This is a genomic window from Pseudomonas sp. H2_A10 (assembly GCF_054680085.1).
The window spans coordinates 739847-855189 of the sequence record NZ_CP162821.1; the positions used below are offsets into that span (position 1 = coordinate 739847).

The window sequence follows — 115343 nt, forward strand, 5'->3', positions numbered from 1 at the left end:
TCTTGGCACCCTGCGCTCCGAGGTCGAGGGTGAAGCCGTTTTGCTCGCCAATATTGAAGCTGGCGCCAATGGCGGTTTTATTTTTCGACCCTTCGTTTTTGCGGTCGGTGGTGTTCTGTGCGCTTTGCATCAACACATCGTTTTTGGCTAACAACAACGTGTTGGCGGCTTTCAAGCTGCTGCCGGTGATCTGGATATCACCCTGAGTACCCGCCGCTGCGCCCGTGGCAACGATCGACAAGTCTTGCCCTGCGTTGAGCGTGCTCTGCTTGGCGGTGACACTGTTGAATTCGCTGCTGTTCTTGCTGCGGTTATTGGCCAGTTCAGTACCGATCTTGATCAGCGAACCGTTGCCGGGCGTGCCGCCGGTTTTGTTTTTGAAGCCGGAGCTTTGCGCATTGGCGTCCGAAGCCTGGCCATTCAGGTTGTAGGCGGCGAGGGCTGCCTGGGCGATTTTGACTGCCTTGAGTCGTGGGTCATCAGCGCTACGGGCCGCTTTGACGGCGTCGCGCATGCTGGTGGCGGTGTCCACTACCGAGCCCGCGATCACCCGCCCAACCGCCAAGCTCTTGGAACTGTCCTTACTGGTCTGACTGGCCGTCTCCATCCCCGAGGTGACGGTGACATTGGCCCCACTCAACTCCATGTTCTTGGTGCTCACCAGATCACTGGCCACCACCTTCAACTCACGCCCTGCCGTCAACGACACATTGCCCGCACTCGATCCAATGGTGCTGCCGGTCAAGGTCATTTCATTGGCGGTGCCGTTGTGTTTCGAGCTGTTGATGTACAGCTTCTGGTTGCCGGTCATGTCATCCAGACCGAGCTTGTTGCCGGTCAGCACGCCGGTGAGGTCGCGATTTTTTTCCTTGTGCATGTCGGTGCGGGCGAAGGTGTTTTGCGCCGCGTCGATGGTCAGGTCGCGGCCGGCCTGTACGGCGAGGTCGCCGGTGCTGACCAGGTTGGAACCGGTGACCGTGGCGTCGCGTTTGGCGGCGACGGTGACCGTTTCGCCGGAGACCATGCTGCCCAGGGCGGTGGTGCGTTTTTCGTCGACTTTGTCCTGGACCTTGCTCGACTTGAGGCCGCCCCAGCTGCTTTTGCTTTCCTTGCGTTCGTGGCGAGCGCTGTCGGCGTTGCTGACGGCGAGGATGTTCACGTCTTGGCCGGCCACCAGTTGCGTGGCGCCTTTTTCAGCAGTGACGGCACTGCCAGCCAGCAGCAGGTCTGCACCGGCGACGACGGTGCTGTTCGTCCCCGCACTGACCAGGCTGCCAACGTTGTTCACGACGTCAGTTTCATCCAGGCGGAATTTTTTGCCCTGGGAGGTTTTCTTGGTCTTGCTGTAGAAGCTGTAGTCCTGATTTTCGGCGGCTTTGAGCTCGAGGTTTTTGCCGGATACCAGGTAGGCCTCGTTGCCGGCATTGACCTGGCTGGCGACCAGTTGCAGGTTCTGCCCGGCGCTCAGGGTGGCGTCGCCGCCGGCCTTGATCACGCTGGACACTTGCTGCACGTGGTCTTCGATGCTCTTGACCTTTTTCGTGTTGCCCGTGGAGTGTTGCTCGTTGGCTGCCGCGATGGCGTTGAGGTGGCGGGTGGCAATCAGGTTGACGTCGCGTTTGGCTTCGACCTGACTGGCCACGGCGCTGATATCGCGCCCGGCAATTACGTGCAAGTCGCGGCCGACCTCGACCACGGAGCCCTGCTGGGCGATGGTGGTGAAGCTGGAGCGGTTGCCGATGGCGCCGCTGTCGAGGCTTTTTGAAGCGGTGATGTTGACGTCGCCCACGGCCCTGACCGTGGTGTCGGCGCCACTCTTGAGCACGCCACCGATGTTGTTGACGTTGCCACCGGCTCGCACGGCCAAATCGCCGGCCGATTCAATGCGCGCGGCACTGTCGACGAAGTCGCTGCGTTCGGTGCGGTAGCTGCTGGCGCTTTCGTGGGTGGTGACGCTGCGTTCGTTGAGCAGGTCGGTGCCGGCGGCGAGGTTGACGTTGCCCGCGCTGATCACGCCGCCTGCGCGGTTGCTCAGGTTGCCACCGCTGAGCAGGTCGAGGCGACCACCGGCTTGCATCAAGCCGCTGTTGGTGAGGTTGCCGCCGACGTTCGCCAGCAGGCTGCCGGTAGCGCGCAAGGTGCCGGCGTTGTTGAGGTTGCTGCCGGTGATCAGGTTGACGTCCGTGCCGGAAATCAGCGCACCGTTGGGCGCCAGGCGGTTGTTCGCCTGGGCCAGGTACAGCACCGGCACCAGCACTTGTTGCCCGGCGACGGTGGCGTTTTCCAGCCACACGATGTCGTGGGTCAGGGCGGCGACTTGTTCGGCGGTGAGGCTCACGCCCACGGACAAATTCAGGGCGCTTTTGCTGCCGATGGCGTTGTCCATCAAGTGCTTGAACAGGTCGGCGTCGCTGGTCTGGCCATCGATAAACCGCTGGCCGGTGCGCGCGAGTACGGCTTGCTGGATCAGGCGTTGTTCGTAGAAGCCGTCACCCAAGCGACGTTGCGCGGTGTCGGGGTCGTAGCCGAGCTTGGTGAGCATGTAGTCCGAGCTCATGAACTGACGCATATCAGTGAGCAGCGGGTTGGTTTCAATCAGGTATTTGTGCGGGTTGGCCGCAAACTGGCTGGTGGGCAGCCCGGTCGCACCGTCTTTATCGTTGAGGTGGAACAGGCCGTTCTCGCCGGTGGGCAGGTCGAAGCCGGGCAGGCTCAGTGGGTTGACCTGTTGCTGGGCAACGTCCGGCGGCAATTGTGGGTTGAGCTTGACCTGGGTCGAGTAGCCCGGCGCCTTGGTGTTGGCGCCGCTGCCGACGTAGGTGTAGCCACTTTGCACGACGTTGTTGTCGATGCCGGCCTGAGCCTTCACGTCAACGGAGCCGCCCGCCTGGATCACGGCGGCGTAGCTCTGGTCCGGCGCCATCAGCTGGGTGGTTTTGCGCAGAGCGGTTTTTTCGCTCTCCATTTTGCCGATGAACGAGGCCATGGCGGCTTCAACGCCGTCCATGTTGTTACCCGCCGAATAACGCTGGGTAAAGGCGGCCGCCTCGCGGTACCAGCCTCCCGGCCTGCGCTCGCGTTCGGAGGTAAAGATGCGGTCGTATTGGGTGTCGTGGGTCACCAGGCCGACGTTGCTCAGTTGGTCGACGCGCACGGTCATGGCGCCGCCGGCAGCGATGCTACTGCTGCTGTTGAGCAACGTGCCGCCGGTGAGCAGCATATCGGCGCCCGAGGTAATACCGGAGCCGGCCGTGGCGTCGGTGACGACAAAACGATCGCGTTGGGTGATCTGGAACGGGCGGTTCTGCTTGCCGCCTTCACAGTCGCCGCCCGTCACGCCGTCGATACACGCGGTGGGCGTAATGGACGCGCTGTAGATGCCGGACGCGGTGGTGAGCACGGTGCGGATGTTTTCGAGCGTGCTGGCCGCCAGGATCAGGTTGCGCTCGCTCTCGATCGTTCCCGAGCTGTTGATGATGCTGCTGGCCAGGCCGCCCTGGCCGTCGCGGTCGACACGCAGGTTGCCCATGGCGTAGATCGCGGCGCCGAGGTTTTTCAGGCGGTCGACCTTCAGGTTCATGTCGCCGCCGCTGAAGATCAACCCGTGGTTATTGAGCAGGTTGCCCACCGCCAGGTCGAGGCTGCCTTGGCTGGCGACGGCGCCGCCCACGGTCCAGTCCCGGCCGATGCCGACCAGGCTGCGAGTGCCGAGCAGTTTGCCGGTGGCGGTCTGGTTGAGGGTGTCGACATTGACCGTCAGGCGCCCGGCCTGGATCGCGGTGCTGTTGGTCCAGTTGGATTGTTCAAGGGTCAGGTCGCCGTAGGTCACCAGGCTGCCGCCGACGTCGTCCAGGCTGATGCCGCTGAGGTCGAGCGCGCCGGTGCCGGCGTGCAACACCGTGCCACCGGTGTTCTGGAAGGAAGTAGCGGCGAGGCTCAGTTGGTCGTTGGCCGTCTCCAGACGGCCGCTGTTTGTGAGCATGCCCCCGATGGCGTAACGGGTTTTGCCGCCGCTGCCCAGGGCGCGCATTTGCCCGCTGTTGTTGAGGCTGGCGGTGGCGACATCGAGCGTCGTGGCGCTTTCGATCAAGCCACGGTTGGTCAGCGCGCCATCGAGTTTGACCTCGATCTGGTTGCCGGCGATCTCGCCACCGTTATCCACATTCAGGCCGGTAAGCCGTACGCGATCACGGGCAAACAGCGCGCCGTCGCCGTTGTTGAAATCAGTGGCGTGAACCTTCGCATCACCGGCTTTGGCGGCGATGCGCCCGCCGTCGTTGTCGAGGGTACCGGCCGTGATGGTTACGCCGGCCTTTTCGCTGTGGATCAGACCGTTGGCGCCGTTTTGCAGCAGGCCGGTGGCGGTGAGTGCCAGGCCACCGCTGGCGGCCAGGGTGCCTTCGTTCCGGTTGTCGATGCTGTTGGCGAACAGGGTCAGCAGACCCTGGCTGGCGAGCTTGCCGCCTTGGTTGTCAACGTGGGCCGCGCGTTGGATCAACAGCGGCCCGGCGCTGGCCAGCTTGCCGTTGCGATTGATCAGGTCGCCGATCAGGTCCAGGGTGATTGCACCGCCACCGGTGAGGCTGCCGGCGCGGTTGTCCAGGGAGTTGCCGTGGAGGGTGAAGGCACCGGTGCTGTCGATGATGCCGCCCTGGCTGTTGTCCAGCAGGCCGCTGACGGTGAGGGTTTGCACGCCGTCGCTGAGCAGTCGACCTTTGTTGCGGTTATCGACGCTGTCGGCAGTAACGTTCAGCACCTGTTTGGCGTTCAAGGTGCCGCTCTGGTTGTTCAGGGTCGTGGCGGTGACGTTGAGCTCGCGATTGGCGATCACCGTGCCGGTGTTACTGATGTGCTGGCCATCAAGCTTGACGTTGCCGAGGGGGTTGCGGGTGTTGTCGGCGTTGACCCCGGCCTCGACGATGCCGTTGTTGATCAACTGGCCTTTGCTGGTCAGGGTGATGTTGTCGCGCGCGGCGAGCGTCTTGCGGTTTTTCAGTTCGCCTTTGGTTTGCGCCGTGAGCGTGGTGCCCGCGTAGACGGCGCCGTTGGTTTCCAGGCTGGCCGCCTTGATATCCACCGCGCCGCTGGCCGCGGCCTGGGCCATGCTCAGGTGGCCGTTGGCATCCAGTTGAATATCGCCGCCGCTGGCGGCCAGCGTGCCGTCGAGTTTCACGCCCACGCCGGCTTCGGTGCCCACCAGTTTGATCGCCCCGGCGTACATGCCGCCCAGGGCCGATGAGTCGATGGCCAACTCCGGCTTGGCGCTGCCGTCGTCGGCGCGCGCGGTGGTTTTAAGGCTTTGTGCGTCGACGTCGTTGCGCCCGGCAATCACGGTGAGCTGGCGCGCGTTGATCTGGGCGTTGATCTTGGCCGAACGGGTGATGATTTCGAAACGGTCGACGTTGCTGGCGTTCAAGCCCTGGCCGTCGATGGTCACCGCACCGCCGTCCACCTGGTAGCGGTCGAGGCGCCCGGCCTGGTCGATGATCGGCTTGCCGGTGGTCAGGGTGACGTTGGGAGTGTTGATAAAGCCGCAGCCGTTGCAGCTCACGCCATAAGGGTTGGCCACGATGACCTTGGCCGACTGGCCCGCCACTTCGGTGTAGCCGCGCAACTGGCTGGGGCTGCCGCCGTTGACTTCGTTGAGGATGACATTCGCGGCGCCGCCCTTGAGGTTCGGGTTGCCGACGATGATCCCGCCCAGTTGCGTGCTTTGCACCATGCCCGTGGCGTTGTTGAGGATCACGCCGTTGGGGCCGACGTTGTAGTCCTTGAACTGGTTATGGGACAGCCCGCTGCCGTTGGGCGTGGCGATGTTGACCACCGGCACGCCATTGCCCGCCTGCCCGACGGTAGTGCCGGGCCCGCTGACCACAATGCCTTCGGCCTGGGCCAGCAGCGGCTGCCAGAACAGCGCGTTGGCCAGGACCAGTGCCAGGCCGCGTTGTGTCAGGGTTTTCAGGGCGGTAGAAGGGCGAACGTCCATATTCAAAATCTCAAAGGCTGCGGGCGTTGAATTACAGGTAGAAATCCAGGCGGAAATAGATCGGCGCTTCGCGCTCGGTTACCACGCCAGGCCTTTCCAACGAATGGGCAAACGTCACGCTGGTGCTGACGTGCTTGCCACGGGCGAACAGCTCCAGGGAGTTACTCGACACACGGCCATGCTGGTCTTCGTTGTAGCGATCGTTGCGAATCACGCCCTGGTCGTAGCCGACGCTGGCGCCGTACTCGGCGAAGGCCGGGCGCATCCAGTCGAGGGTCACCGGGCGGGCCCAGCGCACTTCGTTGCGCCAGTAACCGCCACTGTCGCCGTTCAGTTGCTGGTCCTTGAAGCCACGCACCGAGTACGAGCCGCCAAGGCTCATGCGTTGTGGTGCGTACAGCACGTCTTCACTGCGCTGCCCGGTGGCCAGGCTGGAGAAGCTCAACGACTCGCCCCACAGCGTGAACGGCTGCAGGTAACTCAAGGTGGCGGTGTATTTGCGATAGCGCGGGGTGGGCGTGAGGTTGCCGCGAATACGGGTCTGCTCATCCTTTTGCGCATCAAAGGCACCGATGCCGTTTTGCATGCCCACATCAAGGTTGACGAACGCGCTGCCGATACGGCGCCCGTGGCTGACACCCACCTGAAATTCGCTGAGGCGGTTGCTGCTGACGTCCAAGCGTGTGTCGTTGATGTAGTTGTTGGTGCGCAAATGGGTGAGGCCCACATTGACCGACGTTTTGCTCACGTCGTCGCGATGCACCACGCGTTCGGCGCGCAGTTGGTGGTTCTGGCTGTCGCCCCATTGCTTGTATTTGAAGTCGTCGACGCTGCCCGGCGTGCGGTAGTCGCTCTCGCTGTAGGTGTAGCTGAAGTTCCACCAGCCCCACGGCACGTTGTAGTAGAGCATGCTGTTTTTCGAGGTTTTCTGGTGGTCGCTGATGGCGTCGTGGCCGCCGCGCAGTATCAGTTGGTCAGCCAGGCCCAGCGGGCTGTCCCACTCAAGGCCCGCGCCCCATTGCTGTTCGCCGGTGCTTTTCTGGCCGTCGTTGTTGCGCGACAGGCTGGCGCGCCAGGGTTTTTGCGGCTGGTTCCTGACCAGCACTTCACTGCCGCCGATCTGCGTGCCGGGGCTCAGTTCCATTTGCGCCTGTTTGGACGGCAAACGGCTCAGTTGATCCACCAGTTGCTCGACTTCACGCAGGTTGAGCGCCTCACCCACCTTGCCGGGAAACGCCATCGCCAGCTCGCGATCGGTGACCGTGCTGCCTTGGGCGCCCTTTATGCCTTCGAGTTTGCCTTCGACCACCAGCACTTGCAGATGGCCGCTGGACAGGTCCTGTTGCGGCAAGTAGGCACGGCTGGTGACGCGGCCCTTGGCGATGTAGTAATCGGTGATGACCTTGAGCAATTGGTTAAGCTGCGCCACGCCCAGGCATTGGCCCAGATATGGTTTGAGCAGGCGCGCGCGATCGGCGGCGGACAGGCTGTCGGCGCCCTTGAGTTCAATGTCCTGGATGGGGAAGCAGCGGATGCCCGCCGGCAGTGCCGGGGCCTCGGACGTGCTGCCTTTGCCGGGCAGGTCCTGGAGTTCTTCGAGGCGCCGACGTTGCTCTTCGAGCAGACGGTTCTGGCGGTCGCGGATCAGGTCCTGATCCCCGGGCGTGGGGGCGGCCATGGCACTGTTCAAGCTCACATAAGTGAGCAGCAAAGTGCAGAGGAAATACCGAGTCCGTGGCAATAAAAAAGACATATTCGGTCCGTCGAAAATCAAGGGCCGGGAAACTAACATCGAACTTGCGCCAACCCAAGAAACTGAGCGAGTTGCACATCCGTACCAGTTATCCACGCAACACATTGATTAATAACAACAAATAAATATCAAAAAGTTAGACAGCCTCAAACTGGAAGTATTCTTCCGACAGGCGGCAACTGTTTCGATAGCGATTCGTCGGATAACTTAGAAGCTGCCATTATTTAGCCAGCAAGTTCTTTCCGAGATAGGTTAGTACCGAAAAACCCAGATAAGTTCGCGGGGGTTTTGTGAATTGGATCGCACTTGTCGACATTCATCTTCAAGGTCCAATGGCTATCCACAATGTGGAAGGGGCTTGCTCCCGACAGCGGCGTGTCAGTCGATGCATCGTTGACTGAACCATCGCAATCGGGAGCAAGCCCCCTTCCACATTGGGTTGGATTTACGATTTTTAGCTGGCGTCTTTGTTCTGATCCTTGCCGGGCACCAGGGTCAAGCCGGGCTTTTCCACGTCACGCGAGACATGGGCTTTGACTTCCGACACGCCGCCGTCTTCGTCGTTGTGGATCACCAAAACCCCCGGCCGGCGCAATTGCTCCAGATCACCGTCAGCCAGGCTGAAACTCTCGCTCAGGCGCTGGTCGCTGAGGGCCTTGGCCTCGGCGCGACGCTGGGCGAACTTGCGCCCCTTGCGTTGCTGGTAGCGCGCCCAGGTCACCAGGATCACCGCGTTGAACAGCGCAATCCACAAGTAGATCTGCAAAGTGTTCAGCGCCGCGAAGATCGGCGCTTCAATGCGCGGGCCACCGTGGGTGTCCAGCATCGAGGTGATCCCGCGCGCCAGCAACCAGACCAGCCCGCCCCAGGCCATCAGGGTCAGGATTACGTCGATGATCCACATCACGGTACTTTGGCGAGTTCTGACCAGTTTCATGCTCACGCCTCCTCTTCGACAGGTTTGATACCGCGGTCCGGGCTGACCCAGCGCGCACGCTTCTGGTGCTGGTTGAACAGCACTTTGGGGAAACTCACCAGCGTGGTGAACAAGCTGACCAACCAGAACACCATCGGGTACCACACGGTCCAGAACAGGGTTTTCCACAGGTCTTTCTCGTAGCGCCGGTCGATCAGGATGCTCACCGCAAACTGCACCAGGCACACCATCGCCAGGACCAGGCCGGTAAACGCCGGCGGCACCAGGGAGTCCACGGCAATCGCCTGGGGCAGCACGATGAATTTACCCAGGCCCCAGAAGATCACCGACAACAGGAAAGTGAAGGCCCAACCGGTGGACAAGCAATATTCGAACAACAGCGGCCACAGATAGCGATGGCGCCATTGCCAGATGCCACGGATGTTCTTGAACAGCACTTCGGCACCGCCCTGGGCCCAGCGCAGACGCTGTTTCCACAAGCCGCCGACGGTTTCGGGCATCAGGATCCAGCACAGCGCGCGGGGCTCGTAGAAGATGCTCCAGTGATCGAGCTGGAGTTTCCAACTGACATCGATGTCCTCGGTGATCATGTCGGTGCTCCAGTAGTCGATGCGGTCCAGCGCCTTTTTACGGAACGCCACCACCACACCCGACACCGTGAAGATCCGCCCGAACACGCGCTGGGTACGCTTGATCAAGCCGATGATCGAGGAGAACTCGCCCACCTGCACGCGGCCGATCAAGGTCGAGCGCGTACGGATACGTGGGTTGCCGGTCACGGCGCCCAGGCGTGGGTTATCCAGCATCGGCGCGACCATATAAGCCGCCGCGTTTTTGTCGAGCAGCGCATCGCCGTCGATGCACACCAGATATTCGCTGCGCGAGGCCACGGCGCCCATGCGCAGGGCCACGGCCTTGCCCTGGTTCTGCGCCAGGTGCAACACGCGCAGCCGCGGGTGCTCCAGCGCCAGGGCGTCGAGTACCGCAGCGGTGTTGTCCTTGGAGCCGTCGTTGACCGCGATCACTTCGATGTTGGGGTACAACTGGCCCAGCGCCGCATGGATGGTGTCGGCGGCGTTATCACCCTCGTTGTAGCAAGGGATGATGATCGAGATCAGCGGGTTGCCGGCCAGGGTCGGCGCCGGGGTGTCTTCTTCCCAGGGCCAGTGGCGCTCCCAGTGCAACCAGAAGTACAAACCGCCGGCGATCCACAGCGCCGACATGAACAGCGGGTAGAAAAACACGAAGTCCATCAGGAACTGCCCGGTAACCAGGAAGATCAGGCCCAGGGGCACGCCCAATACCAATGCCAGCACGAATAAAGCCAGGATTCTGTCGAACATGGTCAAGGGTTCCATTGGTTGGAAAGGGCCGGACGCACAGTCTTCAGGTCCGGGGAGTTTTCCAGGAAGTTGTCCGGGTAGTAGCCAAAACTCGTGACACCCTGGCGTTTGAGTACGCCCATCCATTCGGCCATTTGCTCGGCGGACAGGTCGGGGGCTGCCGGGGTACGCCAGTCCTTGGCTTGCAGCTCGAACACCGTTCGCTGCATCGCACCGGGGCGGGCCTTGACCGTGGCCACCAGTTTTTCCAGCCAGGCATTGGAGTTCTTGAGTGTCTCGCCTTCCATCAGCGGCATGGCCATGGGCGCGGTCCAGTCATAGGTCTGGAGGAAATCGTCGAGGTTCTGCGCGAACCAGGCTTCGCTCTGCGGGTTGAGCATCGGCTGGGCGAAGATATTGCGCGCGGTCAGCACCTGCGGCCCGGCAATGGCGCGGACCTTGGCGGTCAGCTCATTGGTGAAGTCGATCAGGTAGCGGCTCTTGAAGCGCGTCCAACGCTGCATTACCGCAGGGTCGGCGCGCAGGGCGTCGATGCTGTCTGGCAGGCCGTTGGCCGCGTAGGCCTTGAGCGCTGCGGGGCTGGCGTCTTCGAAGTCGGAGAACACGGCGTCATCGTGGTACAGCACACCGTCGATCGCACTGTTGCGCGCCAGGTCCTCATAGAGTTCACCAATGATTTTGCGCACCTGCGGGTCGAACGGCGACAGGCGTTTGTATTGGTCCGGGTCGATGCCCACCTTGCCGGTTTCCGGGTCCCAGCGCGTGACGCGGGGCAGTTTGGGGTCAAGGGCGAAGCTCAGCACCGGCATCCACGCATATACCGCCGCATGGGCACGGGTGTGCAATTGCCAGGCGACACGGTTGAACAGGTCGGCGCGCACCGGCAAATGGCGATTGGGGAAATACAGCGAGTGCACCAGGCCGTCACCCTTGGGGTCGGCGAAGGCTTGCAGGAACACGGTACCGGCGCCCATGTCCACCACGCGCTGTACCAACTGGTCGAGGTTGCGCGCTTGTTGGGCCGGGTCAGGGTCGTAGACGTTGTCCAGGTCCACATGCAGCACGCGCAGCGGCGCCGGGGTTTGCACGGCGACAATGCTGTTGGCGAAATGCTCGCCGTCCGGGTCGGAAGCCACCAGGAAGCGCGGGCTGTTCATCAAGTCACTGGAGCTGTCGAGGCCGTCTTCCAGGGTCAGGGCCATTTGGTAGCCCTGCTCGCCGACGATCGCCAGCGAGGTGCCTTTGGCGGCGCCGTAGGGCCATACCCACACCCGTGGTTTTTTGCCGGTCACGGTTTGGATCTTGTTGGAGATCGCCACGACATCGGCACGCAGCCGTGCATCGAACTGCGCCTGGCTTTCGTAGCGCCCGGTGGCCGGGTCAAAGCGCAGAGACGTGGCGGCCGGCTCCAGGTTGCCCTGGGGGTTGGCCAGGATGCCTTTGTGATTGGCATCGGTGTGCGCGGCGATTTCCACCAGGCCCGACTGCGACACTTCACGGATCTGCTGCCAGGTCAGGAACTCGCCACGTGGCCGGGGCGAGCCGGCGAAGTCCACCGGTTGGTTGAGCGGCGTATCGATCCAACTGCCCACCGGCGCCAGCAGGGCCGGCCAGCGGTAGGCGCGCAGAATCGGCATCACGCGGGTGTAGAAGCTTGAATAGCCGTCGTCGAAGCTGAGCATGACGGCCTTGGGCGGCAGCGCGGGGCCGCCATTGCGCGCGGCCAGCACTTGGTCAACGCTGACCGCCTGGTAGCCGTTCTCGCGCAGCCAGGCCAGCTGTTCGATCAAACGTTCGGTGCGCACCGCCACCACAGCCTGGTCGGGGTCGCGGTCCGAGACGTCATGGTAGGCAATGCCCAGAAAATGGTTTTTCGGCCACGCCTGTTCGTTGGCCGGTGTCGGCCGCTCGGCGGGTGGAGTGAAAGGGGCGGGTTGCTGGGCGCAGGCACTGGCCAGCAATACACCCAGAACCAACAAGCAACGGCTGAGGAGGGTCATGGTCAGGCTCTTTTAGAAACGGTAAGTGAGGTCGACGAGCAGGCGCAGATCGCGTTCGCGATCACCGTCATAAGGTCGGCTGATCAGGCTCAGGTTGGCACCGACGTCCAGTACATCGTTCCAGCGAAAGCGTTGGCCGTAGCCGATCAGGGCCATGCCGCCGGTGGAGTAATCGCGCTGGCTATAGGTGCCCGCACCGACCTGGAACTGCTGACTCCACTGGGTCTCGTAGCGGTGATAGAGCACGTGATTGATGGTGACGACGGGCAATACGGTGAAATCCGACTTGGGATTGAAGTACACCGTGTCTTCCTTGCTGTTGCGGCTGGCACCGACTTCCAGGCCCAGGTCTACCTGCACTTTCGGTGAGCTGTAGATGCCTTCGCGGCCGGTGAGCAAGGCTTCCAAGCGGTCGTTGCCGTCGCTGAAGTGGGACGGGCTGAGGGACAGTTTCCACTCACGGCTTTCGTTGGCGCGCCAGCGGATAAAACCGCTGCCGCCGTTGGCGGTGATGTCGGCATTCAGCGCACGCAATGGCGTGGTGGCCGAGAGGTAATCGAGACTGGCGCCGTATTGCCAGTTGTCGTTGATGTCGTGGGCGAACGCTACGCGGGCGCCCTGCTTGGAACCAAAGCCATAGGAGTGGTTGGACACCTCGGCTTCCAGGGTCAGGTCACGGGTGCGCCGCTCCACGCCGACACGCTGCCAACGGTGGTGACCGGTGCCTTCTTCAAAGTCGGCGGTGGCATAACCGGCGCCAGCGAACAGGCGCCAGTCTTCGTCGATGGGCGGCGTGTAGATCACGCTTTCGATGCCCCAGTCGCGGTTACCGGCCACCGCACCGGCTTCGTTGTCACCGCCGCCGCCGAAGCTTTTACCGGTGTAGGCTTCGACGCGCAGTTCGGCCATGTCGTGTACATCGCGCAGGCGTTTGAGGCGTTGCACCTGCCGGCTGTCTGGGTTGCGGGCCACCACGTCATCGGTCAGCACATCCAGTTGCCGCCACTCTTGCAGGTCCATGGCGGTGTAGGCCTGGCTGATTTCCAGGCCAATGTCACGCGGCGCCTGGGCTTCGGTTTCCTTGAGCACGCCTTCGGCACGGCGCGGCAGGTCACGGGCGCGGTACATATCGGCCTGGGCGAGGCGCAGGCCGACGTTGCCGGGGGCTTTGGCCACCAATGCTTCCAGGCCGGCTTCGCTGCCCGGCAGGTCACCGCCATACACGCCGGCCTGGGCCGACAGTTGTTGCGCGTCCATCCAGGCGTCGTTGGGGTTGCCGATGGGCAGGCCCTTGAGTTCGACCCGAGGTTTCTGGCTGTTGGCGAGCGCTTTGGCAACCTCGTTGGCATCCTCGCCTTTGTTGCTTTCCTGCAAGGCGTAAAACAACGCCGTGGTGTCTTCGACCCGGTCGTCCGGCTCAGCGTCCGAAGCACTCAGTGCCTGGCGATACAACGGCTCGGCTTTTTCCGGCAGGCGTTGGTCGAGGTATGACGCCGCCACCCAGCGCACGGCATAGGTCGGCAGTTGCACGCCTTCGCCTTTAAGGGTTTCGTACTCGCGGATGACCTCGGCGGTGCGCGCCCTGGCCTTGAGCGCGCCCAGGCGGTCGATGCGCCAGCGCACCACATCGTCATGGGCGGTGGCGTCCGGGGTCCAGCGGGCGATGAGTGTGTCGTAGTCGGCCAAGGCACGGTCGGCCACCACATAGCGGTCTTTTTCGCTGCGCGTGGCGAACTCGGCCATGCGCACGCGCTCGGCGGCGAGGTCGCCTTCGAGGCGGCGCTGGGTGACCGCGTCAAGCAGGCCAGGGCGCTGGGCCGACAGGCGCAACGCCGCTTGCGGCAGGCGGGCCTTTTGCAGGGCGACGATGTATTCGCGGGCGACTTCAGGTTTGTCGCCGGCACGGGTAAACGCCTGGTCGAATTCAAACAGCGCGTCGTAGTTCAGGCCGGCGCGGGTCAGCGCGTAGCCCAGGGCCATGCGCCGGTTAGGGTCATCCGGTTTGGCGACCACCAAGGCGCGGGTGCGTTGCACGGCTTCGTTGGCCTTGCCGCCGTCGGCCTGGGTCAGCGCCAGGCCCAGTTGCAGGTCGATGTTATTCGGTTCACGCAGCAGCGCCTGGCGATAAACAGCTTCAGCCTGGGCCCACTGCTTTTGATTGCGATAGGTACGCGCCACCGTGGCGAGCGCCTGGGTGCTGAGGTTGCGATTTTTGCCCTGGGCCTCGTACACCTTCAGCACTTCGGCGTCCTGGCCGGCCCAACCGGCGATCACCAGGTGATCGCTGACCTGGCCAGGCGTCTGGCGTTCGGCCGACAGCTGGCGCAATTGGGTGAGCGCGGGCGTGAAGTTGCCGTTGCGCGCCTGAATGATCAGCGCGTCATAGGCCGGGTCGGCCATGGCGAAGGTGGGTATCAGCAGTTGGCTGCATAAAGCGGCCCCGACGAACAGTCGCAACCGGCCTGATGCACTGAGTGGTAGGTTTCGCAACATATCGTGAGCTTCCTTACACACGGAAAGCTGTAACGATAGGTGATCCTGAGCGAAGCGCTCAGGGTGCCGGCGTCTAATGACCCGGCCTAGCTTTCCTGTGCGAACTATCTCTCAGGAAAGTAAGAAGAAATTCAAATCAGAACAATTGTTCAGAATTGGCTGATCGCTTTTTTGCGCTACGCAAAAACAAATGTGGGAGGGGGCAAGCCCCCTCCCACATTTTGACTGCATTTCAAGCGACCTTACTAGGAGGCCGGATGTTGAGCGGTTACTGCCCGCCGCTCATCCCACCGACTTTGCCCATGACAAAGCCAATGAACTGCTCAACCGTCATCTTCTGGCCGTTGAAGGTCACTTCATTGTTGGCGTAGTGCAACTTGGACACTACCTCGCTGCCCACCAGGGTCGCCAACTGCGTACCTACCGCCATGCCGCTGACCATCTCGGCGGCCATCTGGGATTGCTGCTCGATGGCTTTAGGGTCGGTCACACCGCCCAGTTGCGCCTGCAATGCGGACACATCGCCAATCATCGGCTTGGACAGCGTGAGGTTGGCATCCAGCAGCGTGATCATCTGCTTGCCCAGCTCAACCGGCGGCAGCTCCATGGAGGCCGGTTTGGCCAGGTCCACGAGCAGGTTGAACTTGCTTTCGCCGTGGGTGGTTTTCAGCGACAGGTTTTCCAGGGCCAGGTGCGGTTTGGCGGCCAGTACCTGGTTGACGTTGGCTTCGGCCAAGGCCTGTTCGGCGTCGGTCAGTTGCAGCTCCGGAGCCGGTTCGCCAGCGGCCGCGGCGGCTTGCACCGGCTGCATTTTGTCCTGGTACAGCTTGGTCAGCACCAGCATGGCCGGAATGTCGATGTTCTTCATGCTCACGGCCATGGCCGCCGAGCCCACGGGTTTGCCCTGGTAGCCAATCTCGTCGATCTTGTAGTCGACGCGGCCGGCCAGGTTGTTGTCCTTGGTTTCGCTGGAGTCTTTTTGCTCGAAGCCTTTGAAGCTCAGCACGGATTTCTGTGGGCCGAAGGTGAACTTGCTGTCGCTCAGCTCGATGGTGTTTTGCCCGGTGTAAAACCCGAAGGTGGATTTTTCCAGGTTGCTGGCGATGGTCAGGCCCGACAGGTCGGCTTCGAAGGCTTCGCCATTGGCATCCACGGCGGCGACCTTGAGGCTGTTCATAAAACCATCGGCCTTGACCTTCTGGCCTTCAGCGGTGCCGTCGAAGTTCAGGTTGGCGCCGGAGAAGCTCACCGACGATTTGTCGTCCTTGAACTCCAGCGGCAGCAACTCGATGTTGCCGTTGACCGAACGGGTGTAGCCGATATTGGCCACGCCTTTGAGCGGCGACACGTCTTTGGCCGCAGCAAACCACTTCTCGGTGGTTGGGCTCTTTTCCAGCTCATAGTGACTGGTGGCCATGACCGGCAGCCATTTGAGCGTCACCAGGCGCGAGACCGGCAGCGGGCCGTGTTCGATATGGTCGACAAAAAGCAATTCGGGGTTGGGGTTGTCTGCGCCGAACACCGAGCCCTGGCCCTTCAGGCGATAGTGCGCGGTGCTGCTGAACACGCCACGGTCGAGGGAGACCAGTTCCAGGGCCACGGTGCCGTCGACGCCGGCCATTGAGGTCTGCAGTTCCTTGTTGGCGTTCTGGATCGCGGTTTGCAGCACCGGTTCCAGTTGCTTACCGGTGTACCAGGCGCCGCCTGCACTGACGACGCCAACGGCGACCACAAAACCCAAAAGTACGACTGCTGGCTTATTCATGAAGTGACCTGATCAAATCCTGTGAGGAGTGGGCTGTCTTCCTTGAACCCTGTAGGGGTTGGCTCAAGCCCGCCGAAAGCGGGGGAAGATTAGCACTGGCGGCCACAAACGGCCCAGCCTTTCAGAGGGATCAGTTCACGACTAGTTCACGAATACTCCAATTCGATTTCATCCAACTGGTGATCAAAACTCTTGAGCCGCGCCGTCCATGTGTACACCAGCACTTCAAACTCGCGGTGTATCACCGCATTGCCGGGCGTGTCGGCCTTGGGGTCGCAGAAGTCCAGTTGGTAGCGCTCGCGGGCCATCTGCGTGGCGACGTCGGATAACTCCCGAGCGTTATTGAGCCAGTGCCGGCCGTCAGCGACTTGCTTGTCGAGCACGACACACTGTTTTTTCAGGACTTCGAGGCTTTTTTCCAGCGGTGTGCCGGTCAGGTCGCCCATCACTTCCTGGAAGGTGCGCCCCGGCTGCCAGTAGCTGCCCCAGAAATAGCGGTCGAACACGGTTTCGACTCGGCGCAGCGCAACCTTGGTATCCCAGATCGCCACGCGGGTCTTGCCTTGTTCCAGGAGTTTTTTCTTGACCCGTTGATTCTGGTAGGACGCCCAGGCGACAACGCCGATGGACAAGGTGCCGATCACCAGGCAGGCGCTGTCGAGAAAGACCATGGCCTTGTCGAGCTGATGGGCGAGCATGACGCCATAGAAATACGCGGCCGATAACAGCACCAGTGCGAAGAGCACGCACCAGAAAGCGGGAGCATAAGGGTTTTTCATTATTGGAATCCCCATGAGCAAACGCGAGCAGTGTCAGGCAGGCCGTCACGGGGCCTGCCTGTCAAAGCATAGCTATTGGCTCAGGGTTTGCTGGCTGGCGAAGCGTGCGTTCGTCCGCTTTCCCAACCGCCGCCCAGGGCCAGGAACAGATCGATCTGGCTCATGGCGACCTGAGTATTGGCCGCCGCCAATTGCGCGCGCATCGCGGTGTAGGTGCGGGTGGCTTGCAGGTCGGCGAGGAACGACTCGCGCCCGGCCTGGAAGAACCGGTGGGTCTGGTCCGCGGCTTGGCGGGCTGATTGCTCGGCATCGGCGAGCGCGTCGCGGCGCTGCAACACGGCGGTGTATTGCGCAAGGTCGGTCTGGGTTTCGCGGATGGCGTTGAGCACCACCCCATCGAAATGCGCCAGGGCGCCCTGGGTGGCGGCTTCGGCTTCATGGATGCGCGCGCGCGCGCCGTTGGTCGGCACGGTCCAACTGATCATCGGGCCGAAGCCCCAGCGGTTGGTGGCCGGCTGGCCGAGGTTGTCGAGCAGGCCAACGGTACCGACGGTGGCACCAATGGCGATGTCCGGGTACAGCGCGCCGGTGGCTACGCCGATACGCGCCGTGGCAGCCGCCAATTGGCGTTCGGCCTGGCGCACGTCGGGGCGACGCTTGAGCAGCGCGGCACCGTCGCCCACCGGCAACAGCTGGGCGATGTGCGGCAGCTCGGCGCAACCGCCGGTGCCCGCCGGCAACTGGTCGACCGGCTTGGCCAGCAGCATCGACAGGCGGAACAGCCCGGCCTGGCGCGCCGCTTCGTAGCGCGGCATGTCGGCGCGCAGCGATTTGTACTGGGTTTGCGAGCGCGTGACTTGGGTCTCGTCGCCCCGGCCGGCGTCGCGCAGCCGTTGGGTCAGGCGGGTGCTCTGGGCTTGCAGGGCCAGGGATTGGTTGGCAATCGCCAACTCTTCGTTGGCCGCGCAGACCTGGGTGTAGGAGCGCACCACATCGGCGACCAGCGTGATGCGCGCAATATCGGCGGCGGCCTGGGCCGCGTCGGCACTGGCCTGGGCGCTTTCGATGCCGCGCTGCAAGGTGCCGAACAGGTCAAATTGATAAGAGGTGGTGATGCCCACGCTGCCGATGTTGTCCACCGGGACCTTGTCCGCCAGCAAAAACGCCTCGCCGGATTCCTGCAGGCGCTGCGCTTCAGCCTTGGCCCCGGCGCTCCAGCCACCGGCGGATTGCGCCTGTTGCGTCTGAAAACGCGCGCGCTGCAAGTTGGCGGCGGCCACACGCAGGTCGGTGTTGGAGGCCATGGCCTGGCGCACCAGCTCATCCAGGCGCGGGTCTTTGTACAGTTTCCACCAGTCGTCGGGGACCGGCGCCGACACCACGTGTTTACCGTCCAATGGCAGTTGCCCTTGCAGGTCGGCACGGTTGACGGCGGCCTTGTCCGGTAGCTGGTAATCCGGCCCTACCACCTGGCAGGCCGACAACAGCAAACCCAGCGCGGCGGCGGCCAACAGCTGCTTCATGGCTGGGCTCCGGCAGGGGGTTTGTCGCCGATGATCGATACGGTGGCTGTACGCCCGGCGATCATGCGAAAGTCCGCCGGCACTTCGTCAAAGGCGATGCGCACCGGAATCCGCTGGGCCAGGCGCACCCAACTGAACGCCGGGTTGACGTTGGGCAGCAGGTTGGAGCCACTGCTGCGGTCGCGGTCTTCGATACCGGCGACGATGCTCTGCACGTGGCCGCGCAGGCGCGCGTTATCGCCGATCACGCGGATATCCACGCCCATGCCGACCTGGATGCCGTCGAGCTTGGTCTCTTCGAAATAGCCGTCAATGTGGAACGAGTTGCTGTCCACCACCGACAGCACCGGGCGCCCGGCGGTGACGAACTCCTGGGTGCGCGGCGCGCGGTCGTTGACGTAGCCGTCCACCGGGCTGCGGATCACCGAGCGGTCGAGGTTCAGTTGGGCGGAGTCCACCGTCACCTGCGCTTCGGCCAGGGCCGATTGGGCACGGGCCACGCGGGACTGGCTTTCTTCCAGTTGCTCGCTGGGCACCAGGTTGCCCAGGCCACGGTTACGCTTGTACTCGCGCTGGGCCTGGGCCAGGGTTTCCTGGCGGTCGGCCACGGCGGCCTGGGCCTGGCGCAGGGCCAGCTTGAAGCGGTCCTGGTCGACGGCAAACAGCACCTGGCCCTTGCTCACCAATTGGTTGTCATGCACGTCCACGCGCTGGATCAACCCGGACACGTCGGGGGCGATCTGCACGATGTCGGCACGGATGTGCCCGTCGCGGGTCCAGGGCGCAAACATGTAGTACATGACCATGCGCCACACCACGACGACCGCGAAGCTCACGATCAACAGCGTCAGGACTACACGGCCGATGGTCAAAAAAGGTTTTTTCATGTCATCAGGTATCGACTGAGTGAGTCCACCGCGCCCAGCAACAGCGCGTAGAGCCCCACATTGAACAATGCCCGGTGCCAGACCAGGCGATAGAAGTGCATGCGCGTCAACAACCCGTGCACCACCAGAAACAACAGATACGTAATGCCCATGAGCACCAGCAACGTGGGCAGGAACACCCCGCTTATATCCAGATCACCGATCATAAAGGCGCTCCATCGGGCAGCGGCGCTTGCATCTGTGTGCCATCAATGAATTCGACGCCAGGCAACAGCGCCAGGCGCAGGCCGGCCAACGCGTGCAGTAGGTGCAGGCGGGTGTCGTCCTCGTCTTGCAGGCCCTGGCCGTTGAGCGCGCGGCGCGTGCGGTCGAGTGTCATCAGCAGACCGCTGGGCGCGGGCAGGCGTTCACCCGCCTTGAGGCACGCCTTGAAGTAAGCGCCAACCCCCTCGACCACTTGATTGAGCAGCACCCGTGGCACGCCGAGGATGCGCGGCGAGTACGCCAGCAGGTCGAGCAGGTTCAGCGCCACCCGCAAATCGCGCAGGGCAATGCCGGTGTCCTGGCCGGTAAGGGCCAGGCGCGGCAGGTGCTGCATCAAACGGTCGAGCATTTGCACGGCCATGTGCCGGTGTTCGGCCAGGGTCGCGGGTTCGGTGAGGCCAACGATGTCGCGCCAGCTGAAACGGGTCAGGCGCTTGGCCGCCAGTTCGGCGCCGAAGGGCCGCGCGACCAGGGTCCACACAAACGCAAACAGCAGGCCTACCGGGCCAGCCAGGTTGACGTTGGCAAAGTTGAGGAAGTCGGCGTCATAGGCGCCCTGGATGCTGATAAATGAGGAGGTGTTCACCAGCGTCAACAACATGCCCAGGTAAAAGCGCGGCTGCACGGTCAGTGTGCCGATGCAAATGAACGGCACCGCGAACGCCAGCACCAGCATCGGGAAGTCATGCAGATTGGGCAGTACCAGAAACAGGTAGAGGCTGGCGAACAACACCGACATCGCGGTCCAGAAAAAGAACCGATAGATCTGCGGCGCCGGGTCGTCCATCGAGGCGAAGAAGCTGCACGCCACCGCCGCCAGGATCACGGCGCTGCCGCCGTCGGTCCAGCCCAACAAAATCCACAGTACCGAGGCGACGATGATCGCGCTGACGGTGGAAAACGCCGAATAGAACATCAGGCCACGGTCGAGGAACGGCGTGAGCCGGCCCAGCCGCCAGTGACGGTAAACGGCGCGCCAGGTGTCCTGGCTCTCGCATCGGATGGCGGCTTGCAGGCTGCGGCAGTCTTGCCACAGGTCGATCCACTCGCCCAGGCGGTACAGCGCATTGGAGAACAACAAGGTGTGGCGGTCGTCCAGCGCATCGCCTTGGGGCTGTTGGGCGTCGACCTGGTCGCGCAGGGCGCGCCAGCGGTCCAGGGGCGCGCTTTGCTGGGAGTCTTCCAACCATTGGCGGGTGGCGTCCAGGAGCGGCGTGAGGCGCTCAAGAAACTGCGGCGCGCGGTGTTCGATGGCGTACAGCGCATCGTCGAGGGCATCCACCACCGGCAGCAGATGGATCATGCGCCCGCGCAGTTCCTTGGTGTTACGCACCGTCTGCGGCCGCGCGCCTTCGTGCGGCAACTGGCCGATCATCAATTCGAGGGTGTTGAAGGTGGCGACCATGCCGCTGCGTAAAGCGCTGACTTCTTCAGGCTCCACGTTGCGCGTCAGAAAGCGCTGGCTGTAGACCTGCGCATCGGCGAACCACTTGGCCACCGAGCCATCGAACACCGGCATCAGGCGCCGTGGCCAGAACATCGCGCCCACCACGGCGGCGACGGCGATGCCGAGGAAGATTTCTTCGGTGCGCGCTTCGGCCACGTCCCACACCGCCAGGGGGTTATCCACCACCGGCAGGGCGATCAGCGGCAAGGTGTAGCCGGCCAGCATCAACGCGTAGTTATTCGCAGTGCGCAGGTGCATGGACAGAAACAGCAACGTGCCCGTCCACAACGCAATCACCACCACCAGAATGTATGGCGATTGCACGAACATCGGCACAAAAAATACCGCCGCCGCCGCGCCCATCAAGGTGCCGATGGCGCGGTACAACGCCTTGGAACTGGTCGGCCCCACAAACGGGCTGGAGACGATATACACGGTGGCCATCGCCCAATACGGACGCGGCATTTGCATGAGCATGGCGATGTACAACGCAATCATCGACGCGGCGAAGGTCCGCACCCCATAGAACCAGTCGCGGGCCGGCGGAAAACCACTGAAGAATCCGCTCACAGCGTCGCCGCCTCAAAAGCACGCAGCACACGCAGCGCGGCTTCCATATCGGCGAGCGCAATGTCCGCCAGCACTTCACGGCGCAGGCGCACCAATTGCGCTTCCACCGCTTGCACCAGCTCACGGCCGCGCTCGGTGAGGCTCAAGGCCTTGGCGCGACGGTCGTGGATGTCTTCGGTGCGGCACACGTAACCGCCACTGCACAACTGGTCGAGCAGGCGCACCAGCGACGGGCTTTCCAGGCCGGAGGCCTGGGCCACTTTCACCTGGTGCACACCGTCGCCCAAACGGCCGATCATCAACAGGGGCACGGCGCAGGCTTCGGAGATGCCATAGCTGACCAGCGTGGTCTGGCAGATTTTGCGCCAGTGACGGGCGCCCACCACCATGCTGCTGCTGAGGTGCATCTGAAGTTGTTCGAGGGATTGAGGCATTGGATAGCTTGCATACAGTTAGTTTGCTAACTATCAATATGGCGAAGGGATCCAAATACGTCAAGTTTTGAAACAATTTAGCGATGGGTGGAGCAGTTCGGTGGCAACAGCGCTGGGCTGCGAAGCAGCCCTAAAATCTGCACTTCGGTGCTCCCCTGACACGGCGGTGACCTTATTGGGCCCCCCGCCCACCGCGCAACATCAAATTCAACTCATCCACCACCACCGCCCAATCCGCATCCTCCAAGATCTCATCACGCAAAAACGCCTGCTGGGCCTGGGTCCAAAAAAACGCATCCGCCAGTTTCAATTCCGGCTTGAGCGGCGAATGAGAAGCGACAAATTGCTCGATACTGACCGGATCATCCGGCAAGCCAAGCTGTTTGAACAACGCCGGCAAGCTGTGCAGTGGCGATTCCATAGCGGGTTCCTCGTGAGGACGTTCAAGAGAGTCTAGCGGCAGCCTTCGGGCTGCGGCGCCGGTGCGTTGCACAACACAAACAACCGCGCCCTGGCACCGCCGCCGTCCTGGCGGCTGAGTTCGCGCCAGCCCTGGGGCAAGGGCGCGAAATCGTCAGGCGCTTCGTTGCTGCTGATCAACCATACGCGGCGGGTGTCGACGGGCAATGCAGAAAGGCGGTCGAGGTAGATGCGCCCACCATCCTGGTCGACCAGGGTGCCGAAGCCGTAAGCGTTCGGCCGGGTGGGCGTGCCGTCAGGTTTGGGTGGGGTGTAGAGCTGCAGTTGCGCATCGGTCTGGTCGTAATACACGTAGCTGAGGTACCACATCATGTCGCTGAGCACGATGCGGTCATCTTCTTGGTAGTTGCGATTGACGAACTCCACCGGCACGTTGAATTGATCGTGTTCGTCCACCGCGAAGTTGTTCTTCAACCCCACCAGTTCAACGCCGACAAACAACACAAACAAAGCCGCCCCCAGCCATGAAGCACGGTCGATGACCAGCGCCAGGAGGATCGGCAGCGCCAAGGCGTACACCGTGAGATAGCGTTCGATAAACACCGGCGAAATAAACGATACCGCGTACACCAGCAACAACGGCAGCAGGAAAAACAGCGCCAGCAGGCTGGCAGGGCGCAAACGCTCGCGGTCACGCCAGCCAGCAAAAAAGACTACAGCGACCAGCAACAGCGCAAAACCCCAGAACAGCGGCGGCCAGAAGCCCACCCCTTCGTCCTGTAAGACGAACTGCCAGATCATCGATGGCAGGGACAACAGGTTGACCGGTTCTTCCCAGCCAATATCCCCGCCCACTTTGAGCTGTTCGACGTGTTGCACCAGGTCCAGCAGGTTCGGCAACCATGGCAGGTACAGCAACACAATCACCCCGTTGGCCACCCACCACGCCGGGCGCGCGATCAAACGCAGGCCAGGCGCGCGCGACGTACTCAACAGCCCTATGTACGCCCAATGCACCAGCACACACAACGCCGTGAAGTAGTGGGTATAAAACCCGGCGCTCATCAGCAGTACATACGCCGCCAGATACCGTGTGCGCTCGGGCTGGCGCGCCCAGTACACCAGCGCCAGCGTGGCGCCCAGCAACCAGACGCCGAGCAGCGAATACATGCGCACTTCCTGGCTGTAGCGCACCGCCGTCGGCAACAGCGCCAGCATGACACCCGCCAACACGGCGGCGCGTCGGGTGGACAGCTGCCGCGCGAGCCAGGCGCCCAAGCCCACCACCACCACACCAGGGAGCGCACTCATGCTGCGTATCGACCAGATGCTGTCACCAAAGCATTCGATCCAACTGCGCAACATGAAGAAGTACAGCGGCGGATGCACGTCATGGGCCGCGTGAAACCACAGGTCGTCCAAGGCGTACTCGCTAAGCAGCAGGCTTGAACCTTCGTCGCCCCAGATCGCCGCTGACGTGAGGTGGTAAAGACGCAGGGCCATGGCCAGCGCCAGGATGGGCACCCACCACAAACGACCGAGCACGGCTACGCCCTGCCAGCTGCACATTTGCTGAGCGAACGAGGCCAATGCGCTTGTTTTTTCGTGTTGCCGTAACACCGACCGACGCATACCAACTCCGCTATTACCACCCCTGTGTTGGCAAACACTGCGCATGCACAACCAACCGCCACTCTAGGACAAACGCGTCTGTATCGCCTCACTAATCAGACAAATCGCCAATTTGTGTAGGCCTTCACCGAAGCACTCATCAGTTCAGGCTATGATTGCCGCCCTCCATGGACTCAGGATCAAGGACACGTCATGCGCATCGGTTTTCTGTCACCCCTGGCACTGGCATTGCTGGCCGCTATCTCATTACCGGCCCAGGCCAGTTCCGACGATACCTGCTACCCCGACTGGCGGGTTTCGCGCGACCGCCTCGATACCTGCAGCAACCAGCCGTTCCTCAGTCCAGGCAACGACAGCCGGGTGAACCTGCGCCTGTTGCTGGCCGACAAACAAGTCGCGCCACTGGCCCCCGACGCTTTGAACGACGATGACCTGTCCCAGGGTTTTGGCCCGGTGCCGTTTCCGGTGTATCGCCTCAACCGCGCCGCCAACGGAGAGACCGAACCCGACTCGGACGGCGCCGACGACTCCTCAACCGCAGAACTCGATACCCTGCTGACCCCCCTGGGCATCAAGCGCACGGAGTACACAACCGCTGGTCAGGCCTACCTTGATGGCGAAGGCAGCCGCTGCCGCAGTAACGACGATGACAGCGCCACCGCCTTCATCCGCCAGGTGGTGAAGGCAGACATGCCCACCGCAGAGCGCCAGTTGCTGGCAAAGGCGCGCCTGCAACTGCTGGTCACCTGCACCTGGGACGGCCCAGTGGTCGCCGAGCCTATCGAGTCGTCCAATGGCCGCATGCTGCGGACCTACCTGCAAGCCGCGGCCGACTTTTACAGCGGACGTTTCAGCGAGGCCGAGCGCGGTTTTGCCGCCGCCAGCGGCAGCGAGTTGTCCTGGTTGAAGGAAACCGCGCAGTACATGAGCGCGCGTACCTTGCTGAACCAGGCGCAGGCCGAAGCGTTCGACCAATACGACATGCCGCAACTCGAGCATGTGGATAAGCCCGCCCTGAGCGCTGCCGAAAAAGGCTTCATGGGCTACCTGGAAACTTATCCACAGGGCGACTATGCAATGTCTGCCCGTGGCCTGCTGCGCCGCGTGCATTGGCTGGCGGACGATTTCGACAAGCTCTCCGAAGACTTCGCCTGGCAAATGACCGAAGCCACCGACGCCCAGCGCAACGTGTCGCTGGACGCACTGGTGGAAGAAGCCGACCTCAAGTTGCTGATGGTCTGGGGCGGCAGCATCAAGGACCCGATGATGCAAGTGGTGACCGACCTGCGCTCGATGCGCGCCAGCACCCCACCGCGCCTGACCCGCGAAGACCTCGACGCGCAAAAAGCCACGTTTGCCGACAGGCCCGAGGTGTTCGAGTACCTGCAGGCCGCCTTCGCCCTGTACGTCGAGCATCAACCGGACAACGCCTTGAAACACCTGCCCCAGGAGGTGCCGTCGAGCCTGGACTATTTCGCCTTCAGCCAACAAACCCTGCGCGCCTTGGCGATGGAGGCCAAAAACGACTGGAAAAACGCCGAAGCTCTGTGGCTGCAGCTGTTGCCCCTGGCCAAGCTGCCCCTGCAACGCGATCAGCTGGAACTGGCCCTGGCCATGAACTACGAGCGCAGCGGCCAGGTGGCCAAGGTGTTCGCCAGCGACTCGCCGATCAGCGCCAAGCAAGTGCGTTACATCCTGCTGCGCAACATCGCCGGGCCTGAACTGCTGCGCCAGCAGATCGCCCAGGCCGGCGACCCGCTGGAGCGCCAGACCGCGCAGTTCGTGCTGCTCTACAAAGACCTGCTGCACAGCCAGTTCGCCACCTTCGCCGACGATTTCAAACACCTGCCGGCCCAGGTCTCTGAAGACAAACTGGGCACCAGCCTGGGCTACGTCTACAGCAGCGGCCAGGCCTTGACGTTGTTCCAGTGGAACGGCGACAAAGCCGAATCCGGCTATGCCTGCCCCACCATCGCGCAAACCGCCGCCACGTTGCAAAACGATGCGAAGAACCCTCAGGGCCTTAACTGCCTGGGCGAATTCATCCTGCGCAACAGCCTGGACGGCATGCCGTTGGAACAGGCTCGCGCCGCCGGCAGCCTGGGCAGCACCGCGTCACAGTTCCAGGGCGAAACCTTCTCGCGCCTCGACGGTTACAAACAGGTGATCGGCGACGCCAAGGCGCCGAAGAACGACAAGGCCTATGCACTGTTCCGCGCCATCAACTGCTACGCACCGGCCGGCTACAACAGCTGCGGTGGCAAGGACGTCGAGCCCGCCGTGCGCAAGGCCTGGTTCCGCCAGCTCAAGACCGGCTTCGCCGACACCGAGTGGGGCAAGTCGCTGCAGTACTACTGGTGAAACACCTGTGGCTAGGCTTGCTGTTGCTGGCAAGCCCGGCCTTCGCCGCCGTCGATGCCCGTGACTACGACGCTTTCTGGTTGTGGAGCGGCGTCACGCCCCAGCCGGTACTCAAACAGGCCAAGACCCTGTACATCCTCCAGGGCCAGATCAACTCCACCCGCCGCGCACCGCAACGTGGCGTGCGGATGATCGCCCAGGGCATCAGCGTGCCGCGCCTCACCGAAGGCGAAGTCTGGGTGGTGTACCGCGCCCATACCCTGCACTGGCCGGAAGCGGTCTACACCCAACTGCTCGGCCAGGTACAACGCTGGCGCGACGCGGGCAACCCGGTGGTCGGCATCCAGATCGACTTCGACGCCCGCACCCAATACCTGCACGACTACGCCGACTTCCTGCGCGACCTGCGCCAACGCCTGCCCTTTGAGCTGCGCCTGAGCATCACCGGCCTGATGGACTGGAGCAGCAACGCCGACCCCGCCGCCATTGCCCAGCTCAAGGGTGTGGTGGATGAAGTGGTGGTGCAGACGTATCAAGGGCGCCACAGCATCCCGGACTACGCCGCGTATCTGCCGCGGATGAACCGGCTGGGGCTGCCGTTCAAGATCGGTTTGATTCAGGGCGGGGAATGGCAGGAGCCGGGGTATTTGAAGGGGAGTGAGTGGTTTAGGGGGTATGTGGTGTTTTTGCAGAATCCTTGAGGTTCTTGACATTGGTGTTGAACCTACGCAAAACGCGTCCTCTGTCCGCGGACAGAGGACACTCAGGTTTGGAGACTCATGAAAAGTCAAGACGTGCTGATCTTGTTCAAACTCATAAGCCTGGAGCTGCAGGCCAGGGGAAAGCGCGTGAAAAAGCGCGAGTTCGCAGTGATGCAAGATTCGGAAGGTTCGGTCATTTCGACCGTCAATCAATGGCTAAACAGTGACGGTGATACCCAGGCCGTAAGGCTTGCTGATCTAGAAGACTGGCGCGGCTGGCACGATAACGAGCCGGTCGAGCAGGACAACCAGCAAAGCTACTCTGTAAGAGCCCTGGCATCGGCGCTGGGTCTGAGCAAAACAGAGGTTTCTTCATCTCTAAGCCGTTGCCGCGAGATCGGCCTGGTCTTTACGGACAATACCGACGGTTCGCCCCTCGTCAGAAAAAAAGCACTGCTTGATCTCGACACTTACAGCATTCGTTATATTTTCCCGGCAAAGCCAGGCCCCATCGTGCGCGGAGGCGCTGGGAGCCGAGCTGCGCCAGCAAGTAGCCTTTGTGGGCGGATGCACAACCGTCCTGCTGATCACCGACGAATACACTCAGGAGTCCATTCGCGGCACTGATGACGTGGACTTGGTCATCCACTTAACCAGTACCGCGGCCTGGTATCGACTGGAAGAGACCCTCAAGACCAAGGGGTTCAAAAACACCGGTCAAGACACGGTGACTTGTCGCCTGCGTTTGGGGACATTGAAAGTTGATTTCATGCCCACCGATGAGAAGGTGCCGGGGTTTTCCAATACCTGGTTTATCGGAGGATTGGAAAATGCTGTTGATTACACATTGCCCAACGGCACTGGCATCAAAGTCTTTGCAGCGCCGTGGTTTCTTGCTGCGAAACTGCAGGCCTATCAAGGAAGGGGCATGGCGACGTACTGATGTCCAACGATATTGAAGACATCATTGCTCTGTTGGACGGTCGAGAAGAGCTGATCGCGGAAGTGAAACGAGCACCTGAAGCGCTACGTCGTTTCGTGAGCGATCAACTGTCCGCGCTGCTCAAGCTGACCGCGTTTCAAGACGTGATCCAAAGCACCGCCCAAGACCCTGATCGCGAGGCCTTCATTCACAAGCGCCTCACCGCGCTGATTGATTTCGGAGCCCCCGTTTGATCCTGCACCTGAGCCTGAGCCGGCAAGGAACCCATCGTGCAGAAAACCGCGATTTCAGCGGTTCGGCGCACAATTCAGGCGCCCAGCTTTATGTCATCACCGACGGAGCGTCTAAATCCGGAAGTGGTGAACTGGCAAAAGCCATGACTCAGTATTTGCTCGAGTCCTTCACCCAAGCAGCTGCGACTGAAGTGTCTTGCCTTGAGAAGGCGCTGCGGCTGACGCTTACGCTGCTCAACCGGGTGCATTCAACTCTGTGCCCCGATTTTCCAGTCGCCGCCACCAGCTACCTGGTCCTGCTGGTTTTCGACCAGACGGCCATCACCCTTCACGCCGGTGATTGCTGCCTGGGGTATCTGGAATCAAATCAACCGGTGAACTGGCTTAGCTCGCCACACTGCGGGCCCAATTGGAAAGGCAACCTGAGCCACGCGCTTATCGCGAGCAGCCCCGCCCGTAAAAAGCTGCTCAACTGCATGAGTTACCGTCGCTCCCACGAGCCAGCGTATCAAGTCATACAAGTACTGCCAGTACACCACATGGATTTTGGCGACCGATGGATTCTGGGCAGAACTCCCGGCAGAACATCAACTCGACGCCATCACACAGCGGAGTTTTGACGGCTATTCGACCGAAGACGATGCCACCTTTATGCTTTTAAAGACGTAAGTCCCAGCGCTCACCACAGGGAGTTTTTCAACTTTTAAAAACTGTGGAGCCCCCTATGCCGTGACGGCAAATTGTCAGTCAGCCCATTCGGTACTGACCCACCGCTTTCGCGAGCAAGCCCGCTCCCACAGTTCGACCGTGTTCTGCTTCAGGACCTCAGCGCCTGGCCGCCTGCAATGGATACACCGATTCCCACCCTCCCCCCAATGCCTTGTACAACCCCACCATTGCCAACGACACACCGGTGGAACTCTCCACCCACTGTTCCTGCGTCGCCAGCAACGCGCTTTGCACGGTGAGCACATTGACGAAATCCGCCACGCCTTCGACGTACTGGTGTTGTGCGGTGGTCAGGGCGATCTGGTTCTGGCGCACGGCTTCGGCCAGGCTGTCGCGGCGCAGTTGGCTGGCGTTGTAGCGGGTCAGTTGGTCGTCGATCTCATGCCAGGCGCGCAGCACCGTGTGTTGGTAGGCCAGGGCCGCTTCCTGTTGCTGGGCTTGGCGCAGATGCACCATGCCTTGCAGGCGCCCGCCGTTGAACAGCGGCAGGCTCACTTGCGGGCCGATGGCGAACGCGCGCGAGCCCCACGAGCCGAAATCGGACAATTGCATCGCCTGCGAACCCAGGTTGCCGGACAGGGTGATGCGCGGGTAGAAATCGCCCTTGGCCACGCCGATGCTGGCGGTCGCCGCGTGCAGGCGGGCTTCGGCCTGGCGGATATCCGGGCGGCGTTCGGCAAGCTGCGACGGCAGGCCGATGGCGACCTGGCGCTGGGCTTGCGGCACGGCGGCGTCTTTGGACAGTTGCGCGTGCAGCGCTTGTGGCGGCTCGCCCATCAGCAGGCTCAGGGCGTTGATCAATTGATCCTGGCGCTGCTGCAGGTCCGGCAGGCGCGCTTCAATGGCTGCGACTTGGGCGGCGGCTTCGGCCACGTCCAGATCCGTTGCCACGCCGTCGGCCAGGCGCAGTTGCGAGAGCTTGAGGCTGTGGCGCGCGACGTCAAGGTTTTGCTCGGTAACGGCGCGGGTGTTCTGCACGCCGCGCAGTTGGATGTAGTCCTGGGCGGTTTCGGCCAGCACCGATAACAGCACGGCGCGGCGGTCATTTTCGGCGACTTGCAGGGTGGCGTTGGCGGCTTCGGTTTCGCGTTTTACACGGCCCCAGAAGTCCAGCTCCCAGGCGGCCGAGAAGCCCATGTCCCATTGGTTGAAGGCGGCGTGGCCGTTTTCACCGGAGGGGTCGCTCAAGCCTTTGCCGCTGTTGCGTTTGCGCTGGTAAGCGCCTGTGGCATCGACGTTGGGGTAACGCTCGGCGGTGGTCACCTGGCGCACGGCACGGCTTTGCGCCAGGCGACTGCCGGCCAGTTTCAGGTCGAGGTTGTCGGTAAGGGCACGGCGTGTGAGGGCCGAGAGTTGTTCGTCGTGGAACACATCCCACCAGCGCTCCTGCAACGGGTCGCTGACGGCGCGGCTGTCGGCCCGGCGACCCTGGGGCTCGCTCCATTGCGTGACCTGTGGGGTTTGCGGGCGTTGAAAGTCCGGCCCGACGGTGCAGGCGTTCAGGCTGATCAGGCTTAAGGTGAGCCAGGCAACTCGTTTCATTGCTGGGCCACCTCACGCTGACGTGCAACCGGTTGGGTATCGACGCTGGCCTCCACCGACATGCCCACGCGCAGGCGCTCGGTCAGCGGTTGGTTGGGCTCCAGCACGATTTTCACCGGAATACGCTGCACCACCTTGGTGAAATTACCCGTGGCGTTGTCGGGCTTGACGGCGGCGAACGTTACGCCGGTCGCGGGGGCCAGACTTTCCAGGTGACCGTTGAGCAACTCGCCGTCAAGGCTGTCGACACGCACCTGCACGGCTTGCCCGGCGTGCATATGGGAAAGCTGGGTTTCCTGGAAGTTGGCCACCACGTAGGCCTCGGCCAACGGCACCACGGCAAGGAGCTTGCTGCCGGGCGTGACGTAGGCGCCCACGCGCACCGCACGTTCGCCAACCATGCCGTCCACCGGCGCGACAATGCGCGTGTAGGACAGCTGATAGCTGGCCATTTCCAGTGCGGCCTGGGCACGCTTGAGCCCACCGTCGGCCGCGTCGCGCTGGGCGGTGAGGATTTCTACCTGTTTGCGCTCGGCCGCCAGCACCGCCGTGGACTTGGCCAGGCGTGCGGTGGCCTGGTCGATACGGGTCTTGGCTTGCTGCGCATTCTGCACCGTGCCCGCGCCCACCCCGGCGAGGTGGTTGTAGCGGTTCAGTTCATGTTCGGCGAAGGCCACTTCGGCGCGGTCGGCGGCGACGGTGGCTTGCGCCTGGGCGATGACCGAGCTTTGGCGCTCCAGGGTGGCGGTGGCATTTTTCAGTTGGGCGTGGGCGACCAGCGTGTCGGCATCGGCGGCCTGGGCTGCGGCGCGAAAATCACGGTCGTCGATCAGCGCCAGCAGTTGCCCGGCCTTGACCTGCTGGTTGTCTTCTACCAGCACTTGCTTGATAAACCCGGCCACGCGCGGGGCGACCAGGGTGAAGTCGGCGGCGACGAAGGCATCGTTGGTGCTCTGGCGCGGGTTGCCCAGCAAGCCCGGCGCAGCCAGGTAAACCAGCACACCGACGGTAAATACTGCGATGACGCAGACGGCAATTTTATCTTTGCGTTTCATGAGAGGTCCTTGGGGCTAGGTCGGTGCGCGAGGCGGAAAGATCCGCGTGGGCATCCAGAAAATCAGCAGGATCAGCACCACGGCGACACCGCCCATGACGTAATAGAGATCGGAAGAGGTGAGCACCACGGCCTGTTCGTGCAGCCGATGGGCCAGGCCCACCGCGTCGCCGTCGGCCAGAGGCGAATTGCCCAGGCGGTCCACCAGCAGGGTCGAATGGAAGTGCAGGCGCTGGGTGGTCAGCGTATCCAGCACGCCGGTGGCGATCACGGCAGCCAGGCCTTTGACGGTATTGAACCAGGCCGAGGCGAATGGCCCATCGGAGGGTTGGATGCTGCCGGTGGAGAGCATCAACAGCGGCAGCACGGCCATGGGTTGCCCGAAGATTTGCAGCAGATATAGGCCGTAAAAGTCGTTGCGAACCCACGCCGAGGTCAGGTGCGCACTGCCGACGCAGCACAGCACCAGCATGCCCAGGCCGATGCCCAGCACCCAGCGGCAATCGACCCAGCGCAGGTTGCACAGCGCCGCCACCAGCGGCAGCGCAATCAACTGCGGCAGCGCCATCAGCAGCATCACCGGTGCGGTCTGCAGCGGCCGGTAGCCCTGGACCTGCGCAAGGAAACTCGACGGGATGATGATCACCGAGGTCAGCACCATCAGCACGCCCGCCAGCACGATCAACGCAAACGACAGGTTGCGCAGGCCGAGCATCTGCAACTTGAAGAACGGTATCGGGTGCGACCACTCATTGAGCATGAACAACACCAGCAGCACGCTGCCGCCAGTGAGCAAACAGGTGATCAGGCCGGATTCGAACCAGTCCAGCCGATTGCCTTGCAGCAGGCCGATCACCAGCATGCAGATCGCCGGGAAACCCAGCAGCAGGCCGCGCCAGTTGAACTGCTTGAAGCGCTCCAGGCGCAGCGGGTCTTGCGGCAAGCCGTAGGCCACGGCGGCCATCGCCAGCAGACACGGCGCGACGATCTGCCAGAACGCCCATTGCCAGCCGACGTATTCGGTCCACAGCGCCGCCAACGGGGTGCCGAGGCTCGGACCGAAGGTGGCGGTAAGTGCGTAGCCGGCCAGGCCGTACAGCTTGACGTTGGCCGGCAGGAAACGCAGGGCTACGGTCATCAACATCGGCGGCAACGCACCACCGGCCAAGCCTTGCACGGTGCGCAGCAGCAACAGGCTTTCGTAGTTCGGCGCGAACGGGCACAGGATGCCCAGCACGGTGAACAGGCCAATGGCGTACAGGGTGAAGCGGCGCAGGGAAAACGTCACCGAACACCAGGGCGCAAACGCCATGGCCGCGACCGACGTGGCGGTATAGGCCGCGACCAGCCAGGTGCCTTCGTCAAAGCCGATGTACAGCGCACCACGAATGTCGGCGAGGGCCACCTTGGTGACCATCTCGTTGAGGCCCGATACCAGCACCGCCAGCAACACACCGACCAGGCCGATGATGATGCGCGGGCCGAACACGGGCGGGGCCAGGGTGGCGGGCTTGGCTGCGGCCGCAAGGGTGGGGGCAGCGAGGGACGTCATGAACAGGTAACTCGGAATGGGAAATACCCGAGCAGTTTATTCAGGCATACGCATGACAAAAAGTTACTTATCGACAGCTTATAAGTGTGCCAGACGCAATCCTGGGTTGCCTGATACACCGCCATCGGGGGCAAGCCCCCTCCTACATTTGCCCTGTGTACGCTTGAAATTCAGGTCGGTTGGGCTTCCAGCCAGGTGGCGTGGCAACTCTCGCGCATCGTCTCGCGCAGCCATTTGTGAGCCGGGTCTTTGTCGAAGCGCGGGTGCCAGGACTGGGCGAGTACCAGGGTCGGCAGGGAGATCGGCAGCGAGAAGGCACGCAGCGGCAGCTTCAGGCGATTGGCGCTGTAGAGCGCTTCCTTGGGCACCGGCAGGATCAGATCGGAGTCGGGCAGCATGAACATCGCGCCATGAAAACCCGGAGCGATCATCGCCACGCGCCGCTCCAGGCCCTGGGCGTTCAGCGCGGTGTCGATCGGCCCGCGGGCGAGGCCGCGCCGCGAGATGCTGATATGGGAATAGCTGGCGAAACGTGCGGCGGTGATTTCTTCGTCGAATAAGGGGTGATCCTGCCGCGCCAGGCCAACAAAGGTGGTGGAGAACAGGTTCTGCACCTTGACCTCGGGGCTCGCCGGCAGGGTGTTGCTCACGCGTAGATCCAGCCGCCCTTCGCGCAGGGCTTCGTCATCGGTATCGCCTTCGGGCACGAAACACAGCTCGCACAGGGGGGCCATGCGCTCCATGGTGTCGAACAGTCGGCCACCATACACGCCGATAAAAAAGTCATTGGCGCGCACGCTGAAGCGGCGGCGCAGGGTGCTCAGGTCCACTTGCTCGGACGAGCGAAACAGTAACGCCGCCTGTTCCACCACGGTGCGTACCTGGCCTTGCAACTCCAGGGCCTTGGGCGTGGGCACCAGCCCTCGACCGGCACGCACCAGGATCGGGTCGCCCACCGCTTCGCGAATACGCGTGAGCGTGCGGCTCATGGCCGCCGGGCTGAGGTTCATCCGCCGCGCGGCGCCGACCACACTGCCCTCGTCGAGCAAGGCGTCGAGGGCGACCAGCAGGTTCATGTCCGGTAGTTGCATGCCAAGCACTCGTGAGCGTAAGGGAGTGAACGGGATGCAATCGTAGCAGGTGTATCAGCGCTGCATGCCCCAACGCTTTACGGTGAGCCGCTCGAAGGTGTCAAACACCAGGTTTTCCACCAACAGGCCGATCAGGATCACCACCGCCAGCCCGGCAAATACCTTGTCGGTGTACAGCTCGTTGCGGTTCTGGAAGATGTACCAGCCCAAACCGCCCTTGCCACTGGTGGCGCCGAACACCAGTTCGGCGGCGATCAGCGTGCGCCAGGCAAACGCCCAGCCGATCTTGAGGCCGGCAAGAATCGACGGCAGCGCCGCCGGGATCAGGATGAACAGCACAAAGCGCATCCCCTTGAGACCATAGTTGCGGCCCGCCATGCGCAGGGTTTCGGACACGCCTAAAAACCCCGAGTAAGTATTGAGCGCCAGCGCCCACAGCACCGAATGCACCAGCACGAAAATCAGGCTGTTCTGGCCCAGGCCGAACCACAGCAGCGCCAGCGGCAGCAATGCGATGGCCGGCAGCGGGTTGAACATCGAGGTCAGGGTACTGAGCAGGTCGCGGCCCAATTGGGTCGACACGGCCAAGGTGGTGAGGGCGAACGCCAGCACAATGCCGATCAGGTAACCCTTGAGCAATACCACCAGCGAGATGCTCACCTTGCTCAGCAGTTCGCCGCTGAGCAGCCCGTCGTATAGCGCGTTGAAGGTTTGCAGAAAGCTCGGCAGCAGCAGGTCGTTGTTCTGGTAGCGCGCGACGGCTTCCCAGAGGATCGCCAGCACGATCAGGATCAGGCCCTTGCGCAGCCAGCCTTGTTGCCACAAGCGCTGGCGCAGTGGCAGTTCGCGTTCCACCGGGACGCTGAGCAAGGGTTCGAGGGTGATTTCGTATTCCTGGCGCATGGGTCGCCCTCCTTAGTAAGCGATGCGGATATCGGCAAAACCCAACTCGGGTTCGGCAGCCGTGGTTTCATCGAACAACAAGCGATGAATGCGCCGCGCCGACGCCTGGAAGTCCACACCGCCAAGGCTGTGCAGGTTGTATTGATGGCTGTGGATTTCCGCGCGCACGCGCCCAGGGTGCGGCGACAGCAGCAGGATGCGATTGCCCACCACCAGCGCTTCTTCGATGGAGTGCGTGACAAACAACAGGGTGAAGCGCACCTCTTCCCAGAGCAGCAGCAACTCCTCTTGCATCTTGCGCCGGGTCAGGGCGTCGAGGGCGGCGAAGGGTTCGTCCATCAGCAGGATTTTCGGCTGCATGGCCAAGGCACGGGCGATGGCTACGCGGGCTTTCATGCCGCCGGAGAGCGTATGCGGGTACGCCTCGGCAAAGGCACTGAGGCCCACTTTATCGAGGTAGTGCAGCGCGCGCTCTTCGGCTTCGCGACGCTTGAGGGTGTTGGATGCCAGCAGTGGAAACATCACGTTCTGCTTGACGGTTTTCCACGGTGGCAACTGGTCGAATTCCTGGAACACCACGATGCGGTCCGGGCCCGGTTGCTCGACCTTTTGGCCCAACAGGCGAATCTGGCCTTCGCAGGGCTTGATAAACCCGGCGATGGATTTGAGCAAGGTGGACTTGCCGCAGCCCGAAGGGCCAAGCAACACGTAGCGGTCGGCCGGGTCGATTTCGAAACTGACCTGGTGGGTGGCCCGCACCACGCGCTCGGGGGTGCGGTATTCAAGGCTGACGTTATCCACCGCCAGCAGCGGCTCGGCGGTGTGCAGGTTGCTGGCCGCGTGGCCTTGCAAGGGCGCGTTCATTTCAACTTCCTTGCAGGGGCTTGGCGTCCTGGAAGAAGTAGTCCTTCCACGATTCAGGCTTGTTTTTGATGGCGCCGACACGGTAGAGGAACTCCGCCAGCGGGTAGGTATTTTTTGGGGTGACGCTGAATTCGAACTGTGGGTTGTCGATGATTTTGAGCAACTCGGCGCGGTCGATCTTGGCGTTGGTCACACGGATATAAGTATCGGCGGCGGCGCCTTTGTCGTTCTGGGCGAACTGCGCGGCTTCGGTCAGTGCCTCGACGAACGCTTTATAGGTCTTGGGGTTGTCATTGCGGAATTTTTCAGTGGCAAACAGCACGGTTGGCGAGTTGGGGCCGAGCAGGTCGTAGGTGTTCAACACTACGTGCACGTTAGGGTTGGCCAGGGCCTGGTCCTGGAACGGCGGGTTGGAAAAATGCCCGGTCAACTCGGTACCGCCGGCGATCAGTGCGGCGGTGGCGTCGGGGTGCGGAACGGCGACGGTGTATTTGTCGAGGCGATTGAATTCCTGGTCGCCCCACTGCTTGGCGGCGGCGTATTGCAGGAAGCGCGACTGCACGGACACGCCCACTGCGGGGACGGCGATGCGGTCCTTGTCGGTGAAGTCGGCGATGGTCTTGACCTTGGGGTTGTTGCTGACCAGGTAGTACGGGAAATTGCCCAGGGACGCCACGGCCTTGACGTTCTGTTTGCCGTGGGTGCGGTCCCAGATGGTCAGCAGCGGGCCGACGCCGGCCCCGGCTATATCGATGGAGCCGGAGAGCAGCGCATCATTGACCGCCGCGCCACCGGAGAGCTGGGTCCAGTCGACCTTGATGTCGATGCCTTCCTGCTTGCCGTACTTCTCGATCAAGTGCTGATCGCGCACCACGTTGAGCAACAGGTAAACGATGCCGAATTGTTCGGCGATGCGGATCTCACCTTCGGCCTGGGCCGCCGCAGGCGCCACCAGGCTACCGGCCAGCAGGCTCACGCCCAGCCCGAGGGTGGCGGCCAAGCGTGCAAATGGAATGTTCCTGGACATGGTCATGCTCCGAATCAGAAAGGCGCGTCGCCCTGGATGGTGGTGCGAAACAGCTTGCGGCGCAGGTGGCTCGGGCAACCGGCGGCCAGGTGGATCAGCGAGCGGTTATCCCAGAACACCAGGTCGTGAGGCTGCCATTGATGGCGATAGATGTTGTGCGCCAGCACGCTGTGGGCATAAAGCTGGGCCAGCAGGTCACGGCTCTCATCCTCGGGCAGGCCGACGATGCGGGTGGTGAAGCCTTCACTGACGAACAGCGCCTTGCGGCCGTTTTCCGGATGCGTGCGCACGATGGGGTGCACCACTTCGGCCACTTGCGCCAACTGTTCCGGGGTGAGCGTTGGGCGCCAGTTGCCTTCGAATTTGGTTTCGCTGTAACGCGCCGTGTAGGAATGCGCGGCGCTGCGGCCCTCGACGGCTTTGCGCAAGTGCTCGGGCAACTGATCCCAGGCCTTGTGCATGTCGGCGAACAAGGTGTCGCCGCCTTCGCTAGGCAGCTCTTGTGCGTGCAGCATCGAACCAAGGCTGGGCAGTTCTTTATAGGACAGGTCTGAATGCCAGAACTTGCCGGCATCGCCCAGGCCGATGGATTGGCCGTTTTCAATAATGTTGGAGACGATCAGGATTTCGGGATGGTTGGCCAGCAGGAACTGTTTGAGCACATGAATCTGCAGCACGCCAAAACGGCGGCTGAAGGCGATGTGCTGTTCGGGGGTGATGCGCTGGTCGCGAAACACCACCACGTGATGGTCCAGGTGCGCGCGGCGGATGCGCGCAAAATCCTGCTGATTGACTGGCCGGGACAGGTCCAGGCCAATGATCTCGGCCCCCACGCTGCCGGGCAGTGGGCGCACCTCGAAGGCTTGGGCGGCAGGGATCGCTGTTGGAACAGTAGAGGCGGCGGACATGAGTTCACTCCCGGTGGGTCAGGAGATTGACTTTATAGGCATAAGAACTTGATTTTAAATACCGATAATGAATAACGATATGCGGGAAGGGAGCAAGGTGATCGGGCCGTGTAAGATCTGCGAAAAGCCTGGCGTGGGCCGTCGGAATCGCGTGTTGAAACGCTTACAAGCCGAAACCGTGCCTGTTTGACAAGCTTAAGGGCACTCTCTAGTGTGCATTGGATCCAATTAGCCATCACTTTTAGAAAAAGAGCACAACGTAGCCGTGACGCAGAAGCCGACCCCTTTGAACAGCATCAAGATCAGCGGTCCTATTCCCGCCCACCTTGCTCGCTCCGTGATTGAAGAAACCTTGCGCAATGCCATCCTCGACGGCCGGTTGCCCTGTGGTACCGCCATGCGTCAGCAGGAGTTGGCCAGCCTGTTCGGGGTCAGCCGCATGCCGGTGCGTGAAGCCTTGCGCCAGCTGGAGGCCCAGTCGCTGCTGCATGTGGTGACCCACAAAGGCGCCGTGGTGGCCCCCGTGATTGAAGACAATTCGGCGGAGACCTATCAATTGCGGATGTTGCTGGAGTCTGAAGCCTTGCGCTTGTCGATTCCGTTGCTGACCGACGCCGATATCGCCGAAGCGGACGCGTTTATCCGCGCTCTGGAGCAGGAAGAAAATTACGCCGAGATGGGTCGTCTCAATCGCCTGTTTCACATGGCGCTCTACGGCAAGGCGCCTAACCAGCGACTGCTCAAATTGGTGGAACACGGGCTGAATGAGGAAGAACGCTTCCTGCGCTTCAACCTTCAGGCCATGGGGCTGGGCCAGATAACCCAGGACGACCACCGTGAACTGTTGAACCTGGTGGCGCAGAAGAAAGTCGAGGAAAGCGTCCTGACCCTGCGCAATCACCTGATGCGTGGGATGGAAGTTATTACCACCTATCTCAATGGCGTGGACACCACCGGCAAGAAAACCCCGTAATCGGGTTTTCGCCCGCCCTTCTTTACGCTTAACGTTGGGGTACTGTGTCTGCCGGGTAGTGCCCCTGCGCCAAAGAAGCTTCTTATTTAATAAAGCCGCTGCCCACGGCCAATATCATTTAGAAAAACATCCACTACATTCCTATACTCGTTACGTTTTTCAGCCCGCCTATTATCGCTTATCACTAAACCAGACACTTGCGTCGACGGCGCAGCCCATCCGCATGAACAGCGTGCGCGTCGCGCTTGGTTTAGACCTGTTTATCTCTTTGCCGCGTATAAAAGCCCGCTGCTGTTTCACGGCAAAAGCAACAACTTATAGGCCTACACCATGTATCAATCATTACTTGAAAAAAGAAAACTACAGTTATGTAGCCACCCGCTATTAACGGAAATAACCTCGCAAAAAAAGTTACAACTTTTCATGGAGAGCCATGTATTCGCCGTTTGGGATTTCATGACACTTACCAAACGCCTGCAACAGGACCTGAGCTGCACTCGCTTGCCCTGGCTGCCACCGGCCGACCCACTCGCCGCGCGCCTGATCAATGAGATTGTGCTGGGCGAAGAATCAGACGAACACCCCCGGCAAGGCTATTGCAGTCACTTCGAGTGGTACCGGGAGGCCATGCTCGAAGTCGGCGCCAGCCCTTGCGCGATCGACCGCTTCGTCGCACTGCAACGCGAAGGCGTCGAAGCGGGCAGCGCCTTGCATATGATCGATGCACCCGCCGGCGTACGCCGGTTTGTCAGCGACACATTGCACATTGCGCTGCAAGCTCCCATCCACTGTGTGGCAGCCGCTTTTTTTCACGCTCGCGAGCAGGTTATTCCGAACATGTTCGAGCGTTTCCTGCGGTCTGATACGCTCCTGCGTTGCCAGGCGCCTACCTTGCGGGGCTACCTTGAACGCCACATCGAACTGGATGCCGGCCATCACGGGCCGGCGGCTGAGCAGTTGCTCGAACGTCTGGTGCGCGTAGCCCCGGCGTACCGCCAACAAGCCAACGACGCAGCCCTTGCCGCGGTGCAAAGCCGTATCGCGCTCTGGGACGAGATGCGGGCGGCGCTGCAAGAAGTGCAGCCATGAACATCGCCAACTACACCTCGACTGTCGACGACTGGGAGCGCCGCGCGACCATCCGCACACGCCCCCGCCGCCTGCTGGAAAACGATGACAAGTTGATCTATCCGCTATGCCGCCAACCCTTGGTACTCACTGCCACTTTTGTGGAGCAGTGCCCCCAATGGCGCGACTTCGTGCTGGTGCAGAGCTTCTACAAATTTATCAACGATGTGGTGATCTTCGAGACTGAGATCGTCGACAAGACCGCGCGTAACATCGCCAAGAACCGCTTCTCGGTGCCCTTCCCATTCGCCTGCCGCGTGGATGCCATGACGATAGTGGTGGATGAGGATTACCACGCCCTCGTCGCGTTGGACTTCTTGCAACAAACCCTGGACATGACAGGCGTACAACCGCTGGATCTACCCGCACACATCGAACTGAGCCGCGCTCTGCCGGCGGCACAGGCTCAGGCGCCGGCCCACCTGCGCGACGCTGTGGAGCTGATTGGCGTGGCCATCGCCGAAAATAGCGTCACCCACGATGTGGCGGCGTTTTCCAAGGACAACAGTGTCAAAGCGTCCATTCGTGGCTTGATGGCCGACCACCTGTTTGACGAAGGTCGCCACGCGCAATTCTGGACTCGCCTGGTGCAACACTATTGGCAAACCGCGAGCCCGGCTGACCGTGACAGCATCGCGCACGTGTTGCCGATATTCCTGAGCCATTACCTGACCAATGACCTGCAGAAGAACTTCGACCTGCAGTTGATCGAGCACCTGGATATAAGCAGCAGTGTGCGCGGTGCGCTGCGTGATGAAGTGATCACGCTGGCGTTTCCCATCACCGGCCAGCACCCCTTGATGGGCAATATCATCAGCTTCCTGCAACACAGCGGCTTACTGCACACACCCAGTGTGACGCAGGCGCTGAACGACTATCTGCCGGTGCCCGCATGAGGCGCCTGACCATCGGATGGCGCGGCACCAGCAAGGCACTGGGTGCCATCAGGCCGGTACTGGAGCAGTACGGGCATGTGTCTGCTGACGAGGCCATCGACCTGTGGCTTGAAGACGGTAGCCTGCCGTTGCCGGACGAGGTGGGCGAAGCGGCCTGTATAAGGCTGCGCCTGGGGGTTGGCCCGGAAAGTGGCTGTGGGTTGCCCGCGCTACAATTACGCGCCTATGACCGTGGCCAACGACTGTGTGCCGTGCTGAACATCGCCGAAGAGCCCAGTGGCAATGGCCAGCGACTGCGCCAGCAGGTGACAGGCGCACTGGTGGACTGGGTTGCGCTGCACGTCAGTGGCTTTTCACGGGACCCGGGATATCGGCCTCTGAGTACGGTCGCCACGGACTGGCCCGAGCAGGGTTTGCAAGGACTTGAAGCGTTGGCCTTTATGCATCGGTTCAATCGTACACACGACCGCGCATTGAGGCAGGAAGCCCACGTGCCGGTGATCGAACGAATACAGGCCAGCCTTTTCGCTTTCGCCAATCGGCCGGCACTGTGCATCGCCGGGAGTGAGGTGACCTATCGCCAGCTGCACGTGCAGGCCATGGCAATCCAGCAACGCTTGCGCCCGTTACTGGAGGCGCTCGAGGCGCCGCCAGTGATCGGTGTATGCCTGGCAAAATCCGTCGAGCTGTACGCCAGCATTCTCGCGGTACTTGGCTGTGGCGCGGTGTACTTGCCGCTCGCCCCTGACCAGCCTCCTCAACGTCATCAGATGATGCTCGCCGGGGCTCAGGTGCTGCTGGACACCGGCAAGCATCCGTTGCGGGGACGTTTCCTGGCGTTGGATGTCAGTGCCGTCGACCCTGGCGACACCACCGAAACCCTCTGTGCGCCGACATCCAATCACGCCTGCCCGGACGCGCCGTGCATGCTGCTCTACACATCGGGAACCACGGGCCAGCCCAAGGGTGTGCAACTGAGCCAAGGCAACCTGGCGCATTTCACGGCCTGGTTCAGGACCTGTATGGCACTGGATGAACACAGTCGGGTGTTGCAGTTTTCGCCCTTGAGTTTCGACTCATCGCTCATCGATATCTTTCCCACCTTAATCGCCGGCGCCGCGTTGATCATCCCCAGCGAACAGCAACGGCACGACCCCCGGTTACTGGTGGAATTGCTTCGCCGGCAGCGCGTCAGCCATGCGTTTCTGCCGCCCGCGCTGCTCAACCTCCTACCGCTGGACCGTCCTCTGGGTGTGACGCATCTGCTCACTGGCGGCGATGCCTGCGAACCCCATGTGATCGAGCGCCTGGCGGGGCAGTGTCAGCTCCACAACCTCTATGGCCCCACCGAAACCACGGTGCTGATCACGCACCGGACATTGGCCACCCACGACAACAATCGCAACATTGGCACCCCCATCGCCAACAGCCGGGTGCTGATTCTGGATGACCAGTTGCAACCCGTAGATGAAGCGGTAACCGGCGAGCTTTATATCGTTGGGCCTGGGGTAAGCCTGGGGTATGTGAATGCGCCGCAGGAGACCGCCAGCCGGTTTGTCGAGCTGCTGCTGCCGGGGGGCCAGGCCGTGCAGGCCTTTCGCAGTGGCGACCTTGCGCAGTGGACCGCCGAGGGTATCGTGTTGGGCGGGCGGCGCGATGATCAGGTAAAAATCCGTGGGTTTCGGGTCGAACCCCAGGAAATTGAACAATGCCTGCGCAACAGCCGGTTGTATCGCGGGCTGGCGGTGGTGATCGACCCTGACCGCAGGATCCACGCCTTTTTCGCCCAGCCCGAACCAGGTGCTACGGTCGCCGCGTTGCGCACGCATGCACAGCAGTGGCTACCGGACTACATGCAACCTGGCTTCTGGGTTGAACTGCCAGACATACCGCACACTCACCACGGCAAGGTTGATCGCAGGGCGCTGTTGGCGCTACCACCACAGCCCATTTTGCAGGCGACCCCCTGCCTTGCGCGCACCGCGCTGCAAGCACAGCTGAGCGGCCTGTGGGGCGAGCTGTTGGGGTTGCCCGCCGAAAACGTGGGTATTGATGACAGCTTCTTCGACCTCGGCGGCCATTCGATTTTGCTGTCGATGTTGTTGTTGCGTGTTCGCGAGCAATTTGGCCGTGGTTTTGCGCTGAGCCAGTTCATTGAAGTCCCGACGGTTCGTACGCTGGCAGCGCTGATGCAAGACGGGGAGCGCCCCGACGCCTCTTCCGGCCAGGCGATCCGGGATGCCCAACGGCCGTGGATGATCAACTCGTTGCCCGAGGGTGCCTGGGGCGATCCGCGCAAAGTTATAGTCACAGGCGCCAACAGTTTCGTCGGTATACACATCGTCGAAGCCCTGTTGGCCGGTGGCGCCATTGAGGTGGCGTGCTTGGTGCGTGAACGACCGGGGCAGTGCGCGATGATGAGGTTTACCCAGGCGCTGCGCGATTACCGCTTGGACCATATGGACCTGAGCCGAGTACAGGTATTCGCCGCCGACATCAGCCAGCCTCGACTGGGTTTGGCCCGCGACGTCTATGACTCTCTCGTCGAAGGCTTCGGTGTGCTGGTGCATAACGCGGCGCAGGTCAACCACGTCATGGACTACGCCTCGCTAGCCAGGAACAACGTCGAGCCCGTATTCGAATGCTTGCGTCTATGCGAGACGCGCTGCAAGAAAGTATTCAATTTTGTCTCGACGCTGTCCGCCTCCAGCAGTATCGACACGGTGGGACGTATCCTTGAAGCCCCTGCGGCGGCCACATTGCCGCTGTATATCAAGAATGGCTACAACCTCTCCAAATGGGTGGCGGAGCGACTGCTGGGGCGCGCGGTTGAAAACGGGGCCTGGGTCAATATCCATCGCCTCGGAAACATCAGCTTCAACAGCCGCAATGGGGTTTGCCGGCCGCAAAAAAATCGCCTGATGCTGATGCTCAAGGGCTCGCTGCAACTAGGCCTGCTTCCGCGGCTGGATTTGAATTTCGACCTGATGCCAGTGGACTTTCTGGCGCGCTTCATTGCGTTCCACGGCAGTCGTTTTCAAGCCGATAGAAGTGTGTTCAACCTGCATAACCCGCAGCCGTTGAGCTGGGAGAATTATCTGGATGCGTTCAGCCGAGCCGGTCATATGTTTGAGCGGGTAAGCATCACGCAATGGCAGAAGGCGCTACAGACGGTGGACCAGGACAACGCGCTGTTTGGCGTACTCGGTTTTTATCTTGATCGCTTGGATGAAGACATCGGCGATACCGGGATGATCCTTCACGAGAACGCACAGCGTGGCGTTGAGCAAATGGGTGAGCAGTATCCCGATAAAACCCCCGCGCTATTGAGCAGAGGTTGCAATTACCTCAAGGCCATCGGTTTTCTATGAATTGCGTCAGGACAACATTATGAAACGGCTGCAACCGGATACGTTAATCCGCAATCCAACGGGACGGCCGATAGTGGCCTCGCGGGTGATCGACTGCCAGGCCAGGCGTGTGTGGAACATGGTGGGGACGTTTTCAGGTTTTGATGTATTCATCCCCGCTCTGTCACACATCGAAATGACCGGTACCGGTGTGGGTGCTTTACGCACGAAGTTTTTCCGAGATGGCAACCAGGTGGTGGAACAGCTCAATAGCCGGGATGAGCACGCCATGTATATGACTTGGACCACCCTCTACAACACTCTGGGCGTGGCTAGATTGTGGGCAGCAATCAACGTGGACGCACTGGAGACACAGTGCTCCAGGGTAACGTGGACCCTCATTGCCGAACCGGAGGACGCTGCACAGGTGGGATTTGAACAATTTGTACAGGCTTTCGCTGAAAGCGCACTGGACAACGTCAGCCGCTTGTTGGGCCCGCAGTAGGAGCGAACACTGCACGCTCCTACTCACACGCTCAACGGCTCAGATTTTGAAGCTGTCGACCAGTTGCTTCAGCCGATTAGCCTGTTGCGACAGCGCATCGCAATCCTTCAAGGTTTCGTTGAGGTTGGCCACGCCCTGCTGGTTAAGCAGGTTGATCTGGTTGATATCCACATTGAGGGTTTCCACCACGGCCGTCTGCTCCTCGGTGGCCGCTGCGACGGATTGGTTCATACCGTCGATCTCAACGATCCGCTGCGTGACGCTGACCAGGCGTTCGCCGGCCTGGTTGGCCACCCCGACGCTTTGCTCACTGGACGTTTGGCTGGCGTTCATGGTGGTCACCGCCTCGCGCGAACCCACTTGCAGCGAAGTGATCATTTTATGAATCTCTTCAGCCGATTCCTGAGTACGGTGAGCCAAGTTGCGCACTTCATCGGCCACCACCGCAAACCCACGTCCCGCCTCGCCGGCACGCGCAGCTTCAATCGCGGCATTCAGTGCCAACAAGTTGGTTTGCTGGGAGATGCCTTTGATCACATCAAGGATGTGGCCGATATTATCGGTGCTGGCGTTCAGTGTTTCGATCTGAGTGCAGGACAAACTGATTTTTTGCGACAGTTCAGACATCGCCAGGATGGTTTGCTCCACCACTTTGCGACCGTCGTCGGCTTGCTCGCTGGCACCGCTGGCGTGCTGTGACGCATCAGCCGCGTTGCGCGCGATTTCCTGAGTGGCGGCACCCAGTTCGTTGATTGCTGCGGCCACACTGTTGGTACGCGCACTTTGCTCATCGGAACCGATGATTGACGCGTTGGAGGATGCCATCACTCGCTGGGACAGGTCGTGCACCTGGCGTGTTGCCGAAGACACTTCGGAAATCGAAGCGTGGATACGTTCCACAAACCGGTTAAACGCACTGCCGACTTCGCCAAACTCATCTTTGCTGGTAACAGCGAGGCGGCGGGTCAGATCACCTTCACCTTGAGCGATGTCTTGCATCGCAACCCCCATAGTGGTCAAGGGCCGCAACAAGACCTGAATCAGCAGGCTCAAGAGCACAGCAATCGCGACCACGGCGATGAGCATAGCGATCAATGCCGACGTGCGGAATTTACCCAACGGTGCGTAGGCTTTGTCTTTATCGATCGACAGACCGATATACCAATCTGCCCCTGGCAAGCCGCTGATCGGAGTGAAGGACAAAATACGATCCTGGCCCTTGAGCACAACCTCCTGATTGACCTTCTCGATACGTAAGCGGGTGCCGGGATAGATGTCCTTGAGGTTTTTCATCACTTGGTCCTCGTCCGGGCTGACGATGACTTGGCCGTCGCCGCTGACCAGGAACGCATGCCCGATGCCGCCGAAATCCACCGAGTTGATGATTTTCACCAGGGTTTGCAAGCTGAGGTCTCCGCCCACTACACCCAGCAGCTCGCCGTTCTTTTTCACCGGCATGGCGATGGTGACGATCTGCCCGCCTACTGCAGCCATATAAGGCGGCGTGAGCATAGGTTTATCAGCCGCCACGGCTTGTTTGTACCAGGGGCGCTGACGGGGGTCGTAGCCGTCGGGCATTTTTGCATCCGGGCGCTGGGTAAACACACCATTGGTTTGACCCACATAGGTGAACTGGAAGTTCGAGGTGAACGCTGGTTGGTCGACTAGCCCAGGCAAGTCCGCTGCACTGCCTTGGTGAGCTACGTTTTGCGTCAGGCTTTCGAGTACCAGTATTCGACCACTGAGCCAGTTCTGCACACTGCTGGCGGTGAGCTCCCCGGATTGTTCGATGGACGATTCCAGGTTCTGCTTGATGGTGCTGCGCTGCAGGTAGTCGTTGTAAAGGGTGAACAACGCGAAGGCTAAAACCACTACGCCTGACGCGGCCAACAAGATTTTATGACTGAACTTAAGATTCATTTCATCGACTTCTTTTGCCAAAGGGGGATAAGCGTGCCGAGTGGAAATTCCATAAAACGGTAAGCGGAGTGTTCACCCGCTCCATTTCGGTGCACGCATGGCTCATCAAGCTTTCGGCCAAGTCGGAGCAAAACTTAGGGACTTATGGGAGAAATCTGATTTTTAACCCAGGAAAGAGATAGGCGGTAGGCGTTAGCGCTGTTGTGTGTTTTTCACTTGAGGACAACGTGGCGGGATTGCATCCCTCTAAACGACAAAACCCCTGTCTGCGTTAGCAGACAGGGGTTTCGGAATTTAATCTTGACGATGACCTACTCTCACATGGGGAAACCCCACACTACCATCGGCGATGCATCGTTTCACTACTGAGTTCGGGATGGGATCAGGTGGTTCCAATGCTCTATGGTCGTCAAGAAATTCTGTGTACCGGCCCGTCGCAGTATCAACGTGCCGATGAAATTCATGGACTTCTACATAAACAAAACCCCTGTCTGCGTTAGCAAACAGGGGTTTTGGAATTTAATCTTGACGATGACCTACTCTCACATGGGGAAACCCCACACTACCATCGGCGATGCATCGTTTCACTACTGAGTTCGGGATGGGATCAGGTGGTTCCAATGCTCTATGGTCGTCAAGAAATTCGGGTACTGACTCGTGACCAGATGGCCTCGCTTCAGCAAATTGGGTATGTGACAGCAGTCGGTGTTTTGTGAGTTACAAACTTTCGGTTCGTTTCGTCTTCACACACCGCAATCTGATGCTCTTTCGAGTAGTCAAATTGCTTGGGTGTTATATGGTCAAGCCTCACGGGCAATTAGTATTGGTTAGCTCAACGCCTCACAGCGCTTACACACCCAACCTATCAACGTCGTAGTCTTCGACGGCCCTTCAGGGAACTCAAGGTTCCAGTGAGATCTCATCTTGAGGCTAGTTTCCCGCTTAGATGCTTTCAGCGGTTATCTATTCCGAACATAGCTACCCGGCAATGCCACTGGCGTGACAACCGGAACACCAGAGGTTCGTCCACTCCGGTCCTCTCGTACTAGGAGCAGCCCCTCTCAAATCTCAAACGTCCACGGCAGATAGGGACCGAACTGTCTCACGACGTTCTAAACCCAGCTCGCGTACCACTTTAAATGGCGAACAGCCATACCCTTGGGACCGGCTTCAGCCCCAGGATGTGATGAGCCGACATCGAGGTGCCAAACACCGCCGTCGATATGAACTCTTGGGCGGTATCAGCCTGTTATCCCCGGAGTACCTTTTATCCGTTGAGCGATGGCCCTTCCATACAGAACCACCGGATCACTAAGACCTACTTTCGTACCTGCTCGACGTGTCTGTCTCGCAGTCAAGCGCGCTTTTGCCTTTATACTCTACGACCGATTTCCGACCGGTCTGAGCGCACCTTCGTACTCCTCCGTTACTCTTTAGGAGGAGACCGCCCCAGTCAAACTACCCACCATACACTGTCCTCGATCCGGATAACGGACCTGAGTTAGAACCTCAAAGTTGCCAGGGTGGTATTTCAAGGTTGGCTCCACGCAGACTGGCGTCCACGCTTCAAAGCCTCCCACCTATCCTACACAAGCAAATTCAAAGTCCAGTGCAAAGCTATAGTAAAGGTTCACGGGGTCTTTCCGTCTAGCCGCGGATACACTGCATCTTCACAGCGATTTCAATTTCACTGAGTCTCGGGTGGAGACAGCGCCGCCATCGTTACGCCATTCGTGCAGGTCGGAACTTACCCGACAAGGAATTTCGCTACCTTAGGACCGTTATAGTTACGGCCGCCGTTTACCGGGGCTTCGATCAAGAGCTTCGCGTTAGCTAACCCCATCAATTAACCTTCCGGCACCGGGCAGGCGTCACACCCTATACGTCCACTTTCGTGTTTGCAGAGTGCTGTGTTTTTAATAAACAGTCGCAGCGGCCTGGTATCTTCGACCGGCATGAGCTTACGGAGCAAGTCCTTCACCCTCACCGGCGCACCTTCTCCCGAAGTTACGGTGCCATTTTGCCTAGTTCCTTCACCCGAGTTCTCTCAAGCGCCTTGGTATTCTCTACCCAACCACCTGTGTCGGTTTGGGGTACGGTTCCTGGTTACCTGAAGCTTAGAAGCTTTTCTTGGAAGCATGGCATCAACCACTTCGCTAACTGAAAGTTAGCTCGTCATCAGCTCTCGGCCTTAGAATCCCGGATTTACCTAAGATTCCAGCCTACCACCTTAAACTTGGACAACCAACGCCAAGCTGGCCTAGCCTTCTCCGTCCCTCCATCGCAATAACCAGAAGTACAGGAATATTAACCTGTTTTCCATCGACTACGCTTTTCAGCCTCGCCTTAGGGACCGACTAACCCTGCGTCGATTAACGTTGCGCAGGAAACCTTGGTCTTTCGGCGTGGGTGTTTTTCACACCCATTGTCGTTACTCATGTCAGCATTCGCACTTCTGATACCTCCAGCAAGCTTCTCAACTCACCTTCACAGGCTTACAGAACGCTCCTCTACCGCATCACTTACGTGATACCCGTAGCTTCGGTGTATGGTTTGAGCCCCGTTACATCTTCCGCGCAGGCCGACTCGACTAGTGAGCTATTACGCTTTCTTTAAAGGGTGGCTGCTTCTAAGCCAACCTCCTAGCTGTCTAAGCCTTCCCACATCGTTTCCCACTTAACCATAACTTTGGGACCTTAGCTGACGGTCTGGGTTGTTTCCCTTTTCACGACGGACGTTAGCACCCGCCGTGTGTCTCCCATGCTCGGCACTTGTAGGTATTCGGAGTTTGCATCGGTTTGGTAAGTCGGGATGACCCCCTAGCCGAAACAGTGCTCTACCCCCTACAGTGATACATGAGGCGCTACCTAAATAGCTTTCGAGGAGAACCAGCTATCTCCGAGCTTGATTAGCCTTTCACTCCGATCCACAGGTCATCCGCTAACTTTTCAACGGTAGTCGGTTCGGTCCTCCAGTTAGTGTTACCCAACCTTCAACCTGCCCATGGATAGATCGCCCGGTTTCGGGTCTATTCCCAGCGACTAGACGCCCTATTAAGACTCGCTTTCGCTACGCCTCCCCTATTCGGTTAAGCTCGCCACTGAAAATAAGTCGCTGACCCATTATACAAAAGGTACGCAGTCACCCAACAAAGTGGGCTCCCACTGCTTGTACGCATACGGTTTCAGGATCTATTTCACTCCCCTCTCCGGGGTTCTTTTCGCCTTTCCCTCACGGTACTAGTTCACTATCGGTCAGTCAGTAGTATTTAGCCTTGGAGGATGGTCCCCCCATATTCAGACAAAGTTTCTCGTGCTCCGTCCTACTCGATTTCATGACTAAGAGATTTTCGCGTACAGGGCTATCACCCACTATGGCCGCACTTTCCAGAGCGTTCCGCTAATCTCAAAGCCACTTAAGGGCTAGTCCCCGTTCGCTCGCCACTACTAAGGGAATCTCGGTTGATTTCTTTTCCTCAGGGTACTTAGATGTTTCAGTTCCCCTGGTTCGCCTCTTGCACCTATGTATTCAGTACAAGATAACCATCTTATGATGGCTGGGTTCCCCCATTCAGACATCTCCGGATCAAAGTCTGTTTGCCGACTCCCCGAAGCTTTTCGCAGGCTACCACGTCTTTCATCGCCTCTGACTGCCAAGGCATCCACCGTATGCGCTTCTTCACTTGACCATATAACCCCAAGCAATCTGGTTATACTGTGAAGACGACATTCGCCGAAAATCTGTAATCACTCACAAATTTTACCTTAGCCTGATCCGTTACCAGTGAAAGTAACGTTCAGTCTATCTTTCTATCACATACCCAAATTTTTAAAGAACGATCTAATCAAAGACTAGAAATCAACATTCACCATCGCTAGGATGGAATGCTCATTTCTAAGCTCTATATAGAATAATGCATTCATCTCGCATTACCGTCTTCTTCAATGAATCAAGCAATTCGTGTGGGAACTTATGGAGCAGCTGATGTCGTCGATTAAGGAGGTGATCCAGCCGCAGGTTCCCCTACGGCTACCTTGTTACGACTTCACCCCAGTCATGAATCACACCGTGGTAACCGTCCTCCCGAAGGTTAGACTAGCTACTTCTGGTGCAACCCACTCCCATGGTGTGACGGGCGGTGTGTACAAGGCCCGGGAACGTATTCACCGCGACATTCTGATTCGCGATTACTAGCGATTCCGACTTCACGCAGTCGAGTTGCAGACTGCGATCCGGACTACGATCGGTTTTATGGGATTAGCTCCACCTCGCGGCTTGGCAACCCTCTGTACCGACCATTGTAGCACGTGTGTAGCCCAGGCCGTAAGGGCCATGATGACTTGACGTCATCCCCACCTTCCTCCGGTTTGTCACCGGCAGTCTCCTTAGAGTGCCCACCATGACGTGCTGGTAACTAAGGACAAGGGTTGCGCTCGTTACGGGACTTAACCCAACATCTCACGACACGAGCTGACGACAGCCATGCAGCACCTGTCTCAATGTTCCCGAAGGCACCAATCTATCTCTAGAAAGCTCATTGGATGTCAAGGCCTGGTAAGGTTCTTCGCGTTGCTTCGAATTAAACCACATGCTCCACCGCTTGTGCGGGCCCCCGTCAATTCATTTGAGTTTTAACCTTGCGGCCGTACTCCCCAGGCGGTCAACTTAATGCGTTAGCTGCGCCACTAAGAGCTCAAGGCTCCCAACGGCTAGTTGACATCGTTTACGGCGTGGACTACCAGGGTATCTAATCCTGTTTGCTCCCCACGCTTTCGCACCTCAGTGTCAGTATCAGTCCAGGTGGTCGCCTTCGCCACTGGTGTTCCTTCCTATATCTACGCATTTCACCGCTACACAGGAAATTCCACCACCCTCTACCATACTCTAGTCAGTCAGTTTTGAATGCAGTTCCCAGGTTGAGCCCGGGGATTTCACATCCAACTTAACAAACCACCTACGCGCGCTTTACGCCCAGTAATTCCGATTAACGCTTGCACCCTCTGTATTACCGCGGCTGCTGGCACAGAGTTAGCCGGTGCTTATTCTGTCGGTAACGTCAAAACAATCACGTATTAGGTAACTGCCCTTCCTCCCAACTTAAAGTGCTTTACAATCCGAAGACCTTCTTCACACACGCGGCATGGCTGGATCAGGCTTTCGCCCATTGTCCAATATTCCCCACTGCTGCCTCCCGTAGGAGTCTGGACCGTGTCTCAGTTCCAGTGTGACTGATCATCCTCTCAGACCAGTTACGGATCGTCGCCTTGGTGAGCCATTACCTCACCAACTAGCTAATCCGACCTAGGCTCATCTGATAGCGCAAGGCCCGAAGGTCCCCTGCTTTCTCCCGTAGGACGTATGCGGTATTAGCGTCCGTTTCCGAACGTTATCCCCCACTACCAGGCAGATTCCTAGGCATTACTCACCCGTCCGCCGCTCTCAAGAGAAGCAAGCTTCTCTCTACCGCTCGACTTGCATGTGTTAGGCCTGCCGCCAGCGTTCAATCTGAGCCATGATCAAACTCTTCAGTTCAAACATCTTTGGGTTTTTAAGAAACCCTAAACTTGGCTCAGCAATCGTTGGTTACATCTTTGATTTCTCGCGGAGTAACTTGTGATGCTGATAATCTTGTTGACTATCAGTCTGACTCCACAAGCACCCACACGAATTGCTTGATTCAGTTGTTAAAGAGCGGTTGGTTAAGAGCTTTCGTCTCAACCGAGGCGCGCATTCTACAGCAGCCTCACTTGCTGTCAAGCGGTTATTTTCAGAAGCTTTCGAAGATTTCTTCAACAACTTCAACCACTTGCGCTTCCGATCTCTCGTCAGCGGGAGGCGAATTCTACAGCGTTACACGCTGCTGTCAACACCTCTTTTTCAACTTCCTTTTGGCTTCGATGAACTGAAGCAACTTGCTGCCGAAAACTGCGTAACTCATTGTTTACCAAGGAGTTTTCCGTTTCGACTGCGCCGGAAGTGGGGCGAATTATAGGCTTCCAGAATCTGGCGTCAACCATTAATTTTGCTTTTCCTATCAATCAAGAGAGATTGATTAAAAACCACCCAAATGCGCCCGAAGAAACCGCTAGATGACTCCCGCCTCTTTTAACGCCGCAATATTCAACGGCGCCAGCCCCAACACTCTCTTCAACACCAGCTCCGTATGCTCACCCAATAGAGGAGGTGCGCTGCGATACTCCACAGGTGTCTTGGATAACCGAATCGGACTGGCAACTTGCGGCACCAACCCCGCCAACGCATGAGGCAACTGCATCGCCAGCCCACGCGCCTTCACCTGAGGATCGGCAAACACCTGCGAAAGGTCATTGATCGGACCACAAGGCACCCCAACTTGCTCAAGCTGGGCCACCCACTCCGCCGTCGTCTTGAAGACCGTCGCCTGGCGAATCAACGGAATCAGCACCGCACGGTTAACCACCCGCACTTTATTAGTGGAGAAACGTGGGTCATCCGCCCACTGCGGCTGACCCGCCACTTGCGCAAACTTGCGAAACTGCCCGTCATTACCCACAGTCAGGATGAAATCACCATCGGCCGTGGGGAAATCCTGATAAGGGACAATATTCGGATGAGCGTTACCCAGGCGCTTCGGAGGCACCCCCGTCGTCAGATAATTCATCGCCTGATTAGCCAAGCAGGCCACCTGAACATCGAGCAACGCCATATCGACGTGTTGCCCGCCACCGTCATGATCTCGATGCGCCAGCGCAGCAAGAATGGCCACCGTCGAATAGAGGCCCGTGAGAATGTCAGTCAACGCCACTCCCACCTTTACCGGCCCCGCCCCCTCATCACCTTCCGGCCGACCAGTCAGACTCATCAGCCCGCCCAGCCCCTGGATCATGAAGTCATAACCCGCACGCGCGGCATAAGGTCCGGTTTGGCCGAAGCCCGTGATAGAGCAATAGATCAACTCAGGATTAATCTCCTTGAGCGACTCATAATCCAGCCCATAGGCCGCTAAACCATCCACCTTAAAATTCTCGATGAGGATGTCGGACTTAGCCGCCAGATCCCGTACCAGCTTCTGCCCCTCAGGTCGGGTGAAGTCGATAGTCACCGATTCTTTATTACGATTGGCAGACAAGTAATACGCCGCCTCACTGGTGTTCTCGCCATAAGCATCTTTAAGGAAGGGGGGCCCCCAGGCCCGCGTGTCGTCACCACTACCGGGGCGTTCAACCTTTATTACCTCTGCCCCGAGGTCCGCAAGAATCTGCCCGGCCCAAGGGCCCGCCAACACTCGCGATAAGTCCAATACCCGCAGATGCGATAGCGCGCCCATACCGTTCTCCTATTAATAGAACGCCTGAAGACCGGTTTGCGCACGCCCCAGAATCAAGGCGTGCACGTCGTGGGTACCTTCATAGGTGTTAACCACCTCCAGATTCACCAGATGACGCGCCACCCCGAATTCGTCGGAAATGCCGTTGCCGCCCAACATGTCCCGTGCCATACGCGCGATATCCAGAGACTTGCCGCACGAGTTGCGCTTCATGATCGAAGTAATCTCTACCGCAGCCGTGCCTTCATCCTTCATGCGCCCCAGGCGCAGGCAGCCTTGCAGGGCCAGAGTGATCTCAGTCTGCATATCGGCCAGCTTCTTCTGGATCAACTGAGTCGCCGCCAAAGGCCGACCGAACTGGTGACGGTCCAAGGTGTATTGGCGAGCGGTGTGCCAGCAGAACTCGGCGGCGCCCAACGCCCCCCAGGAAATGCCATAGCGCGCCGAGTTCAGACAGGTGAAAGGCCCCTTCAAGCCTCGCACATCAGGGAAGATGTTCTCTTCCGGGACGAATACGTTATCCATCACGATCTCACCGGTGATGGAGGCCCGCAGCCCGACCTTGCCGTGAATCGCCGGCGCACTCAGCCCCTTCCAGCCTTTTTCCAGAACAAACCCGCGGATATCACCCGCGTCGTCCTTGCCCCACACCACGAACACATCCGCGATCGGACTGTTGGTGATCCACATCTTCGCGCCTGTCAGGCTGTATCCGCCCTCCACTTTGCGCGCACGCGTGATCATCGCGCCCGGATCAGAGCCATGGTTTGGCTCGGTCAGGCCGAAACAGCCAATCCACTCTCCAGAGGCCAATTTCGGCAAGTACTTCTGTTTTTGCGCCTCGGTGCCAAATTCATTGATAGGCACCATGACCAATGACGACTGCACGCTCATCATCGAACGGTAACCAGAGTCGACACGCTCAACCTCACGCGCAATCAGCCCGTAGCTGACGTAGTTCAAGCCACTGCCACCGTACTGTTCGGGAATCATCGCGCCCAACAACCCGGTTTCACCCATTTCTCGAAAGATTGCAGGGTCGGTCTTTTCATGACGGAAAGCTTCGAGCACACGCGGCGCTAGTTTGTCCTGGGCGAATTGCTCAGCACTGTCGCGCACCATGCGCTCTTCTTCGGTGAGCTGTTGATCCAGCAGCAGTGGATCGATCCAGTTGAAGCTTGCCTTGCCAGCCATGAATAAGTCCTCGCAAAGAAAATCAGAAGTCGTGGAAGGAGCCTAGGCCGGGCAAGCAAAGAGAGCAAACGAGGTTTCTGCATAGGCTTGTGCTAATTTCTCACTTCGAAACACTAAAAATGGCGTATTGGCGCCTTATCAAGTGAGAACAAGGTACATGCGTAGGAAAATTCCCAGCACTACCGCCCTTGTCAGCTTTGAGGCGGCGGCCCGCCACGAGAGCTTTACCAAGGCGGCGCACGAGCTCTCCATCACACAAGGCGCGATCTGCCGACAGATCGCCAGCCTGGAGGAATTTTTAAGTGTCGAGCTGTTTCGGCGTTCGCGGCGCGGGGTAAAGCTGACGGAGGCGGGGCTGTCCTACAGCCGCAGAGTCGCAACGCAACTGGATGCCGTGGAGCGCGACACCCTGTCAGTGATGGGTCAGCAGGGCGCAAATACGATTGAGCTAGCGGTGGTACCCACGTTTGGTACGCAATGGTTAATTCCTCGTCTCAAGGATTTTCAACGCCAGCACCCAGAGGTAACGGTGAACCTCACCAACCGCACCCGCCCCTTCCTGTTTGCAGATACCGAGTTCGATGCCGCGATTTACTTCGGTGATGCCGACTGGCCCGGCACCGAGTCCCACCGACTGATGGGAGAAAATCCTGTTCCCGTTTGCAGCCCCCGGTTGCTGGGCAAGCGCAAGCGCTTCACCTCCTCAGAGATCGCGCAACTGCCGCTGCTGCAACAGACCACCCGCCCTTATGCCTGGCGCCAATGGTTCAACGCCCAACAGCTGAATATCCCACGCGACATGACAGGCCCACGTTACGAGCTATTCTCGATGCTGTCCCAGGCCGCCATGCATGACATGGGCATTGCGCTGATCCCGCCCTTCCTCATTCAGCGAGAACTGGACGAGCATCGACTGGTAATCGCAAGCCCCGAGGCACTGACCAGTTCGAAAGCTTATTACCTGATGATTCCTGACAAAAAAGTGGAATCAGCTTCGCTGCATGCGTTCAGGGACTGGCTTATCGATCAATCGAAGCGGTACAGCCCCTGCAATTAAAGGGCAAAGCCTTAATGCTGACCTTGTAGTCAATAAAATCTTGGCGCTACAGATATACGTATATGTCGCATTTAAGCAGACTGTACTTGTCTATCTAAAATACGGCTTAAAGCCATGAATCGCGTGGCTTGTAGCGACGCTCAATGGCCAATGCGCGACCATTCACATCAACAATGTAAAAAGTCGCTCTAAACCTTTGCGCGCCTTTAAAGGCCTGTATTTGAAGAGATTATTCCAAGGCGTTGCGACAATCGGTCACAGGGTGACTTGTAGTTAATTTTTCGTCACCCGTCATAATCCCTTGAAGGCCGTAAAGTTCGCCTGCAAAATGCCGCGCCCCGCTGTCATTTCAGCGGGATCGTGCTGATCGGCCGCCCCAGTTGTGCCACTCGCGGCGCACTGGCCTTTTTACAAAAAGATCAAAAGCAAAAAGATCATGCAGGAGATTTGACGTGCACATTGGTGTTCCTCTCGAAACCCAGACCGGTGAAACGCGGGTGGCTGCCACCCCGGAAACCATCAAGAAGCTGATCGGCCAGGGCCATAAGGTCACTGTACAAAGCGGAGCAGGCATTAAGGCCAGCGTCGTCGACAGTGCCTATGAAACAGCAGGCGCAACCATTGGCAGCGCCAACGATGCATTTGGCGCCGAGCTGATTCTCAAAGTGGTTGCTCCCAGCGACAGCGAATTGGCGCTGATCAAAAGCGGCACCGTGTTGGTGGGCATGCTCAATCCGTTCAGCAACGAAACCATTGCCAAGCTGGCCGAGCGCGGCATTACCGCCTTCGCTCTTGAAGCAGCCCCACGCACCTCGCGTGCCCAGAGCCTCGACGTGCTGTCCTCGCAAGCCAACATCGCCGGCTATAAAGCCGTGTTGCTCGCCGCTCATCACTATCCGCGCTTCATGCCGATGCTGATGACCGCCGCAGGTACCGTCAAAGCCGCTCGGGTGCTGATTCTAGGTGCGGGCGTCGCAGGCTTGCAGGCCATTGCCACGGCCAAACGCCTCGGTGCAGTGATCGAAGCGTCTGACGTACGCCCGGCGGTAAAAGAGCAGATCGAATCCCTCGGCGCCAAGTTTGTCGACGTACCTTACGAAACCGACGAAGAGCGCGAATGCGCCGTCGGCGTCGGCGGTTATGCACGCCCGATGCCCACAAGCTGGATGCAACGCCAGGCCCTTGCCGTGCACGAGCGCGCCAAGCAAGCCGATATCGTCATTACCACCGCCCTGATCCCAGGCCGCAAGGCACCCACCTTGCTCAGCGCCGAGACAGTTGCGCAGATGAAACCCGGCTCGGTGGTCATTGACCTCGCGGCAGCCCAGGGCGGCAACTGCCCGCTGACCGTTGCCGACCAGGTGGTGGTGGAAAACGGCGTGATCATTTGTGGCCCGACCAACCTCGCCGGCGCTGTTGCCGCCGATGCGTCGGCCTTGTATGCGCGCAACCTGCTGGACTTCCTGAAGCTGGTCTTCACCAAGGAAGGGCAGTTTGAAATCAACCTCGAAGACGACATCGTCGCTGCGTGCCTGATGTGCCGCGACGGCCAAGTCATCCGCAAAAACGCCTAAGCAAGGATTCAGACGATGGAAGAGCTTATCTCCCCCGGTATCTACAACCTGATCATCTTTGTGCTGGCGATCTATGTCGGTTACCACGTGGTCTGGAACGTTACCCCCGCGCTGCACACGCCGCTGATGGCGGTAACCAACGCCATTTCGGCGATCGTAATCGTCGGCGCCATGCTCGCGGCCGCGCTTACAGTCACACCACTGGGCAAGACCATGGGCACCCTCGCCGTGGCACTGGCGGCGGTCAACGTGTTCGGCGGCTTCCTGGTCACGCGCCGCATGCTTGAGATGTTCAAGAAGAAAGCCCCGAAAGTAAAAGAAGAGGCGCCATCGGCATGAGCATGAATCTGGTAACGACGCTCTACCTGATCGCGTCGATCTGTTTCATTCAGGCCCTTAAAGGCCTGTCGCACCCGACCACCTCGCGACGCGGCAACCTGTTCGGCATGCTCGGCATGGCGCTGGCAGTGCTCACCACCGTGGGCCTCATCTATAAGCTGGGCGCCGAGCTTGCGACGGCCGGCATCGGCTATGTGATCGTCGGCCTGCTGGTCGGCGGCACCGCTGGTTCGATCATGGCCAAGCGCGTTGAGATGACCAAGATGCCGGAGCTGGTGGCGTTCATGCACAGCATGATCGGCCTGGCCGCGGTGTTCATTGCAATTGCCGCCGTGGTTGAGCCGCAATCGCTGGGCATCGTCAAGCACCTGGGCGATGCGATTCCGGCGGGCAACCGTCTGGAGCTGTTCCTCGGTGCCGCCATCGGCGCCATAACCTTCTCCGGCTCGGTGATCGCCTTCGGCAAGCTGTCGGGCAAGTACAAATTCCGCCTGTTCCAGGGCGCACCGGTACAGTTCGGCGGCCAGCACAAGCTGAACCTGGTATTGGGCCTCGCTACGCTGGGCCTGGGTTTGGCGTTCATGTTCACCGGCAACCTCACCGCCTTCGCGCTGATGCTGGCCCTGGCCTTCGTGCTGGGCGTACTCATCATCATCCCCATTGGCGGCGCCGATATGCCCGTGGTGGTGTCGATGCTTAACAGCTACTCCGGCTGGGCGGCGGCGGGTATCGGCTTCTCGCTGAACAACTCGATGCTAATCATCGCCGGTTCGCTCGTCGGCTCAAGCGGCGCGATCCTGTCGTACATCATGTGTAAGGCGATGAATCGTTCCTTCTTTAATGTGCTGCTCGGCGGCTTCGGCAACGCGCCGGATACCAGTGCCGCTGCGGGTTCTAAAGAAGCGCGCCCGGTGAAGTCCGGCTCGGCCGACGACGCGACCTTTCTGCTGACCAACGCCGACACCGTGATCATCGTGCCAGGCTACGGCTTGGCGGTGGCGCGGGCGCAACACGCGCTGAAGGAATTGACCGAGAAACTGACCCACCACGGCGTCACCGTGAAATATGCGATCCACCCGGTGGCGGGCCGTATGCCTGGGCATATGAACGTGCTGCTCGCCGAGGCTGAAGTGCCTTACGACCAAGTGTTCGAGATGGAAGACATCAACTCTGAGTTCGGCCAGGCCGACGTGGTGCTGGTGCTGGGCGCGAACGACGTGGTCAACCCGGCCGCGAAGAACGATCCGAACTCACCGATCGCCGGTATGCCGATCCTGGAAGCGTTCAAAGCCAAGACCATCATCGTCAACAAGCGCTCAATGGCCAGTGGTTACGCCGGCTTGGATAACGAGTTGTTCTACCTGGACAAGACCATGATGGTTTTCGGCGACGCCAAGAAGGTCATTGAAGACATGGTTAAAGCCGTCGACTAACACTGCTTCAGCGCAATACTCCAAACCCCGGCCTCACGTAGGCTGGGGTTTTTTATTGCTGCATGAAACCCGACCAAAGGCTCTAAATCGCTGCCTTGCATTCGACCATGGTAGCGGGCCGAATTTTTTTGAAATCACTACACTGCCCACCTTGCTTCCGTAGCCTGAGATAACCATTCATGTACCGTGATCGTATCCGCTTGCCTTCGCTGTTGAACAAGGTCATGAGCGCGGCAGACGCCGCCGCACTGATCGAGGACGGCATGACCGTCGGCATGAGCGGCTTCACCCGTGCCGGTGAAGCCAAGGCCGTTCCCCATGCCCTCGCCGAGCGCGCCAAGACCTCGCCACTGAAAATCACCTTGATGACCGGCGCCAGCCTGGGCAATGACCTGGATAAGCAACTGACCGAAGCCGGCGTGCTGTCCCGACGCATGCCGTTCCAGGTCGACAGCACATTGCGCAAGGCTATCAACGCCGGCGAGGTGATGTTTATCGACCAGCATTTGTCGGAAACCGTCGAACAACTGCGCAACAACCAGCTCAAGCTACCGGATATTGCCGTGATCGAAGCCGTGGCGATCACCGAGCAAGGGCATATCGTGCCAACCACCTCCGTCGGTAACTCGGCCAGCTTCGCGATCTTTGCCAAACAGGTGATCGTCGAGATCAACCTGGCGCACAACCCGAACCTGGAAGGGCTGCACGACATTTATATCCCGACCTATCGCCCAACCCGTACGCCGATCCCGCTGGTAAAGGTCGACGACCGCATCGGCAGCACCGCAATCCCAATCCCGCCGGAAAAGATCGTCGCCATCGTCATCACCAACCAGGCGGACTCCGCCTCGACCGTGACGCCCCCCGACAGTGACACCCAAGGAATCGCCAATCACCTGATCAACTTCCTCAAGCAGGAAGTCGACGCCGGGCGCATGACCAACAAGCTCGGGCCGCTGCAGGCCGGTATCGGCAACATTGCCAACGCGGTGATGTGCGGCTTGATCGACTCCCCCTTCCAAGACCTGACCATGTACTCGGAAGTACTGCAGGACTCCACGTTCGACCTGATCGACGCCGGCAAGCTGAGCTTCGCCTCGGGCAGTTCGATCACACTGTCGGAGCGGCGCAATGCCGACGTGTTCGGCAACCTGGAGCATTACAAGGACAAACTGGTACTGCGCCCGCAGGAGATCTCCAACCACCCTGAAGTGGTGCGTCGCTTGGGCATTATCGGCATCAATACCGCGTTGGAGTTCGACATCTACGGCAACGTCAATTCCACCCATGTCTGCGGCACGCGGATGATGAACGGCATTGGCGGCTCCGGTGACTTCGCGCGTAACGCGCACTTGGCGATTTTCGTCACCAAGTCGATTGCCAAGAGCGGCGCGATTTCCAGCGTGGTGCCGATGGTCAGTCATGTGGACCACACCGAACACGATGTAGACATCCTCGTCACCGAAGTAGGCCTGGCAGACTTGCGCGGCCTGGCGCCAAGGGAAAGGGCTCGGGTAATCATCGACAACTGCGTGCATCCCGCATACCGCGATGCGCTGAACAATTACTTCGAGGGCGCCTGCGCATTAGGCGGGCATACGCCGCACATCCTGCGCGAAGCGCTGAGTTGGCACATTAACCTGGAAGAAACCGGGCATATGCTCAAGGCTTGATTGATACAGAGCCGAGCTGATGCAAATACATTTTCATCAGCTCGGCTGCAACAGCCCCAACTCCTGAAAAAACTGTACTGCTGTACCGGTCATTTCCTACCGAATTATCCTACTCGCCTCGTTAAAAATGCCTATTTCGCACTATTTCAGTGCGGACAGGTACAGTTGCCCCATTTCCGTACAGTACAGCCCCTATAAACAGTTAACTGGCCCCTCACAATACAGGTGAACTGTATCTAGAGAGTCTTGCGCCGGAAGAGGATCATTGGCATCAGTTAAACCACTACCTAATCCCGCCACAAGCGGAAGGATGTCATCATGGAACGTACACTCAGTTCCGAACTGTTCTTCGAAGATAAAGCTGTAAACACCCAGGCTTCCCTGCCTCTGCGCGTTCTTGCCAACCTGATGCTGTGGCAGCGCCGCATCTCCAGCCGCCATCAGTTGGCTCGCCTGGATTCGCGTCTGCTGGCTGACGCCGGTATCAGCGAAGCTCAACGCTACGAAGAGCTGAGCAAGCCGTTCTGGCGCTAATTGGCGCCCGCTGGCCCTGACCCACCGGGTCCACTGCCAGCACTGATTTGTCAAAACAAAGCCCGCCCCGGGTAACCGGAGGCGGGCTTTGTTGTTCTCGGCGCGTGCAATTTCGAGCCAATAAATCAGCGCAACAGGTACAGTTATATGCCTATTAAATACCATAGGTACAGTTATTAAGGCTGCATAACAACCTATCCGAACCGATAAACCACAGCCTAATATCCAACCAGCACGTGGCGAGCCTTTGCGCCACCTTCACTGCTCATCTATAGGAGTCACCCCATGCCCGTTCTTCGCCTGCTCAGCGCTGCTGCCTTGTTGGCCCTGGCTTTCAATGCCAACGCGACCAGCTTCATCGTGACCACCGATTCCATCGTCGGCGCACTGAAGGCTACGTCCGACGCCACTTCCGATGCGACTTCCTCCCTGCGTGACAACAAAGTCGTGCGCGCCGCGCGTGACGACGCGGCCAGCTTTGTCGCCAGTGAAGGCGCCATTCGTGGCGTGAAGCTGGAAAGCGCCCTTGCGCAAATCCGTCAACAAGCGCCACAACTGAACACCGCGACCGACGCACAATTGGCCCAGGCCATTCTGGCCATCTGAGCCCCAGCGCGTAAAAGGGAGCGCCAACGGCTCCCGAATGCCTTGGCGCTGGCTCTCGCCCGGGCATTGCGCTAGCCTTGGCGCTCGTTTTCAGTTGTCGAGTCCCATGGCTTTTTCATACCGACTGTTCATTGTTCCTGTGTTGTTTTCTGCCTGCTGGTCACCTTGGGTTTCGGCCTTTGACGTGACCCTCCAGAGCACCGTCGCGAGCGCGTATGCCACCAGCAAGGTGACCTCCGCGCCCTTCGACAAAAAAGTAATCGTTGCCGCAAGGGATGACGCTGCCGCATTCATTGCTACCGACGGCCAATGGCGAGGAGCACGGCTGGAGTCGGCGCTGGATTACCTGCGCCGAACCCAACCAAAACTTCATGTCAGCGACCTTGAACTGGCGCAGGCAATTCTCGTCCAATAACCATCTCTGTATTTCCCTCTTTGTAACTGGAGTAATTCCATGCGTAGCCCGCTGATCGCCGCCGCCCTCGGCCTGCTGTTGTTGGCCGACGTTGCCCAGGCACAGACCCTGGTGGCCACCAGTAACATCATTGTTCGCGCGTCTGGCCGCACCATTGATTTCACCTCGGACACCACCACGTCCATCCGCGATTCCAAAGTCGTGCGTGAAGCTCACGATGATGCGGCCAGCTTCGTCGCCAGCAATGGTGAAATCCGTGGCGCTCAGTTGGAAGCCGCCTTTGACACCTTGCGCACCCGCCTGCCGGAAGCCCGTGACGCCAGTGACCAGACCCTCGCCGAAGCTATTCTCGCTCTGTGAGGCGCCTTGTCGCCTGGCTCCTGGCCGGGATTGTGCTGCTGTGTGCCGGCGCAGCCCAGGCCAGCCTGCAACTGCGGCTCAAGACAGAAGGCTTGAGCCCGGCCCAACAACAGGCCAGCCAGGCATTGCTCGATGAAGCGATGCGCTCATTGCCGCCGCGCTTTGTCGAGCAGTTGGACCGCCGTATCGATGTCGGCTGGACCGACAAAATGCCCGAAAACGCCTACGGCCAGGCTTCGCTGGTGTCCGAACTGGACCTGAACCGCAACCTGCTCGACAGCTTGACCGATGGCAGCGCCGCCACCCAGAAGACCAATCGCCCCCACGGCACCGTGCGCCGGGAAATGCTCGCCACCGTGCTGCATGAACTGACCCACATCTATGACCGTGCGCGCCTGTGGTCTCCCGACGAACGCAGACTGATCCAGCGTTGCGCTCGACAAAACAACATCACCGGCCTGATTGGCCTGCCCGATCAATGCCGTGGCCAGAACGACCGCCGCTTTACCCTCAGCGATGACCCGCGCCTGCTGGACCTCGCGGGCTGGCCACAATATGTCGGCCGTCGCGGCGAGCGCGAGCAGCACAACCGCCAGGTCGTGCGCAGCCCGGATATCTACGAAACCACCAGCCCGCTGGAGTTCGTCGCGGTCAACATGGAGTACTTCCTCCTCGACGCGAGCTACGCCTGTCGGCGTCCGGCGCTGTTCCGCTATTACCAGCAGCACTTCGGCTGGGCCCCGCCGACGCAGGACGCCTGCGCCAAGGCCTACCCATTCCTCAATGCCGGCAACGATTTCGCCAAGACACCGCTGGGCCACGTGGACCCGGAGCGGGTCTACGAGATCGACTACCTGCTGGCCGAAGCCAACCAGAATCTGGTCAGCCGCTGGGGCCACAGCATGTTGCGCCTGGTGATCTGCGCCCCAGGCCGCCCGCGCGGGCCGGATTGCCGGCTCGACCTGGACCAGCATTTGGTATTGTCCTACCGCGCATTTGTCGGTGACGTACAACTGTCGAGTTGGGACGGCCTGGTGGGCAAGTACCCGTCACGCCTGTTCGTGTTGCCGTTGGCCCAGGTGATCGACGAATACACCAAGACTGAACTGCGCGGCCTGGCCTCCGTACCGCTGAAACTGTCGCGCCAGGAAATCACCGACACCGTCGAGCACGCCGCCGAAATGCACTGGAGCTACGACGGTAATTACTACTTCCTGTCCAACAACTGCGCGGTCGAAAGCCTGAAACTGTTACGCAGCGGCAGCGCCAATCCGCAACTGACCGGCTTGGACAACATCACCCCCAACGGCCTGCTCGAAGTCCTGCAAGCCCGTGGCCTGGCCGATACCAGCGTGCTGAATGACAAACGTGAAGCGCTGCGCCTGGGTTATCACTTCGACTCCTTCCGCGAGCGCTACCAGGCGATGTTCGAAGTACTGCGCAAGCATTTGCCGATCGAACAGGCCCAGGTTGAAGACTGGTTAGCCTTGAGCGCGGCGCAACGCCGCCAATGGTTCGACCAGGCAGACCTGCGCACCAGCGCCGCGTTGCTGCTGCTGGAACAAGCCAGCTTTCGTAAACAGTTGATGCTGGCCCAGGACGAAGTCAAACAACGCTACCTCGGCGCCCGCGAGCTGAAAAACGGCGGCATGGAGAAGGCCAATGCCACCCTGCAACAGATCCTCGCCAACAGCGGCTTTCTCAGCCGCCCAGCGGAATTGCTGGGCAGCGGCGGCTATGGCCTGCCGCAGCCATCGGAAGCCAAGCGCCTGGAATCGGAAAGCGCCGAACGCCAGAAGCAGCTGCAATCGCTGACCGGCGAGCTGGATAAAGAGGTGAGGGCGCTGCTGGACCCTTCCCGCGCCGCCGAGATTGCCGCGTGCGAGGCCAACCTCAGGCAGCTCGGTGAACACCTGCGGTCGCTGCACAAAGCGGCCGGCGGCCTCGAACTGCCCTGAAATACCCGAGATAGATACACTCCAAATGTGGGAGGGTGCTTGCCCCCACATTTGACCGATGTATTCCTGTAGACCGTGCATCCGCCTCCCCTCACCTGTTTGGCCAGCGAAAGCTGGCTGAAAGCTTTCGCGTCTAGGATCACCCCCACTGTCGGCAACAAGACCGGCTGTTAACAACAACAATGGTGATTCCCGATGTCCGCCCGTAACCGCCTGCTCGCCCCGACTCCACCCGTACGTCTAGAGCCTTTCGTTCTGCGCTGAACCTGAACCGGTTCGCCATTCCCTAGCCGCACTACGCCTGGAGTACTCCTATGCTGACTTTCCTTGGCTTCGCCATGGTCATCACGTTCATGTTCCTGATCATGACCAAGCGCCTGTCCGCGCTGATCGCCCTGATCATCGTGCCGATCCTGTTCGCGCTGTTCGGTGGTTTCGCGCCGAAGATCGGCCCGATGATGCTCGAAGGCATCACCAAGCTCGCGCCAACCGGCGTGATGCTGATGTTCGCCATCCTCTACTTTGCCCTGATGATCGACTCCGGCCTGTTCGACCCGGCCGTGCGCAAGATCCTCAAGATGGTCAAGGGCGACCCGCTGAAGGTATCGGTCGGTACCGCCGTACTGGCCCTGGTGGTGTCCCTCGACGGTGACGGCGCCACCACCTACATGATCTGCGTAGCCGCCATGTTGCCGCTGTATCAACGCATCGGCATGAGCCCGCGAATCATGGCCGGCCTGATCATTCTCGCCGGTGGCGTGATGAACATGACCCCCTGGGGCGGCCCGACCGCCCGTGCCGCCAGTGCGCTGCATGTGGACCCTTCGGATATTTTCGTACCGATGATCCCGGCCATGGCCGCGGGCGTCGTGGCAATCCTGGTGATCGCCTATATGTACGGCAAACGTGAACGGGCGCGTCTGGGTGAGTTGCACCTGCAGGGCGACGAGATCGATCACAGCGAAATCAGCGTGTCGCAATTCCCTGACGCGCGCCGTCCGAAGCTGATCTGGTTCAACGGCGCCCTGACCCTCGCCCTGATGTGCACCCTGATCGCCGGCCTGTTGCCGCTGCCGGTGCTGTTCATGGTGGCGTTCAGTATCGCGATGATCGTCAACTACCCATGCCTGCAACAGCAGAAAGACCGCGTCGCCGCCCATGCCGGCAGCGTTTTGGCGGTGGTGGGGCTGATCTTCGCCGCCGGTATCTTCACCGGCATTTTGTCGGGCACCGGCATGGTCGATGCCATGTCCAAGAGCCTGCTGGCGGTCATCCCTGAAGCCCTGGGCCCGTACCTCGCGGTGATCACAGCGCTGGTGAGCATGCCGTTCACCTTCTTCATGTCCAACGACGCGTTCTACTACGGTGTGTTGCCGGTGCTCGCCGAGGCCGCCAGCCACTACGGTATCACCGCTGTAGAAATGGCCCGCGCCTCCATCGTTGGCCAGCCTGTGCACTTGCTCAGCCCGCTGGTACCGTCGACCTACCTGCTGGTGGCCCTGGCCGGTATCGAATTTGGCGATCACCAGCGCTTCACCTTGAAGTGGGCAGTACTGGTATGCCTGTGCATAATGTTCGCCGCATTGCTGATGGGGATTTTTCCGCTGTTCAGCACTCTATAATCGTACAACCCAACTGCGCCGACCCTACGCCGGTGCGGTCTAACACACGCTCAAAGGAATACACATGGAATGGCTGACCAATCCGGAAATCTGGATTGCCTTCTTCACCCTGACGGCTCTCGAGATCGTCCTGGGCATCGATAACATCATCATGATTTCGATCCTGGTCAGCCGCATGCCCAAGCATATGCAGGCGCGCACCCGGATCTTCGGCCTGGCACTGGCCATGGTCACGCGCATTCTGTTGCTGCTGTCGATCACCTGGGTCATGCGACTGACCGCCGACCTGTTTGTGGTGTTTGGCCAAGGCATTTCCGGGCGCGACCTGATCCTGTTCTTCGGTGGTCTGTTCCTGCTGTGGAAGAGCTCACAAGAGATGTACCACGCGCTGGAAGGTGAAGATGAAACCCACGACGAGCCTAAAGGCGCCGGTGGCAAGTTCATCTACACCATCATCCAGATCGCGATCATTGACATCGTGTTCTCCCTGGACTCGGTGATTACTGCCGTGGGTATGGTTTCCCACGTACCGGTCATGGTTGCCGCGATCGTCGTCGCCGTACTGGTGATGATGCTGGCCGCCGGCACCATCAGCGAATTCATCGATAAACACCCGTCGTTGAAGATGCTGGCGCTGTCGTTCCTGCTGGTGGTGGGTACCGTGCTGATCGCTGAATCGTTCGATGTGCACGTGCCAAAAGGCTACGTCTACTTCGCCATGGCGTTCTCGCTGGCGGTCGAAGCGGTGAACATCAAAATGCGTACCGCCATCGCGAAAAAGAAGAAGCAGCAGGATCCAGTGAAACTGCGCAAGGACATTCCGGGTCAATAAATTTGACCCGCTGTTGAAAAAGGGGCTTAAAAGCCCCTTTTTTTCTGCGCATTCGGGACACGAAGCATCCCTGGCGGCATCCCCAGGCAGAGCGTGAGGCATCGGCCTTCATGACAGTTTTGTTTCAATCCCCACTTTAGCTATGCGATGCTGGCGCAGCGCCCATTCGCCAACTACAGCTTAAGTACAAGACGTAGAGCGGCACGCGGCAATTCTCATTTGCTCCTTTGGAGCACACCCACACGGGGGGCCGAGCATGCTGACCTTGCTCAATCTGCTTTCCGCCGTGACCCTGCTGATCTGGGGCACGCATATCGTCCGCACCGGCATCCTGCGGGTCTACGGCTCCAACTTGCGCCAAGTCATCGGGCAGAACATGTCCAAGCGCTGGCTGGCGTTTATCGCCGGCATCCTCGTCACGGCCATGGTGCAGAGCAGCAACGCCACGGCAATGCTGGTGACGTCTTTTGTCGGCCAGGGCCTCATGGGCCTGATGCCTGCCCTGGCGACCATGCTTGGCGCCGACGTCGGTACCGCGTTGATGGCGCGAGTGTTGACCTTTGACTTGTCGTGGTTGTCACCACTGCTGATTTTTCTCGGGGTGATTTTCTTCCTGTCGCGCAAACAGACGCGGGCCGGGCAGCTCGGGCGGGTGGGCATCGGCCTCGGGTTGATCATCCTCGCGTTGCAATTGATCGTTGAAGCCGCCGGGCCGATTACCCATGCCCAGGGGGTCAAGGTGATTTTCGCCTCGCTGACCGGCGACATCCTGCTCGACGCCCTGGTCGGCGCCTTGTTCGCGATGATTTCCTACTCCAGCCTGGCCGCCGTGCTGCTGACCGCTACCCTGGCCGGCGCCGGTGTGATCGGTTTGCACGTAGCCATCGGCCTGGTGATCGGCGCCAACATCGGCAGCGGCGTACTGGCATTTCTCAGCACCAGCATGCAGAACTCCGCCGGTCGCCAAGTGGCCTTGGGCAGCCTGTTATACAAACTGATCGGCTTGCTCTTGATCATCCCGGTACTCGACCCCCTCGTACGCTGGATGGATGATTTGGACTACAGCGCCCAAGGCATGGTCATCACCTTCCATCTGCTCTACAACGTCAGCCGCTGCCTGATCCTGTTGCCGACAATTGGCCCGATGGCCCGCCTGTGCGCGTGGTTGCTGCCCGAGCGTGAAGAGGTCAACGGCAAGGCCAAGCCCCGGCATCTTGACCCCACTGCCCTCACCACGCCCAGCCTGGCGCTGGCCAACGCCGCCCGCGAGACCCTGCGCCTGGGCGATCTGATCGACAACATGCTCAGCGCGATGCAGGAAGTGCTGCTCGGCAAGCAAACCGCCATCACTCAGGAAATGCGCAGCCTCAGTGATGACGTCGAAGCGCTCTACAGCGCAATCAAACTCTACCTGGCGCAAATGCCCCGCGAAGACCTCAGCGAACACGACAGTCGGCGCTGGGCCGAGATCATCGAACTGTCGATCAACCTAAAGCTGGCCGGTGACCTGATCGAACGCATGCTGCGTAAAGTCCAGCAGCAAAAGACCTCACAGCGCCGCCAGTTCTCCGAAGTGGGGCTGGAAGAACTCACCGACCTGCACAGCCAGTTGATCGCCAACCTGCGCCTGGCCTCGTCGGTGTTCCTCAGCGCCGATCCGGAAAGCGCCCGTCAGTTGCTGCGGGAGAAACGCCGCTTCCGCGCCCAGGAACGCCGCCTGGCCCATGCCCACGTCAGCCGCCTGCAACGCAAGATCGTGCAAAGCCTGGAAACCAGTTCCCTGCATCTTGAACTGATTGCCGACATGAAACGCCTGAACTCGTTGTTTTGCAGCAGTGCGTATGTAGTGTTGGAAACCTCCGACACCGGCGCGCTCTCGGCTGAAGATATTGCCGACATCACGCATTCGCCCTGAACGTACGATGGCCCGTGAAGTCAGTTAGAGCTGACCTCACTCGCCAGGAAGCCAGTTATGCGTCGCCTGTTATTCGCCTGCCTGCTCATGGGTTCTGCCCACGCCTTTGCCTTTGATCGCTTGCAAGTCGAGGGCTACACCCTGCCCAACGGTTTGCAACTGCTGCTCAAACCGGGCACCGAACGCGGGCATGTCGCCATCCGCCTGGTGGTGGGCGTCGGCCTGGATGACTTCAGTTGCGAGGAAAAGGAACTGCCGCACCTGCTCGAGCATGTGTTGTTCAGCGGCATTGACGGCGCGGACGAAGGCGACCTCGAAGAGCGCATGCAAGCCCTGGGCGGCGAGTGGAACGCCTACACCAGCAATGCCGACACCACCTTCGTGATCGAAGCCCCCGCGCACAACCAACGCAAAGTGCTCGACTTATTGCTGGCGATCATCACCCGCACCGAACTGACCGACGCCAACATTGACGCCGCCAAAAAAGTGGTTGAGCGCGAAGACGGCGGCCATTACTCGCACCTGCAACGCCTCCTGGACCGTCAAGACCTCGGCCACACCGCCAGCAATCAGTTGGCGGTCGAGTTGGGCCTCAAATGCGCCGAGCGCGCCGAAGTCGGTCACCTGACCCGCGAGCAGTTGCAGGCGCTGCGCACGCATTGGTACGCCCCCAATAACATGACGCTAATCGTCGTCGGCGATCTCGACAAACTGCTGCCGGCCTATCTGGAGCGCACCTACGGCGAACTTGACCCGGTCGACCCCACCGAACACCGGCCCTTGCCCGAGATCCGGCACACCGCGCTCGGCCACCGCGAGCTAATCCACGGTTGGGTCGGCGACAGCGCAAAACTGCACTGGCTGTTCCCCGAACCCGTGCTGGACGACCAGCATGATGAGACCTACGACCTGCTCAAGGACTACCTCGACTGGGCGCTGTACCGCCAACTGCGCCTCCAGCACGGTTTGTCCTACGGCCCCCGAAGCGAACGCGAAGTGCTCGGCGGCGTCGGTTTCCTAAGCCTGAATGCCGACCTTGAACGGGACAAGCTCCCCGCAGCCGAACATGTCATGCAGGACCTCACCGCCCAACTGCTCAAGGACGGCCTTGATCCGGCCGTCTTCGCGCGCCTGCAGCAGGCCGCCATCGCGCGGCAAGCCTGGGCCGTGCAGGGCAACAGCGCATTGGCGGACTACTACTGGGCTGCGGCAGCCGACTACGACAACGGCCGCTTCAGCGACCCGGCCAAACGCATCAAGGCCGTCCATCTGGACCAGGCCAACCAGGCCATGCGCCAATTGCTCAAGCAGCCAGGTTACTGGCGTGTGGAAAAACCCCTGCTCAGTTACGACATGCTGAGTTGGATCGGCGCCGGTGCACTCGGCCTGATCGCCATTGTGTTGATCGGCATACGGGTTTATCGCAAACGGATCGCGTAATGAGGCACCGAACACCAGGTTAAGACGTTATTCTGTTTGGGTTTTTCTCCTACAAAAGACTGCGAACCGCCGAATGCCGAACCTGACCCACTACATCCAGCGCATCCTCGAACTGATGAAGCGCTACCCAGGGGTGATTGCCCTGGGCGGTTTCATTTCGGGTGTGAGCAGCTTCATCCTGGTAGACCGCCAGCAGGGCATGGCCAGCTGGATCGCGGTGATCATGCTGGTGAGCTGGCTGTGGCTGATGCTGGAGAACAGCTTTACCCAACTGTTTACCAAAGTCTTCAAGCGGGAAATCCCCGAGCCCCTGCTGCGCTACGCCACCCAGATGATCCACCAGGAAAGTCTGTTTTTTGTGCTGCCGTTCTTTTTCATCACCACCGCCTGGAACAGCGGCCAATCGATTTTCACCGGCCTGCTCGGCGCGGCGGCGCTGGTATCAATCATCGACCCGCTGTACTACAAGTGGCTGGCCCCCAAACGCTCTCTGTTCCTGGCGCTGCACACCCTGACCCTGTTCGCCGCGTTGCTCACGGCGCTGCCGATTATCCTGCACCTGACCACCGCCGAGAGTTACAAACTCGCCCTCGGGGTGGCCATGGCCTTGTCGATCCCAAGCCTGGCGGTGAGCCTGCCACTGCGCAGCTTCAAAGGCTGGGCGATGTTGCTGGGGGTGACGGCCGTCATCGGTTGCGCGGGTTGGTTCCTGCGCAGCTGGGTTCCCCCGGCCACGCTGTGGTTGACCGAAGTGGCCATCAGCACCCAACTGCAAGACCGCACGCCGGGCGATGACCTCAAGGAAGTCAGCGCCGCACAATTGCGCAGCGCCGGGCTGTACGCCTATACCGCGATCAACGCACCGCGCGGGCTGGATGAGCGGATCTACCACGTGTGGAAATTCAACGGCAAAGAAGTCGACCGCATTGCCCTGGATATTCACGGTGGGCGCAAAGAGGGCTACCGCGCCTGGACCCACAAGCAGAATTTCCCGGGCGACGCAGCGGGCCGCTGGCAGGTTCAGGTGCTGACCGAAGACGGGCAAGTGATCGGCGTACTGCGTTTTAAAGTCACCGACGCAGCACAAACGGACAACCCAAAGTAGGCTGTATCGTGCTATTACGTAGCAATTGTGGATAGCCAATACAAGCTCGGAGCTTATGACCAGTAGCACCACGGCCGGCGCAGCCCAACTCGATACGTCCTCCGTTCCTCCTTTACTGCGGATTACCGGAGACTGGACGCTTGCCCACTACGCAAACCTGAAGAAGCTGTCGGACAAACTCGACGGCCAATACGACGCCGGCGCGCGCATCGACCTCAATGGCCTCGGCGCGCTGGACACCGCCGGCGCCTCGCTGCTGGTGGAGCTGCTGGGGCCAACCCGCATCGAACAATCGGCCGAGCAGACCGATTGCAGCCTGTCTGCCGCCGACCGCGCACTGCTCAAGACCGTCTACCGCTCCCTGAACGACTTCTGCGTTCCCGAAAAAGCCCCCGAAGAAGCCACCGGCATCCAGCTGCTGGCGCGTATCGGCCGGGCGGTGGACACGGTGTGGCAGGACAGCAAGCAGTTGCTGGGCTTCATCGGCCTGATCCTCGAGACTTTCGCGCGTGGCATTTTCCGGCCCAAGCGCTGGCGTATCACGCCGATGGTTGCGCACTTGGAACAAGTCGGCCTCGACGCCGCGCCCATCGTGGCCTTGCTGACCTTTCTGGTAGGCGCCGTAGTGGCATTTCTCGGTGCGACAGTGCTCAAGAGCTTCGGCGCGACGATTTTTACCGTGGACCTGGTGGCCTTCTCCTTCCTGCGCGAATTCGGCGTGCTGCTTACGGCGATCCTGATTGCCGGTCGCACAGCCAGTGCGTTTACCGCACAAATCGGCTCGATGAAGGCCAACGAAGAAATCGACGCCATCCGCACCCTGGGCCTGGACCCGATGGAGTTACTGGTGCTGCCGCGCGTGCTGGCGCTGTTGGTGGCGCTGCCGATGTTGACGTTCGTGGCGATGCTCTCGGGGATTATCGGCGGTGGCGTGGTGTGTGCGGTGGCCTTGGATATTTCCCCGGCGATGTTCCTCTCGCTGTTGCAATCGGACATTGGCGTGCAGCATTTCCTGGTGGGCATGGTGAAAGCGCCGATCTTTGCTTTCCTGATCGCCGCCATCGGTTGCCTGGAAGGCTTCAAGGTCAGCGGCAGCGCCGAATCGGTCGGTGCCCACACCACCTCCAGCGTGGTGCAGTCGATCTTTGTGGTGATCGTGCTGGATGCCGTCGCGGCGCTGTTTTTCATGGAGATGAGTTGGTGAGTCGTTTACACCGGGCGCCGACCGAGGCGGTGATCCAGGTACGCGGCCTGTGCAATCGCTTTGGCAGCCAGAGCGTGCACGAAAACCTCGATCTGGATTTGTATAAGGGCGAGATCCTCGCGGTAGTCGGCGGTTCCGGCAGCGGTAAATCGGTGTTACTGCGCAGCATCGTCGGCCTGCGCCGGCCCAGTGAAGGCGAAGTGCGAGTGTTCGGCAAGAACCTGCCAAGCCTGCCGGAACATGAGCGCTCCCTGGTGGAACGGCGCTTTGGCGTGTTGTTCCAGAAGGGCGCGCTGTTTTCCTCGCTGACCGTGACTGAAAACGTCGCGCTGCCGCTGATCGAACATGCCGGCCTCAGCCGTGCCGACGCGGAGCACTTGGCCGCGGTCAAACTGGCGCTGGCCGGGTTGCCGCTGTCGGCCGCCGACAAGTACCCGGCGTCGTTGTCCGGCGGCATGATCAAGCGCGCGGCACTGGCCCGGGCGCTGGCGCTGGACCCGGACATCCTGTTCCTTGACGAACCCACCGCCGGCCTCGACCCGATTGGCGCGGCGCAATTCGACCAACTGATCCTGACCTTGCGTGATGCGCTGGGCCTGAGCGTGTTCCTGGTCACCCATGACCTCGACACGCTGTACACCATCACCGACCGCGTTGCCGTGCTGGCACAGAAAAAAGTGCTGGTGGCCGACGCCATCGATGTCGTCTCGGAAACCGACGACGCCTGGATTCACGAATATTTCCACGGCCCCCGGGGCCGCGCGGCATTGGATGCCGCTCAACCGCTCAACGAGGTATGACATGGAAACCCGAGCCCATCATGTGATGATCGGTCTGTTCAGCGTGATCGTGGTCGTCGGCGCGATGCTGTTTGGCCTGTGGCTGGCCAAGTCCAGCGTCGACAGCGCCTTTCAGGATTACGAAGTGATTTTCAACGAGGCGGTCAGCGGCCTGTCCCAGGGCAGTTCGGTGCAATACAGCGGGATCAAGGTGGGCGACGTGATCAGCCTGAGCCTGGACCCCAAGGACCCACGCCGCGTACTGGCGCGTATCCGCCTGGCCGGGCAGACGCCGGTCAAGGAAGACACCCAGGCTAAGCTCGCGCTGACCGGCATTACCGGCACTTCGATTATCCAGCTCAGCGGCGGCACCCCGCAAAGCCCGGAACTCAAGGGCAAGGACGGCAACCTGCCGCAGATCATCGCTTCGCCGTCGCCTATCGCGCGGCTGCTGAACAACAGCAACGACCTGATGACCAGCATCAACCTGCTGCTGCACAACGCCAACCGTATGCTGTCGTCGGAGAACGTCGACCGCATCAGTAGAACGCTGGACAACTTGCAACAAACCACCGGCGCCATTGCCGAGCAGCGCGGTGATATCAAGGTGGTGATGCAGCAACTGATGCAAGTGAGCAAGCAGGCCAGCGCTACCCTGGAGCAGACCACGGTGCTGATGCGTAACGCCAACGGCTTGCTCAACGATCAGGGCAAGCAAGCCTTCAGCAGCGCCGAACAGGCAATGAAATCCCTTGAGCAAAGCACCGCGACCATCAATACCCTGCTCAGCGACAACAAAAGCTCGGTGAACAGTGGCATGCAGGGCCTCAACGAACTGGCGCCGGCCGTGCGCGAACTGCGCGAAACCCTCGGGTCGTTGCGGGCCATCTCCCGCCGCCTGGAAGCCAACCCCAGCGGGTACCTGCTGGGCAGCGACAAGAGCAAGGAGTTCACGCCATGAAGCGTGCTTACCAACTGATCGTCCCCGTGGCCCTGGTGCTGATCGGCGCGTGCTCGATCCTGCCCAAGGCCGACCCTTCGGACGTGTACCGCCTGGCCGCCGCACAAAGCGCCACACAAGGCGCGCCGGTAAGCTGGTCGCTGCGCGTGACCAAGCCGCAGACCAGCGAGTTTCTCGACAGCCCGCGCATTGCCGTGGTGCCCAATGGCGATTTGATCAGCAGTTATGCGAACTCACGCTGGAGCGATCCAGCGCCGGTGCTGTTACGTAACCGCTTGCTGGATGGGTTCCAGCGTGATGGGCGGGTGACGCTGCTGAGTACGGATGACACCAATCTGCAAGCCGATTACGAGCTGGGCGGGCAATTGCAGGCTTTCCAAAGTGAATACCGCAGCAGTGCGGTAGAGGTGGTGATTCGACTCGACGCACGCTTGGTGCGTGGAAGTGACCAACGGATTATTGCCAGTCGGCGGTTTGAAGTGCGACAGCCGGTGGGAGATACCAAGGTGCCGGCGGTGGTGGCGGCTTTTGGGCAAGCGGGGGATCAACTGAATAAGCAGGTAGTGGAGTGGGTCGTGGGGCAGGGCAACGGTGCGGTGAAACGCTGAGGGCCTCATCGGGAGCAAGCCCCCTCCCACGGGTTGATCTGTGAACACATTCAACCTGTGGGAGGGGGCTTGCTCCCGATAGCAATCTCCAGCCTTAAGCAAAAAACCAATAGCACACCGCAATCGCTGCCACGACGCCGGCAAACTCCGCCAGCAACGCACACCCTACCGCGTGCCGCGCCCGCTGGATCCCCACCGAACCGAAGTACACCGCCAACACATAAAAAGTGGTCTCGGTACTGCCTTGGATCGTCGCCGCCACCAGCGCCGGGAAGCTGTCAACGCCTTGGGTCTGCATGGTTTCGATCAACATCGCCCGCGCCGCACTGCCAGAGAACGGCTTGACCATGGCGGTCGGCAACGCATCGACGAAACGCGTGTCCATCCCTGTCCAGGCCACCACATGGCGAATGCCTTCCAGGCCGAAATCCAGCGCGCCGGATGCGCGCAGCACGCCCACCGCGCACAGCATCGCCACCAAGTACGGCAGCAGATTCCTGGCGACGTCAAAGCCCTCCTTGGCCCCTTCGACAAACGCCTCGTAGACCTTCACCTTGCGCAAGGCACCGATCAGCAGGAACAGCATGATCAAGCCAAACAGCGTCAAGTTGCCGAGGATCGACGACAAACCGGCCAGCGCCGTGGCGGACAAGGTTGCCAGCAGCGCCATGAAGCCACCCAACATCAACGCGCCGGGAATCAGGTAGGCCAGCACGACCGGGTCCCACAGTCGCAGGCGCTGCATCACCGCCACCGAGAGCAGGCCCACCAGGGTCGAGGCGCTGGTGGCCAGCAGGATCGGCAGGAATACCAGCGTCGGGTCGGCGGCGCCTTGCTGGGCGCGGTACATGAAGATGGTCACCGGCAGCAGCGTCAATGAGGACGCGTTAAGCACCAGGAACAGGATTTGCGCGTTACTGGCGGTGTTGGGAATGGGGTTGAGTTCCTGCAACGCCTTCATGGCCTTGAGGCCGATGGGCGTGGCGGCGTTGTCCAGGCCCAGGCCGTTGGCGGCGAAGTTGAGGGTGATCAAGCCGATGGCAGGGTGGCCGGCGGGCACTTCCGGCATCAAGCGGCGGAACAGCGGGCCGAGGGCCTTGGCCAGCCAATCGACGATGCCGGCTTTTTCGGCGATGCGCAAAAAGCCCAGCCACAACGTCAGCGTGCCAAACAGCAGCACCATCACTTCCACCGACAATTTGGCCATGGCGAAAATGCTTTCCACCATCGCGGCAAAAATTCCGGCGTTACCGCCTACCAGCCATTGCGCCAGCGCTGACACCATTGCCACGACGAAGAAGCCAAGCCATAGGCCATTGAGCATCAGTTAAATCCCCCGAAAGATGGGGCGAATGATAGCGGGGCTGGCAGAAACGACAAACCCCGGAATGCTCCGGGGTTTGTGTCAGCGCCAGCGTGCTGTCAGCTGCGGGTGGCTTGGGCCGTTGGCAAGGCTTGCTTGCTGCGCCAGTGCGGCAGTGAATTCCAGTAGCGCTCGCCCTTGGCGTCGTCGTACATGCCTTCCCAACGGGAGATCACCAGCACCGCCAACGCGTTGCCGATCACGTTGAGGGCGGTACGCGCCATGTCCATGATGCGATCGACACCGGCGATGAACGCCAGGCCTTCCAGCGGGATGCCCACGCTGCCCAGGGTGGCCAGCAGCACCACGAAGGACACGCCCGGCACGCCGGCGATACCTTTGGAGGTGACCATCAGCGTCAGCACCAGCATCAATTGCTGGCCGATCGACAGGTCGATGCCGTACAGCTGGGCGATAAAGATCGCCGCGATGCTCTGGTACAGGGTCGAACCATCGAGGTTGAACGAGTAACCGGTCGGTACCACAAAGCTGCAGATCGCCTTCGGCGCGCCGTAGCTTTCCATCTTCTCGATCACGCGCGGCAGCACGGTTTCAGAACTGGCGGTGGAGTAGGCCAGTACCAACTCATCCTTGAAGATGCGCATCAGCTTGAGGATCGAGAAGCCAAACAGGCGTGCGATCAGGCCCAGTACGGCAAAGGCGAAGAACAGGATGGCGACGTAAACCAGAATCACCAGCTTGGCCAACGGCAGCAGCGAGGCGAAGCCGAAGTTGGCCACGGTCACCGCGATCAGTGCGAAGACGCCGATCGGGGCGTACTTCATGATCATGTGGGTGACTTTGAACATGCTCTCGGACACGCCCTGGAACAGGGTGACCAGCGGCTCGCGCAGTTCAGGCTTGAGGCTCGACAGGCCCAGGCCGAACAGTACGGAGAAGAAGATGATCGGCAACATTTCGCCACGGGCAACAGCGGCAAAAATGTTCGATGGGATCAGGTTGAGGATGGTCTGGATGAACGCATGCTCATGCTGCACCTCGGCGGCGGTCGCCTGGTACTTGGAGATATCCACCGTCCCCAGGGTACTCATGTCGATGCCCGCGCCAGGGTGGAACAGGTTGGCCAGCAACAGGCCGACCACGATGGCGATGGTGGTGACGATTTCGAAGTAAAGGATGGTTTTGACGCCGATGCGACCCAGTTTTTTCGCATCACCCACACCGGCAATGCCGACGATCAGCGAGGAAATCACAATCGGGATCACGATCATCTTGATCAGGCGGATAAAGATATCGCCCGCCGGCTGCAGCACGTTGCTGATCCACCAGGCCTTTTCAGCACTGAAATGGTTGAGCACTGCACCGATTGCAATCCCCAGCACCAAACCGATGAGGATCTGCCAGGCGAGGCTTAGCTTTGCCTTCTTCATGTCATTACCCTTACTTCAAGTGAACTTAAGGCAAATGCGCCAGCTGCAACGCTCGAAAGCGAAAAAGTGTGTGCATCTGCCTCCCTGGAAGGTCACCGCAGCGTGGCCGAAATGGCTTACTGGCAGGCGAAAAAAGGCGCAACTATTCCCACGCAAGGGAGCGCCGTCTAATGCCGTAAACGCCTACCCTATGCCGAATCGGCATGACTTTTTTCGATAATAGCTGTCTGATCGGTCAGTTCAAATGCGACATTTTGTCCGCTGAATATGCCGTGAACCGGCCAATACTGGCTCGCTCAGAGTTTCTGCACAGCTTTGGGGCACTGGCTGAGACGCCAGTGAATTCGGCGGGCTCACGTCAAGAATGCCTTGCGCCTTGCACAAAACTTTCTCGATAGATGGTCATCCCGACATACCAAGTAATGGTTGGGATTGAGCAAAAAGGAATTTTGCGGCTAAAGGCGGCATAAGCGGAGAACGACACAAACGGCAGAGGAGAATCACAAGCCCGCCGCAAGTTCAGCAAGCCATCGGCTTGTGAACCTGCGTCGCAGCTTTCGCCTGACCCGGCCCTTGCGCAGGCACTCCCTGTACCCGTAGGTCACGCCGATCCCGTTTGATCAGAGCAACCCAGCCCCTTGGTCATGCACCGCACCTGTCGCGCGGTGCAAATAGAAGGAAGCAAAGGTGCTTCTTTCTATGGATGCGAGCCCCGTAAACCACAGACGGAACTCAGTACCAATTCGGATCTTTCTTCAACTGCTCCATCAGCAGCTTCCGCATGCCCTCGTCCGGCTTACCGATAAAGCGGTAATCGGCGTGCCGCGTTGGGGATTTGTCCGCCGGAAGACCGGCCGGGACTTCCACCAACATGGCGTAGGCGTCTTCCTTGTCGAGGCTGAAGGCGACGATCAGGCGCTTGTTCAGGCAGGTGTCTGCGGTTTCGCAGAGCGGCCCGACCAAGTACTTGTCGCCATCCTCTTCCACGGCATTCATTTGCTCGGCCGTGCCCGACAGGTTCATCACCCATTCCGGCAGCCGCTCTTCTTTCTTCACCACGCCTTGCCATGTCTCGCGGTACTGAGGGTCCGCGCTGAGCAATTCATTGGCTCGGGATTGGCCGTCGTTGGCAGCCATCACCAGCCCGCTGCCGCCCAAGAGCAGGGCGGCAGCCATGGTTTTAAAAGACAAAGGGGTCATATTCAGCCTCGGCCGCGACGACCAAAGAAGAACGATGCGATGAACATCACCAGGAAGACCACAAACAGGATCTTGGCGATACCCGTGGCGGTGCCCGCGATACCACCGAAGCCCAGGACTGCAGCCACAATGGCGATGATCAGAAATGTGATTGCCCAACTCAACATGGTGATTCTCCTTACGCTTCTTCTATAGAGGTAACAGCGGTAATGCCTGCGGCCGCTGAATCAGCGTCCGCGTTTTTTGCCTAGAACACCCAACGCTCTTGGGTAGGTAACTGGCCCAGGGTGGAATCCTGGTCGGCCACTCGCAATTGCGGGGCGGTTACATCAGCAGACGCGCTACCGACGGAGCGGCTGCCAATGGAACTGAAATGGGTCTGGGTTATCGCCGGACGTTCAAATGAGGGGGCTTGCTGCTGGCTCTGCTGCCAGTGCTGGAACTGCTGGCCTGCAATCAGCGTGACCATCACCGCCAAGCTCGCAAACAGACCTTGTTGCAAGCGCAGTGGCGATACACGCAATGGGCTGAGGCTTTGGCGAGTCATGCTGCTGTTCTCCCGCATTCTGGCTATTCGTTGGGAGAGATATTGCAGAGCGCATGCCAGCTTTTTTATAAAATAAAAACCTACAAAATCAATGAGTTACATATTCGTTATTCAACACTCGGGCAGCATCCTGCACGATCCCTCCCAGGCGGCCGTGCGAAATGCACGATGGCTGGCAATCGGATCGGGGTCATGAAAACGTTAATAGCGTTGCGGAAGTGGCAAGACGGCGTGAAAAGGCCATCAGGCATGACTTTGTAGGAAGGCGTGCAGATAGCTGCACGAGGTTGCCTTTAATCAATCAGAATAAACCATGCAACTTGCCCGATTATTCCGGGACTAAACACCATCATTCATAGTTAAAGGAGCGCGGGACAGATGGAATCAGCCAAGGAACTTCAAGGCCGCATTCTTTTAGTGGATGACGAATCCGCGATCCTCCGCACCTTCCGTTATTGCCTGGAAGATGAGGGCTACACCGTCGCCACCGCCAACAGCGCGGCCCAGGCGGATGCCTTGATGCAACGCCAGGTGTTCGACCTGTGCTTTTTGGACCTGCGCCTGGGCGAAGACAACGGCCTGGACGTGCTGGCCCAGATGCGCATTCAGGCGCCGTGGATGCGTGTGGTGATCGTGACTGCTCACTCCGCCGTCGATACGGCGGTGGACGCGATCCAGGCTGGCGCCGCCGACTACCTGGTCAAACCGTGCAGCCCTGATCAACTGCGCCTGGCCACCGCCAAGCAACTGGAAGTGCGCCAACTCTCGGCTCGCCTGGAGGCATTGGAAGGTGCAGTGCGCCAACCCAAGGACGGTCTGGACTCCCACAGCCCATCGATGATGGTGGTGCTGGAAACCGCGCGCCAGGTGGCCGGGACCGACGCTAACATCCTGATCCTTGGCGAGTCCGGCACGGGTAAAGGCGAACTGGCGCGGGCGATTCACGGTTGGAGCAAGCGCGCCAAGAAGTCCTGCGTGACGATCAACTGCCCTTCGTTAACGGCCGAACTGATGGAAAGCGAGCTGTTCGGTCATAGCCGTGGCGCCTTTACCGGTGCCAGCGAGAGCACCTTGGGCCGGGTGAACCAGGCCGACGGCGGCACGCTGTTTCTCGATGAAATTGGCGATTTTCCGCTCACGTTGCAGCCTAAGTTGCTACGGTTTATCCAGGACAAGGAATACGAGCGTGTCGGCGACCCGGTCACCCGTCGCGCCGATGTGCGCATCCTCGCCGCCACCAACCTCAACCTGGAAGACATGGTGCGCGACGGCCGCTTCCGCGAAGACTTGCTGTACCGCCTCAACGTCATCACCTTGCACCTGCCGCCACTGCGCGAGCGCAGTGAAGACATCCTGACACTGGCCGATCGCTTCCTGGCGCGCTTCGTCAAGGAATACGCGCGCCCGGCACGGGGCTTCAGCGACCAGGCGCGCGAGGCACTGCTCAACTATCGCTGGCCGGGCAATATCCGTGAGCTGCGCAACGTGGTTGAGCGCGCGAGCATTATCTGCCCGCAGGAAAAGGTCGAAATCAGCCACCTGGGCATGGCCGAGCAACCGACCAACAACGCTCCGCGTATCGGCGCCGCGCTCAGCCTGGACGAGTTGGAAAAAGCCCACATCGGCGCCGTACTGGCCACCAGCGACACCCTCGACCAGGCTGCACGCACGCTCGGCATTGACGCGTCGACCCTGTACCGCAAACGCAAGCAGTACAACTTATGAGCTGTACCCTATGAAGTTAGCGATGAAACTGCGCACTCGGTTGTTCCTGAGTATCTCAGCGCTGATTACCGTCGCCCTGCTGGGGTTGATCCTGGGCCTGGTCAGTGTCATGCAAATGGCCAAGACCCAGGAATCGCTGATCCGCAGCAACTTTGTCACCTTGGACCTGGGGCTCAAACTGCGTCAGAGCCTGGGCGACCAGTGGATCATGATGTTGCAGCGACGCCCTGACGCCAAGGCGCTGCAAACCTCCAAGCTGCATTACCTGGACTTGCTCGACCAAGGCGTCGCCCATGAACAACGCGATGGCAGTGGCACCGGCTTCGCCCAGGCACGCAGCCAATACCAGAACCTGCTCGAGGCGTTCGACCAATCCCAGCAAGCGTCGCCACCACCGGGCAGCAAGGAAAACCTCACCGAAACCTTCAACGTGTTGCGCAATGGGCTGATTGCCGAACACAAGCAAGCCTTGGAAAACATCAGCGCCAGCGAACATAAGTCCCGCGCGCGCGCGTTGCTGATCGCCGGCCTGCTGGGGTTGGTGGGGCTTGCGGTGCTGATCATCGGGTTCGTCACGGCCCATGGTATTGCCAGGCGGTTTGGCGGCCCGATCGAAGCCTTGGCCAAGGCGGCCGACAAGATCGGCCAAGGCGACTTTGAAGTGACGCTGCCGATCTCCGCGGCGGCGGAGATGAACCAGCTGACCCGCCGCTTCGGCATCATGGCCGAAGCGCTGCGTCAGCATCAGGCGACCAATATCGACGAGCTTCTGGCCGGCCAGCAACGCCTGCAAGCGGTACTCGACAGCATCGACGATGGTCTGCTGATGATTGACCGCCAAGGCCGCCTGGAGCATCTCAACCCCGTCGCGCAGCGCCAGTTGGGCTGGGACGAAGAACGCCTCGGCCAGGGCCTGGGCGAGGCGCTGGTGCGTCCGGAGCTGGATGAACAACTGCAACTGGTGCTGCGCGGCGGCAACCTGGAGCGGGCACCGGAGGATCTGGAAGTAGAAGTCGAAGGCGAACTGCGCCTGCTGACCTACAGCCTCACGCCCGTCAGCCATACCCAAGGGCACATTCTCGGCGCCGTGATGGTGCTGCACGACGTGACCGAACAACGGGCTTTCGAACGGGTACGCAGTGAGTTTGTATTGCGCGCGTCCCATGAGTTGCGCACCCCCGTGACCGGCATGCATATGGCGTTCGGGCTGTTTCGCGAGCGTGCGAAGTTCCCGGCCGAATCACGTGAAGCGGACCTGCTGGATACGGTCAACGAAGAGATGCAGCGCCTGATGCAGTTGATCAATGACCTGCTCAACTTCTCGCGCTACCAGAACGGCCTGCAGAAACTCACCCTCGGGCCCTGCGACGTCATTGATCTACTGGAACACGCCCGCGCGCGGTTCGTGGAAACGTCGAATGCACAGCACATAGAGCTGTTGGTGGAAGCTCAATCCGACCTGCCCAGGCTGTATGCCGACCAGGCACAGTTGGAGCGGGTCCTCGACAACCTGTTGGGTAATGCCCTGCGCCATACCGCAGACGGCGGGCAGATTCGCCTGCAGGCGCGACGCCACGGCGAGCGGGTGATTATCAGTGTCGAGGACAACGGCGAAGGCATCGCCTACGGGCAGCAAGGGCGTATCTTCGAACCTTTCGTGCAGGTGGGTCGCAAGAAAGGCGGCGCCGGCCTGGGCTTGGCGCTGTGCAAGGAGATCGTGCAACTGCACGGTGGCCGCATGGGGGTATATTCGCGGCCAGGGCAGGGCACTCAGTTCTATATGGCGCTACCGCTTTAACGCCGGTTTAGCGCGCGCAGGATGGCCGCACTTTCGGCATCCGGTGCGCCGTCAAACAGCGACGGCCGGAAACGCATCTGGAACGCCGCGATCACGTGGCGCGTGGCGACATCCAACTCGCCGGTCTGGGGCGTCGAGTAACCCAGAAGAGCCAACTCTTCCTGAAACCAGCTGATGCTCGGCAGCTCGGTGGTGTACTGCACCTGGAACCGCGCCACAGCCTGTGCATCCGGCCACACCCCCAACCCTTCATCAGCCAGGCGCTTCCAGGGAAACAGCGGCCCCGGGTCCAGCTTGCGCAGCGGGGCGATATCGCTATGACCAATGATGTTCTTGGGGTCGATACCGTTGCGCTTGCTGATGTCCTTGAGCAAGACCACCAGCGACTTCACCTGCGCCTCGGAGTAGGGGTACCAGAGCCGCCCGGTCGGCGTATCGCGGTAGCCAGGGTTTACGATCTCGATGCCGATTGAGCTGGAATTGAGCCAGGTGCGTCCCATCCACTCGCTTTCCCCTGCATGCCAGGCGCGCTGGCTTTCATCCACCAGCTTGTAGATGGTGGCAGAGGCGTCGTCGCCGATCAGGTAATGCGCGCTGACCTGGCCGTGGGTCAGCAGCGCCAGTGAACGCTCAAGGTCGGTCGAGGTGTAGTGGACAACCACGAACTGCACGCGGTTGTCGTGGTTCGCCGAAGGGTGGCTGGTGTCCAGGCGCGGACCAATGGCGCAGCCGGACAGTAAGAGAAACACACAAGCGAAATAAAAGGATTTCATGGCGGAGGACGGTACGCTGAAGACGATAATGCAACAGTGTAACGTACGGTTTGCGGCCAGACGGTCAAATTACAAAATGGAACATCTTTTACGCCGCCTGCACCTGGTTACGCCCCGCGGCCTTGGCCCGATACAACGCCTCGTCGGCCCGCTTGAGCGCCAGCTCACTGCGCTCACCCGGCTGGAACTGGGCCACACCCATGGAGACTGTGATCGTCACCGGCTCACCTTTGAAGTGGAACGGGCAGGCCTCAATCGCATTGCGCAGCACCTCGCCGACCGTCAGAGCATCCGTCAGAGGTGAGTCGGGCATCAGCAGCACAAACTCTTCGCCGCCAAAACGCGCGATAAAGTCGCCTGGGCGCAGACGCTTGCGCAGCACGTTGGCGATGATCTTCAGTACCTTGTCACCGGCCAGGTGGCCGTAGCCATCGTTGATGCGCTTGAAGTGATCCAGGTCGAGCATCGCCAGCGACAGACTGTTGCCGCGCTGGTGCCAGGCGTTGACCTCATAATCCAGGCGCTCGCTCCAGGCTGCGCGATTGGGCAGCCCAGTGAGCGGATCGATCAGGGCCTTCTGGCGTTGCACTTCCAGGTGCTCACGATAGCCCTGGGCTTCCTGTTCCATGCTGGCGACCCGTTCTGCCAGCCCTTTCAGGCGTGCCGCCACTTCCTGTTCACGCTGGTCACGCTGTTGCTGGTGTTCGTCCATGGTGCCCAGCAAACCCTCAAGATGGCTTTCCAGGACATGCTTGAGGCTATCCAGGTCCGCTGCGTCCTGCACGCTGCTTTGCAGACCGTCGACCTGTTCGCGGATCTGCGAGTCCAACGCCTGCGCAGCGGTGCGGCTGTCGGCATGGCCATCACTGGCCACCTGCAGGTGACCCTGGAAGGCTTCGAGACGTTCGTTGAGCTGCTTGAGGTAAGCCTCGAATTCGTGCTGGCCGCTGTCGGTGATCGCCAGCATCAGCACCTTCAGATCATCAAGGATCGGCAGCAGCTCGTACCAGTTCAAACCGTGGGCCAGGCGCTCGCGCATGGCTTCGGCCTGGGGGCGATGACGCTCGGGCAAGGCCATTTCTTCCAGCAGCCCCAGCAGGGTTTCTTCGATATGTTTTGCCACCGAGCTGTAGGAAGGCTCGGGTGAGTCCGGCAGGGAATAGAAACCGTCCGATTGCAATTCGTCGGGGTCGGGCTCTTCGGTCTCCAGCACAGGCGGGAGAGAAAGACTGCCGATGAGCGTCTCGTCCGGCGCCTCGGTCTCAACCACGGGCGCTTCGACGAAGGCGGCAAGGGCGCTTTCGGGAGCAGGTTCTTCAGCTTTCGGCGCAGGCACCTTGGGTTCAACAGGCTCTGCGGCTTTTTTCACCGAGGCCACGACTGCGTCTTCTTGAGCTGGCGCTTCGTACACAAAGGTTTCGCCAATAACCTCGTCGATCTTGCCGGATGCTATGGGTTCAGGCTGGGGAGCCGCCGGTTTCTCGGCCTGTGGCGCAAAGGCCCGCAGGGCTTGTGTGAGTTCCTCGGACTGCTCAGGCTGCTGAGGCTGCTCCGGCTCAGCGGCGGGCTTGGCCGCTACGGGTTGCGGCGTCGGGCCGGGCACCGGCTCACTGGCCGCCGCCTCGTTGACGACCTCCTTGGCCCCAAACAGACGCTGCAACAACCGCGGCCCAGGGCGCGTGGTTTCGCCGTCCGGCTCCAGGTTATTCAATGCTTGCCCTTGCAAGCCGCTCAACTCGCTGAGCAACAGGGGAATTTCGCGGGCCTGGCCGACGCGGCCATCCAGTTGCTTGGCGAAGGTTTTCAGCGGGCGCGCTACCTCGCGGGGCAGCGGCAGCTTTTGCAGCTGCGTGACCAGAGAGGTCAGCGCGGTGCTGATCTGGTCAACCCGGGTTTCGCGACGCTGTTCAGAGTCCAACACGGCCTTTTCCAAGCGCGGCAGCAAGGCGGCGAGGGCGGCGTCCATGTCGTCGGTGCGCACGACGTCGCGCATTTCCTTCATGCATTGGTCCACCGCCCGGTCGGTGCCTTCCGCCGCCAGAGTACTGCGCACCAGCCCCCGGCGCAGCAGGTCGAGGCGGGCGGCCCAGCGGCGCTCGAGCTTTTCTTGTTGCTCGATACTTAACAGGTATTTTTCTTTCCAGCGCTGGGCGTCATCGCTCATGCAAAGGGTCCGCTGGTGCCTGGGCTCAACGCGGGCAATGCGTCGGCCGTGAGCGAACCCGGCAGACGAATCTCTACCGCGACCGGCAGGTGATCGGAGATGGGCTGCGCAAGCACCTGCACACTTTCGAGGGTGAGGGTGGGACTGAGCAGGATATGGTCAAGACAACGTTGCGGGCGCCAGCTGGGGAATGTGGCTTCAACCTGCGGGGCCAGTAGCCCGAGGTCACGCAATGGGGAATTCTGTAGCAGATCGGTGGCGTGGGTGTTCATGTCGCCCATCAACACCTGATGCTTGTAGTTGCCGATCAGATCACGCACATAGGCCAATTGCAGGTTGCGAGTACGCCCACCAAGCGCCAGATGCATCATCACCACCACCAACGCTTCAGGCCCTTCGCCAAAACGTACGAGGATCGCCCCGCGACCCTTGGGGCCCGGCAGTGGGTGATCTTCGATGACCGTTGGCTTCAAGCGACTGAGCACCCCATTACTGTGCTGCGCCAAGCGCCCCAGGTTGCGATTGAGTTGCTGATACCAATAAGGGAAGGCGCCGAGGTGAGCCAGGTGCTCCACTTGATTGATATAACCGGACCGTATGCTGCCGCCGTCGGCTTCCTGCAGGGCGACCAGGTCGAAATCACTCAACAGGTCGCCGATTTTCTGCAGGTTGCCGGCCCGCCCGTTATGGGGCAGCAAATGCTGCCAGCCACGGGTGAGGTAGTGTCGGTACTTCTCGGTACTGTTGCCTACCTGGATATTGAAGCTGAGCAGGCGCAGGCGACTGTCTGCCGCCAAGCCTGTGGACTCCAGGTGATGCTCATTAACCTGCGGGTCGTGCAGGCCTACGACACGTTCGGTACCCCAGCGGCGCATGACGGGCCCCTTACTTGGCTTTGCGCTCTTTGGCAATCAACTGGTCGGCAACGTTGAGGGTCGCTTCAGGACCACCGGTGCTGCCCAGGTCAAAACGGTATTTGCCGTTGACGATCAGGGTGGGTACGCCTTGCACGCCGTATTTCTGCGCCAGTTCCTTGGCCTGCTTGATCTGACCCTGGATGGCGAAGGAGTTGAAGGTGGCCAGGAACTTGTCTTTGTCGACGCCTTGGGTGGCAACAAAGTCCGCCATGTCGTCAGGCTTGGTCAGGCGCTTGCCCTGTTTCTGGATGGCTTCGAATACCGCGTTGTGAACCTTGTGTTCCACACCCATGGCTTCCAGGGTCAGGAACAACTGGCCGTGGGCATCCCATGGGCCGCCGAACATGGCGGGGATGCGCTTGAAGTTCACGTCCTTGGGCAGCTTCTCGACCCATGGGTTGATGGTTGGCTCAAACGCGTAGCAATGCGGGCAGCCGTACCAGAACAGCTCCACCACTTCGATCTTGCCCGGCACCGACACAGGCACTGGGTTAGCCAATTCAACGTAGGTTTTACCGGCTTCAAGCGGCACATCGGCAGCTTGCGCGGTCATGCCGAAGAGGCTGGCAGTGACGAGAGCGGCGCTGAGGATCAGATTACGCATGCTTTACTCCTGGACAAATAAAGTCGCCTCACGCGACCTTTAGTTGTGACAGGTCTACGCGGACATGAGTTCGTTAGTGTAACGGCAGCGGCCACAAAAAAGGGCGGCCTTAGCCACCCTTTTTATGCTTGCATCGCGGGATTAATCGAGCGTTAACGTAGCGAGCCCTCAGTGCAGGCCCTGAATGTAACTGGAGACGGCTGCGATGTCCTCGTCGCTCAGCTTGCGGGCGATGGTGCGCATGGTCATCGCATCCCCATCGTTAGCGCGGCCGGCCTCTTCCTTACGGAAGTCGGTCAATTGCTTGGCGATGTACTGAGCGTGCTGGCCACCCAGGTGAGGGAAGCCTGCGGCCGCATTGCCTGTGCCATTGGGCGAGTGGCAGCCGGTGCAGGCAGGCAGACCTTTTTCCAGATCACCGCCACGAAACAGCTTCTCTCCACGGGCAACAACTTTAGGATCAGCTGCGCCCACGCTGCCCTTCTGGCTGGCAAAATACGCCGCGATATCCGCCAGGTCCTGATCGTTGAGGTTGGTCAGCAGGCCGGTCATTTCCAGCACCGTGCGCTTGCCGCTCTTGATATCCTGCATCTGCTTGGTCAGGTAACGCTCGCCCTGGCCGGCCAGTTTGGGAAAGTTCGGCGCCGGGCTGTTGCCATCCGGTCCGTGGCAAGCACCACACACGGCGGCTTTCGCCTGGCCCGCTGTAGCGTCGCCTGCAGCATGGGCAACACCGGTGATGCCCAAGGTCAACAGCAGACTCACGATCAGTTTGTTCATCAGCTAATCCAACTACGGCTAAGGGTTTAAGAGTTATCTACCGGGTTTACTCACCATCAACTCAATGATGGCCTGGTAATCCTCAGTACTGCAGTCCATGCACAAACCACGCGGCGGCATTGCCTTGAAACCCCGGGTCACGCGCAGTAGCAGCGCGACCTAAGCAAACTCGGTTGTACACAGCTTCCGGTTCCTGTGTAGCCTGAGCGCCAAAAATGGGTTCAGGAGACCAAAAGCGAGCAACCATCAGGTCATACATCGACCTTTGCAGGGTTTGAGAGCGTTTTGCGTTCTAATGCGCAATAAAGGTCTATCGCTCCCGTGAACCTCATCCTTCGCTGGGACAAAGCACACACAAAATCTGCGGCATTATATACTGGCGCTACTGAAACGGAAACGACACCGCTTGCCGCACCCTTTCTCGGCACCGCCCACATCGGAAATCTCATGCAACTCAAGAATCCCATTCTCGGCCTGTGCCAACAGTCCACCTTCATGCTCAGCGCCGCCAAAGTTGACCAATGCCCCGACGACGAAGGCTTTGAAGTCGCCTTTGCCGGTCGTTCCAACGCCGGCAAGTCCAGCGCGCTGAACACGTTGACCCACGCCAGCCTGGCGCGCACCTCGAAAACTCCGGGCCGCACGCAACTGCTCAATTTCTTCAAGCTAGACGATGATCGGCGTCTGGTCGACCTGCCGGGCTATGGATATGCAAAAGTCCCTATCCCGCTGAAGCTGCACTGGCAGCGTCACCTTGAGGCTTATCTGGGCGGCCGGGAGAGTTTGAAGGGTTTGATTCTGATGATGGACATCCGTCATCCAATGACCGACTTCGACCTGCTGATGCTCGATTGGGCGGTCGCCAGCGGCATGCCGATGCATATCCTGCTGACCAAGGCCGACAAACTGACCTACGGCGCGGCCAAGAACACCTTGCTCAAGGTGCAGTCCGACATCCGTAAAGGTTGGGGTGACGCGATTACCATCCAGTTGTTCTCGGCCCCCAAGCGCATGGGCCTGGAAGACGCTTACACCGTGCTGGCCGGCTGGATGGAATTGGCGGACAAGGGCGCGGAAATCGCGCAATAACTTTTCTACAGGCAAAAAAAACCCCGGACTTCGTATGGGGAGGGGAAGTTCGGGGTTCAAGTTCCGGACCGCTAGGGCGGGGTCCAGATATCTGCCAACACTTAACACAACATAGGAGCATTGAAGGGCTTCACCACCCATTCAGTAACTCTGAGTGGCAGTTCACAGGTTAAGTTCCGGCGAGCTGGAAAAACTATTGGTAATAACTGTCGGCGCTTTCCGACATAAAGCGCTTTGCCACCACGCCAGGTGGTGGCAAACCACCGGAATCAGTGCGCTTCGTCCCAGTTATCACCCACGCCCACTTCCACCAGCAGCGGCACGTCCAACTGCGCCGCAGCGCTCATGTGCTCGCGAATCTTCTCACTGACCTCTACAACCAGATCCTCACGCACCTCAAGCACCAGTTCATCGTGCACCTGCAGGATTACCTTGGCATCCAGGCCCGAATCGGTCAGCCAGTTGTCCACCAGCACCATGGCTTTCTTGATGATGTCGGCCGCTGTGCCCTGCATGGGCGCGTTGATCGCGGTACGTTCCGCTGCCGCGCGCTCTTGAGGCTTGTTGGAGTGGATGTCCGGCAGGTACAACCGACGACCGAAGAACGTCTCCACATAACCCTGGTCGGACGCCTGGGCACGGGTACGCTCCATGTACTCGCGAACCCCGGGGTAGCGAGCGAAGTAGACATCGATATACGCCTTGGCGGTCTTGGTATCGACACCAATGTCCTTGCCCAGCTTTTGCGCGCCCATGCCGTAGATCAGGCCGAAGTTGATCGCCTTGGCGCTGCGCCGCTGATCGGACGTGACCTCGTTCAACTCAACCTTGAACACCTCGGCAGCTGTGGCTGTGTGCACATCCAGGTTGTGGCGGAAGGCGTTCATCAAGCCTTCGTCCCTGGACAGGTGCGCCATGATGCGCAACTCGATCTGCGAATAGTCCGCCGCCAGCAGCTTGTAGCCTTTGGGCGCGACAAACGCCTGGCGTATGCGCCGCCCTTCTGCTGTGCGCACCGGGATGTTCTGCAGGTTCGGGTCGCTGGAGGACAGGCGTCCGGTCGCCGCCACGGCTTGATGATAAGACGTATGGATACGCCCGGTACGCGGGTTGATCTGCTCAGGCAGACGGTCGGTGTAGGTGCTCTTCAGCTTGCTCATGCTGCGGTACTGCATCAACACCTTGGGCAACGGGTAGTCATCTTCAGCGAGCTTGGCCAACACTTCTTCCGCGGTAGAAGCCTGCCCCTTGCCAGTCTTCTTGAGCACTGGCATCCCCAGCTTTTCGTAGAGAATTGCCCCCAATTGCTTGGGTGAACCCAGGTTGAACGCTTCACCGGCGATTTCGAACGCCTGACGTTCCAACTCGGCCATCTTGTTCCCCAGCTCGATGCTTTGGATGCCCAACAATTGCGCGTCCACCAGCGCGCCTTGACGCTCGATGCGCGCCAGCACGGGCACCAACGGCATCTCGATGTCGGTGAGCACGCTGGCCAGGCTCGGGATAGCGGCCAGTTGCGCATGCAGTGCCTGATGCAAACGCAAGGTCACATCGGCGTCTTCGGCGGCATACGGGCCCGCTTGTTCAAGCGCAATCTGGTCGAATGTCAGTTGCTTGGCGCCTTTGCCGGCGATGTCCTGGAAACTCACCGTGTCGTAGTCCAGGTACTTCTTGGCCAGGCTGTCCATGTCGTGACGGGTCGCGGTGGCATTGAGCACATAGGATTCGAGCATGGTATCGAACGCGATGCCTTGCACATTGATGCCCTGGGTGGGGTCGCCATCGATGGCGCAGTTGGCCAGGATGTTCATGTCGAACTTGGCGTGCTGGCCGATCTTGAGTTTGGTCGGGTCTTCAAGCAATGGCTTCAACGCCCGCAGCACCGTGTCGCGATCCAACTGGTCCGGCACGCCGACGTAGGCATGGGTCAGCGGAATGTAGGCCGCTTCATGGGGCTGGACGGCAAAGGAAACCCCGACCAATTGCGCCTGATGGGCATCGATTCCGGTGGTTTCGGTGTCGAAGGCGAACAGCTTCGCGTCGTTGAGTTTCTTCAGCCAAAGGTCGAAGGTGGCCTGATCGAGGATGGTCGTATAGATCGCCTCCACCGGCACGGATATCACCGCCTCAACCGACACGTCGGCGACAGGCGCGACCTCGTTTGCCGTCTTGAGCTCAACCCGCTTGGTATCGCGCTGGATCTCGTCGTACCAGCTCTTGAACTCAAGCAGGGTGTACAACTCAAGCAGCTTTTCACGATCAGGCTCGATCAGGTGCAAATCATCCAGGCCCACGTCCAGCGGCACGTCGATCTTGATCGTCGCCAACTGGTACGACAGGAAGGCCATCTCCCTGTGTTCCTCCAGCTTGGCAGGCAGCGTCTTGGCGCCGCGAATCGGCAGGGTCGGCACGATGTCGAGCTGCTCATAAAGCTCTTTGAGTCCGCCATTCACCCCCACCAGCAAGCCGGATGCCGTCTTCGGCCCAATACCCGGAACGCCTGGAATGTTGTCGGACGAATCGCCCATCAACGCCAGATAGTCGATGATCTGCTCCGGAGCGACGCCAAATTTCTCCTTTACGCCGTCCACGTCCATGGCGCTACCGGTCATGGTGTTGACCAAGGTAATGTGCCCATCGACCAGTTGCGCCATGTCCTTGTCACCGGTGGAAATCACCACCGGACGGTCGGCGGCCGCGCTGCTGCGGGCCAGGGTGCCGATCACGTCATCGGCCTCGACGCCTTCGACGCACAGCAGTGGGAAGCCCAGCGCGATCACGCTCTGGTGCAGCGGCTCGATCTGCAGGCGCATGTCATCGGGCATGCTTGGGCGATTGGCTTTGTACTCGGCGTACATATCGTCGCGAAAAGTCCCACCCTTTGCGTCGAACACCACTGCGAAGGGGCTGTCCGGGTACTGCTTGCGCAGGCTCTTGAGCATGTTCAACACGCCCTTGACCGCACCGGTCGGCAGGCCTTTGGAGGTGGTCAACGGTGGCAGCGCGTGGAAGGCGCGGTACAGGTAAGAAGAACCGTCCACCAGGACGAGGGGCGCTTGGCTCATGAGCAGGATCAACCTTTTCGGCGGGTCAGGCGCTAGAATAGCCGGACCAATGAAAACAAAGGGACAAGGTTATCATGCGTACATTCAATCGCCTGCTGTTGACTGGCTTGATTGCACTCGCTCCGATGGCTGCCATGGCGGCAGATGATGCCCCTTCGGGCGATCCGGAAGTTACCATTCGCACGGAAGGCGACAAGACCATCCAGGAATACCGCCAAAACGGCTTCTTGTATGCCATCAAGGTCACTCCGAAGGGGGCTCCACCGTACTTTCTGGTACGCGCGGACGGCACCGATGCAAACTTCATCCGCTCTGACCAGCCGGATATGCTGATCCCGTCATGGAAGATTTTCGAATGGAAATGATTTCTTAACTTCAATTGGCGCCGTGCAGTGCGGCGCCCGTACTGGCAGTTTTAACCATGTCTGTGTTCACCCCCCTGGCTCGGCCCGAGCTGGAAACCTTTCTCGCCCCTTACGGGCTCGGCCGTCTGCTCGACTTCCAGGGGATTGCCGCCGGTAGTGAAAACACCAATTTCTTTATCAGCCTGGAACAGGGCGAATTCGTCCTGACCCTGGTTGAGCGCGGCCCCGTGGCAGAAATGCCGTTCTTCATCGAACTGCTTGACGTGCTTCACGACGCCGACCTGCCAGTGCCTTACGCGCTTCGTACCACCGACGGCATCGCTTTGCGCGAACTCAAGGGCAAACCCGCCTTGCTGCAACCACGCCTGGCCGGCAAGCACATCAAGGACGCCAACGCCCAACATTGCGCCCAGGTCGGCGACCTGCTCGGCCACCTGCACCTGGCGACTCAAGGCGAGAAGGTACTGGAACGCAAGACCGACCGCGGGCTGGATTGGATGCTCAGCGAAGGTGCGCAGCTTATTTCGCACCTGAGCGATGCACAGCAGCGCCTGTTGCGAGGCGCGCTGGAAGAGATCGAGGCGCACAAAATGCAGATCCTCGCCCTGCCACGCGCCAACGTGCATGCCGACCTGTTTCGTGACAACGCGATGTTCGAAGGCACGCACCTGACGGGCTTGATCGATTTCTACAACGCCTGCTCGGGCCCGATGCTATACGACGTGGCCATCGCCTTGAATGACTGGTGTTCGGACGCCGAAGGCTTGATCGACAGTCAGCGCGCCCGTGCCTTGCTGGGGGCTTATGCCAGGCTGCGGCCGTTTACGGCGAAAGAAGCGCAGTTGTGGCCGACTATGCTGCGCGTCGCGTGCGTGCGCTTCTGGCTGTCCCGCCTGATCGCAGCGCAAGCGTTTGCCGGGCAGGATGTGTTGATTCACGACCCGGCGGAGTTCGAACACCGCTTGACTCAACGCCAGCAGGTCACGCTCCAGCTGCCGTTCGCGCTCTAACTGCCTCACCAGAGCAAAAACTGTGGGAGGGGGCTTGCTCCCGATAGCGGTGGTGCAGCTACTTATTCACTGGCTGACACACCGTTATCGGGAGCAAGCCCCCTCCCACAGTTTTGATTTTCGCTGAGTCTTACAACGCCTCCAGGCACCCAGCCAGGTCGCTCCCCAACTTATCCAGAACCTGCTCATAGCCCTGAGCAGTGGCCGGCGTATAACCGCCCAGCGCATCCAGCTCCGCCAATTTCACCGGCAACCCCGCCACCAGCGTCTCGGCCAGACGCGGGCGCAGCGGCGGCTCACTGAACACACAAGTCTTGCCCACTTCCTGCAACCGCGTACGCATCGCCGCCACATGCTGGGCGCCCGGTTGTACTTCGGCGGCGACACTGAAGACACCGGCGTGCTTCAAGCCGTAAGCGTCTTCGAAATAGTCAAAGGCTTCGTGGAATACAAAGTAGGGTTTGCCATCAACGCTAGCCAGACGCTTCTTCAGCCGCGCATCCAACGCATCCAGGCGCCCGGCAAAGGCCTTCGCATTGCTCTGATAGCGCTCGGCATTCGCCGGGTCAGCCGCGCTGAGGTCCGCCGCCATGCGCGCCGCGATCACCCGCGCATTCACCGTGGACAACCACAAATGGGCATCGACGCTGCCTGGACGGTGATCATGGTCATGTTCGTCGGCTTCGTCAGCGTGAGAATGGCTATCTTCGCCGAAACGGCGCAGTTTCATACCCGGCAGGTCCTGCACCGCAACCGTCGGTGCTGTACGACCTTTCAGTACGCGAGGCAGGAAAGTCTCCATGTCCGGCCCGATCCAGTACAACAGCTCCACCGACTGCACGCGCCGTACGTCGGATGGGCGCAAGGCGAAGTTATGCGGCGACGCACCCGGTGGCAACAACACCTCCGGCACCGACACACCGTCCTGCACCGCGGCGGCAATCAGTTGCAGTGGCTTGATGCTGGTGAGCACCTTGACCTCGGCCTGCGCCAGGCCTGCGAAGAACAAACTGGTGACAAAAACGACAAAAACGGGAAAAAGTCGGGACACGATGACCACTCAATGGCGTAGGAACGGGTAACATAATAACGTCTCTATCAAATATCTGTCGCCGCTCATGCCTAAAACACCGCTTGCCAGCCGTCCCCATGACCACTCTCACTGCGTGCATACCGCGCTGTCGGAAGCCGACACCCTGTGCGCACAGAAAGGTCTGCGCCTGACCGCTTTGCGTCGCCGCGTGCTGGAACTGGTGTGGCAGAGCCACAAGCCGCTGGGCGCCTACGACATTCTAGGTGTCCTCAGCGAGCAGGACGGTCGCCGCGCCGCGCCACCCACCGTGTACCGAGCGCTGGATTTCCTGCTCGAAAACGGCCTGGTGCACCGCATCGCCTCGCTCAACGCCTTTGTTGGCTGCAACCACCCGGAACATGCGCACCAGGGCCAGTTCCTGATCTGCCGCGAGTGCCATGCGGCCATCGAACTTGAACAAAAAAGCATCAGCGACGCCATTATCAAGAGCTCTGCCGACGTGGGCTTCAAGGTCGAAGGGCAGACCGTCGAGGTGGTCGGCCTGTGCTCGGGTTGCCAGGGGGCTTGATGAGCAATGCGTTAATCCGCCTGGAGCAGGTTGGCGTCACGTTCGCCGGGCAAAACGTGCTGGATAACATCGCGCTCAGCGTCGAGCCGGGGCAGATCGTGACCTTGATCGGCCCCAATGGCGCCGGCAAGACCACCCTGGTGCGTGCCGTGCTCGGCCTGCTCAAGCCCGACACCGGCAGCGTGTGGCGCAAGCCCAGGCTGCGCGTCGGTTATATGCCGCAAAAGCTGCACGTCGACCCGACCCTGCCGCTGTCCGTGCTGCGCTTCCTGCGGCTGGTGCCGGGCGTGGACCGCGCCCGTGCGCAGGCGGCGCTCAAGGAAGTCGGCGCCGAGCAGGTGATCGACAGCCCGGTGCAAAGCATCTCCGGCGGTGAAATGCAGCGCGTGCTGCTGGCCCGCGCCTTGTTGCGCGAGCCGCAACTGCTGGTGCTCGATGAGCCCGTGCAAGGCGTCGATGTCGCCGGCCAGGCCGAGCTGTACAGCCTGATCACCCGCCTGCGCGACCGTCATGGCTGCGGCGTGCTGATGGTCTCCCACGATTTGCACCTGGTCATGAGCACCACCGATCAGGTGGTGTGCCTCAATCGCCATGTGTGCTGTTCCGGTCACCCGGAACAGGTCAGCGGCGACCCGGCATTCGTCGAGCTGTTCGGCAAGAACGCCCAGAGCCTGGCGATTTATCACCACCATCACGACCACGCTCACGACCTGCATGGCGCCGTGGTTGACGATCCGACCGCACCTCACACCCACGTTCATGGAGATGGCTGCAAGCATGGCTGATTTTCTGCTCTACGCCCTGCTGGCAGGCTTGGCTTTGGCACTGGTCGCGGGCCCGCTGGGCTCGTTCGTGGTCTGGCGGCGCATGGCGTACTTTGGCGATACGTTATCCCATGCGGCGCTGCTCGGCGTGGCCATGGGCTTTTTGCTGGACGTGAGCCCAACCATCGCCGTGACCGTGGGCTGCCTGCTGCTGGCGGTGCTGCTGGTGACCCTGCAACAACGCCAGCCGCTGGCCTCGGACACACTGCTGGGCATTCTGGCGCCGAGCACCTTGTCCCTGGGCCTGGTGGTGCTGAGCTTTATGCATGAAGTGCGCATCGACCTGATGGCCTACCTGTTCGGCGACCTGCTGGCGATCAGCCCCACCGACCTTGCATGGATCCTCGGCGGCAGCGCCGCTGTACTGGTGCTGCTGGTCGCCTTGTGGCGGCCACTGCTGGCGATCACCGTGCATGAAGAGCTGGCCAAGGTGGAAGGTTTGCCGGTATCGGCCCTGCGCATGGCCCTGATGTTGTTGATCGCCGTGGTGATCGCTGTCGCGATGAAGATTGTCGGCGTATTGTTGATCACATCGCTGTTGATCATTCCCGCCGCCGCCGCCCAGCGTCACGCCCGCTCACCGGAGCAGATGGCAATCGGCGCCAGCCTGCTGGGAATGCTGGCGGTATGTGGGGGCCTGGCGTTGTCGTGGTTCAAGGACACGCCGGCCGGGCCATCGATTGTGGTCACGGCCGCCGCCCTGTTTCTGCTGAGTTTTGTCCTGCCCCGTCGAGGGGTGTAGACTTGCTCGCTTTTTGCGCAAATAGAGAGTCGCAGGAATGAAGCTGTTCACCTCCCGTTATCTGCTCCTTGCCGCATTTTCCCTGCTGCTGGGCGCCTGTCAAAGCACACCGCCCGTCGCCCCCGAGGCCACGGACCCGCGTGCTGCGGCCATCGCACAGCTGGAGCAAAACCTGGCCAGCAGCGAGCTGGCCACCGCCGAAGACCAGCTTGCGGCACTGCAGGCCCAGTCGCCTAACGACCCCACGCTGGAGCCTTACCAACGTCAATTGGCCGAAGCCTACCTGCAGCGCAGTCAGATCGTGCTGCAAAAGGGCGACGTCAACGCCGCCGCCACCGCCCTGAGCCGCGCCCGCGCGCTGATGCCCAAGGCTCCGGCGCTGACCGGCGGCGTCAACAGCGCCATCACGCACGCCCGCAAGGTCGAGCTGGACAAAGCCGAGGAGGCCCTCAAAGCCGCCGAAGCCAAGCCGGCCGCCAAAGTCATCGACCCGGCGGCGCCCAGCACCACTGTGGCGTTGAACCTCACCGATATTGAAGAACTTCGCCATCAACTGGATGCAATCGCCACCGATGTGGTGAATTACCAGTGCGACGTGAGCATCCAGGCGCCACGCACCGAGGATTACCCCTGGCTGGCCACGCTGCTGACCAAGCGGGTGAAGAAGATTGATTCAGGGTACGACCTGAAGATTCACCGGCAGATCCTCAAGAAGATCCCGGCGCAGATCGTGCTGATCCCGCGCAAGGCGGACTAAAAGCATCGGGAGCAAGCCCCCTCTCACATTTTGAACGGTGAACATATTCAAATGTGGAAGGGGGCTTGCTCCCGATGGCGATCTAACAAACAACCAATAGCTTACGCCGGAATCGCTTTAGCCTTCGGCTCACGATCCCAAACCCGATGCTGTGCAATCGCGGCAAAAAATGCCTTGATTGCTTTCGCATCCGAGCCAACGATCAGCCCCGCATCCGCCTCCAGTTTCAGCAGATCCAGCAATGGCTTCACGTCACTGGCCACGGCAATCGCCTTCAGGTGCTTGTACGCTTCCAGCACATAGTGCAGCGCCACACCATCACCGCTCAACGCTTGCACCGACGCCTTACCGCCCGGGATAAACACCGCGTCAAACGCAATGGACGGCATGCCTTCCATCGACGCATCCACCGGCAGCGTCTTGCCTTGCGCCGTGGTCACGGGTGCCGAGGTCGGCCCCAGCAACTTGGCATGCGCCCCCTCGACCTCCAGCGCCTTTTTCAGCGCATCAATCGCCACGCCGTCCACGCCATTGGCAGCCAGAATCGCCACTTTGCGCGTCTTGATATCGCCCGACAGCAGGTTGACCTGGCTCAAGGCTGGTGATTTTTTCACCGATGACTCACGCGCTGGCACCGTGCCCTTGGTCGGTGTCGGCAGGCCCAGGTTCTGCGCCACGCGCTTGGCCAGCCCCAAGTCAATATTGGCCAGGATCTCATTCACCTGACGGGCACGGATATGCTCGCGCTCCACCTTGCCAAGCTCGAAGCTGTAGGCGGCAATGATGTGCTCTTTCTCATGCTGGCTCATGCTGTTGAAAAACAAGGTGGCCTGAGAGAAGTGATCACCGAACGACTCACTGCGCTCACGCACCTTGTTGGCGTCGACGCGCTCGTAATAGCTTTCGAAGCCGCCATCCGTCGGCCCTGCCGGCGTTTCCTTGGGCCAGCCGCCGTCGATGGAGTTGGGCTCGTAAGCCGCACGGCCCTTGTCGATCACCGTACGGTGCTGCGCATCACGCTGGCCATTATGGAACGGCGCGACCGGGCGGTTGATCGGGATCTCATGGAAGTTCGGCCCACCGAGTCGGCTGATCTGCGTATCGGTGTAGGAAAACAGACGGCCCTGCAGCAAAGGGTCATTGGTGAAGTCGATACCGGGCACGATATGCCCGGGGCAGAACGCAACCTGCTCGACTTCGGCGAAAAAGTTGTCCGGGTTGCGGTTGAGCACCATCTTGCCCAGCGGGGTAATGGGCACCAGTTCTTCAGGAATGATCTTGGTGGGGTCCAGCAAGTCGAAGTCGAACTTATGCTCATCTTCTTCTGCAACGACCTGAACACCCAATTCCCACTCGGGGTAATCGCCCATTTCAATCGATTCCCACAGATCCCGGCGATGGTAGTCGGTGTCTTTACCCGCGAGCTTTTGCGCTTCGTCCCACACCAGAGAGCAGGTGCCTACCTTGGGTCGCCAGTGAAATTTCACGAAGCTGGATTTGCCTTCGGTGTTGATCAGGCGAAAGGTATGCACGCCAAAACCCTGCATGGCGCGCAGGCTTTTTGGAATCGCCCGGTCAGACATCGCCCAGATCACCATGTGCGCCGATTCCGGCTGCAGCGAGACGAAATCCCAGAACGTGTCATGGGCCGAGCCGCCGGTAGGAATCTCGTTGTGTGGTTCAGGTTTTACCGCGTGCACAAAGTCAGGAAACTTGATCGCGTCCTGTATGAAAAACACCGGCATATTGTTGCCCACCAAGTCGAAGTTGCCTTCGTCAGTGAAGAACTTCACCGCAAAACCGCGCACGTCACGCACCGTGTCACCGGAGCCGCGCGGCCCCTGCACGGTAGAGAAGCGCACGAACACGGGCGTCTTATGTTCAGGCGTGCGCAGGAACCCGGCCTTGGTCAGTGCCGAATGGTCCTCATAGCTCTGGAAATAGCCGTGGGCGCCGGTGCCGCGGGCATGCACGATGCGCTCCGGGATACGCTCATGGTCAAAGTGCGTGATCTTTTCACGCATGATGAAATCTTCGAGCAGCGACGGGCCGCGGGCGCCCACCTTCAAGCTGTTCTGGTTATCGGAGATTTTCACGCCTTGGTTAGTGCGCAGGGCTTGGCCGGTCGCATCGGAACGGAACTCATCCAGGGCCTGCAGCTTGGCGTTGGTGTTGCCACGGTCCAGGGTGTCGGTACCGGCGAGTTCACTCTTCGGCGGGGCGACTGGCTTCTTGGTACTCATCAGACAAAACTCCTTAATCAAGTGGCCAGAGCGGTCCCCGGCTCGTTTGAGCAAAACCCCAGGCACGGCACCCGGGGAATCGCATTGCCTATGTAGTGACTGATGAGGTTTTTGGCCGTTCCTTTTTTATGACCTTTGATCGCGTTATCGCCAAATCGCTGGATGAATGCGAAATAAATGCTAAGAAACGCTATACGGACAGGCTAAAATGCGCGCCCGGCTAACCGCTGATCCCTTTTCCATGCGCCCCACAAGGTTCGCTACGTGATCGAGTTTCAAAACGTCCATAAAACCTACCGCGTCGCCGGTAAGGATATTCCCGCCCTGCACCCCACCAGCCTGCGCGTCGAGAACGGCCAGGTGTTTGGCCTGATTGGCCATTCGGGCGCGGGTAAAAGTACCCTGCTGCGCCTGATCAACCGCCTCGAAGAACCGAGCGGCGGCCAGATCACGGTCGACGGCGAAGAAGTCACCGCCCTGGACGCCAACGGCCTGCGCCGTTTCCGCCAACAGGTCGGCATGATCTTCCAGCACTTCAACCTGTTGGCATCCAAGACCGTCGCCGACAATGTGGCGTTGCCGCTGACCCTGGCCGGCGAATTGTCGCGCAAGGACATCAACCTGCGCGTGGCTGAACTGCTGGCCCGCGTCGGCCTGTCGGACCACGCCAAAAAGTACCCGGCGCAATTATCCGGCGGCCAGAAGCAGCGCGTCGGCATCGCCCGCGCCCTGGCGACCAAGCCGAAGATTTTGCTGTGCGACGAAGCCACCAGCGCCCTCGACCCGCAGACCACCGCCTCGGTGCTGCAACTGCTGGCCGAGATCAACCGTGAGCTGAAACTGACCATCGTGCTGATCACCCATGAAATGGACGTGATCCGCCGCGTATGCGACCAGGTGGCCGTGATGGACGCCGGCGTGATCGTCGAGCAAGGCTCGGTGGCCGACGTGTTCCTGCACCCGCAGCACCCGACCACCAAACGTTTCGTACAAGAAGCCGAGCAGGTCGACGAAGGCGAACAGCGCGATGACTTCGCCCACGTACCCGGCCGTATCGTGCGCCTGACGTTCCAAGGCGACGCAACCTACGCGCCATTGCTGGGTACCGTCGCCCGCGAAACGGGGGTGGACTACAGCATCCTCGCCGGTCGCATCGACCGCATCAAAGACATCCCCTACGGGCAACTGACCCTGGCCGTCACCGGCGGTGACATGGAAGCGGCGTTTGCCCGCTTCACCGCCGCAGACGTTCACATGGAGGTGCTGCGCTAATGGACCTGTTCCTGAATTTTTTCGCCGATATCGACTGGTCCGAAATCTGGCTCGCCACCGGCGATACCATGACCATGCTGTTCGGCTCGCTGTTCTTCACGGTCGTGCTGGGCCTGCCCCTGGGCGTGCTGCTGTTCTTGACCAGCCCTCGTCAGCTGTTCGAGCAGAAAGGCTTGTACGCCTTTCTGTCGCTGGTCGTGAACATGCTGCGTTCGCTGCCGTTCATCATCCTGCTGATCGTGATGCTCCCATTAACCAAACTGATCACTGGCATATACATGGACGAGGCCACCACGCTGGGCGTTGCGGGCGCGATTCCGCCGCTCGTTATCGGCGCCACACCATTCTTTGCGCGCCTGGTGGAAACCGCCCTGCGTGAAGTGGACCGCGGCATCATCGAGGCCACCCAGTCGATGGGTGCCAGCACGCGCCAGATCATCACCAGCGCCTTGCTGCCCGAAGCACGCCCCGGCATTTTCGCGGCAATTACCGTGACCGCGATTACACTGGTTTCCTACACGGCGATGGCCGGCGTGGTCGGTGCCGGTGGGCTGGGCGACTTGGCGATCCGTTTCGGTTACCAGCGTTTCCAGGACAATGTAATGGTGGTTACCGTGGTGATGCTGATGATCCTGGTACAAATTCTGCAAACCGTCGGCGACAAGCTGGTGGTGCACTTTTCTCGAAAATAACGGCCATTGCCGGCCCAACGCCGGCACATGCCCGAACAAGGAGCTTGTTGGATGAAAAAACTACTGGTTGCTTTCGCCGCCGTTGCCGCGTTTTCCGCCCACGCCGAGACCCTCAAGGTCGCTGCTTCGCCAGTACCGCATGCGCAAATCCTGGAATTCGTGAAGCCTGCGCTGGCCAAAGAAGGCGTGGACCTGCAGATCAAAGTCTTCACCGATTACGTACAGCCCAACGTCCAAGTGGCCGAAAAACGCCTGGACGCCAACTTCTTCCAGCACCAGCCATACCTGGATGAATTCAACAAAGCGAAGGGCACTCACCTGGTGAGCGTCGGCGCTGTGCATCTGGAACCCCTGGGCGCCTACTCCAGCAAGTACAAAAAACTGGACGAGCTGCCAAGCGGCGCCAACGTGGTGATCCCGAACGACGCCACCAACGGCGGCCGTGCCCTGCTGCTTCTGGCCAACAACGGTCTGATCACCCTGAAGGACCCGACCAACATCCTGTCGACCATCAAGGACGTCACCGGTAACAGCAAAAACCTGAAGTTCCGTGAACTGGAAGCCGCCACCCTGCCGCGCGTGCTCACACAGGTCGACCTGGCACTGATCAACACCAACTACGCCCTGGAAGCCAAGCTGGACCCATCCAAGGACGCCCTGGTGATCGAAGGCAGCGACTCGCCTTACGTGAATATCCTGGTCACCCGCGAAGACAACAAGGATTCGGACGCGGTGAAGAAGCTGGTTGCAGCGCTGCACACACCAGAAGTGAAGGCATTTATCGAAGAGAAGTACAAAGGCGCGATCAAGCCGGCGTTCTGATCCCAAACACACCGAAGATCAAAAAATGTGGGAGGGGGCTTGCTCCCTCCCACATTTGCTTTGTGTTGTCTTTACTTGCGCTGTAGCAACCCTGGCAACTGCGCCACCAGCTTCTGGTTGTTCAACGGCGCCCGAATAAACCCACGCTGCGTCCCATCCGGCCCGATCAGCGCGAGGTTGCCGCTGTGGTCGACGGTGTAGTTCGGCTTGCTGGTATCGGCCGGGATGAACGGGATGCTCACCGCATTCGAGACCTTCTGTACGTCGCCTACATTCGCGCCGGTGAGGCCTGCAAATTGCGGGTCGAAGTAGCCCAGGTACTGCTTGAGCTGGGCAGGGGTGTCGCGGTTCGGGTCGACGCTGACCAGGATCACTTGCAAGTTATCCACCGCCTCTTTGGGCAGTTCGCTCTTGATCTGGCGCAGTTGCGCAAGGGTGGTGGGGCAGATGTCCGGGCAGAAGGTGTAGCCGAAGAACAGCAGGCTCCACTTGCCTTTCAATTCGTTGACCACCACCGGCTGGCCGTCCTGGTTGGCCATGGTCACCGGCGGCAACTGACGGCTTTGCGGCAGCAGGATAATGCCGGCGTCGATTAGCGCAGTGGGGTCGCCCTGGCCTTTGCCCGACAGCACTTTGTTAACGGTCAGGCCCATGATCAAGGCCACCAGGGCCACCAGGATGAAGACAGTTTTTTGAGTTCGAGTCATAGGTTCAACAATAGGTAGTGGTCTACGAGCAGGGCGATAAACAGTAAGAACAGGTACCAGATAGAGTACTTGAACGTGTTGATCGCCGCGTGCGGCCGACCGCCACGGTACAACACCCAGGCCCATTGCAGAAAGCGCCCGCCCAATACCAATGCGCACACCAGATACAGCGCGCCGCTCATGTGGATGACATAGGGCATCAGGCTCACCGCCAGCAGGGCAAAGGTGTACAGCAGGATATGCACCTTGGTGTAGTGCTCGCCATGGGTGACCGGCAGCATCGGGATATCGGCCTTGGCGTATTCCTCCTTGCGGTGGATGGCCAGGGCCCAGAAGTGCGGCGGGGTCCAGGCAAAGATGATCAGCACCAGCAACAGCGGTTCGGCGCTGATGTGTCCGGTGACCGCGACCCAGCCCAGCAGCGGTGGCGCAGCGCCGGCCAACCCGCCGATGACGATATTCTGCGGCGTCGCGCGCTTGAGAAAACCGGTGTAGATCACTGCATAGCCGAGCAGCGAAGCCAGCGTCAGCCAGGCCGCCAGCGGGTTGGTGAATGCCAGCAGCAACGCCAGCCCCGCAATAGCCAGAAACAACGCAAATGCCAGCGCCGCGACCGGCGATACGCGGCCTTCCGCCAGCGGCCGCTTGTGGGTGCGCGCCATCACGGCATCGATCCGGCGGTCCACCACGTGGTTGACCGCCGCCGCGCCGCCCGCGCACAGGGCGATCCCCATGTTGCCGAACACCAGCACCGTCCACGGCACCCCGGCACGGGTGGCGAGGAACATGCCCACCAGCGAGGTGATGAGCATCAGCACTACCACTTTTGGCTTGGTCAGCTCCAAATAGTCGCGCCAGATTGCCTGGCCGTGACGCGTGCCGATCAAGGTCGCCATGGCATCTCTCCTTTAAGGGTGACAAGGCCCGCTACGTGTTTGCGCGGGCTGAAACGCCAGCCGAACGGCAACTGATGACGCACCCGAACCAGGCTGGTGCGGGCGTGATAATTGACCAGCACCAGCGTCAGCAATAAGGCTGCACCGCCAGCGTTATGCCCGACCGCCACCGGCAACGGCAGACCGAACGCCACATTGCTCAGGCCCAGGCCGATTTGCGCGGCCAGGGCGATCAGCAGCAGCCCCGCGAGCCGGGTCATGCCCACCGCGCGCAATTGCCAGGCCAGGCCCAGCAGCACCAGGGTGACCAGCACCGCGCCGATGCGATGGGTCAGGTGGATGGCCGTGCGCGCCTCGCTGTCGAGTTGGCCGCCCAGGTAGTTGGGGCCAATGTGTTGGGTCAGGTGAAAGCCATTGGCAAAGTCCGCCGTAGGCCACCATTGACCATGGCAGGTGGGCAAGTCCACACACGCCACGGCCGCGTAATTGGAGCTGACCCAACCGCCAAGCGCGATCTGACCGATCACCAGCGCCAGCCCGGCGGTGGCCCAATATTGCAGGCGCTTGGGCACGATCAGTGCGGGCAGTACGCCGGACAATCGCAACGTCAGCAAAAACAACAGGCTCAAGGTCGCAAAGCCGCCCAACAGATGGCCGGTCACCACCTGTGGCCAGAGTTTCAAGGTCACCGTCCACATGCCGAACGCCGCTTGGGCGAACACCACCGCCAACACAAACAGCGGCAACTTCACCGGCTGGCCAGGGTCACGCCGGTGACTCCACGAACGCGCCGCCAACAGCGCAATCAGCAAACCCAGGCTGCCGGCGAAGTAGCGATGGGTCATCTCGGCCCAGCCCTTGTCGGCCTCCACCGGCGTGTCGGGAAAATGCAATTGGGCATGGGCCAATTGGGCTTCGCTTTGCGGCACGCCGATAAAACCATAGCAGCCGGGCCAGTCCGGGCAGCCAAGGCCTGCGTGACTCAGGCGGGTATAGGCGCCCAGCAGCACGACGATCAATGCGAGCAAAGTGGCAAACAACGCGAGGCGAAATCCAGGTTTGGCCATGACGATGCCCTTATCCGATGTTCGATAGTTTCAGCAGGTGGCGCAGGTCGTTAAGCAAGTCCTTGCCCTTGACCTTGGCGTCGTAGCGCAGCACCAGGTTGCCGTGAGGGTCGACAATCCACAGCTGCGCCTCACCCGGCGCGGCGGCGTTCTTGGTGAAGGTCGAGAGGTCCAGCGCGTAACGCTGCAATTGCGGGTACTCGGCCTTGAGCTTGGCGTCGTAGTCGGCGCCCACCGGTTGCGCACTGGCCAGGGCATGGCTGGCGCGAGAGGCATCGCGGCCCAGGCCGATCTGCAACTGCCGTGCGAGGTACACCAGTTGCTGGCAGTCCGCGGCGCAGGCCGCGGGCGCGGTGACCAACAGTTGCCAGCGCGTTTCCTCGGCCTGCACGCCGATGTCGGCGCGGGTCTGGCCGTTGCCGATCATTTCGCCGTGATAGCTGCGGCTGTCCGGCACCCAAAACTGCAGCTTGTACATAAAGGTGGCGAGCACCATCGGGCCGATCACCATCAGCAGGATCAGCAACAGTTGCCAGCGGCCTTTGCGTCGATCAGGCAGCTCAGACATGTTGAGTCGATTCGTGGCCGCTCTCATGGGGCTTCTCCTTTGTGTTGTGCCGTCCGAGATAGACATAAAGCGCCAGCAACGCCAGCGCCATGGCAAACCATTGCACGGCATAGGCCTGGTGTTTTTCCGGGCCCATGGCGACCACCGGCCAGGTGGTTTCGTACGTACCAGGCCCAGCTTCGGCGCGCAGCTCGTAAGCGAAGCCGCTGCGGCCCAGCTCGGCCCATAACGCGGCGGGGTGCAGCGCGGTCAGCAGGCGCGGCCATGGCGCACCGGCGGGGTCGGCATGCAGTTGGAAGGTTTCGCCGGGGGCGACGTACACCCAGGCATCGAGGTTCACCGGTTGTTCAGGGGTGGTGAAGGCGGGCGCGGCGCGGCGGTCCGGCCACGGCAACCAGCCGCGATTGAGCCACAGCCACAGGCCGCTGGCCTGGTCATGAAAGGGCTGTAGCAACTCGACGCCGGCCTTGCCGTCGCGCATGCGGTTGTCGAGCAATACGCTGTGCTCGGCATCGAATTGACCACGCAGGCGTACACGGCGAAAGGCCGGGTCCATGGAACCATTGAGTTGCTCGCTGCTCATTGGCGCCGACGCACGGCGCTCGGCATAGGTGTCGAGCAATACCTGTTTTTCATGCCCCCGCGACAACTGCCAGAACCCCAACCCCACCATCAACGGCAGCAGTATCAACACCACCAGGGTCGGCGCGATGCCGGGACGAAACTGTTTCATGGCGCTGGCTATACTTGTTTTCATTGCCCGCCCCCTCCGTAAAAGCCCAGGAGCCAGACCATGCTCAAAGCAGCCATTGCCCTGATGCTGATCGCGACTGTCGTGAGCCTGTTCAGTGGCCTGTTCTTTCTGGTCAAGGACGAAGGCCACTCCAATCGCCTCGTCACAGCCTTGACCGTGCGTGTCGTGCTGGCCGTGATCACCCTGGCGTTGATCACCTGGGGGTTCTTCAGCGGCCAGCTGGTATCGCATGCACCTTGGTGAGGCGCATCACAGTACGTAGACGAAGAAAAACAAGCCGATCCACACCACATCCACAAAGTGCCAATACCAACTGGCCGCCTCGAAGCCGAATTGGTGCTCGGCATTGAAATGCCCACGCAGGATGCGCATCAACATCACAAACAAGATGATCGTGCCGATGGTCACGTGGGCGCCGTGGAAACCCGTGAGCATAAAGAACGTCGCACCGTACACGCCCGAGCCCAAGGTCAGGCCCAGCTCTTTATAGGCGTGGATGTATTCCTCGGCCTGGAAGCCGAGGAACGCCAGGCCCAGCAACACGGTGATCGCCAGCCAGATTTTCAGCGCGCCGCGATGGCCTTTGCGCAAGGCATGGTGGGCAATGGTGATGGTCACGCTGGAACTCACCAGCAGGATGGTGTTGACCAACGGCAGGCCCCACGGGCTGATGGTGCCCTTGGGTGCGGGGTAGAGCTTGGGGTCCGGGTTGTTGAGCAAGGGCCAGGCAAACTCGAAATTGGGCCACAGCATATGTGCGATGCCCTTGGGCCCTTCGCCCGCCAACCAGGGGCCAGACCACGTCCGCACATAAAACAGCGCACCGAAGAACGCGATAAAGAACATCACTTCGGAAAAAATGAACCACGTCATGCCCCAACGAAACGAGCGGTCCATCTGCGAGCTGTACAAACCGGCACGGCTTTCTTTGATCACGGCACCGAACCAGCCAAACATCATGTAGGCCAGCAACAGCCCGCCGACGAAAAAGATCCACGGGCCGTGGGATTCCGGGCGTGCGGCCTTGAGATCGTTGAACCACACACCCAGGCCATACACAGTGATCAGCAGGCCAAACGTGGCAATTATTGGCCATTTGCTTTGCGCTGGTACGTAGTACGTATCATGAGTCGACATGTATTCGCTCTCCTGATTGAGCGGGCAAACAGTAGCTAGCCGCCGGTATGGGCAGCCACGGGCGGTTGGCGCGCAGTGATGTCAAACAGCGTGTACGCCAGGGTCAAATGCTTCACATCCCTGGGCATGTCGCGGTCGACGATAAAGCGCACCGGCATCTCGATACGCTCGCCTGGCTGCAGTACTTGCTGGGTGAAGCAGAAGCACTCGGTTTTGTGGAAGTACATGGCCGCTTCCGCCGGGGAGATGCTGGGCACTGCCTGGGCAGTCATCGGCTTGTCGGTAGGGTTGTGCGCCACAAACAGCATCTCGGTCACCGCGCCGGGGTTGACCACCACCTCGTCAGCCTTGGCGTAAAAGTCCCAGACCATGTCGATGGCATTGGTAGACAGGAACTGCACCCGCACCTGACGCGACGGGTCGACCACTTGCGAGCCTTCGTACTGCCCGGCGGTCTTGCCGTTGATGCCGAACGCCTTGCACATCACGTCGTAGATCGGCACCAGGGCAAAGCCAAAGGCGAACATCGCCAGCACCAGAATCAACAGGCGGGTGACCAGGCGCTTGAGGGGCACGGATTCAGCCATGGCGATCACCCAAGACGAGCACAATCAGCGTGGGAGGGGCGGTGCGACGATTCGACTTGCTCCCGATCGCGGTGTGCCAGTCCGCATCATCATTGCCTGTGAGATAGCTATCGGGAGCAAGCCCCCTCCCACGGGAGGTCAGCGCAGGCCTGTTCATTTGACCTCCGGCGGCGTAGTGAACGTGTGGTACGGCGCTGGCGACGGGATGCTCCACTCCAACCCTTCGGCGCCGTCCCACGGTTTGGCCGGCGCCGGCGTGCCGCCCCGGATGCACTTGATCACGATGAACAGGAAGAAGATCTGCGTGGCGCCAAACATGAATGCGCCAATCGACGACACCATGTTGAAATCGGCGAACTGCAGGTTGTAGTCCGGCACCCGCCGCGGCATACCGGCCAACCCAACGAAGTGCATGGGGAAAAACGCCATGTTCATGCCCACGAAAGACAGCCAGAAGTGCAGCTTGCCCAGGGTTTCGTCGTACATGTGGCCGGTCCATTTCGGCAGCCAGTAGTAGGCCGAGGCGAAGATCCCGAAAATCGCGCCGGGCACCAGTACGTAATGGAAGTGCGCCACCACGAAGTAGGTGTCGTGGTACTGGAAGTCCGCCGGCGCGATCGCCAGCATCAGCCCGGAGAACCCGCCGATGGTGAACAGGATCACGAACGCCACCGCGAACAGCATCGGCGTCTCGAACGTCAGCGAGCCTTGCCACATGGTGCTGACCCAATTGAATACCTTCACCCCGGTGGGCACGGCGATCAGCAGCGTGGCGTACATGAAGAACAACTCGCCCACCAGCGGGATGCCGACCACGAACATGTGGTGCGCCCACACGATAAACGACAGGAACGCGATGCTCGCCGTGGCGTACACCATCGACGTGTAGCCAAACAGCGGCTTGCGCGAGAAGGTCGGAATGATCGAGCTGACGGCACCGAAGGCCGGCAGGATCATGATGTACACCTCGGGGTGGCCGAAGAACCAGAACACGTGCTGGAACAGTACCGGGTCACCGCCGCCGGCCGCACTGAAGAAGCTGGTGCCGAAGTGGATGTCCATCAGCATCATGGTCACGCAACCGGCCAGCACCGGCATCACCGCGATCAGCAGGAAGGCGGTGATCAGCCAGGTCCACACAAACAGCGGCATCTTCATCAAGGTCATGCCGGGGGCACGCAGGTTGAGGATGGTGGCGACCACATTGATCGCCCCCATGATCGAACTGATGCCCATCAAGTGAATGGCGAAGATGAAGAACGTCACGCTTTCCGGCGCATAGGTGGTGGAAAGCGGGGCGTAGAAGGTCCAGCCGAAGTTCGGCCCGCCGCCGGGGGTGAACAGCGTTGAAACCAATAACAGGAATGCCGCCGGCAGCAGCCAGAAGCTGAAGTTGTTCATGCGCGGCAGGGCCATGTCGGGCGCGCCGATCATCAACGGAATCATCCAGTTGGCCAGGCCGACGAATGCCGGCATCACCGCGCCGAACACCATGATCAGGCCATGCATGGTGGTCATCTGGTTGAAGAACGCCGGCTCGACGATCTGCAGGCCGGGCTGGAACAGCTCGGCGCGGATCACCATCGCAAACGAGCCGCCGAGCAGGAACATGGCGAAGGCGAACCACAGGTACATCGTGCCGATGTCTTTATGGTTGGTGGTCAGCACCCAGCGCATCAAACCCTTGGCGGGGCCGTGGGCATGGTCACTGGCGTGGCCATGGTCATCGATCACAGCGCTCATGGCCGTTCTCCTGCAAACAAATGGGCGGGGCGGGTCAGCGCAATCGCAATGAAGTACGTCATTTGCTTTCCGCCTGCTTGATGGCCAACACGTCTTTAGGCGTGACCATGTCGCCTTTGTTGTTGCCCCAGGCGTTGCGCTCGTAGGTCACCACGGCGGCGATATCCACTTCCGAGAGCTGCTTGCCGAATGCCGCCATCGCGGTGCCAGGCTTGCCGTGATAGACAATGCTCAGGTGGTCGGCGGCGGGCCCGGTGGCGATTTTCGAGCCCTTGAGCGCCGGGAACATCGGCGGCAAGCCCTGGCCCTCGGCCTGGTGACAGGCCACGCAAGTGGTGTGATAGACCTTGTCACCACGCGCCACCAACTCTTGGAGCGTCCACTCTTTGGAGGTCAGCTCCTTGAGCTTGGCCGCTTCTTCCTTGCGCTGGCCAAGCCAGGTTTCGTAGTCGGCCTTGGACTTGACCTCGACCACGATCGGCATGAAGCCGTGGTCTTTGCCGCACAGCTCCGCACACTGGCCACGGTAAATGCCGGGCTTTTCGACACGGGTCCAGGCTTCGTTGACGAACCCAGGGATAGCGTCGCGCTTGACCGCAAACGCCGGCACCCACCAGGAGTGGATCACGTCGGCGGCGGTGACCAGGAACCGCACCTTGGCACCCACCGGCAGCACCAGCGGCTGGTCGACTTCCAGCAGGTAGTGCTCACCTTTGGTGGCCTGGTTATGGATCTGCTCGGCGGGCGTGGCCAGGTTGCTGAAGAACTCAACGTCCTGGCCCAGGTATTTGTAATGCCACTTCCACTGGTAGCCGGTGACCTGGATATCGATATCCGACTCACTGCTGTCGTAGATGTTGATCAGGGTCCTGGTCGCCGGAATAGCCATCGCGATCAGGATCAGCAAGGGCACGACGGTCCAAAGAATTTCCACGGTAGTGCTCTCGTGGAACTTGGCGGCCACCTGGCCCGTGGAGCGCCGGTGCACCATCATCGACCAGAACATAGCGCCAAACACGATGATGCCGATCACCACACAGATCCAGAAAATGGTCATGTGCAGATCGAACACAGCGTGACTGACTTCTGTCGCCCCTGGCGCCATATTCGTTGTCCAGGCGGCATGTGCCTGGCCGAATACTGACCACAACAGGAGGCCCATCCAAACGTGTGGATGTCGCATCATTGCGGGTTCCCCTTATCGTTCTTGTTATCCCGCCGGTTTGCACCTGCGTCGAAGGGAGCGGCTTCCATACTGCTTACAACCGCTTAGCCTCACCTGCTTATGCAGTCTGGCGTCATCAGCGAATCGCGTACAAACCCGAGTATAGACACGCTCTGCAACCCCGCAATGTGTAGGGGCAAATGAGCGAAAATGATCGGTAAAACTCAATAAAACCGGGTGCGGAATCGATTTTCCGACGAACGATGGCAATTCGATATAACGGCTGCGCATAACCATGAAATAATTATGACAAATGCGTCTTAGGCGCTCGTATAAACGAGCTACCTTGTCTTCTCCCTATTCCTACAGCTGCAACACTGGAGCCTCCATGAACACCGCCGCATTGCGCGAGCAGATTTCCCGTGCCCATCAACACGAAGCCACAACGGGCCAGCTTGCCCTGCAACTGAAAGAACAATTGCCGCACCTGCATGCAGCCATTTCCCTGGCTGAGGGTGATCGCAACGTGGTCATGACTCGCTTTGTCACTGCCTACATCGACCTCGTCCCCGAGTTGCTCGATGCCGCCAATGACGTGGCTCGCGAGGCCGGGATCGAAAGCCAGATCAAGCCGGTGCTGAAAATTGCCGAGCATTTCTTCCTGCAGCCACCAGCGATTCTGGCAGGTCATGAAGGGTTGGACGGCCTGCTGGACGAGGCCTACCTGGCCCATCGCCTGGTGGAGGAAGTCAACGATGTGTATATCAAGCATTTCGGCCAGCCGCTGATTCCGGCGGATACCACCGTGGCCAACGTGATAGCCCATCAGTTGATCGGTGAAGCCTTCGCCAACCAATTGGACGAAGCTGTGCATCTGGCGGTGGATGAGATGCTTAACGACGAGAGTTTTGCGCTGGAGTCGGTGGAAGCGTATCGCGAGCAATTGAAAAGCCCGAACACCGAGGCCGCCTGGAAGCGCTGGCCGTGCCTGTCGCGGCAGTTGGGGGTTGAGTTGACGCTGGATCAACCGGCTTAAATCTTCCGCCGTACACAGGTCAAATGTGGGAGGGGTGTAGCCCCCCTCCCACATTTTTTTGTGCCGGTTTTGTCAGGTGACGGACGGTGCCGAGCCGATCCCCGTCGTCGTGCGAATCCGCCCTTCGAGCCTGCGCTTCAACCCCCGCGCCTCAATCACCAACTTCGAGCCTTTCGCCGCATTGGCCCGCCCCCATTCCTCCAGCAACTCCAGGCAGGAATGGTCGATGTAGCTCAGGTTGTTGAGTGGTACATGCACGGTGGCACCCGCAGGCACTGTCGACAGCACCTGGGTCAACGCCGGCACTTTGAGGAAGGTCGCGGCACCGGTCAGGCGCAGCTCCATCTCACCGCCCTGAGGCAAGTCGATGAGGCTGATTTTCAGGCGTGAAGCCTTGAACGCCAACTTGACCAACGTAAGGCCAAAGCCCACCAGCACGCCCGTCAGCAGGTCGGTAAAGATGATTGCCAGCGCCGTGGCCGCATAGGTGAACATCGGCATCCGCCCGTAGCGTCCCAAGGCTTTGAACGCCTTGATATCGACCAGCTTGATCCCGGTGTACACCAGCACGCCGGCCAGGCTCGCCACCGGAATGCTTTGCAGCACGCTGGACAGCAACAACACAAAGCCCAACAACCACACGCCGTGGAACATCGCCGACAAACGCGTCGTGGCGCCCGCCTGGACGTTGGCCGAGCTGCGCACGATCACGCCGGTCATCGGCAGGGCGCCGACCAGGCCACAGAGCATATTGCCGACACCTTGCGCGGACAATTCCTTATCGAAATCGGAACGCTGGCCGCTGTGCATGCGGTCAACAGCGGCGGCGGAGAGCAGGGTTTCGGCGCTGGCGATAAACGCCACGGCGAACGCGGCGATCAACAGCTGCGGGTCGGCCAGGTTCAACAAGTCGCTGGGACGTAGCCAGTCGATGGCATCCGCGAGGTTTTCCGGCACGTCCACACGCTTGACCTGCAACGCCAGCACCAGGCTGGTGACGGTTGCAAGGCCAACGCCCAGCAGGGCACCCGGTACGAAGCGCAACCGCTGTGGGCGCAATTTATCCCACAGGTACATCACCAGCATCGTCGACAAACCCAACAAGCCCGCCTGCCAGCCGAGCCCGCCGCCAAGGGTGGGAACGGCCTCGGCCAATGCCGCCGGGAAGCCCGTCAGGTTATCCAGCCCGGACGGCTTGGGCGCGCCGTCGAGCATCACATGCACCTGCGAGAGCACAATCAGTACGCCGATCCCCGCCAGCATGCCGTACACCACCGCCGGCGCCGTTACGCGGAACCAGCAACCCAGGCGCAGACGCCCTGCCACCAATTGCAGGAAACCCGCCAGCAGCAGGATCGGCCCGAGCATCGACATGCCGTGCTGGCGCACCAACTCGAACACCAACACCGCAAGGCCAGCCGCCGGCCCACTGACCTGCAAAGGCGACCCCGCCAGCCAGCCCACCACCAGGCCACCGATAATTCCGGTTATCAAGCCTTTGGCAGGCGGCATGCCGGATGCGATGGCGATTCCCATGCACAGCGGCAGGGCGACCAGAAACACAACCACCGAGGCGAGCAGCTCCCGTGGCAGTACAGCTTTCAATTGAGCAGCACGCATGATGACTCTCCCGAGGCATTCGCCGGGCGCGGTAAAGCCTGGCTGCATCCATGGCAGCCACCGCATTACCCGGCAGGGAAGTGTTTTAGAAGCGCGCTTTAGGCGTCGCTGAAGGAATCGGCTCGGTGCCGTTCAGCGGTCGGAACGCCGCCTTGTCAGCATCGTAGGCCCGGATTTCACTGGTCTCGATGTTGTAGATCCAGCCATGGATAAACAAATGACCATTGGCCATGCGTGACGCCACGGAAGGGTGGGTGCGCAAGTGTTGCAGCTGGGCGATGACGTTTTCTTCGGTCAGCACCTTCATGCTCTCGCCTTCGTTGGCGCAGTCACAGTTGTCATGAACCATGGCCTTGGCGACCTCGGCATGACGCAACCAGGCTTTGACCGTCGGCATCTTTTCCAGGCTGTCGGGGTTGAGTACCGCGCGCATGGCGCCGCAATCGGAGTGCCCGCAGACGATGATGTGCTGCACACCCAGGGCGAGTACC

94 protein-coding genes, 4 rRNA genes and 1 pseudogene (2 of these 99 running past the window's edge) are annotated in these 115343 nt (G+C 60.4%); 44 read left to right on the plus strand and 55 right to left on the minus strand.

All coding sequences use genetic code 11. From position 1 onward, the window contains the following. From AB4O23_RS03325 to AB4O23_RS03395, 15 genes are all read right to left on the minus strand, one after another. Positions 1–5986 carry the 5' portion of a two-partner secretion domain-containing protein gene (locus tag AB4O23_RS03325; RefSeq protein WP_460116520.1) on the minus strand. Its footprint begins 2135 nt before the window's first position, so only the first 5986 of its 8121 coding nucleotides appear in the window; it begins with the start codon at positions 5984–5986; the stop codon falls past the left edge of the window. A gap of 31 nt (positions 5987–6017) precedes the next feature. Continuing rightward, on the minus strand, positions 6018–7739 hold the full coding sequence (locus tag AB4O23_RS03330) for a ShlB/FhaC/HecB family hemolysin secretion/activation protein (RefSeq protein WP_460062200.1): 1722 nt from the start codon (positions 7737–7739) through the stop codon (positions 6018–6020). A gap of 454 nt (positions 7740–8193) precedes the next feature. Further along, positions 8194–8676: a poly-beta-1,6-N-acetyl-D-glucosamine biosynthesis protein PgaD gene (pgaD, locus tag AB4O23_RS03335; protein WP_065876852.1), complete on the minus strand. Its 483-nt coding sequence runs from the start codon at positions 8674–8676 to the stop codon at positions 8194–8196. A 2-nt stretch (positions 8677–8678) separates the two neighbouring features. Further along, positions 8679–10019, minus strand: coding sequence for a poly-beta-1,6-N-acetyl-D-glucosamine synthase (gene pgaC, locus AB4O23_RS03340; protein WP_017528394.1), 1341 nt, complete (start codon positions 10017–10019; stop codon positions 8679–8681). 2 nt (positions 10020–10021) lie between these two features. After that, complete coding sequence (pgaB, locus tag AB4O23_RS03345) at positions 10022–12019, minus strand: poly-beta-1,6-N-acetyl-D-glucosamine N-deacetylase PgaB (RefSeq protein WP_116079826.1); 1998 nt, start codon at positions 12017–12019, stop codon at positions 10022–10024. 12 nt (positions 12020–12031) lie between these two features. After that, positions 12032–14512, minus strand: coding sequence for a poly-beta-1,6 N-acetyl-D-glucosamine export porin PgaA (gene pgaA, locus AB4O23_RS03350; RefSeq protein ID WP_065876854.1), 2481 nt, complete (start codon positions 14510–14512; stop codon positions 12032–12034). 268 nt (positions 14513–14780) lie between these two features. Beyond that, positions 14781–16277 (minus strand): YdgA family protein, encoded by a 1497-nt coding sequence (locus tag AB4O23_RS03355; protein WP_017528397.1) that lies wholly within the window; start codon positions 16275–16277, stop codon positions 14781–14783. Between the two features lie 146 nt (positions 16278–16423). Continuing rightward, the gene (locus tag AB4O23_RS03360) at positions 16424–17056 is read right to left on the minus strand and encodes a hypothetical protein (RefSeq protein WP_026067299.1); all 633 of its coding nucleotides are present in this window, start codon (positions 17054–17056) and stop codon (positions 16424–16426) included. A gap of 80 nt (positions 17057–17136) precedes the next feature. Continuing rightward, positions 17137–18579 (minus strand): efflux transporter outer membrane subunit, encoded by a 1443-nt coding sequence (locus tag AB4O23_RS03365; protein ID WP_460150396.1) that lies wholly within the window; start codon positions 18577–18579, stop codon positions 17137–17139. Next, positions 18576–19466, minus strand: a complete 891-nt coding sequence (locus AB4O23_RS03370) for an efflux RND transporter periplasmic adaptor subunit (RefSeq protein ID WP_065876856.1) — start codon at positions 19464–19466, stop codon at positions 18576–18578. The genes AB4O23_RS03365 and AB4O23_RS03370 overlap by 4 nt, the downstream gene beginning before the upstream one ends. Further along, a complete protein-coding gene (locus AB4O23_RS03375; RefSeq protein ID WP_065876857.1) occupies positions 19463–19672 on the minus strand; it encodes a DUF1656 domain-containing protein in 210 nt (69 codons plus the stop codon). Before AB4O23_RS03375 ends, AB4O23_RS03370 begins: the two co-directional genes overlap by 4 nt. After that, positions 19669–21747, minus strand: a complete 2079-nt coding sequence (locus AB4O23_RS03380; protein WP_137220433.1) for an FUSC family protein — start codon at positions 21745–21747, stop codon at positions 19669–19671. Before AB4O23_RS03380 ends, AB4O23_RS03375 begins: the two co-directional genes overlap by 4 nt. Continuing rightward, entirely contained in the window at positions 21744–22154 is a 411-nt protein-coding gene (locus tag AB4O23_RS03385; RefSeq protein WP_065876859.1) for a MarR family winged helix-turn-helix transcriptional regulator, read from the minus strand. The genes AB4O23_RS03380 and AB4O23_RS03385 overlap by 4 nt, the downstream gene beginning before the upstream one ends. Positions 22155–22353: 199 nt before the next feature. Continuing rightward, positions 22354–22602, minus strand: a complete 249-nt coding sequence (locus AB4O23_RS03390) for a DUF2789 domain-containing protein (RefSeq protein ID WP_017528404.1) — start codon at positions 22600–22602, stop codon at positions 22354–22356. Between the two features lie 32 nt (positions 22603–22634). Beyond that, positions 22635–24233, minus strand: a complete 1599-nt coding sequence (locus AB4O23_RS03395; RefSeq protein ID WP_068936864.1) for a glycosyltransferase family 39 protein — start codon at positions 24231–24233, stop codon at positions 22635–22637. A 192-nt stretch (positions 24234–24425) separates the two neighbouring features. On the opposite strand from AB4O23_RS03395, the gene AB4O23_RS03400 reads away from it, so the two are divergent. The 6 genes from AB4O23_RS03400 (at position 24426) to AB4O23_RS03425 (ending at position 29091) form a co-directional block, all read left to right on the plus strand. Continuing rightward, the gene (locus tag AB4O23_RS03400) at positions 24426–26594 is read left to right on the plus strand and encodes a hypothetical protein (protein ID WP_017528406.1); all 2169 of its coding nucleotides are present in this window, start codon (positions 24426–24428) and stop codon (positions 26592–26594) included. Further along, on the plus strand, positions 26591–27295 hold the full coding sequence (locus AB4O23_RS03405) for a DUF3142 domain-containing protein (protein ID WP_065876861.1): 705 nt from the start codon (positions 26591–26593) through the stop codon (positions 27293–27295). The genes AB4O23_RS03400 and AB4O23_RS03405 overlap by 4 nt, the downstream gene beginning before the upstream one ends. Before the next feature lie 78 nt (positions 27296–27373). Then, the gene (locus AB4O23_RS03410) at positions 27374–27922 is read left to right on the plus strand and encodes a hypothetical protein (protein ID WP_225913304.1); all 549 of its coding nucleotides are present in this window, start codon (positions 27374–27376) and stop codon (positions 27920–27922) included. 4 nt (positions 27923–27926) lie between these two features. Continuing rightward, positions 27927–28238 (plus strand): hypothetical protein, encoded by a 312-nt coding sequence (locus AB4O23_RS03415; protein ID WP_017528409.1) that lies wholly within the window; start codon positions 27927–27929, stop codon positions 28236–28238. After that, entirely contained in the window at positions 28238–28471 is a 234-nt protein-coding gene (locus AB4O23_RS03420; RefSeq protein ID WP_017528410.1) for a hypothetical protein, read from the plus strand. Before AB4O23_RS03415 ends, AB4O23_RS03420 begins: the two co-directional genes overlap by 1 nt. Then, positions 28468–29091, plus strand: coding sequence for a protein phosphatase 2C family protein (locus AB4O23_RS03425; protein ID WP_267864601.1), 624 nt, complete (start codon positions 28468–28470; stop codon positions 29089–29091). Before AB4O23_RS03420 ends, AB4O23_RS03425 begins: the two co-directional genes overlap by 4 nt. A gap of 205 nt (positions 29092–29296) precedes the next feature. Here the strand turns inward: AB4O23_RS03425 and AB4O23_RS03430 are convergent, their stop codons facing one another. From AB4O23_RS03430 to AB4O23_RS03465, 8 genes are all read right to left on the minus strand, one after another. Beyond that, positions 29297–30742 carry an efflux transporter outer membrane subunit gene (locus tag AB4O23_RS03430; RefSeq protein WP_017528412.1) on the minus strand — a complete coding sequence of 482 codons (1446 nt, stop codon included), beginning with the start codon at positions 30740–30742 and terminating at the stop codon, positions 29297–29299. Continuing rightward, positions 30739–31797: an HlyD family secretion protein gene (locus AB4O23_RS03435; RefSeq protein ID WP_017528413.1), complete on the minus strand. Its 1059-nt coding sequence runs from the start codon at positions 31795–31797 to the stop codon at positions 30739–30741. Before AB4O23_RS03435 ends, AB4O23_RS03430 begins: the two co-directional genes overlap by 4 nt. 15 nt (positions 31798–31812) lie before the next feature. After that, entirely contained in the window at positions 31813–33348 is a 1536-nt protein-coding gene (locus tag AB4O23_RS03440) for an MFS transporter (RefSeq protein WP_460070126.1), read from the minus strand. Positions 33349–33518: 170 nt separating this feature from the next. Then, the gene (locus AB4O23_RS03445; RefSeq protein ID WP_017528415.1) at positions 33519–34439 is read right to left on the minus strand and encodes a LysR family transcriptional regulator; all 921 of its coding nucleotides are present in this window, start codon (positions 34437–34439) and stop codon (positions 33519–33521) included. Between the two features lie 54 nt (positions 34440–34493). Beyond that, positions 34494–35342, minus strand: a complete 849-nt coding sequence (locus tag AB4O23_RS03450) for an ABC transporter permease (RefSeq protein WP_017528416.1) — start codon at positions 35340–35342, stop codon at positions 34494–34496. 12 nt (positions 35343–35354) lie between these two features. Beyond that, positions 35355–36206, minus strand: coding sequence for an ABC transporter ATP-binding protein (locus tag AB4O23_RS03455; RefSeq protein WP_017528417.1), 852 nt, complete (start codon positions 36204–36206; stop codon positions 35355–35357). Position 36207: 1 nt separating this feature from the next. Then, positions 36208–37233, minus strand: coding sequence for an ABC transporter substrate-binding protein (locus AB4O23_RS03460; protein WP_017528418.1), 1026 nt, complete (start codon positions 37231–37233; stop codon positions 36208–36210). A 14-nt stretch (positions 37234–37247) separates the two neighbouring features. Next, positions 37248–38141, minus strand: a complete 894-nt coding sequence (locus AB4O23_RS03465; RefSeq protein ID WP_223497276.1) for a TauD/TfdA dioxygenase family protein — start codon at positions 38139–38141, stop codon at positions 37248–37250. Between the two features lie 265 nt (positions 38142–38406). Between AB4O23_RS03465 and AB4O23_RS03470 the strand changes: the two genes are divergently transcribed. The 5 genes from AB4O23_RS03470 to AB4O23_RS03490 all read left to right on the plus strand — a co-directional run bounded on the left by AB4O23_RS03470 (position 38407) and on the right by AB4O23_RS03490 (position 44993). After that, complete coding sequence (locus tag AB4O23_RS03470) at positions 38407–39114, plus strand: GntR family transcriptional regulator (RefSeq protein WP_017528420.1); 708 nt, start codon at positions 38407–38409, stop codon at positions 39112–39114. Positions 39115–39444: 330 nt separating this feature from the next. Further along, positions 39445–40203, plus strand: a complete 759-nt coding sequence (locus AB4O23_RS03475; RefSeq protein ID WP_065876867.1) for a DUF3050 domain-containing protein — start codon at positions 39445–39447, stop codon at positions 40201–40203. Then, on the plus strand, positions 40200–41138 hold the full coding sequence (locus AB4O23_RS03480) for a diiron oxygenase (RefSeq protein WP_460062225.1): 939 nt from the start codon (positions 40200–40202) through the stop codon (positions 41136–41138). Before AB4O23_RS03475 ends, AB4O23_RS03480 begins: the two co-directional genes overlap by 4 nt. Then, the gene (locus tag AB4O23_RS03485) at positions 41135–44509 is read left to right on the plus strand and encodes an amino acid adenylation domain-containing protein (RefSeq protein ID WP_460062228.1); all 3375 of its coding nucleotides are present in this window, start codon (positions 41135–41137) and stop codon (positions 44507–44509) included. Before AB4O23_RS03480 ends, AB4O23_RS03485 begins: the two co-directional genes overlap by 4 nt. Positions 44510–44528: 19 nt before the next feature. Then, positions 44529–44993 carry an SRPBCC family protein gene (locus tag AB4O23_RS03490; RefSeq protein ID WP_017528424.1) on the plus strand — a complete coding sequence of 155 codons (465 nt, stop codon included), beginning with the start codon at positions 44529–44531 and terminating at the stop codon, positions 44991–44993. Between the two features lie 39 nt (positions 44994–45032). On the opposite strand, the gene AB4O23_RS03495 is transcribed toward AB4O23_RS03490, so the two are convergent. The 7 genes from AB4O23_RS03495 to AB4O23_RS03525 form a co-directional block, all read right to left on the minus strand. After that, positions 45033–46913 (minus strand): methyl-accepting chemotaxis protein, encoded by a 1881-nt coding sequence (locus AB4O23_RS03495; RefSeq protein ID WP_017528425.1) that lies wholly within the window; start codon positions 46911–46913, stop codon positions 45033–45035. A gap of 298 nt (positions 46914–47211) precedes the next feature. Beyond that, positions 47212–47327 (minus strand): 5S ribosomal RNA (rrf, locus tag AB4O23_RS03500). A 109-nt stretch (positions 47328–47436) separates the two neighbouring features. Continuing rightward, a 5S ribosomal RNA gene (gene rrf, locus AB4O23_RS03505) occupies positions 47437–47552 on the minus strand. Between the two features lie 157 nt (positions 47553–47709). Continuing rightward, a 23S ribosomal RNA gene (locus AB4O23_RS03510) occupies positions 47710–50601 on the minus strand. Between the two features lie 307 nt (positions 50602–50908). Further along, positions 50909–52445 (minus strand): 16S ribosomal RNA (locus AB4O23_RS03515). Together the 16S, 23S and 5S rRNA genes form the textbook arrangement of a ribosomal RNA operon. Positions 52446–52998: 553 nt before the next feature. Then, positions 52999–54219 (minus strand): CaiB/BaiF CoA transferase family protein, encoded by a 1221-nt coding sequence (locus AB4O23_RS03520; protein WP_017530610.1) that lies wholly within the window; start codon positions 54217–54219, stop codon positions 52999–53001. A gap of 12 nt (positions 54220–54231) precedes the next feature. Beyond that, a complete protein-coding gene (locus tag AB4O23_RS03525; protein WP_003170842.1) occupies positions 54232–55413 on the minus strand; it encodes an acyl-CoA dehydrogenase in 1182 nt (393 codons plus the stop codon). A gap of 157 nt (positions 55414–55570) precedes the next feature. Between AB4O23_RS03525 and AB4O23_RS03530 the strand changes: the two genes are divergently transcribed. The 19 genes from AB4O23_RS03530 (at position 55571) to AB4O23_RS03620 (ending at position 75828) form a co-directional block, all read left to right on the plus strand. Continuing rightward, positions 55571–56470, plus strand: coding sequence for a LysR family transcriptional regulator (locus AB4O23_RS03530; RefSeq protein WP_161979894.1), 900 nt, complete (start codon positions 55571–55573; stop codon positions 56468–56470). Between the two features lie 452 nt (positions 56471–56922). Then, positions 56923–58044, plus strand: a complete 1122-nt coding sequence (locus AB4O23_RS03535; RefSeq protein WP_010207879.1) for a Re/Si-specific NAD(P)(+) transhydrogenase subunit alpha — start codon at positions 56923–56925, stop codon at positions 58042–58044. A 15-nt stretch (positions 58045–58059) separates the two neighbouring features. Next, the gene (locus tag AB4O23_RS03540; RefSeq protein ID WP_017530608.1) at positions 58060–58383 is read left to right on the plus strand and encodes an NAD(P) transhydrogenase subunit alpha part 2; all 324 of its coding nucleotides are present in this window, start codon (positions 58060–58062) and stop codon (positions 58381–58383) included. Then, a complete protein-coding gene (locus AB4O23_RS03545; RefSeq protein WP_017530607.1) occupies positions 58380–59816 on the plus strand; it encodes an NAD(P)(+) transhydrogenase (Re/Si-specific) subunit beta in 1437 nt (478 codons plus the stop codon). Before AB4O23_RS03540 ends, AB4O23_RS03545 begins: the two co-directional genes overlap by 4 nt. Before the next feature lie 179 nt (positions 59817–59995). Further along, positions 59996–61489: an acetyl-CoA hydrolase/transferase family protein gene (locus AB4O23_RS03550; protein ID WP_017530606.1), complete on the plus strand. Its 1494-nt coding sequence runs from the start codon at positions 59996–59998 to the stop codon at positions 61487–61489. Between the two features lie 318 nt (positions 61490–61807). After that, a complete protein-coding gene (locus tag AB4O23_RS03555; RefSeq protein WP_008081135.1) occupies positions 61808–62023 on the plus strand; it encodes a DUF1127 domain-containing protein in 216 nt (71 codons plus the stop codon). Positions 62024–62308: 285 nt separating this feature from the next. Continuing rightward, entirely contained in the window at positions 62309–62629 is a 321-nt protein-coding gene (locus tag AB4O23_RS03560; protein ID WP_017530605.1) for a DUF2388 domain-containing protein, read from the plus strand. 106 nt (positions 62630–62735) lie between these two features. Beyond that, positions 62736–63044 carry a DUF2388 domain-containing protein gene (locus AB4O23_RS03565; RefSeq protein WP_065879174.1) on the plus strand — a complete coding sequence of 103 codons (309 nt, stop codon included), beginning with the start codon at positions 62736–62738 and terminating at the stop codon, positions 63042–63044. A 39-nt stretch (positions 63045–63083) separates the two neighbouring features. Further along, a complete protein-coding gene (locus AB4O23_RS03570) occupies positions 63084–63404 on the plus strand; it encodes a DUF2388 domain-containing protein (protein ID WP_065879175.1) in 321 nt (106 codons plus the stop codon). Further along, a complete protein-coding gene (locus AB4O23_RS03575) occupies positions 63401–65362 on the plus strand; it encodes a DUF7844 domain-containing protein (protein WP_017530602.1) in 1962 nt (653 codons plus the stop codon). Before AB4O23_RS03570 ends, AB4O23_RS03575 begins: the two co-directional genes overlap by 4 nt. A gap of 314 nt (positions 65363–65676) precedes the next feature. Beyond that, positions 65677–66984, plus strand: coding sequence for a CitMHS family transporter (locus tag AB4O23_RS03580; RefSeq protein WP_017530601.1), 1308 nt, complete (start codon positions 65677–65679; stop codon positions 66982–66984). 64 nt (positions 66985–67048) lie between these two features. After that, on the plus strand, positions 67049–67816 hold the full coding sequence (locus AB4O23_RS03585; protein ID WP_017530600.1) for a TerC family protein: 768 nt from the start codon (positions 67049–67051) through the stop codon (positions 67814–67816). 256 nt (positions 67817–68072) lie between these two features. Then, a complete protein-coding gene (locus tag AB4O23_RS03590; RefSeq protein ID WP_460147355.1) occupies positions 68073–69731 on the plus strand; it encodes a Na/Pi cotransporter family protein in 1659 nt (552 codons plus the stop codon). A gap of 57 nt (positions 69732–69788) precedes the next feature. Next, on the plus strand, positions 69789–71171 hold the full coding sequence (locus AB4O23_RS03595; protein WP_017530598.1) for a M16 family metallopeptidase: 1383 nt from the start codon (positions 69789–69791) through the stop codon (positions 71169–71171). Positions 71172–71244: 73 nt separating this feature from the next. After that, positions 71245–72276 (plus strand): DUF5924 family protein, encoded by a 1032-nt coding sequence (locus AB4O23_RS03600; protein ID WP_017530597.1) that lies wholly within the window; start codon positions 71245–71247, stop codon positions 72274–72276. A gap of 55 nt (positions 72277–72331) precedes the next feature. After that, the gene (locus tag AB4O23_RS03605; RefSeq protein ID WP_017530596.1) at positions 72332–73480 is read left to right on the plus strand and encodes an ABC transporter permease; all 1149 of its coding nucleotides are present in this window, start codon (positions 72332–72334) and stop codon (positions 73478–73480) included. Continuing rightward, on the plus strand, positions 73477–74280 hold the full coding sequence (locus AB4O23_RS03610; protein ID WP_017530595.1) for an ABC transporter ATP-binding protein: 804 nt from the start codon (positions 73477–73479) through the stop codon (positions 74278–74280). Before AB4O23_RS03605 ends, AB4O23_RS03610 begins: the two co-directional genes overlap by 4 nt. Before the next feature lies 1 nt (position 74281). Continuing rightward, the gene (locus AB4O23_RS03615) at positions 74282–75220 is read left to right on the plus strand and encodes an MlaD family protein (protein WP_223494811.1); all 939 of its coding nucleotides are present in this window, start codon (positions 74282–74284) and stop codon (positions 75218–75220) included. After that, positions 75217–75828 (plus strand): ABC-type transport auxiliary lipoprotein family protein, encoded by a 612-nt coding sequence (locus AB4O23_RS03620; RefSeq protein ID WP_116077997.1) that lies wholly within the window; start codon positions 75217–75219, stop codon positions 75826–75828. The genes AB4O23_RS03615 and AB4O23_RS03620 overlap by 4 nt, the downstream gene beginning before the upstream one ends. 94 nt (positions 75829–75922) lie before the next feature. Here the strand turns inward: AB4O23_RS03620 and AB4O23_RS03625 are convergent, their stop codons facing one another. The 5 genes from AB4O23_RS03625 to AB4O23_RS03645 all read right to left on the minus strand — a co-directional run bounded on the left by AB4O23_RS03625 (position 75923) and on the right by AB4O23_RS03645 (position 80329). After that, the gene (locus tag AB4O23_RS03625; protein ID WP_017530592.1) at positions 75923–77152 is read right to left on the minus strand and encodes a nucleoside recognition domain-containing protein; all 1230 of its coding nucleotides are present in this window, start codon (positions 77150–77152) and stop codon (positions 75923–75925) included. A gap of 98 nt (positions 77153–77250) precedes the next feature. Next, positions 77251–78582, minus strand: coding sequence for a glutamate/aspartate:proton symporter GltP (gene gltP / locus AB4O23_RS03630; protein WP_017530591.1), 1332 nt, complete (start codon positions 78580–78582; stop codon positions 77251–77253). 732 nt (positions 78583–79314) lie between these two features. After that, positions 79315–79782: an inhibitor of vertebrate lysozyme family protein gene (locus tag AB4O23_RS03635; RefSeq protein WP_017528758.1), complete on the minus strand. Its 468-nt coding sequence runs from the start codon at positions 79780–79782 to the stop codon at positions 79315–79317. Positions 79783–79784: 2 nt separating this feature from the next. Next, complete coding sequence (locus AB4O23_RS03640) at positions 79785–79949, minus strand: DUF1328 domain-containing protein (protein ID WP_003170804.1); 165 nt, start codon at positions 79947–79949, stop codon at positions 79785–79787. 80 nt (positions 79950–80029) lie between these two features. Then, a complete protein-coding gene (locus tag AB4O23_RS03645) occupies positions 80030–80329 on the minus strand; it encodes a hypothetical protein (RefSeq protein WP_065879392.1) in 300 nt (99 codons plus the stop codon). Between the two features lie 378 nt (positions 80330–80707). Here AB4O23_RS03645 and algB point away from each other — a divergent pair, with 378 nt between their 5' ends. Together algB and AB4O23_RS03655 are read left to right on the plus strand one after the other, a co-directional pair. After that, positions 80708–82054, plus strand: coding sequence for a sigma-54-dependent response regulator transcription factor AlgB (gene algB, locus AB4O23_RS03650; protein WP_017528756.1), 1347 nt, complete (start codon positions 80708–80710; stop codon positions 82052–82054). A gap of 10 nt (positions 82055–82064) precedes the next feature. Then, on the plus strand, positions 82065–83852 hold the full coding sequence (locus AB4O23_RS03655; RefSeq protein WP_017528755.1) for an ATP-binding protein: 1788 nt from the start codon (positions 82065–82067) through the stop codon (positions 83850–83852). On the opposite strand, the gene AB4O23_RS03660 is transcribed toward AB4O23_RS03655, so the two are convergent. From AB4O23_RS03660 to AB4O23_RS03685, 6 genes and pseudogenes are all read right to left on the minus strand, one after another. Further along, positions 83849–84625, minus strand: coding sequence for an N-acetylmuramoyl-L-alanine amidase (locus AB4O23_RS03660; protein ID WP_460062254.1), 777 nt, complete (start codon positions 84623–84625; stop codon positions 83849–83851). The two genes, AB4O23_RS03655 and AB4O23_RS03660, sit on opposite strands and share 4 nt — an antisense overlap. A gap of 88 nt (positions 84626–84713) precedes the next feature. Further along, positions 84714–86789, minus strand: a complete 2076-nt coding sequence (locus tag AB4O23_RS03665) for a GGDEF domain-containing protein (RefSeq protein WP_460062257.1) — start codon at positions 86787–86789, stop codon at positions 84714–84716. Further along, entirely contained in the window at positions 86786–87664 is an 879-nt protein-coding gene (locus AB4O23_RS03670; RefSeq protein ID WP_017528752.1) for an endonuclease/exonuclease/phosphatase family protein, read from the minus strand. Before AB4O23_RS03670 ends, AB4O23_RS03665 begins: the two co-directional genes overlap by 4 nt. Before the next feature lie 10 nt (positions 87665–87674). After that, the gene (gene dsbA, locus AB4O23_RS03675; protein ID WP_065879183.1) at positions 87675–88310 is read right to left on the minus strand and encodes a thiol:disulfide interchange protein DsbA; all 636 of its coding nucleotides are present in this window, start codon (positions 88308–88310) and stop codon (positions 87675–87677) included. A gap of 168 nt (positions 88311–88478) precedes the next feature. Then, on the minus strand, positions 88479–89090 hold the full coding sequence (locus AB4O23_RS03680) for a c-type cytochrome (RefSeq protein ID WP_017528750.1): 612 nt from the start codon (positions 89088–89090) through the stop codon (positions 88479–88481). A gap of 33 nt (positions 89091–89123) precedes the next feature. Next, positions 89124–89333 (minus strand): annotated as a pseudogene (locus tag AB4O23_RS03685) (cytochrome). A gap of 204 nt (positions 89334–89537) precedes the next feature. On the opposite strand from AB4O23_RS03685, the gene yihA reads away from it, so the two are divergent. Further along, positions 89538–90179 carry a ribosome biogenesis GTP-binding protein YihA/YsxC gene (gene yihA / locus AB4O23_RS03690; RefSeq protein ID WP_017528749.1) on the plus strand — a complete coding sequence of 214 codons (642 nt, stop codon included), beginning with the start codon at positions 89538–89540 and terminating at the stop codon, positions 90177–90179. Positions 90180–90448: 269 nt separating this feature from the next. Here the strand turns inward: yihA and polA are convergent, their stop codons facing one another. Further along, complete coding sequence (gene polA / locus AB4O23_RS03695) at positions 90449–93244, minus strand: DNA polymerase I (protein ID WP_017528748.1); 2796 nt, start codon at positions 93242–93244, stop codon at positions 90449–90451. 74 nt (positions 93245–93318) lie between these two features. On the opposite strand from polA, the gene AB4O23_RS03700 reads away from it, so the two are divergent. Beyond that, positions 93319–93609 carry a DUF2782 domain-containing protein gene (locus tag AB4O23_RS03700; RefSeq protein ID WP_017528747.1) on the plus strand — a complete coding sequence of 97 codons (291 nt, stop codon included), beginning with the start codon at positions 93319–93321 and terminating at the stop codon, positions 93607–93609. A gap of 56 nt (positions 93610–93665) precedes the next feature. Further along, positions 93666–94619: a homoserine kinase gene (locus AB4O23_RS03705; protein ID WP_137220077.1), complete on the plus strand. Its 954-nt coding sequence runs from the start codon at positions 93666–93668 to the stop codon at positions 94617–94619. Positions 94620–94749: 130 nt separating this feature from the next. Here AB4O23_RS03705 and AB4O23_RS03710 read toward each other — a convergent pair whose 3' ends face one another. Beyond that, a complete protein-coding gene (locus AB4O23_RS03710) occupies positions 94750–95679 on the minus strand; it encodes a zinc ABC transporter substrate-binding protein (RefSeq protein ID WP_017528745.1) in 930 nt (309 codons plus the stop codon). Positions 95680–95737: 58 nt separating this feature from the next. Between AB4O23_RS03710 and zur the strand changes: the two genes are divergently transcribed. The 4 genes from zur to AB4O23_RS03730 are packed head-to-tail and all read left to right on the plus strand — an operon-like array spanning position 95738 to position 98543. Continuing rightward, complete coding sequence (gene zur / locus AB4O23_RS03715) at positions 95738–96220, plus strand: zinc uptake transcriptional repressor Zur (RefSeq protein ID WP_017528744.1); 483 nt, start codon at positions 95738–95740, stop codon at positions 96218–96220. Continuing rightward, entirely contained in the window at positions 96220–97005 is a 786-nt protein-coding gene (gene znuC / locus AB4O23_RS03720; RefSeq protein ID WP_068937951.1) for a zinc ABC transporter ATP-binding protein ZnuC, read from the plus strand. Before zur ends, znuC begins: the two co-directional genes overlap by 1 nt. After that, positions 96998–97786 (plus strand): zinc ABC transporter permease subunit ZnuB, encoded by a 789-nt coding sequence (gene znuB / locus AB4O23_RS03725; protein WP_017528742.1) that lies wholly within the window; start codon positions 96998–97000, stop codon positions 97784–97786. The genes znuC and znuB overlap by 8 nt, the downstream gene beginning before the upstream one ends. Positions 97787–97823: 37 nt before the next feature. Next, positions 97824–98543: a PA5502 family lipoprotein gene (locus tag AB4O23_RS03730; RefSeq protein ID WP_017528741.1), complete on the plus strand. Its 720-nt coding sequence runs from the start codon at positions 97824–97826 to the stop codon at positions 98541–98543. Positions 98544–98644: 101 nt separating this feature from the next. Here the strand turns inward: AB4O23_RS03730 and katE are convergent, their stop codons facing one another. Beyond that, positions 98645–100786: a catalase HPII gene (gene katE / locus AB4O23_RS03735; RefSeq protein WP_135196238.1), complete on the minus strand. Its 2142-nt coding sequence runs from the start codon at positions 100784–100786 to the stop codon at positions 98645–98647. 264 nt (positions 100787–101050) lie between these two features. On the opposite strand from katE, the gene AB4O23_RS03740 reads away from it, so the two are divergent. Genes AB4O23_RS03740 through AB4O23_RS03750 form a run of 3 tightly spaced genes read left to right on the plus strand, consistent with a single transcriptional unit; the run spans position 101051 to position 103572 of the window. Then, positions 101051–102058 (plus strand): methionine ABC transporter ATP-binding protein, encoded by a 1008-nt coding sequence (locus AB4O23_RS03740; protein WP_065879189.1) that lies wholly within the window; start codon positions 101051–101053, stop codon positions 102056–102058. Beyond that, positions 102058–102750 (plus strand): methionine ABC transporter permease, encoded by a 693-nt coding sequence (locus AB4O23_RS03745; RefSeq protein WP_065879190.1) that lies wholly within the window; start codon positions 102058–102060, stop codon positions 102748–102750. The genes AB4O23_RS03740 and AB4O23_RS03745 overlap by 1 nt, the downstream gene beginning before the upstream one ends. A gap of 51 nt (positions 102751–102801) precedes the next feature. Continuing rightward, entirely contained in the window at positions 102802–103572 is a 771-nt protein-coding gene (locus AB4O23_RS03750; protein WP_460062267.1) for a MetQ/NlpA family ABC transporter substrate-binding protein, read from the plus strand. Between the two features lie 71 nt (positions 103573–103643). On the opposite strand, the gene AB4O23_RS03755 is transcribed toward AB4O23_RS03750, so the two are convergent. Genes AB4O23_RS03755 through AB4O23_RS03775 form a run of 5 tightly spaced genes read right to left on the minus strand, consistent with a single transcriptional unit; the run spans position 103644 to position 107567 of the window. Further along, complete coding sequence (locus AB4O23_RS03755) at positions 103644–104279, minus strand: SCO family protein (protein WP_017528736.1); 636 nt, start codon at positions 104277–104279, stop codon at positions 103644–103646. Further along, positions 104276–105175 carry a heme o synthase gene (gene cyoE / locus AB4O23_RS03760; RefSeq protein WP_017528735.1) on the minus strand — a complete coding sequence of 300 codons (900 nt, stop codon included), beginning with the start codon at positions 105173–105175 and terminating at the stop codon, positions 104276–104278. The genes AB4O23_RS03755 and cyoE overlap by 4 nt, the downstream gene beginning before the upstream one ends. After that, positions 105163–106242 (minus strand): COX15/CtaA family protein, encoded by a 1080-nt coding sequence (locus AB4O23_RS03765; RefSeq protein ID WP_068937955.1) that lies wholly within the window; start codon positions 106240–106242, stop codon positions 105163–105165. The genes cyoE and AB4O23_RS03765 overlap by 13 nt, the downstream gene beginning before the upstream one ends. Before the next feature lie 10 nt (positions 106243–106252). After that, the gene (locus AB4O23_RS03770; RefSeq protein WP_017528733.1) at positions 106253–106837 is read right to left on the minus strand and encodes a hypothetical protein; all 585 of its coding nucleotides are present in this window, start codon (positions 106835–106837) and stop codon (positions 106253–106255) included. Next, complete coding sequence (locus tag AB4O23_RS03775; RefSeq protein ID WP_032883470.1) at positions 106803–107567, minus strand: SURF1 family protein; 765 nt, start codon at positions 107565–107567, stop codon at positions 106803–106805. The genes AB4O23_RS03770 and AB4O23_RS03775 overlap by 35 nt, the downstream gene beginning before the upstream one ends. A 36-nt stretch (positions 107568–107603) precedes the next feature. On the opposite strand from AB4O23_RS03775, the gene AB4O23_RS03780 reads away from it, so the two are divergent. After that, positions 107604–107807 carry a twin transmembrane helix small protein gene (locus AB4O23_RS03780; RefSeq protein ID WP_017528731.1) on the plus strand — a complete coding sequence of 68 codons (204 nt, stop codon included), beginning with the start codon at positions 107604–107606 and terminating at the stop codon, positions 107805–107807. Between the two features lie 6 nt (positions 107808–107813). Here the strand turns inward: AB4O23_RS03780 and AB4O23_RS03785 are convergent, their stop codons facing one another. The 4 genes from AB4O23_RS03785 to coxB all read right to left on the minus strand — a co-directional run bounded on the left by AB4O23_RS03785 (position 107814) and on the right by coxB (position 112217). After that, on the minus strand, positions 107814–108701 hold the full coding sequence (locus tag AB4O23_RS03785; protein WP_017528730.1) for a cytochrome c oxidase subunit 3: 888 nt from the start codon (positions 108699–108701) through the stop codon (positions 107814–107816). Between the two features lie 35 nt (positions 108702–108736). Then, the gene (locus AB4O23_RS03790; protein WP_026067327.1) at positions 108737–109288 is read right to left on the minus strand and encodes a cytochrome c oxidase assembly protein; all 552 of its coding nucleotides are present in this window, start codon (positions 109286–109288) and stop codon (positions 108737–108739) included. A gap of 153 nt (positions 109289–109441) precedes the next feature. Next, a complete protein-coding gene (gene ctaD / locus AB4O23_RS03795) occupies positions 109442–111031 on the minus strand; it encodes a cytochrome c oxidase subunit I (RefSeq protein ID WP_017528728.1) in 1590 nt (529 codons plus the stop codon). 58 nt (positions 111032–111089) lie between these two features. Further along, positions 111090–112217 carry a cytochrome c oxidase subunit II gene (gene coxB / locus AB4O23_RS03800; protein ID WP_065879194.1) on the minus strand — a complete coding sequence of 376 codons (1128 nt, stop codon included), beginning with the start codon at positions 112215–112217 and terminating at the stop codon, positions 111090–111092. 367 nt (positions 112218–112584) lie between these two features. Between coxB and AB4O23_RS03805 the strand changes: the two genes are divergently transcribed. Continuing rightward, a complete protein-coding gene (locus AB4O23_RS03805; protein ID WP_017528726.1) occupies positions 112585–113232 on the plus strand; it encodes a hypothetical protein in 648 nt (215 codons plus the stop codon). A gap of 72 nt (positions 113233–113304) precedes the next feature. On the opposite strand, the gene AB4O23_RS03810 is transcribed toward AB4O23_RS03805, so the two are convergent. Together AB4O23_RS03810 and AB4O23_RS03815 are read right to left on the minus strand one after the other, a co-directional pair. Then, the gene (locus AB4O23_RS03810; RefSeq protein WP_065879195.1) at positions 113305–114852 is read right to left on the minus strand and encodes a SulP family inorganic anion transporter; all 1548 of its coding nucleotides are present in this window, start codon (positions 114850–114852) and stop codon (positions 113305–113307) included. A gap of 85 nt (positions 114853–114937) precedes the next feature. Then, a protein-coding gene (locus tag AB4O23_RS03815; RefSeq protein WP_017528724.1) for a carbonic anhydrase crosses the window boundary here: on the minus strand, positions 114938–115343 show its 3' portion. Its footprint extends 326 nt past the window's final position; the window shows 406 of its 732 coding nt (coding positions 327–732); its start codon lies beyond the right edge, outside the window — the gene reads right to left on this strand; the stop codon is at positions 114938–114940.

Coding starts and splice junctions, on each gene's coding strand:
- AB4O23_RS03620 (WP_116077997.1), top strand. CDS start 75,217: ATGAAGCGTGCTTACCAACTGATCGTCCCCGTGGCCCTGGTGCTGATC.
- AB4O23_RS03785 (WP_017528730.1), bottom strand. CDS start 108,701: ATGTCGACTCATGATACGTACTACGTACCAGCGCAAAGCAAATGGCCA.
- zur (WP_017528744.1), top strand. CDS start 95,738: ATGCCTAAAACACCGCTTGCCAGCCGTCCCCATGACCACTCTCACTGC.
- AB4O23_RS03580 (WP_017530601.1), top strand. CDS start 65,677: ATGCTGACTTTCCTTGGCTTCGCCATGGTCATCACGTTCATGTTCCTG.
- pgaC (WP_017528394.1), bottom strand. CDS start 10,019: ATGTTCGACAGAATCCTGGCTTTATTCGTGCTGGCATTGGTATTGGGC.
- AB4O23_RS03430 (WP_017528412.1), bottom strand. CDS start 30,742: ATGAAACGAGTTGCCTGGCTCACCTTAAGCCTGATCAGCCTGAACGCC.
- AB4O23_RS03375 (WP_065876857.1), bottom strand. CDS start 19,672: ATGATCGGTGATCTGGATATAAGCGGGGTGTTCCTGCCCACGTTGCTG.
- AB4O23_RS03360 (WP_026067299.1), bottom strand. CDS start 17,056: ATGAAAAACCCTTATGCTCCCGCTTTCTGGTGCGTGCTCTTCGCACTG.
- AB4O23_RS03745 (WP_065879190.1), top strand. CDS start 102,058: ATGGACCTGTTCCTGAATTTTTTCGCCGATATCGACTGGTCCGAAATC.
- AB4O23_RS03450 (WP_017528416.1), bottom strand. CDS start 35,342: ATGCGCCAGGAATACGAAATCACCCTCGAACCCTTGCTCAGCGTCCCG.
- AB4O23_RS03640 (WP_003170804.1), bottom strand. CDS start 79,949: ATGTTGAGTTGGGCAATCACATTTCTGATCATCGCCATTGTGGCTGCA.
- AB4O23_RS03605 (WP_017530596.1), top strand. CDS start 72,332: ATGACCAGTAGCACCACGGCCGGCGCAGCCCAACTCGATACGTCCTCC.
- AB4O23_RS03445 (WP_017528415.1), bottom strand. CDS start 34,439: ATGCAACTACCGGACATGAACCTGCTGGTCGCCCTCGACGCCTTGCTC.
- AB4O23_RS03465 (WP_223497276.1), bottom strand. CDS start 38,141: ATGTCCGCCGCCTCTACTGTTCCAACAGCGATCCCTGCCGCCCAAGCC.
- AB4O23_RS03560 (WP_017530605.1), top strand. CDS start 62,309: ATGCCCGTTCTTCGCCTGCTCAGCGCTGCTGCCTTGTTGGCCCTGGCT.
- AB4O23_RS03565 (WP_065879174.1), top strand. CDS start 62,736: ATGGCTTTTTCATACCGACTGTTCATTGTTCCTGTGTTGTTTTCTGCC.
- AB4O23_RS03370 (WP_065876856.1), bottom strand. CDS start 19,466: ATGAAAAAACCTTTTTTGACCATCGGCCGTGTAGTCCTGACGCTGTTG.
- AB4O23_RS03480 (WP_460062225.1), top strand. CDS start 40,200: ATGAACATCGCCAACTACACCTCGACTGTCGACGACTGGGAGCGCCGC.
- AB4O23_RS03540 (WP_017530608.1), top strand. CDS start 58,060: ATGGAAGAGCTTATCTCCCCCGGTATCTACAACCTGATCATCTTTGTG.
- AB4O23_RS03585 (WP_017530600.1), top strand. CDS start 67,049: ATGGAATGGCTGACCAATCCGGAAATCTGGATTGCCTTCTTCACCCTG.
- AB4O23_RS03435 (WP_017528413.1), bottom strand. CDS start 31,797: ATGAAACGCAAAGATAAAATTGCCGTCTGCGTCATCGCAGTATTTACC.
- AB4O23_RS03645 (WP_065879392.1), bottom strand. CDS start 80,329: ATGACTCGCCAAAGCCTCAGCCCATTGCGTGTATCGCCACTGCGCTTG.
- AB4O23_RS03420 (WP_017528410.1), top strand. CDS start 28,238: ATGTCCAACGATATTGAAGACATCATTGCTCTGTTGGACGGTCGAGAA.
- AB4O23_RS03595 (WP_017530598.1), top strand. CDS start 69,789: ATGCGTCGCCTGTTATTCGCCTGCCTGCTCATGGGTTCTGCCCACGCC.
- AB4O23_RS03570 (WP_065879175.1), top strand. CDS start 63,084: ATGCGTAGCCCGCTGATCGCCGCCGCCCTCGGCCTGCTGTTGTTGGCC.
- AB4O23_RS03670 (WP_017528752.1), bottom strand. CDS start 87,664: ATGCGCCGCTGGGGTACCGAACGTGTCGTAGGCCTGCACGACCCGCAG.
- katE (WP_135196238.1), bottom strand. CDS start 100,786: ATGAGTACCAAGAAGCCAGTCGCCCCGCCGAAGAGTGAACTCGCCGGT.
- AB4O23_RS03660 (WP_460062254.1), bottom strand. CDS start 84,625: ATGAAATCCTTTTATTTCGCTTGTGTGTTTCTCTTACTGTCCGGCTGC.
- AB4O23_RS03455 (WP_017528417.1), bottom strand. CDS start 36,206: ATGAACGCGCCCTTGCAAGGCCACGCGGCCAGCAACCTGCACACCGCC.
- AB4O23_RS03530 (WP_161979894.1), top strand. CDS start 55,571: ATGCGTAGGAAAATTCCCAGCACTACCGCCCTTGTCAGCTTTGAGGCG.
- znuB (WP_017528742.1), top strand. CDS start 96,998: ATGGCTGATTTTCTGCTCTACGCCCTGCTGGCAGGCTTGGCTTTGGCA.
- AB4O23_RS03770 (WP_017528733.1), bottom strand. CDS start 106,837: ATGAGAGCGGCCACGAATCGACTCAACATGTCTGAGCTGCCTGATCGA.
- AB4O23_RS03635 (WP_017528758.1), bottom strand. CDS start 79,782: ATGACCCCTTTGTCTTTTAAAACCATGGCTGCCGCCCTGCTCTTGGGC.
- gltP (WP_017530591.1), bottom strand. CDS start 78,582: ATGAAGAAGGCAAAGCTAAGCCTCGCCTGGCAGATCCTCATCGGTTTG.
- AB4O23_RS03460 (WP_017528418.1), bottom strand. CDS start 37,233: ATGTCCAGGAACATTCCATTTGCACGCTTGGCCGCCACCCTCGGGCTG.
- AB4O23_RS03615 (WP_223494811.1), top strand. CDS start 74,282: ATGGAAACCCGAGCCCATCATGTGATGATCGGTCTGTTCAGCGTGATC.
- AB4O23_RS03395 (WP_068936864.1), bottom strand. CDS start 24,233: ATGCGTCGGTCGGTGTTACGGCAACACGAAAAAACAAGCGCATTGGCC.
- AB4O23_RS03365 (WP_460150396.1), bottom strand. CDS start 18,579: ATGAAGCAGCTGTTGGCCGCCGCCGCGCTGGGTTTGCTGTTGTCGGCC.
- AB4O23_RS03750 (WP_460062267.1), top strand. CDS start 102,802: ATGAAAAAACTACTGGTTGCTTTCGCCGCCGTTGCCGCGTTTTCCGCC.
- AB4O23_RS03655 (WP_017528755.1), top strand. CDS start 82,065: ATGAAGTTAGCGATGAAACTGCGCACTCGGTTGTTCCTGAGTATCTCA.
- AB4O23_RS03545 (WP_017530607.1), top strand. CDS start 58,380: ATGAGCATGAATCTGGTAACGACGCTCTACCTGATCGCGTCGATCTGT.
- AB4O23_RS03590 (WP_460147355.1), top strand. CDS start 68,073: ATGCTGACCTTGCTCAATCTGCTTTCCGCCGTGACCCTGCTGATCTGG.
- AB4O23_RS03705 (WP_137220077.1), top strand. CDS start 93,666: ATGTCTGTGTTCACCCCCCTGGCTCGGCCCGAGCTGGAAACCTTTCTC.
- AB4O23_RS03680 (WP_017528750.1), bottom strand. CDS start 89,090: ATGAACAAACTGATCGTGAGTCTGCTGTTGACCTTGGGCATCACCGGT.
- algB (WP_017528756.1), top strand. CDS start 80,708: ATGGAATCAGCCAAGGAACTTCAAGGCCGCATTCTTTTAGTGGATGAC.
- AB4O23_RS03555 (WP_008081135.1), top strand. CDS start 61,808: ATGGAACGTACACTCAGTTCCGAACTGTTCTTCGAAGATAAAGCTGTA.
- AB4O23_RS03400 (WP_017528406.1), top strand. CDS start 24,426: ATGCGCATCGGTTTTCTGTCACCCCTGGCACTGGCATTGCTGGCCGCT.
- AB4O23_RS03625 (WP_017530592.1), bottom strand. CDS start 77,152: ATGCTCAATGGCCTATGGCTTGGCTTCTTCGTCGTGGCAATGGTGTCA.
- AB4O23_RS03755 (WP_017528736.1), bottom strand. CDS start 104,279: ATGACTCGAACTCAAAAAACTGTCTTCATCCTGGTGGCCCTGGTGGCC.
- pgaB (WP_116079826.1), bottom strand. CDS start 12,019: ATGACCCTCCTCAGCCGTTGCTTGTTGGTTCTGGGTGTATTGCTGGCC.
- AB4O23_RS03730 (WP_017528741.1), top strand. CDS start 97,824: ATGAAGCTGTTCACCTCCCGTTATCTGCTCCTTGCCGCATTTTCCCTG.
- AB4O23_RS03775 (WP_032883470.1), bottom strand. CDS start 107,567: ATGAAAACAAGTATAGCCAGCGCCATGAAACAGTTTCGTCCCGGCATC.
- AB4O23_RS03525 (WP_003170842.1), bottom strand. CDS start 55,413: ATGGCTGGCAAGGCAAGCTTCAACTGGATCGATCCACTGCTGCTGGAT.
- pgaA (WP_065876854.1), bottom strand. CDS start 14,512: ATGTTGCGAAACCTACCACTCAGTGCATCAGGCCGGTTGCGACTGTTC.
- dsbA (WP_065879183.1), bottom strand. CDS start 88,310: ATGCGTAATCTGATCCTCAGCGCCGCTCTCGTCACTGCCAGCCTCTTC.
- AB4O23_RS03390 (WP_017528404.1), bottom strand. CDS start 22,602: ATGGAATCGCCACTGCACAGCTTGCCGGCGTTGTTCAAACAGCTTGGC.
- AB4O23_RS03385 (WP_065876859.1), bottom strand. CDS start 22,154: ATGCACCTCAGCAGCAGCATGGTGGTGGGCGCCCGTCACTGGCGCAAA.
- AB4O23_RS03475 (WP_065876867.1), top strand. CDS start 39,445: ATGTATCAATCATTACTTGAAAAAAGAAAACTACAGTTATGTAGCCAC.
- AB4O23_RS03780 (WP_017528731.1), top strand. CDS start 107,604: ATGCTCAAAGCAGCCATTGCCCTGATGCTGATCGCGACTGTCGTGAGC.
- AB4O23_RS03355 (WP_017528397.1), bottom strand. CDS start 16,277: ATGAATAAGCCAGCAGTCGTACTTTTGGGTTTTGTGGTCGCCGTTGGC.
- AB4O23_RS03810 (WP_065879195.1), bottom strand. CDS start 114,852: ATGCGTGCTGCTCAATTGAAAGCTGTACTGCCACGGGAGCTGCTCGCC.
- polA (WP_017528748.1), bottom strand. CDS start 93,244: ATGAGCCAAGCGCCCCTCGTCCTGGTGGACGGTTCTTCTTACCTGTAC.
- AB4O23_RS03600 (WP_017530597.1), top strand. CDS start 71,245: ATGCCGAACCTGACCCACTACATCCAGCGCATCCTCGAACTGATGAAG.
- AB4O23_RS03700 (WP_017528747.1), top strand. CDS start 93,319: ATGCGTACATTCAATCGCCTGCTGTTGACTGGCTTGATTGCACTCGCT.
- AB4O23_RS03495 (WP_017528425.1), bottom strand. CDS start 46,913: ATGAATCTTAAGTTCAGTCATAAAATCTTGTTGGCCGCGTCAGGCGTA.
- AB4O23_RS03490 (WP_017528424.1), top strand. CDS start 44,529: ATGAAACGGCTGCAACCGGATACGTTAATCCGCAATCCAACGGGACGG.
- yihA (WP_017528749.1), top strand. CDS start 89,538: ATGCAACTCAAGAATCCCATTCTCGGCCTGTGCCAACAGTCCACCTTC.
- cyoE (WP_017528735.1), bottom strand. CDS start 105,175: ATGGCGACCTTGATCGGCACGCGTCACGGCCAGGCAATCTGGCGCGAC.
- AB4O23_RS03440 (WP_460070126.1), bottom strand. CDS start 33,348: ATGACGTCCCTCGCTGCCCCCACCCTTGCGGCCGCAGCCAAGCCCGCC.
- AB4O23_RS03765 (WP_068937955.1), bottom strand. CDS start 106,242: ATGGCCAAACCTGGATTTCGCCTCGCGTTGTTTGCCACTTTGCTCGCA.
- AB4O23_RS03330 (WP_460062200.1), bottom strand. CDS start 7,739: ATGTCTTTTTTATTGCCACGGACTCGGTATTTCCTCTGCACTTTGCTG.
- AB4O23_RS03410 (WP_225913304.1), top strand. CDS start 27,374: ATGAAAAGTCAAGACGTGCTGATCTTGTTCAAACTCATAAGCCTGGAG.
- AB4O23_RS03520 (WP_017530610.1), bottom strand. CDS start 54,219: ATGGGCGCGCTATCGCATCTGCGGGTATTGGACTTATCGCGAGTGTTG.
- coxB (WP_065879194.1), bottom strand. CDS start 112,217: ATGATGCGACATCCACACGTTTGGATGGGCCTCCTGTTGTGGTCAGTA.
- AB4O23_RS03790 (WP_026067327.1), bottom strand. CDS start 109,288: ATGGCTGAATCCGTGCCCCTCAAGCGCCTGGTCACCCGCCTGTTGATT.
- ctaD (WP_017528728.1), bottom strand. CDS start 111,031: ATGAGCGCTGTGATCGATGACCATGGCCACGCCAGTGACCATGCCCAC.
- AB4O23_RS03665 (WP_460062257.1), bottom strand. CDS start 86,789: ATGAGCGATGACGCCCAGCGCTGGAAAGAAAAATACCTGTTAAGTATC.
- znuC (WP_068937951.1), top strand. CDS start 96,220: ATGAGCAATGCGTTAATCCGCCTGGAGCAGGTTGGCGTCACGTTCGCC.
- pgaD (WP_065876852.1), bottom strand. CDS start 8,676: ATGAAACTGGTCAGAACTCGCCAAAGTACCGTGATGTGGATCATCGAC.
- AB4O23_RS03485 (WP_460062228.1), top strand. CDS start 41,135: ATGAGGCGCCTGACCATCGGATGGCGCGGCACCAGCAAGGCACTGGGT.
- AB4O23_RS03550 (WP_017530606.1), top strand. CDS start 59,996: ATGTACCGTGATCGTATCCGCTTGCCTTCGCTGTTGAACAAGGTCATG.
- AB4O23_RS03805 (WP_017528726.1), top strand. CDS start 112,585: ATGAACACCGCCGCATTGCGCGAGCAGATTTCCCGTGCCCATCAACAC.